Origin of the sequence: Microbispora catharanthi (genome assembly GCF_006334915.2) — a bacterium.
Classification (GTDB): Bacteria; Actinomycetota; Actinomycetes; order Streptosporangiales; family Streptosporangiaceae; genus Microbispora; species Microbispora catharanthi.
Genome location: NZ_VDMA02000004.1, coordinates 111,554 through 226,896, shown reverse-complemented (window position 1 = coordinate 226,896; position 115,343 = coordinate 111,554). Strand labels below are relative to the sequence as shown.

Here is a 115,343-nt window from a genome sequence, read left to right as displayed (position 1 = left end):
GAGCAGATCCCACGCCCGGGTCTTGGTGTTCCACGCTCGCAGCGAGACCAGGCGCTCGGGGTCGACGACGCCCTCCCAGCGCAGGACCGGGGCGTCCACGTGGCCCTTCACCTGGATGTCGTACCGCTGGTAGGTGACGTCCCGACCGGCGGGCGCGTCAAGTGTCGCGCCGTCGGCGGGCTCCAGCCCGGCGGCCTTGACCTTCTCCTCTCCGGGCACCTCCAGGGTCGTGGGGACGGTCTCGGCCACACCCTGGAACGCCTGGTTCGGGGTCAGGATGTCGGCTTCGGAGAACGTCGCCTTGACCTGGCCTCCGCCGGGCTCGGCGACCTTCGCCGAGAGCGTGACGGAGCCCGACACGTCGACGGCTCCGGACGCCGGGGTGAGCTCGGCAGGGGCGTCCGGGATGCCGGCGGACTCGAACGAGACCTCCCGGGTGCCGGTGTTGCCGAGCGAGTCCGCGGCGGTCACGGCGAGGGTGTGCGCACCGGGCCGCAGTCCGGGGCCCACCTGGGCGCCCAGCGCGATCGCCTGCCCGTCGAGCGTGACGTCCGGCCCGGACACAACGCCGGAGGCGTCCTCCAGCTTGACGTCCAGCACGACGGAGGCGGTGATCTTCTCGCCCGCGGCGGGGACGCTCGTGGCGACCTTGGGCGCCGAGTTGTCGGTGATCAGCGTACGGGTGGCGGTCTCGCCCGTGGTCGAGGTCGCGGCGACGGTGTGCTTGCCGTCCTTGATCGCGGTGGTGTCGAGATCCGCGCTCAGGCCGCCGGCGGGGGCGTCCACGAGGAACTCGAGGTCGATCTCGGTCAGCAGGTTCACGTTGTCGCCGCAGTTGCCGTCGCCCATGCTGTAGGAGCTCTTGAGCACCTGACCGGTCGCCGTGCCCCGCACAGGGGTGAGGGCGATGTTCGAGATCGCGAAGTCGTCGCGGTTGTCGCCACATGACGTGGGATAGGTGCCGGTCACGAAGTCGATCGTGTTCCAGCCGGGCACGAGGTACTCGTTCGGGAAGGTGAAGTCGACCCGCCGGCTCACGAAGTCGCCGTCGAGCACGACCTTCCGCCCGTTCACGAGCAGGTAGTTCTGGTAGCGCGCCTCGATGGAGTTGGTGCCGACGGTGAAGCTGAGGGTCGCGTCACCCGAGCCGAGCGTCCGGACGACGTGCACCGCCGGGGCGTCGATCGTGTAGCGCAGTTCGACCTCGCGGAGGGCGGTCTGGCCGCTGCCGCAGTTGCCGTCGCCCAGGTCGTAGGACGGCTTGACGTCGTGACCCGACACGGTGGCGCCGTCGAGGGCGAGGTCGAGGTTCGCGATGGTGAAGTCGTCGCGGTCGGTGCCGCAGGACGCCTTCCAGTCGCCGGTCACGACCTTGACCGTGTTGTCGCCGGGCACCAGGAACCGGGCGGGAACGGCGACGGTGACGCGCCGGCCCGCCCAGGTGCCGCCCAGGTCGATGCGCTTGCCGTTGACGAGCAGGAAGTCGTCGTACTTGTCGTCGATCGAGTCCGCGCCCACGTCGAAGCTGAACATCGCCGCGCCGTTGCCCAGGGTGGCCTTCGTGGCCGGTTCCGCGCCGTCGACGGTGAGGGACGAGACGCCGCCCGCACCGGCGGCCGGCATGGTCGCGTGGATCGGCGTGGTGCGTGCCACCAGCGTGCCGTCCGTGGGCAGCAGCCGGGGCGCCCCGGCCGGCGCGTTGTTCACGGTCACGGTGTGCTTGACCGTGGCCCCGGACGCGGCCTTGGCGGTGATGGCGTGCTCGCCGTTGGCCAGCGTCGTGGTGTCCAGGTCCGTGGCGAGACCCGTGGTGCCCTGCGGGTCGCCCTTGACGAAGAACTTCAGCGTGGCCTGCTTGAGCAGCGCGGTGTTCGAGCCGCAGTTGCCGTCGCCGAAGGACAGGGTGTAGGGGTTGTCCTCCCCGTCCGCGACCTCACCGAGCAGTTCGAGGCCCACGTCGGACAGGACGAAGTCGTCGTAGTTGGTGCCGCACGAGCTCTGGATCGTCCCGGCGAAGATCTCGATGGTGTTCTCGCCCTTGACGAGGTGGTCGTTCGGGATCTCGATGGTCGCCCGCTCGTTCACGAGGTCGCCGATGTCGCTCCGGTAGACGCCGTTGACGAGCACGTAGTTGTGGTATCGCGCCTCGGTCGAGTTCGAGCCGACGTCGAAACGGAGCCTCGACACGCCCACCGTACGGGTGGCGTTCAGAGCGGCGCCGTCGACGGCGAGCTCGGTGACGCTGTCACCGGCCGTGGCCGGAACCGCCGTGACCTTGACCGTGCCCTCGATGTAGGAGCCGCCGGCGGGGCTGAGGGCGGGCGGGGTGGGGGAACCGGTCGGCGTCGGGCTTGGGCGTCCATGACCCGCTGTTGCCGGGTCCGGGTCGGCGTGCGCCGCCGTCACGACGCCGCTGACGAGCAGCGTCGCGACCAGGGCGATCACGGCGGCCACGGCGAGACGACCTCGCCTGCTCAAGCCTCCCAGCAGCGTTCTGGCTGCCATTGGCTGCATCAGGTGCAGTCCCTTCCATCACGGTGCATAAAGCGCCGATAAAGCGGCGCGGTCTCGAGCGGTCACAGTGGATCTCGCGAGTGAACGACGTGCGTGAAGAGACTGAAGCAAAGACGAACTATCGCCTCATTCTGGTCATCCGTTACGAATCAGGAACGACTAGGTCACAACGCCCGCAATTCCGCAAAGCGCAACACAGTGGCGAACTTCGTGCATATTCATCCCTCAATGTCCAGAAAGGGCACTTCTGCCGGCGGAGCACCGGATGAGCGAGCGCGGCCGTCGGGGATCATAGGGCGTGGCAGGTCCCGGGACAGGAAGGCGGGCTTGATGGACTTCCGCGACGACGTGGATCTCGACGCGTCACAGGTGGAGGAGGGCGGAGGAGGATTCCCGGGCGGCGGGCTCGCGATCGGCGGGGGAGTCGTCGGCGTCGTCGCCCTGGTCGTCGCCCTGGTTCTGGGCGTCAACCCGGCCGATCTCCTCAGCGGTGGAAGCTCCTCGTCCGGCGGGTCCACGGGCGCGCGCCCGGCCTCGGATCTGACGTCCCGATGCAAGAAGGGCAGCGACGCGGACCAGTCGGAGAAGTGCCGGGTGGTTGGTGTGGTCAACAGCGTCCAGAAATACTGGCGGGACGCCTTCGCCGAGCGGGGCAAGCAGCCGTACCGCAACGCACGGACCGTCCTGTTCACCGACGCCGTGAGCACCGGCTGCGGACAGGCGAGCTCGGCCGTCGGCCCCTTCTACTGCCCGGCCGACAGCCGGGTCTACCTCGACCTCGGCTTCTTCGAGGAGCTGGAGAGCAAATTCGGCGCCAAGGGCGGGCCCTTCGCGCAGGCGTACGTGATCGGTCACGAGTACGGCCACCACGTGCAGAACCTCCTCGGCACCACCCGGCGGGTCGGCGGCGACAGCCAGGGGGCGGACAGCGCCTCCGTACGGCTTGAGCTCCAGGCGGACTGCTACGCGGGGGTGTGGGCGAAGAACGCGGTGGACACGGGGTTCTACGAGAGCCCGTTCACCGCGGCGGACATCCAGGAGGCCCTGGACGCCGCGGCGGCGGTGGGCGACGACAGGATCCAGGAGCGCACCCAGGGCAGGGTGGACCCCGAGGGGTGGACGCACGGGAGCTCCCGGCAGCGGGTGAAGTGGTTCACCACGGGATACAAGACGGGCTCTCCCGCCCGCTGTGACACGTTCTCCGGCGCTGTCTGACGTTTTCCCTGCGGGCTGGACGCTTACTGAGGTTTTTCCGCCGCGAGCTACTGGCGTTCCCGTTGTGACGTGCATTGTGGGGAGACAGTCATCGCGACGGCGGGGGGCATCCGATGACGCAGGGGCTGCACCAGTTCATAGCGGTGGCGGGCCCGTGGGCCTACCTGGTGGTCGGGCTGATGGCCTGCGCGGAGACGGCGGCGCTCGTCGGGCTCGTGGTGCCGGGTGAGCTCACCCTGCTGATGGCCGGTTTCCTCGCCTTCACGGGGCATGTGAGCCTGCCTCTCATGATGGTCGTGGCCGGCGTGGGCGCGGTCGCCGGGGATTCGATCAGCTACCGGATCGGCAGGCGGCTGGGGCCTCGCGTGCGCGGCAGCCGGCTGGGCCGCCGGGTGAGCGCGGAGCGATGGGACCGCACCGAGGACTACCTGCGGCGGCGCGGCGGATGGGCCGTCCTCTTCGGCCGCTGGGTCGGTCTGCTGCGCGCCCTGGTCCCCATGCTGGCCGGCATGGGACGCCTGCCGTACACGAGATTCCTCGCCTACGAGGTGCCCGGCGGGCTGGCCTGGGGGGCGGGCACCGTGGGGCTCGGGTACGCCGCGGGGAGTTCGTACGCGCTGGTGGAGCAGGTCTCCGGGCGGGTCGGTCTCCTGGCCGCGGCCGGCCTGGTCACGCTGGCCGCCGCCGGCCTGGGCGTCCACCGGCTGACCCGGCCGCGAACGCCGGTCGTGGAGTGTGCCAGGGCGGAGTGCGCCAGGGGGAGTGCGCCAGGGCCACGCCCTCCGGCCGCCCGGTGAAGAGGTAAGGCGGCCTGCACCGACTTCACCGCGGCGAGGTTGCTGTAGACGACCGGCTACGCCGCCTCCCCGGACAAGACCTTCGAAACCGGCCTCGACGCCCTCCTCGACGGCCTGGAACGGCGACTCGCCCCTACAGCACCGATGAAGCGTCCCGCGGTCCGTCGCGCTCACGGCCGCGCGCGTGCGGTCAGCGACCAGATGCTCCAGGCGAACCAGCCCACCGGGATCTCGATCAGGTGGGCGAAGAACCAGAACAGCAGCACCGCCGCCGTGGCCGCCCCCGGTGCGACGCCGAAGCCGATCAGCGCCAGCGCGGTCGCCGACTCGCTGATCCCCGATCCGCCGGGCGTGATGACGGCGGTGGTCAGCACCCGGTTGATCGCGAAGGCCGCGACCGCCTCGGGGATGGCGACCTCGGCACCGGTCACGCGCAGGCATCCGATGAACAGAACGCACTGCAGCGCCATGTAGGCGACCATGCCGAGCGTGAGCCGGGGCCACCGCGTACGAGTGATCTCGATGGTGGAGTGACGTAGGTCGAGCAGGAAGTCGCGCAGGCACGGCTTACGCCTGAGCGGCAGGAATCGGACCACCCGATCCAGGCCCCGCCCCAGCAGGTCGGCCACCGCCTCCCGATGGAGGGCTGCCGACATGGCGACGACGACGCCGACGAGCAGTGCGCCGCCGACCCCTGCGGCCGCCGCGAGCCGGCGATCCGGCATGTATCCCGCGCCGAGCAGGCAGACGAGCCCCACGGCGGGGAGCAGGAAGCGGGACAGCAGGTTCCACACGCCCGTCACGACCGTCGAGGCCACCACCGGCCGCCGCCCGAAGCCCCACCTGGTCATCATGGTGAAGGTCATGGCCACACCCACGGCCCCGCCGAAGGGCAGCACGTTGCTGGCGCCGCTGCCGACGCAGTTGACCAGCAACGCCCGGCGCCTGCTCAACCCGGGCAGGGAGTCGCTCAGCACGTTCGAGTACGCCCACAGCCCCGCCAGCCACACCCCTGTGAGCACCGCCATCGCGCCCCAGCCGACCCGCACCAGGCGCTCGTCGAGTTGCCCCCAGGTGACTCCGGTGATGTGCGGAAGGAACGAGATGAGCACGGCCGCCAGCGCCAGGGAGATCAGCGACATGACGACCCTGCTCCGGGGCGCGCGGCCCGTCGCCACCTCTGCCTCCGCCGAAATGGTCTCCACGCCGATACGCCTGCCCCCACACTGTCCGCTTCATCCGCTTTCGCAAACCAAATGGATAACAATCCTTAATATGCCTATTTGAGCAAAACCGACGGCAAGCTTGCGGAAATCCCGGTGCCGCGACCGCACGTTGATCACGGATCTTCACCCGCGGCCGGAACCCGGCCGCGGCGCCTGATCGTTCAGGTGGGCGGCTGACACACCTCATCGACCGTCGACAGGGAGAAACACGTGGTCTTCAAGCGGATGCTGGGTGCTCTCGGGGTGGGCGCCCCCTCGGTGGACACCGTACTGACCACCCCACGAGTCCGGCCGGGCGGCCTGCTCACGGGCGAGGTGAGACTGTCCGGCGGCGACTTCGACGCCGAGATCGAGGACATCACTCTCGGCCTGGTCGCCGCGGTGGAGATCGAGCACGGCGACGGCGAGAGCGCGGGGCTCGGCGAGTTCTCCCGCGCCCGGGTGTCCGGTCCGTTCATCCTGCGCCAGGGCGAGAACCGGAGCATCCCCTTCCAGATCCCGGTGCCGTGGGAGACCCCGATCAGTGAGATCGACGGGCAGCGCCTGACCGGCATGGCGCTCGGCGTACGCACCGAGGTGGCCATCGCGAAGGCCGTCGACAAGGGCGACCTCGACCCGATCGCCGTGGAGCCGCTCCCCTCGCAGTTTCGCGTCCTGGAGGCGTTCCTCCAGCTCGGATTCGCCTTCAAGTCGGCCGATCTGGAGGCCGGCCACCTGTACGGCGTACGCCAGGAGCTGCCGTTCTACCAGGAGATCGAGTTCTACCCGCCCCCGCGGCACGCCGGTGTGGTGGGGGAGGTCGAGCTCACCTTCGTGGCCGACCCCGCGGGCCTGGAGGTGATCCTGGAGGCCGACAAGCGGGCCGGTCGTTACTCCGGCGACGCCGTCGGCCGCTTCCGCGTCGGTCACGAGGACGCGGCGCGCATGGACTGGCCCGGGGAGATCGACCGCTGGCTGACCGGGCTCGCCCAGCACGGCGCCCATCACGGCGCACCGTACGGTGACCACCACCACGGCGGCTACGAGCACGGTTACGGGCACGGGCCCGGTTATGGGCACGGTGGCCACTACGAGGACCACCACCCCCACGGTCACCACGAGGACCACGGCGGCCCCGGCTGGGGTGCGGTGGCCGCGGCCGGCGCGGCCGGGGTCGTCGGCGGTCTGGTGGCGGGCGAGATCGTCGAAGAGATCTTCGAGGACGACGAGGACGAGGGCGGAGGCGGCGACTGGTAGAGCCTCCGAAACGGACGCCTCCGCGACCGAGGCCGGCGGCAGGCGGCACTCAGGAGCACGAGTCGTGAGATGACGCTCGCCTGCGACCACGGCGGCGCGACGCCGTAGCCGTGGGCGCCGCCGGCCGGCGCCGATGGTCCCCGCCCCCGGAAATGCCCGCTGACCGGGCGCCAGGTGGAGACCCGGGCGCCCGGGTGGGCATCGGCGTGGAATGATCGGTCCGTGCTTCCGACCGCGGTCGTTCAGGTGCCCCAATGGCAGGGGTCGAGCGTCGGCGACGCCCGGCTCCTCTCCCTCGGCGCCGAACGGCTGACCTCCCTGGTGACGTCCACCGAACCGTCCATGAGGGCCGTACGGGTGCCCGTTCCGGACACCGCGGGCGCCGAAGGTGACGGCGTCCGGGCCCTGGACGTCCTCACCGCCGTCGCCACCCGCACCCGCGCCGCGCTCGGCGAGTGCGGCGCGGCCACGGTCGTCACCGTAGGCGGCGACTGCGGGGTGGAGGTGGAGCCGGTGTCGGCCGCCCTGGCGCGGCACGGCGACGGGCTCGTCGTCGTCTGGTTCGACGCCCACGGCGATCTCAACACGCCCGGCTCCTCACCCTCGCATGCCTTCCACGGCATGGTCCTGCGCACCCTGCTGGGCGACGGGCACCGCGATCTGGTCCCGCCGCGGGCGCTGCGGCCCGGGCAGGTGATCCTCGCCGGAGTCCGCGCGCTGGATCCGGCGGAGCTTGCCTACGCCACCGACGCGGGCCTCGCCTGGCACACCGTGCCCGAGCTGACGGCCGACCCCGGCGTCCTGGTCCCGGCCGTCGCCGCCGCCGGGGGCACCGCCGTCTACATCCACATCGACCTCGACGTTCTCGACCCGGAGGAGTTCGGGTCGCTCAGCTACCCCGAGGCCGGCGGTCTGTCCGTCGGGGCACTGCGGGACGCCGTACGCGCGCTGACGGCCCGTTTTCCCCTGGCCGGCCTGGGGATCACCGAGTATGCCCCCCGCCGTGAGGAGGACCAGGCCGTCCTCGCCTCACTCGTCCCCGCCCTGCTCGCCGACATCGCCACCGGGTGAAGGCGCGGGCACAGGCTCACGCGCCGAGCAGCGCGGCGACCGCGCCGGTCGTCTCCGGGTGCCGGGCGAGCAGAGCCGCCACCTCGCCGTTCTCCTGCCGTGCGCTCCCCCACTCCGCCGTGCAGCCGAGCAGCGCGGCCATGGCGTCGCACGCCTGCGGATGCCGGGTCAGCAGCGCGGACACCGGCCCGCTCGGCGCGGGTGCCGCCCGGGCCCTGCGCGCCGGTGCGGCCGGCCGTTCCCAGGGCGGGGTCCAGGCGTCCAGCTCGGCCAGAGCGCCGGGGAAGGTCCGGCCGGCCTCGCGGACGAGCACGGGGACCAGCTCCGGCGCGTGCCGGCGCAACGTAATGATCAACGTCGGCAGCCACGGCAGCAGGACGGGGTCGGGCAGCCGCGCGAAGGCCTTCGACAGCGCCTCGACCACGAACGGCGCGAGGCCGGGGACGGGTTCGAGCGCCTGGACGAACCCGCTCACATAGAGCGGATAGGCCGGGACGACGAGCGGGTTGGCCAGCAGCTCGTCGCAGCGGGCGCGCAGCTCCTCCCTGGTCAGCAGGCCCAGCTGTGTCTGCGCCGCCCACAGCAGCGCGACCTTGGCCGGGGCCCGCGGGTGCGACTGCCGCACGGCCAGTTCGAGCTGGGCCCGTTCGCATCCCAGCGACAGCGCGAGGCTCTCCAGCGTGAACAGGAAGCCGAGCATCGCGCCGACCTGACGCACGCCGGTGTCGTCGTCGGCGAAGGCGGTGGGCAGCAGCGTGCAGTAGTGGGCGTATCCGGCCGTGACGAAGTCCTCGCACCAGGCGGGCAGCTCCGGTTCGCTCGCCCGGTAGTAGGTCAGCAGCCGCCTGATCCGGCGCAGCACCTCGGGAGCGTCGTCCACCGTGCGCTCGGCGGCCAGCAGCTCGACGGCGCGGGCGCCGAGCTCGCCGGCGAGGCGGCGGCCGCCCAGGTAGAGGATGGCGTCCTCGACGGCCGCGAGCGCGACTCCCGCCGTGGCCTGGGGGTCCCACGCCGTGCGGCGCAGCCGCTGCTCCAGCACCTGCTCGACCGTGACGCCCTCGTAGCCCAGCTCGACGATCTCCCGCTGGTGCCGGCCGAGCGCCACGTCCCAGCTCTCCTGGATCGGCCGCTCGCCTAGGCGGCGCGCCCCCATGATCGGCCGGAGCGCACCGTCGGGCAGCAGGTGACGCAGCGTCCACAGCAGATCGGAGCACGGCTCCAGCTCTGGGTCCGCCTTGAGGTCGAGCAGCACCCGCTGCTGCGTACGCCTGGTCAGGTCCAGCCCGAGGGGCTCCAGCCGGTCGTACACGTCACGGGCCAGCGGGGGCAACGCCTCGTAGCCGACCATCCCGATCTTGTCGCCGCCCAGGAGGATCTCACACAGGCGGCGGACGTCCCGGCGGCCCGGCACGGCGTCCTTCTCGATGCAGGTGACGGCCGCGTCGGCGAAGTCGTACGGCGTGGGCCTGGCCCGCCCGCGCAACCCGGCGAGCAGGATCGACGTCTCGAACACGGCGATGGCGTCGGCCGTGCTGGCCAGATAGCCGTTGCGGCGGGCCAGCCGCACGATGTCGACGCACCATCCGCGCAGTTCGTCCCCGTCCAGGCCGTCGAGCACGGGCGGGCCGGCGAGGAACCCCGTCAGCCGGTCGGCCGCCGGCTCGGCGGCGACGGGCGGTGCGGCCTTGGCGGCCTTGGCGGCTTTGGTGGCCCGCTTCCCGGGTCCGCCCTGCTGCCCCTCCAGCCGGTGGGGCGTGAGGCCCCCACGCTTGACCGCCTTGGCCCAGGTGGCGGCGGCGATGGACACCGAGCCCTGGGCCAGGCCGAACTGCGCCTCGATCGCGGAGTGGCTGGAGGGGATCAGCCCGTAGAGCCAGCGGGTGCCCGTGCGCGGGCTGATCTCGTACGGCGGCGCCTCGGACCGCAGGCCGAACTCGGCGATCGTGCTGACCGCGTGGAAGGCCCCGCACACGTACAGGCAGTCGGCGGGGTCGGCGCCCGACGCGGCGAGGTGCTCGCGGATTCGCGTCCACATGTGACGCTCGCGTTCCTCGTCGACGGCCAGGCGGCCGTCGCCGTCGGGGCGCAGCCGCCGGAACAGGCTGCCGACCAGCGCCATCGCCTGGCGGTAGGTGCCGTAGTCGGCCCCGGTCAGCGGTTGTTCGACGTACTGGTCCCACCACTCCGACCAGTGCCGCACCTTGCCGTGGTGCAGCAGGTGCCTTTCCAGCTCGGCGAAGCGCGGCCGCAGGTCGCCGATCTCGACGCCCACGGCGTCCCCGTGCAGCGCCTCCTCGTCACCGTGCCCGTCTTCGACCGAGCCGGCCTCCTCCGGAACCGAACCGGCCGAACCCGCCGAACCGGCCGTTTCCTGGGGCAGCCATTGAAAGACGTGGTCCACCGAGCGGTCGACCAGCACGATCTCGACGCCGGGGGTGTCGAGCGCGTACGCGATGGCCTGATACTCCGCCGACGCCTCCGTGACCGGCGCGATCACGCTGAGCGGTCCGGAGCCGGCCGGGAACCCGTCGAGCCGGGTGGCGAACGCCTGCAGCGCAACCGGCAGCCGGCAGTTGCGCAGCTCGTCGAGGAGCGGGCGCATGTCCTCGCACAGCTCCAGGTAGACGACCTTGGGCCGCTTGTCGCGCAACCGCCGGGTCATGGCCAGTGCGGAGGCCGGCGAGTGGTGGCACACCGGGAAGATCTCCAGCTCCTCGCGCAGCATGCGGTCGACGTCGTCGACCATGCCGGACAGGATGCCGGCCAGGACGTCCCCGCCACCGGAGAAGGCCGCGGCGGCGTCGAGAAGCTGCTCGCGCAGGGCGTCGAAGGTGCTCATGACAGCGTCGAGATCGCCTGGCGGCCGCCGTCGAGGAACCGCGTCCACTCGCCGCCGTCGTGCTTGCTGCGGGGCTCGACCACGCCGTGCCAGTACTTGTTGAGGATGGCCAGGTCCTCCGGGGCGCGCCTGGCCAGCGAGCCCACCAGCGAGCCACCCAGGGTCTCGGCGCGCAGCGTGCGGTCGCCGAAGAAGTGGCTGTGCAGGATGGCGTCCTCCAGCACGCCGATCTGCTCGGCGGTGGACAGGGCGGACTCCAGCTTCTCGTCCTCGCTCGTGGCCGACGCCGCCGCGGCGCGCAGGTCGGCGAAGCTCTGCAGCAGGATGTCGAGGAGCGCGGGCGGCACGTCCAGCTCGATGCGGTGCCGGCGCAGCAGCTCGGTGGTGCGGAAGCGGACGATCTCCGCCTCGCTGGCCTTGCTCGTCACCACCGGGATGCGGACGAAGTTGAACCGCCGTTTCAGCGCCGAGGACAGGTCGTTGACGCCCCGGTCCCGGCTGTTGGCGGTGGCGATGATCGAGAACCCGGGCCTGGCGAACACCGTGTTGTCGGTGTCCAGCTCGGGAATGGAGACGTATTTCTCCGACAGGATCGAGATCAGGGCGTCCTGCACGTCGCTGGTGGAGCGGGTCAGCTCCTCGAAACGGCCGATCATGCCCTGCTCCATCGCCGTCATGATCGGCGAGGGGATCATCGACTCGCGGGACTGGCCCTTGGCGATCACCATCGAGACGTTCCACGAATACTTGATGTGGTCCTCGGTGGTGCCCGCCGTTCCCTGCACGACCAGGGTGGAGTCGCGGCAGATGGCGGCGGACAGCAGCTCGGCCAGCCAGCTCTTGCCGGTGCCCGGGTCGCCGATCAGCAGCAGGCCGCGGTCGGAGGCGAGCGTCACGATGCTGCGCTCGACGAAGCTCCGGTCGCCGAACCACTTCTGCGGGATCTCGCGGTCCAGGCCGTCGGACCGCTCACTGCCGAGCACGAACAGCCGGACCATCCGGGGGCTGAGCCGCCAGGAGAACGGCTTGGGCCCGTCGTCGATCGACTCCAGCCAGTCGAGCTCCTCGGCGTACTTCACCTCGGCGGGCGCGCGGAGCATCTCGTTGGTCATGTAAGGGGGTCTCCTAGGCGAGGAAGTTCTTGAGTTCGAACACGAGCTTGCGGATGTGGCCCGAGATCATCGGCGTGCCCAGGTCCTTGAGCTTCTGCCGGAACCACGGGTTCACACTCTGGTGACCCGAGCTGTTCACCGAGCCGACCGGGATGAACTTGACCCCGGAGCGGTGCACCGCCTGGATGGCGTCGAACAACGGCTGTGACCGGTCGAACTCGTAGAAGTCCGAGATCCACACCATCACCGTGTTGCGCGGGTCGGCGATCTTCGGCTGGGCCATGGCCATCGCGACGGGGCCGTCGTTGCCGCCGCCCAGGTTCGTGCGCAGCAGCACCTCGAACGGGTCGTGCACCCACGGCGTGAGGTCGAGCGCCCGCGTGTCGTACGCGATCAGGTGGACGTCCACCTTGGGCAGCCCGGCGAAGATCGACGCGAGGATCGTGCAGTTGACCATGGAGTCGACCATCGACCCCGACTGGTCCACCACGACGATCAACCGGGCCGGGGTGGTCCGACGAGCGGTGTGCCGGTAGTAGAGCCGGTCGACGTAGAGCCGCTGGTCCTCCGGGCTCCAGTTGGTGAGGTTCTTCCAGATCGTCCGTTCGACGTCCAGGTTGCGGAACACCCGTTTGGGCGGCACCGACCGGTCGACCGTGCCCACGCCGGCCTTCTCGACCTGCGTGCGCAGCACCTCGGCGACCTCGTCGACATACCTGCGGATCAGCGCCTTGGCGTTGGCCAGCGCCACGCCCGACAGGTTGGCCTTGTCGCGCAGCAACTGCTCGACCAGCGACATGCTGGGCGTGAGCTGCCGCGCCAGGGCCGGATCCGCCAGAACCTCGCGCAGCCGCATGCGGCTGACCAGCCCGGCCTCGATGTCGGCCAGCACCTTGGCCAGGTCGCCGCCGAGCCCGGCGCCGATCTCGCGGCCGGTTCCGCCGCCGGGCCCCTGCCCGAACCCGGCCGCCGGCCCGGCATCCGGTCCGGTCCCGGCCCCCGTCCCGGATGCGCCACCCGGCTCTCCCGATGCCGCACCCGATGCCGCACCCGTTCCCGATCCGGGCGCCGGGCCCGCGCACAGGGCCCACTTGAGCCAGGCGGCGTCCCGCTGCCAGGTCGCGAGCTGGGTGGCGCTGACGTCACCCGCACCGGTGGCGAACACGTTGAGCAGCAGCTTCGAGACGAGTGCCGCCCGGCGCACCTCGCCGCCGGACACGTGCTCGTCCGGCGTGAGCAGGGTCTCGAACTCGGCGGCCAGGTCGGGGAAGCGCTGCACCAGCGAGTCGACCGACACGGCCGGGTCGAGCAGCCCGGCGGGCAGGCCCAGGTCGCCGACGACCGCGACGCCTGCGGTCTCCAGCGCGGGCTGCTCCTCGTGGTCGAACAGCCGGGCGAGCAGCCGCCAGTAGAGCACCTGACGCCGGTTGCGGTCGGCGCTCGTCAGTCCGTCGTCCGCGGTTGTGGAAACGGGCGTGAGAACGGGCGCGGTGGCGTCCCCGCCCGTGGGCGCGTGGGCACTCGTGGAGATGTCGTCGCTCATCGTCGCAGCAACCGTCCGGCTCGTTCCCGCAGGACGGTGACCGCGTCGGCGGCCCTGGCCTCGGCCTTGGCCGCCTTGGGGTCAGTGGGGCCGAGCGCCCAGTCACCGGTGGCGACCACCACCGCCTCCCGCTTGACCCTCACCTGCACGGCGAGCGGCTGCAGGGTCCATCGGCCGCCGTCCCACCGGACCAGTCCCACGCACGCCGACGAGGCGGCCACCAGCTTGGGCGTGAGCGGGCCGCAGTCGGGCAGCCGCTCCGCGTCCACGGCGAAGACGGTGCCGTCCAGGTCGAAGGAGCCGTCCTTGGTCACCTTGTAGCCCTCCACCAGCACCGGTTCGGCGATGCGTACGGAAACGCGATCGAGGGGCGGCACCGCCGGGGCGAGCGCGCCGGGCAGGCACAGCCGGGCGGTCGCCAACGGGTCGGCGGGCTTGCTCACGAAGGCGCGGTCGTCGTCCCAGACGAGGTCGCCGCTGTCGAGCAGGGGCATGTCCGTGATCTCGACGCTGCGGCGGTCGGCCAGCGCGGCCAGCAGCACCTTGTGGCGCTGCGGCAGCTTCCACAGCGCGGTCCCGACGATGGTGTCGACCTTGGCGACCGTGACGGAGGTGCGCACCAGCCGGGACCCGCCGCCGTCGGCGGGTTCCAGAACGGCGTGCACCTGGAACTGGACGGCGGTGCCGTGCTCGTGCACGTCGACGCCGAGCACCAGCAGCCGTCCCGACACCGTGGCGGCGGGCCGTGGCTCGCCGGTCAGTACGCCGTCCTGCGACAGCAGCAGGGCGCGGGTCCACAGGTCGGCCCAGCGCCGCACCGGCAGGTGCTCCGCGGAGCCGATCGGGCAGGAGGCGCGCAGCTCGGCGGCGAAGCCGTCGAGCAGCACCGCGAGCCTGCGCAGATCCGGTGCGGCGAGCAGGGCCTCGATGACCTGGTCCGCCGCGGAGACGAGGTCGTGGTCGACGCCGCGCCAGCCGGTGATGGCCAGCTCGCGCAGCCACGAGCGGACGCCGCCGAGCACGTGCCCAGCCGGCTGAGCGGCGGCGCCGGCCATCCCCGGGCCGTCGGGCGCCGGTGGCCATTTCGCCCGTTCCCGTCCCAATGCCGTGTCCAGCCTCTCGAGCAGGCAATCGTGCACGGCGCCGGACAACGCGACCCGGCCGCCCGCCAGGGCCGTCAGATGCTCCTGCGTGATCGAACCGGACACGACCGCGTCGGCGGCCTCCGCCAGCCGATCGCCGAGAGGGGTGGCCGCGAACGCCGCGGCCAGCGCGGTCACCGCGTCGGCACGCTCGTCCGCGAGCCGGGCGAGGCCGTGCACCAGGGCGTCGTCGAAGCCGTCGAGCAGCGCGAGCGCCTCCTCGGCCCCCTCGCCGGCGTTTCCCGAGTCGCCGCCGAGCAGGGCGGCGAGCTGTACGGCGAGCATCAGCCCACCGTCCCCGTGGCCGGGAACCAGTGCAGCTCCGGGATCGGCAGGGTCGTGTCGGGCACCTCCAGGTAGGCCAGGTGGCGCAGGAACCGGCTGAACACGACCGCGGCGGGGGCGGGCTCGTGGACGCCGCCCAGGCAGTCGGCCAGATCCGCGCCCTCGGGGACCTCGACCCGCAGGTAACGGGACACGCGGTCGGCGCCGTACTGCACGACGGCCTCGGCGACCAGGGCCCGCAGGTGTTTGCACGGCGAGCCGTACAGGCCGCCGCAGGGGCGGTTGTTGTTGGTGCTGCAGTTGTAGTCGTGGGTGCCGGCGGCGATGGAGGAGACGTAGACCCGGCCGATGTCCGAGCCGCTCGACACCACGCCCTGCAGCCGGCCGTCCGCCAGCTCGACGAAGGGGACCTTCGCCAGCTTGCGCGGCTGGACCGGCGGCACCACCCGCAGCCTGCTGTGTCGCGCCCACACGGTCGCGCCGTTGGGGGAACGGTCTGTCATGATCCGGAACGTAGCCGAGGCGTCCGACAAAACAGCGCGCCCGGAACGGCCGGCTCACGGTCACGGCATCGGTCGCCGCCGCATCCAGGGACGATGCCGCTTCGGCATTCGCCTTGACATGGATGGACACTTCCAGAAAGATCCACTTGTCGATTGTTGTCCCGCTCGCGATGCCGAGAGGTCGCCTTGCGGTTGCCCCGTGTGAAAGCCCAGCACCGCCCCCACAGGTACGGCAACGACCGGATCCGGATAGGCGGGGCCGCGCAGGAGATCAGCGATCCGGACGGCCACGCCTGGGCGGCCCTGAACGCGATGGACGGCACGAGGACCCCGGAGGAGGTCGTCGCCCGCCTGCGCCGCGCGTTCCCGGGGCTCACCGAGGCCGAGGCGACCGGCGTCGTCGATCTCCTGCTCACCTCGGGATATGTGGAGGACGCCGCCGGCCCGCGGCCCGAGGAGCTCAGCCTGCGAGAGCTCGAACGCTACTCGCGCAACGCGGCGTTCTTCCGCGGCAGCGGCCTCGCGCCGCGCGAGCACGGCTGGGAGGCCCAGGTCCGTCTCAAACGCTCCCGCGTGCTCGTCCTCGGGCTGGGCGGCACCGGCAGCCACACGGCCTGGGCACTCGCCGCGTGCGGCGTCGGCGAGATCCACTGCGTCGACCGCGATCTGGTCGAGCTGTCGAACCTGACGCGGCAGGCCCTCTATCGGGAGGCCGACATCGGCAGTCTCAAGGTGGACGTGGCCGTCGCCCGGCTCGCCGAGGTCAACTCCTCCGTCCGCGTCACCGGGGAGACCCGGGCGGTCGAGTGCGAGGAGGACATGCTCGACCTCGTACGCGGGTTCGACGCGGTCGCGATGTGCGCCGACGAACCGGCCGGCCGGGGCGGCATCCGCATCTGGGTCAACCGGGCGTGCCTGTCGGAGAGGATCCCGTGGGCGCTCGGCGGTTACAACGGCCCGCTGGTGAGCGTGGCGGCTTTCACTCCCGGCGGCCCGTGCTACGAGTGCCTGACCGCGAGCGTCGACGCCCCGCTCGCGCCGGGGATCCCCCTCGACCTCGGCGGGCCGGACGTCATCGCGCCCTCCGCCGGAGTGTCGGGCCACCTGACCGCCCAGGCGGTCATCGCGTTCCTGACCGGGATTCCCGCGACCTCGGGCAGCTACGTCACCGGCATCAACCTCGTCGCCCCGGACCAGCACGTCTACACGCGCCATCCGGCGGCGCCGGACTGCCCCGCCTGCGCGCCGGACGCGCTCCGCGCCGAGTCCCTCGGCAGCATGGCCGGGTGACGGGCCTCGGGCCGCCCCCGCCGGTCAGGCGAGCGGGAGGCCGGCCCCGCGCTCCGACTCGGGGCGCGGGCCGCGGATGCGCCGCTCGCTCTCCTCGATCGGCACGTCGTTGATGCTCGCCTCCCTGCGGCTCATCAGGCCGTCGGCGGTGAACTCCCACAATTCGTTGCCGTAGCTGCGCCACCACCGGCCCTCGGCGTCGTGCCACTCGTACTGGAACCGCACGGCGATGCGGTCGCCGCCGAAGGTCCACAGGTCCTTGCGCAGGGCGTAGTCGCGCTCGCGCTCCCACTTGCGGCGCAGGAAGGCGACGATCTCCTCCCGCCCGGTCAGGAACTCCGAGCGGTTGCGCCACACCGAGTCCTCGGTGTACGCGAGCGCGACGCGTTCGGGGTCCCTGGTGTTCCAGGCGTCCTCGGCGGCCTGCACCTTCTGCCTGGCGGTCTCCTCGGTGAACGGCGGAAGCGGCGGGCGTGTGCTCATCGTGGCTGTCCTTCCCCAATAGGAGAACGAGTGTTCTCCCTACGTATCGTAGAGAACGAGCGTTTTCCTCGACGAGGAGGGGCGGGTGGACGGGATCCGACAGGTGCGGATGGACGAAGAAGAGGCGCGCCGGCGCATTCTGGACGCCGCCGAGCGGTTGTTCTACGCACGGGGCATCCAGGCCGTGGGCATGGACCAGATCCGCGACGCGGCGGGGGTCTCGCTCAAGCGGCTCTACCAGTGCTACGCCTCCAAGGACGCGCTGGTGGAGGCGTACCTGGAGCATCGCGACCGGCGGTGGAACGACGCTCTGGCCGACCATCTCGGCCGTGTCGGTGAGCCCTGCGAGCGCATGCTCGCCGTCTTCGGCTTCCTCGCCGAGTGGTTCGGGACGGCCGACTTCCGCGGCTGCTCGTTCATCAACGCCTTCGGCGAGCTCGGCCCGGCGTCACCGCCCGTCGCGGCGGCGGCGCGGGCGCACAAGCGCACGCTGCGGGAACGGCTGCGCACGCTCGCGGCCGAGGCGGGCGCCGCCGACCCGGACGTGCTCGCCGACCAGCTCCTGCTGCTGGTGGAGGGGGCCATCGTCGCCGCCGCCATGGGCACGGCCGCCGACCCCGCGGAGCGCGCCCGGTCCGCCGCCCGGGCGCTGCTCGACGCCGCGACCGCGCCCGATCACACCCTCGTCTCGCGGCAGTCCCACCCATGAGCACGCCCCCGAGGACTACAGGGAGGCGTCGCCGGGGCCGGAGGCGGTCGCCTCAGGCGTTCTGTTCGTCTCACTGAGCGCCTGCTGGGGCAGGAAGATCCGGGACAGGCGCGGAGCGGGGTCCGGCGCCGCCCGTGGGAGAGAGATGGTGAAGGTGGCTCCGGCTCCCGGCCGCCCGTCCACGTCGATCGTGCCGCCGTGCGCGTCCATCACCTCGCTCACGAGAGCCAGGCCGATGCCGAGACCTCCGGTGTGAGGCGCGCCGACATGTCGGGCGAGCAGGCGCTCGCCGTCACGCGGGTCCAGCCCCACGCCGTCGTCCCGCACACTGAGCCGAACCGTCTCCGGACCTGAACACACGGTCACCCAGATGTGGCCGCCCGCCGAGGTGTGGCGGAGCGCGTTGTCGAGGAGCGCCGAGATCACCCGGCGCAGCGCGGACGGCGCTCCGCACACCACATGGTCACCCGGACTTCGCCGCAGGTCGATCGTCACCCCGCGCTGCCCGGCGCGGGCCGCCTCGGCGTCGGCCGACTCCTCCGCCAACGCGGCCAGGTCCGCGGGCCCGAACGGCCGGCGGCGCTGCCTGAGCTGGGTCGACAGCAACAGGTCCTCGATCACCTCGCCCAACTGCCCGATGCCGGTGACCAGCCGGTCGACGTCGCCCACGACGACAAGAGGATCGGGGTCCCGGCGCAGGCGCCGGGCGGCGAGCTGCGCGCGGACGTGCAGGCGGGTCAGCGGGCTGCGCAGTTCATGGCTGACGTCGGCGGTGAACCGGCGCTGCCGGTCGAGGGCCTCGCCCAGCGGCGCGATCGCCCGGCGGGCGAGGACCTGGCCGATCAGCAACGCCGCCAGCAGGGCCGCGACCTCGGCCGCGCAGAGCGTGCGCAGCAGCCGCCGCCGCTCGGTGACGGGGTAGTACATGTCCCTCACCGCCTGCAGGGGCACGTCGCCGCGCCGCTGCGTACGGACCAGGTAGGTATGGCCGCCGACCTCCGCGACGTCGACCCGGGTGCGCCCGTCGGCGGCGACCCGGTCGAGCGTCTCGCGCACCGGCAGGCTCTCCGGCGCCCCCGGGGAGCTCCGCACGGTGTTCGCCCGGAGTTCGAACAGCCATACGCAGGGCGGCGGGTGGTCCATCGGGGCCGACATCGCGGCCACGGCCAGGTCGCGCCGGGCGGTGGCATCCTGCTCGCCGACCACGACGCAGTAGACCAGCGTGCCCAGGAGGGCGATCGCCAGCGAGAACACGGCCGCCACCTGCGCGGTGATCCGGCGGCGGGTCCGGATCAGCAGGCGCCGCTCCGGGTCGAAGGACCGTCTGGTCGTCACAGCTCGCCCAGGCGGTACCCCACGCCCCGCACGGTACGGACGACGCCGGGCCCCAGCTTGTTGCGCAGGTAGTAGACGTAGGTGTCCACGATCGACTCGGTCCTGGCGCCGTCGAAGATCCGCTGCCGCAGCGAGGTGCGGGTGTGCACCTGCCGGGGACGGGCCGCCAGCGCGTGTAGCAGCCGGCACTCCTGGCCGGACAGCGTCACCTGCTCGCCGGACGGCAGCCGTACGGTGCTGGACGCGGAGTCGAGCCAGCCGGCGCCGAGCGGCAGCAGCGCGGCCTGGTCCAGGTTTCTGCGGTGCAGGGCGCGCACCCTGGCCAGCAGCTCGTCGATCTCGAACGGCTTGACCAGGTAGTCCTCGGCGCCCGCGTCGAGTCCGGTGACCCGGTCGGCGAGGGCGCCGAAGGCGGTGAGCATCAGCACCGGCACGGTGACCGCCTGCCGGCGCAGCCGCCGCAACAGATCGAGCCCGTCGACCACGGGCAGCCCGCGATCGATGATCATCGCGTCGTAGCCGCGGCTCAGCGCCAGGTGCAGGCCCCGCTGGCCCTCCAGCGCCAGGTCGACCGTGTATCCCTGGTCGCCGAACACCTCGACCAGCATGTCTCCCAGCTCGCGGTCGTCCTCCACGAGCAGCAGGCGCAAGGAGCGCGGTTCGGATGTCCCCGATATCCGTGCCACCGGACAACCGTGGCACCGCGATCGGGAAATTTCCAGAGTTCGGAATGCCGCCCCCGGGAACCTCCCCCCATATTCTGCGAATGTCCGAACTTACACATGAAATTAGATGAAACCGGTTTCTCCCGCCGCCGCGCCCACCGGGGCCGCGCTCCCCGCGCTTCCCGCATCGGCCGGCTCGTGGCGCTCGGGCAGCGCCAGCTTGTACAGCGGCAGGGCTGCCGCGGTGGTGAGCACGGCCACGAGGACGAGCATCGCGAAGAGCTCCTGCGTGATCATGCCCTGCGCCAGGCCGATGTTGATGAAGATGAGGATCATCAGTCCGCGGGCGTTCATCATCGCGCCCATGGCCCAGGATTCGCGCCAGCCGAATCCCAGCGCCCGCGTCGCCAGCGAGCAGCCGAAGTACTTCCCGGAGAAGGCCAGGATCAGGATCAGCGCGAACGCCAGGAGCGCGAAACCGCCGGTGATGCCGCCGAGATGGGTGTTCAACCCCGAGAACGCGAAGAAGACGGGCAGCAGCAGGGTCGAGACGAGATCCATCATCCGGCCGTGCAGAGCGGCGCGGAACGCCGGCTCGCGCGGCATGGCCAACCCGGCGACGAAGCCGCCGAACACCGAATAGACGCCGATCGCGTCGGTGATCCACCCGGCCGCGAGCGGCACCAGCACGATCACGTACACGGCGCCGGTGCCGAGGCGCCCGGTACGCGCGACGCGGCGGCCCAGAGGGCGCAGCAGCGGAGCCACCACCCCGAGCATCACCACCGCGAACACGGCCGCAAGGGCGATGGTGCGCAGCGTGTCACCGGGACCGCCGCCCAGGTGCACCGCCGACAGCGCCGCGAGCAGGCACCAGGCCACGGCGTCGTCGATGGAGGCGGCCAGCAGGGCGATCCGGCCGACGCGGGTGTTCTGCAGCCCGCGCTCGTACAGGATCCTGGCGAGCATGGGGAACGCGGTCAGCGACAGCGCTCCCCCGAGGAACAGGGCGAACTCCAGCCGGCCGACGTCCGGGCGGGAGAGCCGCTCCCACAGGACGAGCCCGGCGGCGCCGCCGAGGACCAGCGGGGAGATGATCCCCGACGCCGCCAGCACGCTCGCCTTGCGCAGCTCGCCCGGCGCCCGGGCGTCGTGGTCCATCCCGGCTCCGACCAGGAACATGTACAACGTCAGGCCGAGGGTGCTGAGCACGTACAGGACCGGCCTGACCTGGGTCGGGAACAGGGCCGCCTGGGCGTCGGGGAACACCGCGCCGAGCAGCGTCGGCCCGAGCAGGACGCCGGCGACCATCTCGCCGACGACGCGCGGCTGCATCACCAAAGTGGCCAGCCGGCCGCACAGCGCCGCGGTCAGCAGGATCACGGCCAGGGCCGGCAGCACTTTGAGGGCCAGTTCGAGGTTGGGGTCGGCGGCGGACGCCTCTGTCGGGAGAAGGGCGGGGAGAAGGGCCGGAACGGGCATGGCTTGCGCCTCCGCTCGTGGTCGGGACCTGAGGTCGGCCGGTGGTCTACGTGCTTGCGGAACGGGCGTCGCCGGAGAAGTGGCGCTCGCACAGCCGCAGCCGGCGCGCGTCCCACACCATGTACGTGCCGAGGACGAGCTGCACCAGACTGCGCCAGACGTCCTCCCAGCCGTCCCTGAGCCGCATGAACAGCAGCGTCAGGCGGCGTCCCCGCCCGCGCCGCGCGTTCAGCGGGGTGAGGAGGCACGGTCCCCGGTTGGGCAGCGACCGGGTGTGCGCGGCGGTGGAGTCGAGCTCGTACGAACGCAGGACCTCCCGCACCGCGACCCGCATGGCGAGCGGCGCGAGCCGCCACGCCGGGCAGGGCCGGTTCGCCGGCATGCCGAACGGGATGTGGTTGAGCTCCCTGACCGGGGCGTGCCCGGGGGCGAAGCGTCCGGGATCGAAGCGCTCGGGATCGGGGAAGCCCGCGCGGTGGAAGGCGGGGTAGTCGAAGCACAGCACCGAACCGGCCGGGATGACGACGCCCTCGGCCACGGGGATGTCGCCCGTGGTGACGCGGTGGGCGATGCCGAAGAGCGGGTAGAGCCGCAGCGTCTCCGAGATCACCTGGTCGAGGAAGCGGTCGTCTCCGGCACGCGCTCCGTCCTGTACGTCCGGGTGCCGGGCCAGAGCCATCAGCACATGGGCCGTGGCCTCCGACATCTGCACGACCGCGGTGTTGAAGAAGGCGCCCTGGAGATACAGCGCCTGCTCCCGGGCCGTCAGGCCCGCCGGGAGCTCGTGCGCCACCCGGGGCAGCGACTCGACGAGATAGGCGGTCAGCCGGTCGCGCCGGTCCATGTGCCGCAGGCCGCAGCACTTGAGCGCGGTCACGACGTCGTCCGCGTTGCCGACGATGAGGTCGCGGGCGTGCGGCGGGCAGGGCTCGCGGAAGACGAGCTCGTAGGAGAACTCGGCCCAGGCCGGCATCATCAGGTCGCGCAGCCGGACCACCCCGCGCCTGCCCTCCAGCGTCCGGCCGACGCACCGGCGGGTGAGCTCCTCCACCCGCGCCCGCGGCTGGGACAGGATGCGGCGGGTGGCCAGGGCGACGGCGTCGTACCGGTCCCCCGCCTCCAGGTGCTCCTGGTGCATCTCGGGCCCCGGCGACAGCCAGTACCAGAACAGGTCGGACAGGACGGCGCCCTTGCTCCGGCCGGAGGCCGCCGGGTGGGAGTAGACCTCCCTGAACCGGTCCACGCCGACCAGGTCACCCGGCACGGCGATGCTCTCCTCGCCGTTGATCCTCGTGAACACCCACCCGCGCAGCACGACGACGCGCCCGGGGAGCCACCGGGGCAGGCTGATCACGACGATGGCCGCGGCCACCCACACCGCCGTCAGCATCGCCGCACCAGCCCCGGCTCCAGGTCGTGCGGCGAGGCGAGGCCGCACAGGGTGAGCGCGTGCTCGACCTCGTCCCGCAGCAACTCGAGCACGCGGGCCACGCCGCACTCACCGCCCGCCGCCAGGCCCCAGATCACCGGACGGCCGACCGCGACGGCGGACGCGCCCAGCGCCATCGCCTTGACCACGTCGGTGCCGCGCCGGATCCCTCCGTCCATCAGCACCGGTACGGCCCCGCCGACGGCGGCCACGATCTCCGGCAGCAGATCGACGGTGGCCGGAACGGTGTCGAGCTGCCGTCCGCCGTGGTTGGAGACGTACAGCGCCGACACGCCGTGGTCCAGGGCGAGGCGCGCGTCGGCGGGATGCGTGACGCCCTTGAGCACGATCGGCAGTCGCGTCATCCGCCTCAGCAGGTCGACGTGCTCCCAGGAGATCGCGGGCGACATGTCGATCGGCCGCACCGACTCGGGGTCGCCGTCGTGCAGGTTCTCGCAGCGCATGCCCTCGGGGAGGTCCTCGAAGCCGTTGCGCACGTCCTGGTCCCGGCGTCCCCGGGCAGGGGAGTCGACGGTGACGACCAGCGCCGCGCAGCCGGCCTTCTCGGCACGCCGGACGACCGCCTCGGTGAAGGCCATGTCCGGCTGGACGTAGAGCTGGAACCACAGGGTGGCGCCCGGCGCCGCGGCCGCGACGTCCTCGACGGCGACCGTGGCGGCCATGCTCACGATCATGATGGTCTCCGCGGCGGCCGCCGCGCGGGCCGTGGCCTTCTCCCCCTCCGGGTCGGCGAGCCGGTGGAACGCGGTCGGCGCCACCAGCACCGGCATCGCCGCGCGGCTGCCCAGCAGGGTGACCCCCAACCGCGGGCTCCCCGCGCCGCGCAGGACCCGCGGCAGCAGCGCGAGCCGGGCGAACGCCGCCTCGTTGGCCTTCACCGTGACCTCGTCGCCGGCCCCGCCGGCGAAGTAGTCGTAGTGGGCGGGGTCCAGCCGGTCGCGAGCCGCCGCCTCGAAGTCCCGGATGGCCGGCAGCACGGCCGTCACACCGAGACCGGGAGGCTCTGGTGCTGGAAGAAGTCCCGGAGCGGCCGCAGGTGCACCTCTTCCGAGGTCCAGTCGTTCTCCAGGTTCTCGGTGACGTGGTGGACGGCCTCCACCACACCGCCGCGGTAGCGGCGTACGACCGGGTGGAGGTAGTGGCCCTCGTGCGCACGCTCCGCGTCGCTCTGCCTGATCCGCCCCACCGCGATGTCGAAGGGGTCGACCTGGTCGTGGTTCGGGCCGTACTCCAGCGTGATCGCGAAGTGGCCCCCGTCGCCGAGCGGCGGGCCCTGCAGGTCGATCGGCAGCTCCTCCAGGTAGCGCATGCCGCCGCGCCCGTCCGGGACGATCATGTCGGCCAGCACCCCGAACTGCTGCCACAGCGCCGAGCTGCGGTTGACCCGTTCGAGCACGGCCGCCGCGAGCGCGTCCGGATCGGCGGGGAGGTCGCGGCCCGGCCAGGGGACGCCGTGATGCCTGTTCTCCAGCAGGCGGTGCAGGGCGCGCACGCCGTAGCGGAAACCGTGGATGAACCCGTTGGTGCCGCGCTTGAAGTCGAGCGACTGGGTGATCGTCCCGGCACAGTGGAGATCGGGCACGTTGACCGACTCGTAGGCCGGGGTCAGCGCGGGGAACCTGTCCCCGATCGTCAGCTCGGGACGGCACTCCGGCGAGAAGACGGAGGCGTCGAACCGGAATCCGGTGCAGACGATCACCCGGTCGTACGGGATGTCCTTGGTCACCTCGTCGGCCCTGACGAAGGCCACCGTCACCAGGTAGGAGCCGTCGGCCCGGCGCTCGATGCGCCTGATGTCGCCGTCCAGCACGGCGTTCTGCAACTTGAGCTGGTAGGTGTCGAGGAAGTTGTTGTTGGCCGCGCGCAGGTGCCCGACGAAGTGGGTCCGCCAGGCCAGGCGCACCGAGTGCGGTCCGGCCACGTGGACGACCGCGGCCGTCTCGAGGAGGTTGTCGGCGGTCTCGAAGGCCGAGTTGGCCTTGCCGATGACGAGCACCCGCATGTCCGTGTAGTCCGCGGGATCGGTCGAGTGGGTGCTGTACTGCTCGGCGGTCTCGATGCCGGGGATGGGCGGGACGTTGGGCCGGGAGACCCCCGTCGCGACGATCACCCGCCGTGCCCGGTACGTCCGGCCGTACTCGTCGGTCACCAGGAACGGGCCTTCGGCGTCCGGGCGCGCGACCTCGGCGACCCGCGCGTCGTACGTGACGTGCAGGCCCTGAAAGGCGACGAAGTCCTCCAGGTAGCGGACGAAGTCCTCGGCGGCGGGGAAGTAACGGTCGCTGTAGCGGGTGAACAGGAGACGGGGGTCGTCCGACAGCAGCGAGTTCCAGTCCATCCGGAGGTTGAGCTCCGGGTCGTCCCATCCGGTGTGCTTCTTGTTGATGGAGATGAGCTTCCGATGGCGGGGGAAGGTCCGGAAGAACGCCCCGGGCTCGGGCGCCGCCTCGAGAATCCGGTAGCTGCGCCCCGCCCGGTGCAGGAAGTGACCCATCTGCAGGCCCGCCGGTCCGGCGCCGACCACCAGGTAGTCCAGGATGTTGTCCGGCACTGACGCCTCCCTCACTGGGGTGGTTGAAGTTTCACCAGTGTTGGCGGGCGATTCTCAGAGATGGATCAGAGCGCCGACGACAGATGCCGTTCCACCAGGGCACGCTTGTCCGGTTTGCCGCTCGGCGCGACCGGCACGGAGGACACCGTCGTGATCGTCCGGGGGACGCTGTCCGCGCCGAGCTCGGTGCGTACCAGCTCCGCCAGGGCGGCGTGGTCCGGGGTGCGGCCCGGAGCGGGGACGACGAACGCGTGGACGGCCTCCCCGGTCCGCTCGTCCGGCGCGCCGGTCACGTACGCCTCGGCCACGTCGGGATGGGCGGCCAGCGCCCGCTCGATGGGACCGGCGTAGACGACGATCGCGTTCACGATGATCACGTCCCTGGTCCGGCCGGCCAGGTACAGCAGGCCGGTCTCGTCGAGGTGCCCGAGATCGCGGGTGCGCAGCCAGCCGTCCCGCAGCACGTCGCGGGTCTCCTCCGGCTGATCCCAGTAGCCCGCCATCAGGAAGGGACTGCGCACGTGGATCTCGCCGCTGCGTCCCGTGGCGACCGGGCGGCCCTCCTCGTCGCGCACGCTGATCTCGACGCTGGGATGCGGGCGGCCGACCGAGGCGGGCGCGTCGCGGCCCTCGCCGGGAGTGAGCATGGAGATGACGCCGGCCTCGGTCGCGCCGTACGCCACGTAGACGACGGGGCCCAGCCGGTCCGCCGCCTCCAGCAGCCGATGCGGGCCGACGGGCGATCCGGAGACCGTCAGCGCGCGCAGGCTGCCGAGGTCGACCGGCTCCTCGCGGAGCAGGTCGAGCATCTGGTACAGCCGGGGCACGGTCACGATCGCGCCGGTGATCCGGTGCCGCTCGATCGCGTACGGGAACAGCGGCCGGCCGTCCTCGTCGGGGATCACCGCGGTGCCGCCGCCGAGCAGGCACGGCGCCAGGAAGTCCAGCACCACCAGGCTGGACAGGGTGCCGAACAGCATGTAGCGGTGGAAGGACTCCTCGAAGCCGGGCGCGATCGACGACCAGCCGCGATGGCTGGACCAGTGCGCGGCCAGAGCCCGATAGGTGAGCACGCAGCCCTTCGGCCGGCCCGTGCTGCCGCTCGTGAAGGTCAGCAGGGCCGTGTCGTCCGGGCGCGCCGCGACGGCGGGGAAGCGGTCGTCGCCGGGATGGGCCAGGAGGTCGGCCGCCCCGGCCGAACCGGGGGCGGGCCCCAGCGACAGCAGCGTGGCGGACCCGGCGGCGTGGAGCAGTTCCGGTGTCGCCGTCGACCGGTCGAGGACCACGGCGTCGACTCCCACGCCGAGCACATCGGCGAGCTGACGGGGCGTGTACCCGGGCCGTACGCTCACGACGCGGCAGCCCAGCACGTGCGCGGCCATCTGGGCGGCGAACGCCTCCGGCGAGAGGCCCGTGCGGATGGCGACGCCCTTGCCTGGGCCGAGACCCGCATCGCGCATCGCGACGGCGATGCGCCCGATGAGCTCCAGCACCTCGCCCCGGGAGACGATCCTCCCGCCCTGTTCGAAGGCGGGAGTGCCGGGAGAGCCTCGCAGCGCCTCCAGCAGCAACTGCGGGAACCCGCCGTCGGCGTGCCCGGACGGCCCGTCGGAATCCGAGGGCTCGGTGCGGGGCTCGGTGTAGGGCTCGGTGTAGGGCTCTGTGCGTTCGTGGTGCGTGGCGCGGGTGACGGGATCGTGCATGTCCGGCTCCTTCGTCTCGCGAGGCACCCGCCCCGCAGCGACGACACGACCGGCTGCGGCGCGGGCGCCGGTGTCCCCCCGGCTGTCGCGACGGTAGACGGCACAGATCAGAGCCGGATCAGAGCCGGATCAGAGCGACCCCTGAGTCAGGAGGCCCTGCGAGACAGGGGTTCAGCCCATCGCGAGCATCATCGGGGCGTACATGCGGGTCCGGTCGCCGGGGAGCGGCCTGCCTTCGTGGACCATGAAGGACGTCGAGAACGCCTGTGACAGACCCCGCTCCCCGAGCCAGCCCAGCAGGCTCGGCCGGGCGCGCTCGACCTCGATCCGCACCAGGCCGTCGGCGTTGCGCGCGAGGTCGGTGACGAGCGCGCGGGCGGCCGCCTCGTCGCCGGCGACCACCGGCCCGATGAACAGGGTGCTCATGCTGCGCCACGACACGGCGTAGCCGGTCGGCCCCGTCTCGTCCTCGGCGACCCTGACCTCCTCGGCGAAGGCGAACAGCCGCGCCAGCAGCCCGGCCCGGTCGGCGCCGAAGACCTCCCCGTCGAGCGCGAGCAGGGCGTCGAGATCGGCGCCGAGGTCGGCCGGCCGCGTCAGGACGGGGTCGTCCCCGGGGCGCAGGCGCCCCACGCGCGCCTCCGTCACGCCCAGCGTCTCGAACCCGAGCTTCTCGTACAGCGGCCGGCCGAGCTCGGTGGCCCAGAGGAAGACGGTCGCGTCACCGGCCGCGTCGAGCACGTGCGTCATCAGCCGGCGGCCCAGCCCGCGGCCGCCATACCGGGTGGCGACGAGCATCATGCCGATGCCCGCCACGGTCGTGCCGTACCGGGTCAGCGTGACCGTACCCGCCAGCTCTCCCGAAGGGGCGTCGATCGCGTAGACCTCGGCGTTCTCCAGGAGGAACAGCCACTTGCGCTCCTCCCGGCCCCAGGCCCTGTCCTCGCTCAGGGCGAGGCATCGATCCAGGTCCTCGGGTCCGAGTCGTCGGACGGGGAGCTCGGCGGCCGGCGTGGTGAGCGGGTCGGGCATGCGTCTTCCTTGTCCGCGCCGGCTCACGGCCCCGGCGCTCGTGGCGGCATCCGAGGCTAGCCGCACCCCCGATCCGGCGGAAACCGGTTTTCCCCAGGAAAAACCACTGTCGGGCGGGCGGCGGATCTTGTCACGATCGTGCCATGCGACACTGGCCGCTCCTGGCACTGCGACTGACGACCCCTCGGCTGGAGCTTCGCCTGCCCGGCCTGGACGACCTGGACGCGCTCGCCGACCGGGCGGCCGAGGGCGTCCACGACCCCGGCGAGATGCCGTTCGGCGAGCCGTGGACGGACGCCCCGCCGCACGAACGCGCCCGCTCGACCGTCCAGATCCACTTCCGGCAATGGGGCACCTGGTCGCCCGATGACTGGAGTTGCTCCTTCGTCACCGTGTGGGAGGGCCAGGTGGTCGGCGTGCAGGAGATGCGGGCCCACGACTTCGCGGTCACCAGGGAGGTCGCCACCGGTTCCTGGCTCGGGCGGCGCTTCCAGGGCAGAGGCATCGGCACCGAGATGCGCGCGGCCGTCCTGCACCTCGCCTTCACCGGCCTCGGCGCGCGGTATGCGACGTCGTCCGCCTTCGTGGACAACACGAAGTCGCTGGCGATCTCCCGGCGGCTCGGCTACCGGGAGGACGGGCTCGCCGTGGAGAAGCGCAGGGGCGAGGCCGCCCTGCAGCAGCGGCTGCGGCTGTCGCGCGACGAGTGGACCACCCCCGACGGGTTCGAGATCCACGGCCTCGAACCCTGCCTGCCCCTGTTCGGAGCCTCGGACGGGATCACGGATGCAGGGGAAGCCCCTTGAGCGTCTTGTCCACGGCGTTCCTGGGGCCGTACACGGCCAGCCCGACGAGCGGCATCTCCTCGGCCGTGACGGCCCGTACGGCGGCCCGATTGTCCACGTCGTCGCCGGTCTTGAACATCTCCTCGATGTAAACGGCAACGGCGAGCCCCCGTTCGACGGCACGGGCGCGCACCTGGGCCAGCCCGGCGGGGTCCGCGGCGTAGACGAGCACGGGCTGGCGGAACATCGGCAGGTAGGAGGTGCCCGAGCCGTCCTCGTACCGCTCCCCGATCACCTCGGGGTCTCCCCCCGCGACCGCGCTCGCCAGGAACGCCGTCACGTTCAGCTTCTGCCACACGGCCAGGTCCTCCCGGACCACGATGCCGATCTTGGTGTCGAAACGCATGCGCCCCAGCCTGCCCTCGCGTGCACGGGCGGTCTTGTACGCTCGTGCGCCGCCGATCGGCGCACAATGGTGCTGTGGCACAGGACTGGTCCCGATACTGGCGCTCCCCGGACCGGTCGCTGGAGGCGATGCACGCCCACTTCGCCCGGCACGTCTACCACCGGCACAGCCACGAGACGTACTCCTTCGGCGTCACCGAAGAGGGCAACCAGGCGTTCACCTGCCGCGGGGCCGCGCACACCAGCGTGACGGGCATGGTCATGGCGTTCAATCCGGACGACCCGCACGACGGGCACGCCGCCGACGCCCTCGGATTCACCTACCGGATCGTTCACATCGGGCCGGAGCTGGTCACCGGCGTGCTGGGCGACCTGGCCGGCCGGGAGACAGGACCGCCCTTGTTTCCCCACCCCGTCGTACGCGACGCGGTGCTCGCGGCCGGGCTCAGGGCGCTGCACACGGCCCTGCTCGCAGGCGCCGGCGCCCTCCGGCGCGATGAGTTGCTGACCGCCGTCGTCTCCTCGATCGTCCGGCGGGCCGCCACCCGGCCGGTGCGGGTGCGGGAGGCCACCTCCGCCGACGCCCGCCGCATCGCCGACCGGGTGCGGAGCCGCCTTCAGGACGCCCCCCTCGCGGAGGTCACCGCCGACGACCTCGCCGCCGTGACCGGGCGCAGCAGGTTCGCGGTCTACCGCGCGTTCCGTGCCGTGTACGGCATGGCGCCCAGCGACTACCAGCGCCTGCTCCGATTGCGTACGGCCCGGCGGCTGATCGCGCAGGGCCGTTCACTGAGCGAGACGGCGGCCGAGGCGGGGTTCGCCGACCAGAGCCACCTCACCCGGTGGTTCGTCCGCTGTTATGGCATAAGCCCGGGAGATTACCGAGCGGCCATACCGATCTGACCCCGGCGCCGCGCACGTGCCTCAGGCCAGGCGGGGCGGGAACCCGCCGGTGGCCACCGGCCCCCAGGACGCCGGGGTGATCCGCACCAGCGACTTGCCCTGGCGGACCATGGCCGCGCGGTACTCCTCCCAGTCGGGGTGCTCCCCGGAGATCGAGCGGTAGTACTCGACCAGCGGCTCCAGGGCCTCCGGCAGGTCGAGCACCTCGGCGGTGCCGTCCACCTGCACCCACGGCCCGTCGAAGTCGTCCGACAGCACGAGCACGCTCGCGCGCGGGTCGCGGCGGGCGTTGCGGGCCTTGGCGCGTTCGGGATACGTCGACACGACGATGCGGCCCTCGGCGTCGACTCCGCACGTCACGGGGGACGCCTGGGGGCCGCCGTCGCGTCTCGTCGTGATCAGGATCGCCCGGTGGCGATCACGGACGAAGTCGAGCAACTGCTCACGGGAGACGGTCTCGGCGGTCGCGATCCTTGGACTCATGCTCGCTCCTCGCCTCCGGCTCGGAGTTCGGTCGTGCCGGAGGCGCGCAATACAGCACCTCGCCAGACGCTGTGCCTATTGATTCGCTCGCTACGCTCACTCATGCTCGCTCCTCGCCTCCGGCTCGGAGTTCGGTCGTGCCGGAGGCGCGCAATACAGCACCTCGCCAGACGCTGTGCCTATTGATTCGCTCGCTACGCTCACTCATGCGGCCACTTTAATCACCGTTCGGAGGCACGCTCCGCTCAACCAGGCAGGTGACGCCGTCGAGCAGGAGCCGCATGCCGAGCTCGAACAGGTCGTCGAGGCGGAAGTCGTACCCGTCCTCGCCCAGCTCGCCGATGACCTTGGCGAAGGCCGGGTAGCGCCCCGAGCCCGCGATGGCGCTCAGCGCCGGTCCCTGGACGTCCATCCACTGGTCCTCCGACAGTCCGGTCGCCGCCGCGATCTGCGTCTCGCGCTCCAGGTTGATCGCGAGGCCCTGCACGTGGCTGTAGAGCAGGATGTGGACGTCGAGCACGGTCGCGGAATCGAGGCCGAGGCCGTCGAGTGCGGCCAGCGCCCAGTCGGCGTGCACGGTCAGTCCGGGCAGCGCCAGCGGCCTGCCGAGCGGGCTGAGCTGCGCCAGCCAGGGATGCCGCCGGAAGATCGCCCACAGCGTCCGGCCCGCGATCTCCAGCCGTTCCCGCCAGCCCTCGGGGTGATCGCCGGGATAGCCCAGCTCGCCGAAGGCCGCGTCCGCCATGAGCAGGATCAGGTCGTCCTTGCCTCCCACGTACCGGTACGGCGACATGGCCGCGACCCCGAGCCGGGCCGCCACGCCGCGCATCGACAGCGCCGGCAGCCCCTCGGCGTCGGCGATCTCGATGGCCGCCCGTACGACCCGCTCGCGGGTCAGTTCGCGTTCGGCCCCCGCGCCGGGCCGCCGCCGCGCCGCCTCCGCGTCGCGTGAGGGCGGCGCGGTGAGGCGCGCCCGATCTCCCGGCCGCGCGGCGGCTCCCGGCGGGGGCGGGAGGGCCGGGGGTGGCTCCGCGACGACCGTGCCGACGCGGGGTTCGGCCCGGACCAGCCCTTCCCTGCGCAGCTCGGCGAGCGCCCTCGTCGCGGTGGCGAGCGCGACTCCCCACTGCGCGGCCACCTGCCGGGTCGAGGGCACCCGGTCGCCGGGCGCCAGCTCGCCCTCGGTGATCCTGCGCCTGAGGTCGGCGGCGATCCTCGCGTACGGCGGCATCACGTCGATCTCCTCCCTGTACTAGGACACAATCTATCTGTACTAGTACAAAAACTCCCCATAATCCCAGCTTGCATGACTCACGCTTACATCGTACATTCGCCGCATACAGCATCCACACCCCCAAGGGAGCTTCGATGACCAACGTGCTCGTCTCCGGCGCCGGTGTCGCGGGGATCACACTCGCCTCCTGGCTGCGCCGCCACGGCTTCGCCCCGACCGTGGTGGAGCGCGCGCCCGGCCTCCGCGCCGGAGGGCAGGCGATCGACATACGCGGCGTCGCACTGGAGGTCGCCGGCCGCACCGGCGTCCTCGACGAGGCACGGCGCCTGCGCACCGGCCACCGCGGCATGTCCGTGTACGACGGCGAGGGCAACGAGATCATGCGCTCGGAGGAGATGACCTACAGCAGCGGCCGTCTCGACAACGACGACATCGAGCTGCTGCGCGAGGACCTCACCCGCCTGCTGTACGAGCGGACGCGCGGAGAGGTCACGTTCCTGTTCGGCGACTCGATCACCGCGCTGGAGCAGGACGAGCAGGGCGTGCTGGCCCGATTCGAGCACGCCGAGCCGCGCCGGTATGACCTCGTGGTGGGCGCGGACGGACTGCACTCCACGGTCCGGCGGCTGGCCTTCGGGCCGGAGCGGGAGTTCGTCCACCACCTGGGGACCTACCTGGCCGTCTTCGGCATGGACAACTTCCTCGGGCTGGAGGACTGGCAGGTCTGGATGCAGGACGGGGAGCGCGGGTACGGCGTCTTCCCGGTCCGGGGCAACACCGAGCTGCGAATCACCCTCGGCTTCCAGTCCGAGCCGCTCGACCACCACGACCCCGCACGGCTGCGGGCGGCCGTGGCCGAGGCGTTCGCGGGCGCGGGCGGGGAGACGCCGAGGCTGCTGAAGGGCATGGAGGAGGCGAGCGACTTCTACTGCGACTCGATGGCCCAGATCCACCTGGACCAGTGGTCGTCGGGACGGATCGCACTCGTCGGCGACGCCGCCTACTGCCCCTCCCCTCTGTCGGGCCAGGGCACGAGCCTCGCCCTCGTGGGCGCGTACGTGCTGGCCGCCGAGCTGGCGGCGGCGGAAGGCGCGCACGAGGCCGCCTTCGCCCGCTACGAGCGGCGGATGCGGCCCTTCGTGGCGCTCAACCAGGCGCTGGCCACGGAAAACCCGGGCCGTGGGGCCTCCGAGGAGTCGGTCGATCGAGCCAAGGACGCGATCTCCCTGGACGGGTAGGGGGCCGCGAAGCGCTTTACCCTCCGTCGACCCGGCTACCACCCACTACGTACGTATGCCTCGAACAGGTATCGATACGGGTGTTTTCCCCCTCCCCACCCCAAGAGGCGAGAAGGCAGTCTGAAAACGTCTCAAAGAGTGCATGAGAGTTCAGGGGGACCGATCATGTGCCAGCACTACCCGCAGTGCCCGCCGGCGGACGCACCCGACCGCGACGCGGCCTGTCTGATCGCCTTCCACCCGGAGCAGGGATGGGGACTGCTCTGCAACGGCGTGGTGCTCTTCGACGACAGCGGTGAGCTCATGCCCGATGGTCGCAGCATCCCGGCTCGCGCGTCTCTGGGGTGTGCCGCATGAGCCTGCTTTACTGTCCCGTCCGGGACGAATCACCGTCATCCGCCCAGGGGGGCGACGCGCCCGATGCCCCGCAGCGCCGGCACTCCGCGGTCCGGCACCGCTGGGAGACGCTGCGGCAGCGGGTCGGCGACCTCGCGATCCAGCTCGTGGACGACCCCGACGTCGAGGCGGCGTCCTGGCGACTGCCCGCCGACGCCACCTCCGTCGGGCGGGCCCGGCGGCTGGTCGGCGAGCGCCTGAGCGCCTGGGGCATGGAGAACCTGTCCGACGTGACGCAGTTGCTCGTGAGCGAGCTGGTCACGAACGTGCTGTGCCACACCTGCTGCGGCGACCTCGTCATACGGCTGTCGGCCGTCGAGGGCCTGCTGCGCTGCGAGGTGGAGGACTGCGACGGCGGGATGCCCGAGATGGCCCGGCCGTCCGCCGCCGACGAGCACGGGCGCGGACTGCGGCTGCTGGACTCGCTGGCCTGTTGCTGGGGCGCGGAGCGGACCCGCCAGGGCAAGATCATGTGGTTCGAGCTGCCGGCCTACGCCCTTCGCTGACCGGCCCGCCCGTCGGGCCGTCCGCGCCGTCCGCGGCCGGGCCGTCCCCGCGCTCGCTCAGCCGTTCCTTCACCCAGGCGGCGACCTGGGCGCGCGACTTGAACCCGAGCTTGTCGAGGATGTGCTCGATGTGGCCCTCCGCGGTGCGCTGGGAGATGACCAGTCTGCCGGCGATGTCCTTGTTGCTCAGTCCCTCGGCGACAAGGTGCGCGATCTCCGTCTCCCTGCGCGTCAGCGGTGCGATCCGGCCCTCGAACGGCGCGGGCCCGCGGGCGGCGGGCGTCCGTTCGAGCAGGGCGAATGCCAGCGCCTCTTCCCGCGTCAGGGCCGCGCCCCGGCACACCTCGGCCTGGAAGGCGCCCTCACCCAGCGCCTCTCGGGTGGCCGCCTCGCACTCGTCGTGACAGCGGCTCATGTAGCGGAACTCCGCCAGCCGCGCGCCGACGGCCGGCCAGAAGGTCCGTACGATGCCGAGCAGCCGGGCGGCCCGCTCGTACTTCTGCTCCCCGGCCGCGAACCAGGCATGGGCCTCCAGGTTCATGCCCATGCCGAGCTGGTCGCCCACCGCCGTGTTGTAGCGCAGGCTCTCGTTGTCGATCTCGCAGGCCGCGCGCATGTCGTCCCGGTGCCAGGCGTCGATCGCCAGCGCCAGCAGCGCGTACGCCCGGTGCCAGCCCTCGCCGTACAGGTCGCACAGGGCCACGCACTCCTCGGCGAGATCGCGGGCGGCCGGACGGCCGAGGAAGGCGTTGGCCAGGGCGAGCCGGTTGAGGGCCAGCGCGAGACCGATGGGGTTGCCGACGGCCCGGTGGGCGGCCGCCGCCTCCTCGTATCGCCGCATGCCGCTCTCCAGGTCGCCCCCGGACACGGCCGCCATGCCGGACAGGAACGCGATGTAGCCGAGCGTCACCCGTAGCCCGAGCCGCTCGGCGATCGCCGTGGCCTCCTCCAGCCGTGCCAGCGTGGTGGCGCAGTCGTCCCTGAGCAGGGCGATCCAGGCGCCCGCCCACAGCGCGTGGGCGCGCACCTCGCCGGGTTCCGTCGCGGCGGCCAGGCTCCGGTCGAACCAGCCGGCCCCCTCCGACAGGTGGTAGCCGCTCCAGTGGTAGAGCAGTTCCGCGGTCATCGCCAGGCCCGTCTCGGCCTCTGCCGGCTCGCGCAGCGACCAGTCCAGGGCCTTGCGGAGGTTGGCGTGGTCGCGCTGCAGGCGCTCCACCCACGACTGCTGGGCGGCGCTGAACAGCTCCGCCCAGGCCCGTGAGGTGATCTTCCGGTAGTAGTCGCGGTGCCGCCGGTGCAGCGTCGCCTCGTCCCCGGAGGCGGCCAGCAGCTCACGGCCGAACTGCCGCACCGTGTCGAGCAGGCAGTAGCGGACCACGCCCTCGGACTCGCGGCGGAGCAGGACCGACTTGTCGACCAGCCCCGCGACGAGTTCGAGCACGTCCTCACGGGCGATGCCGTCGCCCGCGCACACGTGCTCGGCCGCCTCCAGGTCCAGGCCGCCGGCGAAGACCGAGACCCGCTGCCACAGCAGCCGCTCCTGCTCGGTGCACAGCTCGTAGCTCCACTCGAACAGCGCGCGCAGCGTACGCTGCCGGGGCAGCGCGGCCCGCGACCCACCGGTGAGCAGCCGGAACCGGTCGTCCAGCCGCTCCAGCACCTGCCGCACCGACAGGGCGCGCAGCCGTACCGCGGCCATCTCGATCGCCAGGGGAAGGCCGTCGAGCCGGCGGCAGATCTCGGCCACCGCCTGCTCGTTCTCCTCCGTCACCTCGAATCCGGGGACGACCGACGCGGCCCGCTCGGCGAACAGCCGGACCGAGTCCGACTCGGCGAGCGGCACCGGAGAATCGCCGCCCGGGGTGGGCATCGACAGCGGCGCGAGCTCGACGATCCGCTCGCCGTCGATGCCGAGCGCCTGCCTGCTTGTGGCGAGAACCCGAAGCTCGGGAAGCGCGCGGACCAGCGTGTCCACGAGCATCGCGCACTCGGCGAGAACGTGCTCGCAGTTGTCGAGCACGATCAGGGTCTGCCTGCCGTGCAGGCGTTCGACCAGCGCGTCGAGCGGCGCCCGGGTCGAATGCTCGTTGACCGACAGCGCCTCGGCCACGGCCTGCGCCAGCAAGTCCGGATCTTCGAGCGCGGCCAGCTCGACCAGCCGTACACCGCCGGGGAAGCTCCTGCGGACCTCCTCGGCCGCCCGCAGCGCGAGGCGGGTCTTCCCCACCCCGCCCACGCCGATGACCGTGACCACGTGCGAGGTCCCCAGCAGGCGCTTCAGCTCGGCCAGCTCGTGCCGGCGCCCCACGAAGCTGGTCACCTCCGCGGGCAGCCCGGCCGGTTCCCCCCTGACAACTCTCGTTCGCATAGCGGTCATGACGTCCACGCCGCCCCCGTCGTCCGGTACGCCACCACGTCGTGGCACATACCAGCGTACAAACGCGCCTCGTCGAGGCGTCCCGCCCGACCGGGCACCCGGAGGCGGGCTCAGCCCTTCATCCGCCGCAGGATCTGCTCGCGCCTGAGTTGCAGGTCGTCGATGAGCGCCTCCTGCTGCTCGACGTTGGTCAGCAGGGTGGCCTTCTCCGCCATGTCCGTGGGCGCGTCCCAGCTCTGCCCGATCTCCTCGCGTATCTGCTTGGTCTCCTCGCGCAGGCGCTCGATCTGGGCGTCCACCTCGTCGAGCTCCTTCTTGAGCTCCGGATCGTCCATGCCTCACCGTCCCGTTGCGTCACTCACGTTCGCCATGGCGCGTTCGTCCACCCCATTCCACGGGGACGGGAAACTATTCGGCGACGGCGGCAGGGAGATAGACGGTTTCGCCGGTCGCGCGGGCCCGCTGTGCGGCCGTGAGCCGCGCCACCAGGTAGGCCGGCATGACGGAGGCGGCCTGCTCCGCCGTGAAGAACCCGTAGTCGTCCAGCTCCTCCTCCTGCAGGACCACGCCCGTCCCGTCCTCGCCCGTCCCGTCCTCGAACGTGCCGCAGTCGAACAGGAAGTGGACCAGCGGGATCGGCCGGTCGTCCAGCGGCGGCACCCACTGGACCACGAGGAGGCGACCCACTGGCCGGGTGAGGCCCAGCTCCTCGGCCAGCTCCCGGCCGCAGGCCACCTCTGGCGACTCGCCCTCGTCGATGTGGCCGCCCGGCCAGCCCCAGTGGTCGCGGTAGCCCGGCTTGACGAGCAGGACCCGCCCGGAGGAGTCGGTGAGGAAACCGGCCGCCGCGGCGGCCACCTTGAACAGCCCCGCGTAGAAGGTGTCCGCCGGGATCATCGCAGCTCCGATCGCATGCCCCCGAGCCTAATCGGGGTTCTCCCCTAGATCGTGGGGAGGAGGGCGTACGCCCCGGGCAGTACGCGCGATCTGGTCTGCTCGCCCGATGTCCCGCCCGTGATCGCTCCCTACCGTCGAAGCAGATGTAAAGGGGAGGTCATGGGACGCCGCAGGAACATCGCCGCCACCATCGGCGGCTGGAGCGCACGCCATCGGTGGTGGGCGCTGCTCGTCTGGGTCGCCTTCGTCGCCGTCGCGACGATCGCGGGCAACGCCGTGGGCACGGCGGAGATGCGCGGCTACGAGTCCGCGAACGGCGACTCGCGCCAGGCCGAGCAGATCCTCGACGGCGCGCGCTTCGCGAACGTCGCCGGCGAGGTCGTGCTGGTCCAGTCCCGCACGGGGACCCTCACGGTGACGGACCCGGCCTTCCGCCGGGCGGTCGAGGACGTCAAGAGGGCCGTCGAGGCCACCGGCCAGGTCGAGCACGTGCGCACGCCGTACGACAAGGAGCCCTCGCCGGTGACGCAGGACCGGCGCACGACGCTGGTCCAGTTCGACATGAAGGGCGACGGCGGCACGGCGGAGGAACGGATCCAGCCGGTCCTCGACGCGGTGGCCGGGGTGCAGGGGGCGCACCCCGGCCTTCGCGTGGAGGAGGCGGGCGCCGCCAGCTCGGCGAAGCTGATCGGCGAGGCGATCGACGAGGACTTCGTCCGCGCCGAGCAGCTGTCACTGCCCATCACGCTCGGGATCCTGCTCGCCGCGTTCGGCGCGCTGCTGGCGGCGGTCGTCCCGGTCGCGCTGGCGATGACGGCGATCTTCGCGGCCACCGGCCTGCTGGCCCTCACCAGCCATCTCCTGCACGTCGACTCGGCGACGAGCAACGTCATGCTGCTGATCGGCCTCGCCGTCGGGGTGGACTACAGCCTCTTCTTCATCATGAGAGCGAGGGAGGAACGGGCGAAGGGCCGCGACAAGAAGCGGTCCATCGAGATCGCGGCCGCCACGTCGGGACGCGCCGTGCTCATCTCCGGCATCACCGTCATCGTGGCCATGGCGGGCATGTTCCTCACCGGCAACGGGATCTTCATGGGCTTCGCCGAGGGCACGATCCTCGTGGTGCTCACGGCCGTCGCCGGCTCGCTGACCGTGCTGCCCGCGCTGCTCTCGCTGATCGGCGACAAGATCGACGCCCGCCTGATCCACGGCACGGCGCGCGTGCTCACCGGCGGCCGGGTCACCTGGCGGCGCGTCCTCGGTGTGCGCGGCGGCCAGAGCCGGATGTGGGGCGCGATCATGAAGCCGGTGCTGCGGCACCCGCTGATCTCGGTCGTCCTCGCCGGCGGTCTGCTCGCCGCCCTGGCCGTCCCGGCCTTCGGCCTGAAGACCGGCGCCCAGACCATCGACGACCTCCAGGGCGACTACCAGATCGCCGAGACGTTCAAGCGGATCGACAAGGCGTTCCCCGGCGGCAACGAACCGGCGGTGATCGTGGTGAAGGCGGCCGACGTGACGACGCCGGCGTTCACCGCGAAGATCGAGGACTTCAGGCGGCGGGCGCTGGCCACGGGCGAGGCCAACGAGCCCTTCGCCGTCGCCGTCAACCCGGACAGGACGGTGGCCAAGATCAGCGTCGGCATCAAGGGCACCGGCGCGGACGAGGTCTCCGAGCACGCGATCCACACCCTGCGGGAGGAGGTCGTCCCGGCCACGCTGCCCGGCGCCCACGTCACCGGCAACACGGCCGGCTCGATGGACTTCAACGAGCAGCTCATGCGCCGCATCCCGCTCGTGTTCGGGTTCGTGCTGCTGCTGGCGTTCGTGCTGCTGCTGGTCTCGTTCCGCTCACTCGTCGTGGCGGTCAAGGCCATCGCGCTCAACCTGCTGTCCGTCGCCGCCGCGTACGGCGTGCTCGTGCTGGTCTTCCAGAAGGGGTACGGCGAGAGCCTTCTGGGCTTCCACTCGACGGGGACGATCACCAACTGGCTGCCGCTGTTCCTGTTCGTGATCCTCTTCGGGCTGTCGATGGACTACCACGTCTTCATCCTCAGCCGGATCAGGGAGGCGTACGACAGGGGCATGAGCACCGAGGACGCCGTGTCGTTCGGGATCAGGAGCACGGCGGCCGTGGTGACCAGCGCCGCGCTCATCATGGTGGCGGTGTTCGCGACGTTCGCCACGCTGTCGCTGCTGACGTTCATGCAACTGGGCATCGGCCTGGCGGCGGCCGTGCTGATCGACGCCACCGTCGTCCGCGCGGTGCTGCTGCCCGCGACGATGAAGCTGCTCGGCGACTGGAACTGGTATCTGCCGCGCTGGCTCGACTGGCTGCCACGGTTGTCCCACGGCGACGACGAGCCCGAGGAGGCCCCCGAAGAGCGGGTCCCCGTCCTCGTCTGACACCCCGGCCCGTGCGCCGGAACGGCGCCGGTGTTCATGACACCGGCGCCGTTCCGGTCGGGCCGGCGGAGATGAGGCGAGTACGCCCGCCTCATCAGCGCATCCCCGAGCTGCGTGACCTGGTCGGCTTGTCACCCTGGGGCTTGAGCCGCACTCCCTGTTCCGAGGCTCACGAAGCCGCGGGGAACTGGGCCGGCAGGCCGTCCAGCAACTGGCTCAGCAGCGGGTATCCGCCGTCGACGCGGATCACCTGGCCGGTGACCGTGGTGAAGGCGCCGTCCACGAGCGCGGCGATCGGGCGAGCCAGATCCTGCGGCCGCAGCATCGTGCCGGTCACCGATCGGTCGCCGAAGTGGCGTCGGATGCCATCGGTGAACTTTTCAGCGGTGGCATCGGTACCGACCGCGCCAGGGGCGACGGCGTTGACGGTGATGCCGTCGGCTATGGCCTCGCCGGCGACCTGCAGGGCGAAGGCGTTCACGGCGGCCTTGGCGGTGGAATGGGCGGCGCTGCCGATGATCAGTTCGGCGGCAGTGGCGGAGACGTAGACGATCCGGCCGGACCGCCGTTGGCGCATGACCGGCAACACCCGCCGGGTCAGGTGGTAGACGCCAGCCAGCTCACTGCTCACCTTGGCCGTGAACGCCTCCCACGGCACATGTTCCAGAGGGCCGAAGGGCGGCGCCGCGGTGTGGGCGTTGCCCACCAGCACGTCGATCCGCCCGTGCTCGCCGACCACCCGGTCCACCAGCGCGGTGACCTGGGCCTCGTCAGTCACGTCGGCCTGGATCGCCTGCGCGGCGCCGATCTGCTCGACCACCAGCTCCGCGGACTCGGCGTCGCGCAGATAGTTGACGATCACGTGGTAGCCGAGCCGGCCCAACTCGTGCGCGGTCGCGGCCCCGATTCCCCGGCTGGCCCCGCTGACAAGCGCCACCTGCTTGCTGTTCATCTGTCTCTCCTGACTCACCGTACGAAGACTTGGGAGACATTAGGTTGTGAGCTTACTATTTGTAAGTACGTACCGCGAGGTAAGCCCCAGAGACAGCAGTAGGTGGGCACGTGGATGAGAGCGACGCCCGGTGGATCAGTGACACGTTTCACAGCGACTGTCCCGGGCGGGAGGTGATGGAACATGTCACCGGACGGTGGGTGCCGCTGATCCTGGCCGCCCTGGCGCCTGGGCCGATGCGCTTTTTCGAGTTGCGCCGGCGCATCGAGGGCATCAGCGAGAAGATGCTCTCCGCCAAACTGCGGATCCTGGTTCGCGATGGGCTGGTGGCGCGCACCGTGGAGCCGACCACCCCGCCGCAGGTCAGCTATGAGCTGACCGAGCTGGGCCAAGGCCTGTCCCGCCCGTTCGCCCAACTGGTCCGCTGGATTTCGGCGCACACCCCGGAGGTCATCGCGGCCCAGCAGCGCTATGACCACAGCGCGAATCCTGCAGGTCAGGCGATTTCGAGTTTGTGATGCAGGTCGCGGCGATCGTCACCCCACGTCTTTCCGGCACATGGGTGGCGGGGGCCACGCAAGGGGCAAGAAGCACATAACGGTAAAATGCATCTACGTGGGGCATACGGGTGAGAACAGTCGCAAACCCCTGATCTACTGGACCGCCGGTGTGCTCGCGTACATGGTCGCGGTCTTCCACCGCCAGTCGCTCGGCGTGACAGGGATCGACGCGGCGGCGAGGTTCGGGGTCGGGTCGGCGGCGCTGTCCACCCTCGCAATGCTGCAGCTGCTCGTCTACGCGGCCATGCAGATCCCCGTCGGCGTCCTGGTCGACCGCCTCGGTTCGAAGCGCATGCTGCTCATCGGCGCGGCGGTCATGGCCCTCGGCCAGCTTCTGTTCGCCGTCGCCACCGGCCTGGGGGCGGCCGTCGCCGGGAGGGTGCTGGTCGGCTGCGGCGACGCGATGACGTTCATCAGCGTGATCCGGGTGGTCAACGTCTGGTTCCCACCCCGCCGCAACCCGCTGATCGTCCAGCTCACCGGCATCCTCGGCCAGTTCGGCGCGGTCGTGTCGGCCGTGCCGCTGATCACCTCGCTGCACGCCTACGGCTGGACCCCGACCTTTGTGTGGGCGGGGGGCCTGGGGGTGGTGGCCCTGGCCGCCGTCGGCCTCTTCCTGCGCGACCGGCGGCCGGAACGCGCGCCCGCGGCGCTCGGCGTGCGGGCGGCCTGGGCGGAGCCGGGCACCCGCCTCGGGATGTGGACGCACGCCGCCACGCAGTGTTCGTCGGCGGCCTTCACGATCCTGTGGGGCTACCCCTTCCTGGTGCGGGGCCAGGGCCTGTCCCCGCGTACGGCCGGCGTGCTGCTGACCGCGCTGACGCTGCTCGCGATGGGCTGCGGGCCGCTGCTCGGCCACCTCGCCGGGCGCTTCCCGCTGCGCCGTTCGTGGATGGTGCTCACGGTCATCGGCGCCACGGCCGGCGCCTGGACGCTCGTGCTCCTGTGGCCCGGTCCCGCCCCGCTGTGGACGCTCGGGCTGCTCATGCTGGCCCTCGCCACGAACGGTCCCGGCTCGATGGTCGGCTTCGACTACGCCCGCACGTTCAACCCGGCCGAGCGCATCGGCGTGGCCACCGGCATCGTCAACGGCGGCGGCTTCGCCGCCTCGATGTCCCTGATCGCGCTCGTCGGGGTCGTCATGGACCTGCAGGACGACTTCCGCTGGGCGTTCGCCGTGCAGTATCCGATCTGGCTGCTCGGGGCCGTACAGGTGATCCGCTACCGTGCCCGCGCCCGCCGCCGCGCCACCCTTCACCCCGCCCCCGCCCCCGTTCCGGCCCCCGCCTGACGGAAGCTGCCGAGGCTACGAAGGCCGTATGAGTTCGACCAGACCCGGCGAAATCTTGGCGAGCTTCCTGTCGGCGGTGAGAAGCGCCGTGGCTCCGCTCTCGTGAGCTGTGGCGAGGATCAGAGCATCGGGAACGCGTACCGAGAGGTCTCCTGCCCGGATCTGAGCGGCAGCCTCGGCGGTGGCCTCAGAGGGCAACAGAACATCGTCAAGACCCGCTTCCCGGAACCTGTGCAGCGCCATCTCCGCTGCGGGGCCCCTCCGGATCGCACCTACCCGGCATTCGCTCCAGGTGATCAGGGAGATGGCGAACAAGGCTCCCCGGGCCTCCCACGCTTCAGCGGCCTCGCCCGCGTCCGTGTGCAAGGCGTCCCCAGGATCCAGTAACCCGCTCACGATGTTCGTGTCCAGCAACACCAAGGGTCGGCCGGTCATTGCCAGCTGTCCCTGCTGTTCTCCACGTCCACCGCATCCGTGAAGCCCGGGATGGTTCCTATCACACCCTTGAAACGACTGCGATGACGGCGAATCACGATGTGGTCGTCCTCGTCCGCGATGTCGACCGCGTCCCCTGGCCCGAGACCCAGCTTGCGCAGGAGGGAGACCGGAAGGGTGATCTGGTTCTTACGAGAGATGCGCGCAGGCCCCCTCCGGGCCGACGGGTTCGCGTCCTCCATGAGCTTTACCGTTGCCACCATGAGTAAAGGCTAAACACCATCACTCTCTGTGCACAAGCGAATTCGAGGAGACATCAAATACGCAGAAGTTCCACGAAGGGGTCGGGGAAGTGGGCGGGGGCGAGGACGGCGGCCCGGGCGAGGATGTCCTTGCGCGTCCGTACGGCGAGGCCGGGGTCCTCGTCGTACACGTAGCGGATCGTCGGATCGGCCAGCTGGACGGGGTGGTGCAGGGCGTCGCCGCTCATGATGACGTCCCCCGCCTCGACGATCTGGTGGCCGGGCGTGTGGCCGGGCGCGTGCACCACCCGGACGCCGGGCACGGGTTCCACGTCCCCGTCGATGACGTCGAGCAGGTCCCGCAGGGGGTCGAGGATCAGTTCGCGCACCGGGTCGGCGGCCCACTCGACCTCCGCGCGCTGCACGAGATGGCGGGCGTTCGGGAAGGCGGGAGCGCCGTCCACGACCGCGCCGCCCATGTGGTCGCTGTGCAGGTGGGTCAGCACCACGACGTCCACGTCGGCCGGAGCGGCCCCGGCGGCGGCCAGTTCCCCGATGAGGCGGCCGGGCAGGGGCGCCCAGGTCGCGGGCGAGTCGGCGCCGCCGATCCCGGCGTCCACCAGGACCGTACGGCCCGCCGCCCGCACCAGGAAGCAGTGGAAGTGCAGCACCCACTCCTCGCCGGGCTCGAACGCCGCACCGGCGAACATCTCGGGCAGCGGTTTGCGCACCGGTTCCTTCATGGGACCCACGGCATCGCAAAGTGGGATGATCTCGACACCGGCCACGATTCTGGGCTCTTGCGGCATCGCACCACGATAGAAGAAGCGCGTTCAGCGGGCGGCGGCAGGGACGGGCGTGTAGTCGACGTCGAGGTCGGCCGCGTAGACGGCGCGCTCGCAGTGGGCGCAGCGGTAGAGGATCGGGCCCTCGTCGAGTTCGGTGCGGCAGCGCGGGCAGCGGCGGCGGGTGCGGGTCATCGTGGTCTCCCCCTTCGAAAAGTTCCTTGCGCGTCCATGGAATCTCCGGCGGCTTGCCGTACTCCTGCAGCCGACTTGTCGCCGGGTCGCAGTCCCGCGCGGGGTGGATGATGGACGGGTGCTCGCCGACGTCATCGACCACCTCGTCTGCCCGGCCTGCCGTACGGCGATCCACCTGACCGAGGGGTCGGTCAGGTGTGCGCGCGGCCACTCCTTCGACGTGGCGCGGCAGGGGTACGTGAACATGCTCACCCGCCCGGCCGGCACGGCCGACACGCCCGCCATGGTGGCCGCGCGGGCACGCTTCCTGGAGGCGGGCCACTACGCCCCGCTGGCCCGCCGCCTCGCCCGGATGTGCGAGGGCGCCGCGGTGGTCGCCGACGCGGGCGCGGGCACCGGCTACTACCTGGCCGCGGCGCTGGACCAGGACGCGGTGGGCATCGCGATCGACGTGTCCAAGCACGCGCTGAAACGGGCCGCCCGCGCGCACCCCCGCATCGGCGCCGTAGTGGCGGACGTGTGGCGGCCGATCCCCGTCGGCGACGCCCGCGTGGACGTGCTGCTCAACGTCTTCGCGCCGCGCAACGCGGAGGAGTTCGCCCGGATGCTGCGGCCCGGCGGCTCCCTGGTCGTCGTCACACCCGGCCCCGGCCACCTGAGTCCGCTCGTCGAGCGTCTCGGCCTGCTGAGCGTGGACGAGGACAAGGACCGCCGCCTGGAGGACACCCTGGGCGGCCGGTTCGCCCGCATCGGGGAGGAGACCGAGGAGATCGCCCTCTCCCTCGGCCACGACGAGGTCGAGGCGGTGGTCGGCATGGGCCCGAGCGCCTGGCACACGCGGCCTGAGGAACTGGCCGCGAAGACCGCCGCGCTGCCCGGCTCCATGCCGGTGACCGCGTCCTTCCACATCACCCGCTGGGCCGCGACCACCTGACCACGCGGCGCGGATCACGAGCGCGGGATCGCCACACCCCTGGTGCGGAGCGCCGGGGCGACCGCCGCGGCCGCCCCCAGCAGGAAGCAGATCGCGATCACCGAGACGACCGGCAGCCACGGCACGTCGAAGGCGAACGGCCCGGCCAGGCGCAGCAGGGCCGCCTCCAGCCCCAGCAGGCCGAGCGCCGTGGCCGCGAATCCCAGCACCACTCCGACCGCCACCACCGCCAGCGCCTCCGCCACGACGTATCGCAGCACCTGCGCCCGCGTCGCTCCCAGCAGCCGCAGGCCGCCCCGCTCCGCCGCCCGGTCGGAGGCCGCCATCAGCAGCGTGTTGACCAGCGCGATCACGGTGTAGCAGAGCATGATCCCCAGCACGGCCAGCGACCCGAGCCGGCTGGCCGAGGCCTGCCGGTCGCCGGACTCCCGCACCCACTCGGCCCTGCTCACCACGCGGGCGTTGTGGCCGCGTACGGCCTGTTCGAGCGCGGCCCGTACGGTCGGGGCCGCCACCCCCGGACGCGGCGTCACGTACGCCACGGAGGGCAGCGCGGAGAAGGCGTGGGCGGGCGTGACGTAGGCGTCGGCGGGCGAATCGTCCCCGAGCACGCCGGCCACCGTCAGCGTGACCGGGCTGCCGTCGGCGCGCCACATGCGCACCCGCTGCCCCAGGCTCAGCTCCCAGGTCCGGGACACGACGATCGTGTCGTCGCGCAGCCCGGCCGTCGATCCGGCGACCAGCGGGATCGACAGCGCCGTGGACAGCGTGCCCGGCTCGACGGCCTGGACGGGCCTCCGGATGAGCTGGGTATCGCCTTCGAGCGTGTACACACTGGTCTCGGCCTCGGTGGTGACGTCCGCGCCGGGGATCGCCCGCAGCCGCTGGACGAGCTGCCGGTCCAGTCCGGCGTCCCCGTCGGGGAGCACCAGGTAGTCGGCGCGTACCGGCCGGGTCCGCAGCGCCGACTTGGCGGCGTCGGTCATCGCGGCCCCGCCCAGCAGCGAGGCCGCCAGCGCCACGGTGACCAGGACGGGCGCTGCCGTGGCGGCGGTCCGCCTGGCCGAGGCCGCCGTCCCGCCCGCCACCACGACGCCGCCGGCGCCGCGCAGCCGCTCGAGCGGCGCGACGAGCAGGCGGGTGACGGGCCGCACGAAGACCGGCGCGAGCAGGCCCAGCGCGGCGATGAGCAGCATGACGATCGGCATGAAGGTCTTGTTGTTCGTGGCCGACCCCGGATCGCCGATGGCGTTCACCGCCATGCTGACCACCGCCGTGCCCAGCAGGCCCAGCCCGGCGGTCCACCGGCCCCAGGTCATCGCACGGGGTTCCACCGCCGCCTCGCGCAGCGCCTCGGCGGGCCGCACCCGCCCGGCCCGCCGCGCGGCCACGGCCACGCCGGTCACGGCGACCAGCACTCCGATGCCGAAGGCCACCCAGGCGGGTACGGACGACCGCGACGGCGTCAGCCACTCCGGCGCCATCCCGAGCGCGGCCAGCCGGTCGAGGATCGGCCGGGTGGCCAGCGGGCCGAGGAACGCGCCGACCGCGGAGGCGGCCACCGCGACGAGGGCGGCCTCGCCGTACATCATCCGCCTGACCTGGCCCGCGGTCGCACCGATGGTCCGCAGCAGGGCGAACTCGCGCCGCCGCTGCCCCACCGCGAACGCGAACGTGGACGAGACCACGAAGATCGCAATGAAGGCCGCGAACCCGGCGGCGATGCCGGCGATCGTGTTGGCGTTGTTGCGCGCCCGCTCGTCGGCCTCGCGGGACGGATCGGCCAGCGCCCGGTCCTGCCCGGTCAGCACCTGCGCCGCCCCCGACACGGCCTTCGTCACCTCGGCGGCGGGCCGCCACAGCGCGAGCGCGTCCACGCGTGGCGACAGCCGGGCGGCACGCGCGTCGGCGAAGAACACCGTGGGCTGCGGCCCCGCCGTCGTGACGCCCACCACCCGATACGTCTCGATCCCGGTCGCGGTCACCACGGGCACCCGCGTCCCGACCAGCGCTCGCGCCCCGGCGGACGCCCGCCGCTCGGGCTGGGTCCCGGCACTGATCGCGATCTCGCCGTCCCCCGAGGGCGCGCGGCCCGCGACGAGCGTCTGCGGGGCCGTACGGGCGGCCGACCAGGGCCTGCCCACCGCCGCCGGCCCGTCCGAGAGCCGCGCGGGGAAGACCCGGTCCACCACCGCGTCGGGGAAGCGGGCGACCAGGTCGTCCCCGAGACCGCGCGGCTCGGCCAGGGGCGCGCTGCTGCCGCCCTGCCAGGTGTCCACGGTGAGCCTCTCGTCGGGCACGACAACGACGGGCGCGGCGGCGTACCGCTGCGGCCCCCGCGCCGGCGACGTGACGCTGGAGGCCAGCACCTGGCCGAGCGCGGCGATCAAAGCGGCGCCCAGCGCCAGCGCGGCGAAGGTGCCCGCGAAAGAGACCCAGCGCGTACGCAGCGTGGACCAGGCGATCCTCAGCACGACGCCTCCAGCTGCAGCATCCGGGTGGCGACCAGCTCGGCGGTGGGCTCGTACAGCTCGCCGAACACGCGGCCGTCGGCCAGGAACACGACCCGGTCGGCGTACGAGGCCGCCACGGGGTCGTGGGTGACCATGACGGTGGTCTGGGCCTGCCGGTCCACCAGCGTGCGCAGCAGGCGCAGCACGTCGCGGCTGGTGTTGGCGTCGAGCGCGCCGGTCGGCTCGTCGGCGAAGAGCACGGCGGGGCGGGTGACCAGCGCCCGCGCGATGGCCACCCGCTGCTGCTGCCCGCCCGACATCTCGGCGGGCCGGTGCCCGGCGCGCTCGGCCAGGCCCACGGCACCCAGGCTCTGCCGCACCAGCTCCCGGTCGGGGCGCCGCCCGGCGAGCCGCAGCGGCAGGCCAACGTTCTGCTCCGCGGTGAGCGAGGGCAGCAGATTGAACGACTGGAACACGAAGCCGATCCGGTCCCTGCGCAGCAGCGTCAGCTTCCGGTCGCCGAGTGCGGCCAGGTCACGGCCGTCCACGACCACCCGGCCCGCGCTGGGCCGGTCCAGCCCGGCCGCGCACTGCAGCAGCGTCGACTTGCCCGACCCCGAGGGTCCCATCACGGCCGTGAACGTGCCGGCGCCGAAGCCGATCGTGACGTCGTCCAGCGCCGTGACGCCGTGTGCGTAGTGTTTGGTGACCCCGAGGAGATCGACCGCTTGCGTGTTGTTCACCCTGAGAACGCTAGGAACGCCGATGTCCGGGGGGTATCGGACACATGACTAGGATGCCGGGGTGCTGTGGGGGCGTGCGACCGATCAAGCGGTGATCGACGGCTTGCTCGACCGGGCGCGTGCCGGACGTTCCGGCGTGCTCGTGGTCGGGGGCGATCCGGGCATCGGCAAGACGTCTCTGCTGGCGTACGCAGGGGAGCGCGCCCAGGACATGGGCGTGCTGCGCGGCGTCGGCGTCGAGACCGAGGCGGAGATCCCGTTCGCCTCGCTCCACCTGCTGCTCGGGCACGGGCTCGACCGGCTGGACACGCTGCCCGAGCCTCAGGCGGCCGCCCTGCGCGGCGCCTTCGGCCTGGGCCCGGTGACCAACCGGCTCCTGGTGGGCCTCGCCGTGCTGTCGCTGCTGGCCGAGCTGGCCGAGGGCGGGCCGCTGCTGTGCCTGATCGACGACGCGCAGTGGCTCGACCAGGAGTCGGCGCGGGCGCTGCGGTTCGCGGCCCACCGGCTGCACGCCGAGGGCATCGTCATGATCTTCGCCGCGCGCGACGGCTTCGACCCCTCGGGCCTGCCGGAGCACCGGCTGTCCGGCATCGACGAGGGCAGCGCCGCCACGCTGCTCGCCCACGCGGCCCCCGGGCTCGCCCCCGGCACGCGCGACCGCGTCATCGAGGAGAGCTGCGGCAACCCGCTCGCCCTGCTCGAACTCCCGCGTACGGACCTGCCCGCCTACGACCGGAGCCCGCTGCCGCTGCCCGCCCGCATCCAGCGGGCGTACGAGGCCCGCATCGCCGAACTGCCCCCGGACGCCCAGAAGGCGCTGCTGGTCACCGCGCTGACCGACGGCGGCGACCCGGACGTGATCGTACGGGCGGGCCGGGAGCTGGGGATCTCGCCCGCGGCGCTGGGCGTGGCCGAGAAGTCCGGCCTGGTCAGGATCGACGGCGGCCGGGTGGCCTTCACCCACCCCCTCATGCGCGCGGCGGCCTTCCGGCACGGCACCTACGATCTGCGGCTGGAGATCCACGCGATCCTGGCGCGGCTGCTCGAGCATCAGCCGGACCGGCGGGCCTGGCACCTGGCGGCCGCCGCCAGCGGCCCCGACGAGACGGCGGCGCGGGCGCTGGAGCAGGCCGCACGGCGCGCCCGGGAGCGCGACGGCAACGCCGGGGCCTGCGCCGCGCTCGAACGGGCCGCCGAGCTCACCGAGGACCACGCGCTCAAGGCGGGACGGCTGACCGAGGCCGCCGTCGCCGCCGCCGACGCGGGCCAGGCCGGCCGGGCCAAGGAGCTGGTCGAGCGCGCCGCCGCGCTGGTCACCGACCCCCGTTCCCGCGCCCGGCTGTGCGACCTGCGCGCCAGGATCGCGTTCGACGAGGGCGCCCCTCACCTGGCCCACGACCTGCTCATGACGGGCGCGGAAGAGCTGACGGCGCTCGCGACGGCGGACGCGGAGGGCCCCGGCGGGCCGGACTCCGACGAGCAGGCGCGGCAGGACCGGATCGCGGCCGGGCTCATGCTGACCGACGCCGCACGCAACGCCTGGCAGCTCAGCGACCCGGCCAGGGTCGCCGAGGCGGCCGAACGCCTGCACAAGCTCGGCCTCCGTCCGGAGGACGGCCTCGACCCGGCCGTCCAGGCGGTGACCGGCGCGGCCGTGCTGCTGCGGCAGGGACCGGCGCAGGGACTCCCCATCATGCGCGACATGGTCGCCAGGGGCGGCCGGATCGCCTCCGGCGCGCACACGTTCCGGATCAACGCGGCCTTCGTCGCCCCGCTCGTCGGCGACTTCAGGACCGGGCACGACATCTCGGCCGCCATGGCCGCGGAGTGCCGGGCCGCCGGCGACATCGGCAAACTCCCCCTGGTCCACGTCACGCTCGCCGCCGCCGAGCTGTATCTGGGCAGGTTCAGGGACGCCGAGGCCACCGCGGTCGAGGGCCTGCGGCTCACCTCGGACACGGGGCAGCGCAACCGGGCGGGCTACCTGGAGGGCACGCTGGCGTGGCTGGCGGCCGTACGGGGAGAGGCGGACCGATGCGCCGAGCTGGCCGCCCGCTCGCGCGACCGCTTCGACGCCAACCACATCGTCAACGGCCTGGCGTGGGCCGAGTGGGCACTGGCCCTGCTCGACCTCGGCCAGGGCCGGTTCGCCGAGGCTCTCGACCGGCTCGGCACCGCCATGACCGGCCCGGTGCGCCACCAGATCCAGGCCGTCTACTTCGCCCCCGACCAGATCGAGGCGGCCGTACGGCTCGGGCTGCCCGCGCGCGAGCCGCTGCGCCGGTTCGAGGAGTGGGCGACGGCCTCGGGGCAGGACTGGGCGCTGGCCGTCCTGCACCGCTGCCGCGCCCTGCTCGAAACCGACTGGGAGCGGGCGCACGAGGAATTCGGCGCCGCCGTACGGCTCCACGCCGGCAGCGGCCGTCCCTGGGAGGCGGCCCGCACCAGGCTCGCCTTCGGGGAGCGCCTGCGCAGGGAGCGCGACAAGGGCAGTGCCCGGCCGCACCTGCGGGCCGCGTGGGAGACCTTCGAGCGGCTGGGCGCCCGCCCGTGGGCCGAGCGCGCCCGCACCGAGCTGCGCGCCACCGGAGACACCAGCTCCCCCGCCGCGCGTACGGAAGCGCTGTCGGCGCTGTCCCCGCAGGAACTGCAGATCGTGCGGCTGGCCGCCAAGGGCCTGACCAACCGGGAGATCGGCGCGCAGTTGTTCCTCAGCCCGAAGACCGTCAGCTATCACCTCTATCGCGCGTTTCCGAAGCTCAACGTGGCCAGCCGCGCCCAGCTCGCCGGCCTGGACCTGTCCTGACCGGTGCGCCGCCCGAACTCGTGGCCCGACATCGCCTGTTTGTCAGGCATTGTCGCGTCTGGCGGGACATACTGAACCCGACCCCGTAGGAGCACTGGGGAGGGCCGGCATGAAGGCCGAGGAACGCTGGCAGGCCAGGTTCCGGGCACCGCGGGTGACCCTGCCCACGTGGGCGCGCCAGGCGCCGCAGCGTGCCGTCTACCGCGGCAACGCCTCCGGCTCCTGGGAGATCTACGCCTGGGACCGGTCGAGCGGCCAGACCCGTCAGGTCACCGACCGCCCCCGCGGCACCCGGTATGGCGCGATCGACCCCACCGGCCAGTGGATCTGGTGGTTCGGCGACATATACGGCGACACGGACGACGACGAGCGGGACGACGGGCACGGCGTGTGGTCGCGCCAGCCGTTCCACGGCGGCCCGGACGTGCCCCTGGCCATGCCGCCCGGCCATCCCTGCGGGCTCGCGCTCTCCTCGGACGGCGCCGCGGCCGTGGGCCGCTCCTCCCGGGACGGCTTCGAGATCCTGCTGGCCAGGCCCGGGAACGAGCCGGTCACGCTGTATCGCCACCACGAGTACGCCGCGGTCGCGGACATGTCGCTCGACGGCTCGCTCATCGCCGTCAACCACAGCGAGCACGGCGACGTCCTGCACCCGGCCGTACGGGTCGTCAGGGCGAACGGCTCGACGGTCGCCGAGCTGAACGACGGACCGGGCAGGGGCGTGACCGGCGGCAGGTTCGCCCCCGTCCCCGGCGACCGGCGCCTGCTCGTCCTGCACGAGCGCAGGGGCCGCCGCGAACCGCTCGTGTGGGATCCGGTGACCGGCGAGCAGCGGGAGATCTGGCTGCGGGTGCGCGGCGAGATCTCCGCGGACTGGTACGACGACGGTCGTGCGTTGCTCATCATCCACAACCAGCGGGGACGCACGGAACTGCTGCGCTACGACCTCGCCGGAGGCGGCCTCACCCCGATCGAGAGCCCGCACGGGGTGATCGAGGCGGCCGCGCCGCGCCCGGACGGCACCGTCGAGTACGCCTGGTCGAGCGCCGCCCACCCGCCGGTCGTCAAGTCGAGCAACGGCCACGTGGTCTTCAGCCCCGGGCGCACGCCGCCGCCGTCCGTGCCGCTCGAGGACATCGACGTGGAGGGCCCCGGCGGGCGCATCCACGCCCTCGTCTCCCGGCCGGAGCGGGTGGCCGCGCCGTACCCGACCGTGTTCCTCCTGCGCAGCGTGCTGCCGGGGTTCGGCGGCGGCCCGGGCGGCCAGGACGACGACTCGTTCCGGCCGCAGGTCGCCGCGTGGGTCGACAGCGGTTTCGCGGTGATCAGGGTGAACCACCGCGGCTCGGCCGGCTACGGCTCGGCCTGGCGCGACGCCCTGCGCGGCGAGGTCGGCCACATCGAGCTGGCCGACGTGACGGCGGTGCGCGAGTGGGCGGTGGAGCGCGGCATCGCCGACCCCGACCGCCTCGTGCTCGCCGGCACGGCGTGGGGCGGTTACCTGACCCTGCTGGCGCTCGGCACCCAGCCGAAGTCGTGGGCGGCGGGGATCGCCGCCGTGCCCATCGCCGACCACGCGGCGGCGTACGAGGACGAGGCCGAATGCCTGCGCGCGGCGCACCGGGCGCTGCTGGGCGGCTCCCCTGCCGAGGTGCCCGAGCGGTACGCCGCGTCCTCCCCGATCACCTACGCCGACATGGTGGAGGCCCCGCTGCTGATCCTCACGGGGGCGAACGACCCGCGCTGCCCGGCACGGCAGGTGGAGCACTACGTGCGGGCTCTGGCGGACCACGGCAGGGAGGCGTCCGTCTACCGGTACGACACCGGACCGGGCACGCCGAGGGTGGAGGAGCGGGTGCACCAGATGGCCGCGTCCATCGACTTCGCCGTCCGCGCTCTGGCCGCCCGCCGGTAGCGCGTGAGTCGGCTTCGCCGACCACGCCCGTTACCCGAGAACGCCCCGGATCTGTACCACATCAGTTGCGCTTGTCGCCGTGATGACCGACGAGGCGGGTGAGCAGGTCGATCAGGTTCTGCCGGTCGGCGGCGGGCAACGGGGCGAGGAACTCGTCTTGGGCGGCGGCGATCAGCCGGTCGAGGTCGGCGAGCTGCCTTCGTCCTGCCGCGGTGATGGTGACGATGTTGCGTCGACGGTCTTCCGGGTCGGGCGCGCGCTCGAGAAGTTGCCGTTCGGCGAGGTCGTTGACGGTCGCCACCATGTCGCTGCGGTCGATGCCGGTGCGGCGACCGAGGGCGGCCTGACTGGCCGGCCCGTACTCCTCCAACGCGGCGAGCAGGGCGTAATGGTAGCGCCGGACGCCGGCTTGAGCGAGCGCTTGGTCGACGATCCTGTTGGCGGTCTGCGCCGCCTGGTTGGTCAACCTGCTCGGCAGCGTGCGCAGCCGCTGCGGCGGCGGTCCCTCTGGGGAGTCCACAGGGGCAATCTAACAAGTTGTTGGCACCGCCCACGATCAGGTGTACCGTTGGGCAAGCCAACGTTGGTTGTGCCAACATTTTCTTAGCCGAAAGGCGGATGATCGACATGCTGCATACGGACTCAACGGCCGACCGGCGCGACCTGGTGAACCTGCGTGAGCTGATCCGGGGAAGCACGCTCTACCCCGGTGACGAGGGCTTCGAGGAGGCCTGCTCCGGCTGGTTGCTGACGGTCGTGCACCGGCCCGCGGCGGTCGTGGTCGCCGCCGACGTCGGCGACGTGGCCGCCGCCGTCCGGTTCGCGGCGGAGGCAGGACTCCCGGTTGCGGTGCAGTCGACCGGGCACGGCCCGTCGGTGCCCGCGGATGGAGCCGTGTTCATCGCCACCGGTGAGCTGCGCGAGCTGTCGGTGGACCCGCGCGCCGGCACCGCACGCCTCGGAGCCGGGCTGCGGTGGGGTGAGGTGCTCAGCGCGGCGGCCGAGCACGGCCTCGCGCCGCTGTGCGGCTCCTCCGGACAGGTCGGGGTGATGGGCTACCTGACCGGCGGAGGGCTTCCGGTGACCGGCCGCACGTACGGCTTCGCCGCCGACTATGTCCGCTCGCTCGACATCGTCACCGCCGACGGCCTGCTCCGCACCGTCTCGGCCACGCAGGAGCCCGACCTGTTCTGGGCGGCGCGGGGTGGCAAGAGCAACTTCGGTGTCGTGGTCGCGGCCGAGATCGAGCTGCTGCCGCTGCGCGCCGTCTACGGTGGTCAGCTTTCCTACCCGGTCGCGGACCGTGGGCACGCCGCCCACGTGCTCGGCTCCTACCTGGCCTGGGCCAAGGAGCAGCCGGAGGAGATGTCGTCCTCGGTGACGCTGATGCGCCTGCCTGATGCGCCGCAGCTGCCCGAGGAGTTCCGTGGCCGCTCGTTCGTGCAGGTCCGAGTGGTCTACACGGGGGACGAGGAGCAGGGCGCGCGGCTGGTGGAGCCGTTGCGTGCGCTCGGCCCGGAGAAGGACACCTGCGGCGCCATGCCGTACACGCAGATCACCGAGATCTACCAGGACCCCAAGAACCCGGTCATGGTGCACCTGCGCAGCGCGTTGTTGCGCGAACTGGACGACGAGGCCGTGGAGGAGCTGGTCTCGTTGATCGACCCGTCGAGGCTGGGAGGGCCGTTCCCCGGCATCGAGCTGCGTCACCTGGGCGGAGCGCTGAACCGGGCGCCCGGCCGCCCACACGCGGTCGGCACCCAGGGCGCCGCCTTCCACCTGTGGTTGCGGTTGCCGGCTCCGGCCGAGCAGGCCGGCGCGGCGCGCACGGCCGCCGATCAGGTGCTGGAGCGGCTCCGGCGGTGGGACACCGGCGCCATGCTCCCGGGGTTCCTGTTCGATCACGACTCGGCTCCCGAGCGGGTCATGCGGGCCTACACCGAGGCGAACTACCAGCGGCTGGCGGCGCTGAAGGCGACATACGACCCGAACCAGCTCTTCCGTATCAACCACAACATCCCGCCGCTCGCTGACGGTGAGCGCACCCGATCCTGAACGGGGCAGGACATGAGAAAAGGATCGACCGCCCGGGCTCAGCCGGTGTCTAGGGCGCGCGCAGGACGAGGATGGCCAGGTCGTCGGCGCTCGGCTCGGGCGCGAAGTCCTGCACGGCGCGGCGGATGCGCTCGGCCACCGCGCGGGCGGACAGGTCGATGCACTCCGCCAGCAGCTTGGCCAGCCCGCCGTCGTCGTCGAGCAGCCGGCCGCCCGACCGCCGCTCGGTCACCCCGTCGGTCACGCCCAGCAGCACGTCGCCGGGAGTGAGCCGCAGGCTGTCCTCCTGGAACTTCGCCTCGGGGAACACCCCGAGCAGCGACTGCGGCGAGGCGACGACCTCGACGACGCCGTTCGGCCGCAGGCGCAGGGCCTCCGGATGCCCGGCCGAGACGAGGCGGATGTCGAGCCCCTCCGGGACGACCGTGATCTGGCCGTGCAGCAGCGTCAGGAAGCGGGCGCGCTCCCCCTCCTCCAGGATGGCCTGGTTGAGCCGGCCAACGACGGCGGCCACGCCGTACCCCTCGCGGGCGAGCAGGCGGAGCGTGTGACGGGCCAGCCCGGTGACCGCCGCGGCCTCGGGCCCGGTGCCGCAGACGTCGCCGATCGCGAAGCGCCAGACCCCGTCCGCGATCGGGAACAGGTCGTAGAAGTCGCCGCCGACCTCGTTGTTCTCCCCGGCCGGCTCGTAGATGACATGGAAGTCGAGCCCGGGGGTCGTGGGCTCGTCCGGCGGCAGGAGGCTGCGCTGCAGCGCCCTGTTGGCCGCCGCCTGCTGCGCGTACAGGCGGGCGTTGTCGAGCGCGAGCGCCGCGCGCCGGCTGAGGTCCTCGGCGATCTGCATCGCCTCGTCGGGGAAGCGGTCGCGCCGGCCCAGGCACATCACGCCGAGCCGCCGCCCGCGGGCGGTCAGCGGGTAGGCCAGCGCCTGCCACTCGCTCATCGGCAGCACGGCGGGGTCGTCGTCCGCCGGCAGCGCGATCTCCTCCAGCTCGTCGCGCATGGTGTCGATCTGGGTCTCGTCCGCGTGCCAGAGGTAGGCGGGCCGCAGCTCCCCCAGCCCGTCCTGGTCGGTATAGACGGCACACCAGCTCGCCAGGCGCGGCACCACGATCTGCGCGATGATCGCCGGGACCATCTCCGGGTTGAGCGTGCCCGCGAGCAGGTCGCTCGCGTCCGCGAGGAAGCCCAGCCAGCCCGGGCCGTGCGCGGCCTCGAGCAGCCACTCGTCGCTCTGCACCGGCTCCCCGCCCGGAAGTTCCAGGCGGGCCCAGCGGGTGCGCAGCGCCGAGGTGAACGTGACGCCCCACGTGACGGCGTCGGCCGGCGGCCCGAAGTCCTGGCCGTCCGTCTTCTCCCGCACCTCCACCTGGATGGACTCGCCGTGGTGGAGCCACACGACCTCGAAGGGCGCGCCGGCCGCCTCCGCGACCAGTTCGCCCACCAGGCGCTCGGCCTCGGGGTACACGGACATGGCGGCCCACGCCGTCATCACCTCGCGCGTGAACCGCTTCACTTCGGGTACGGCCGTCTCACCCGGCGTGAAGGACGCCGCCAGGACGGCTCGAGGGGTAGTTGTCACCACCATTGTGCTTACCACACTTCCGCCTGACCTCGGGTCAAGCAAGGGGGCCCCGCACCCCACGGAACGTGACAGACTGGCATGGAGTCCGCGGCTGGACAGGCCGTATGAGGCCCTACGCCTTGGTCGCGTCAGCCCCGTCGGGGTAAAGGAGGCTAAATGTCGCCCGCCAACGCCGAGCTGGCCGGGACCGAACGGGTCTACCGCGAATCCGATCTCGTTCCCTTCCTGGAGACGCTCATCACATGGCGTGACGGCGACTTCCGCCGCCGCGTCTCCCACGCCCCGCCGGGAGTCCTCAGTGAGATCCGGCTGCTGCTCAACGAGGTCGCGGACCGGCGCGAACACCTGGCCAACGAGCTGGCCCGGGTGCGCCGCGAGATCGTCAAGGAGGGCCGTTTCACCGAACGGCTGAGCCCCGGGCCGGGCGTCGGCGCGTGGGCGGAGAGCGTGGGCTCGGTCAACGACCTCATCGACGCCATCGTGACGCCGGTCAGCGGCGCCGCCGACGTCATCGACGCGGTGGCCAAGGGCGACCTGTCCCGCCGGATCGACGTGGACCGCGCGGCCCGGGGCGAGGTACGCCGCCTGGGCAAGGCCATCAACGGCATGGTCGACCAGCTCTCGCTGTTCACCTCGGAGGTGACGCGGGTCACCCGCGACCTCGGCACCGAGGGCAAGCTGGGCGGCCGGGCCAACCTGCGCGGCATGTCGGGAAGCTGGCGCGACCTCACCGAGGCCGTCAACACGATGTCCGACCGCGTCTCCGCGCAGGTCCGCGACATCGCCGAGGTGACGACCGGGGTCGCCCGCGGCGACCTGAGCCGCAAGGTCACCGTCGACGCCGTCGGCGAGATGCTGGAGCTCAAGCACACCGTCAACACGATGGTCGACCAGCTCTCGGCGTTCGCCGAGGAGGTCACCCGGGTGGCCCGCGAGGTCGGCACCGAGGGCAAGCTGGGCGGGCAGGCGCAGGTGCGCGGCGTGTCGGGCGTCTGGAAGGACCTCACCGACAACGTCAACTTCATGGCCAACAACCTGACCTCTCAGGTGCGGCAGATCGCCGTCGTCTCCACCGCCGTCGCGAAGGGCGACCTGTCCAGGAAGATCACGGTGGACGCCCAGGGCGAGATCCTGGAGCTCAAGGAGACCCTCAACACGATGGTCGACCAGCTCTCGGCGTTCGCCGACGAGGTGACCCGTGTCGCCCGCGAGGTCGGCACCGAGGGCAAGCTGGGCGGCCGCGCCGAGGTGAAGGGCGTGTCGGGCGTCTGGAAGGACCTCACCGACAACGTCAACTCGATGGCCAACAACCTGACCTACCAGGTGCGCAACATCGCCCAGGTCACCACCGCCGTCGCCAACGGCGACTTCACCCGCAAGATCGACGTCGACGCCCAGGGCGAGATGCTCGAGCTCAAGAGCACCATGAACACCATGGTCGACCAGTTGTCGTCCTTCGCCTCCGAAGTCACCCGCGTCGCCCGCGAGGTCGGCACCGAGGGACGGCTGGGCGGCCAGGCGCAGGTGCGCGGCGTGTCGGGCATCTGGAAGGACCTCACCGACAACGTCAACTTCATGGCCAACAACCTGACGTCGCAGATCCGTCAGATCGCCGTCGTCTCCACCGCCGTGGCGCAGGGCAACCTGTCCAAGAAGATCACCGTGGACGCCCAGGGCGAGATCCTGGAGCTCAAGGACACGATGAACACGATGGTGGACCAGCTGTCCGCCTTCGCCGACGAGGTGACCCGTGTCGCCCGCGAGGTCGGCACCGAGGGGCGGCTGGGCGGCCAGGCGCGCGTACCCGGCGTGTCGGGCGTCTGGAAGGACCTCACCGACAACGTCAACTCGATGGCCAACAACTTCACCTACCAGGTGCGCAACATCGCCCAGGTCACCACCGCCGTCGCCAACGGCGACCTGACCCGCAAGATCGACGTCGACGCCCAGGGCGAGATACTCGAGCTCAAGAGCACCATGAACACCATGGTCGACCAGCTGTCGTCCTTCGCCTCCGAAGTCACCCGCGTCGCCCGCGAGGTCGGCTCGGAGGGCCAGCTCGGCGGCCAGGCCCGCGTCGAGGGCGTCGAGGGCACCTGGAAGCGGCTCACCGAGAGCGTGAACGAACTGGCCGGCAACCTGACCACCCAGGTGCGCGCGATCGCCGAGGTGACCAGCGCCGTCGCCAGGGGCGACCTCACCCGGTCGATCACCGTGGAGGCGCCGGGCGAGCTGGCCCAGCTCAAGGACAACATCAACACGATGGTCGCCACCCTGCGCGAGACGACCAAGACCAACCAGGAGCAGGACTGGCTGAAGTCCAACCTGGCCCGGATCTCGCGCCTGATGCAGGGCCACCGCGACCTGATGGAGGTCGCCCGGCTGATCATGAGCGAGCTCACCCCGCTCGTCTCGGCCAGCCACGGCGCCTGCTACCTGTACGACGACGGCCGGCTCAACCTCATCGCCGGCTACGGCATCCAGCCGGGCTCGACCCCCAAGCCGAGCTTCGAGCTGGGCGAGGGGATCATCGGTCAGTCCGCCCTGGAGGCCAAGCAGGTCATCCTGGAGGGCGTGCCGGTCGACTCGATCACGGTCGAGACCGGGCTCAGCAGGTCGAACCCCGCGCAGATCGTCGTACTGCCGATCCTCTTCGAGAACAAGGTGCTCGGCGTCCTGGAGATGGCCTCGTTCAGGCAGTTCAGCGAGGTGCACCTGGCGTTCCTCACCCAGCTCGTCGAGACCATCGGCGTCACGATCAACACCATCATGGCCAACTCCCGGACCGAGGACCTGCTCACCGAGTCGCAGCGGCTCGCGATCGAGCTGCAGGAGCGCTCCGACGAGCTCCAGCGCCAGCAGGAGGAACTGCGGCGGTCCAACGCCGAGCTGGAGGACAAGGCGGCGCTGCTGGCCAAGCAGAACCGCGCCATCGAGATCCAGAACTTCCAGATCGAGCAGGCCCGGCGGACACTGGAGGAGCGGGCCGAGCAGCTCGCGGTGTCCTCGCGCTACAAGTCCGAGTTCCTGGCGAACATGTCCCACGAGCTGCGCACCCCGCTGAACAGCCTGCTCGTGCTCGCCAAGCTGCTGACGGAGAACAACGAGGGCAACCTGACCTCGCAGCAGGTCGAGTTCGCCCGGACGATCCACGACGCCGGCTCCGCGCTGCTGCAGCTGATCAACGACATCCTCGACCTGTCCAAGGTCGAGGCGGGCCGTATGGACATCCATCCGCAGGCGATGTCGCTGTCCGCGCTGGTCGACTACATGGAGTCCACCTTCGCACCGCTCGCGCAGGACAAGGGCCTGTCGTTCACCGTCCAGGTCGATCCCTCCGTGCCCAACGACCTGCGCAGCGACGAGCAGCGGCTGCAGCAGGTGCTGCGCAATCTGCTGTCCAACGCGGTGAAGTTCACCCACGAGGGCGAGGTCAGGCTGGAAGTCACCCACGCGCCCGCCGACGTGCCGTACGTGGACGAGAAGCTGCAGGGCTCGCCGGAGGACATGCTGGCCTTCAGGGTCGTGGATACCGGCATCGGCATCGCGCCGGACAAGCTCGAAGTGATCTTCGAGCAGTTCCGCCAGGCCGACGGCACGACCAGCCGCAAGTACGGCGGCACCGGCCTCGGCCTGTCGATCTGCCGGGAGATCGCCCGCCTCCTCGGCGGCGAGATCCACGTCCAGAGCGCCCCCGGAGAGGGCAGCACCTTCACGCTGTACCTGCCTCCGAACTACTCGGGGCCGCTCGCCGCACCCGACGGCGGCGCGATCGCCACGCCCATGGAGCCGGAGGGCCGCGCCGACGAGGTGCCCGACCTGCACATCAAGGACATCCTCCCGGAGATCCCCCTCCCGACCGACCTGCCGGTCCCCCATTACGTGCCGCTGGTGGACGGCCACGACTGGCAGGGGGACGACCCGCTGTCCGGGGCCAAGATCCTCATCGTGGACGACGACATTCGCAACGTCTTCGCGCTGACCAGCGTGCTGGAGCGGCACGGCTCGACCGTCGTGTACGCCGAGAACGGCCGCGAGGGCATCGAGCAGCTCGAACGCAACGAGGACGTCGCGCTCGTGCTGATGGACATCATGATGCCCGAGATGGACGGCTGGGCCACGACGTCGGCGATCCGCACGATGCCGCAGTTCGCCGACCTGCCGATCATCGCGCTGACGGCGAAGGTCATGCGGGGAGACCGCGAGAAGAGCATCTCGTCGGGCGCCTCCGATTACGTGCCCAAGCCCGTCGACGTCGACCGGCTGCTCGAACGGCTGCGCGGATGGCTCATGCGCGGCCGCAGCGGGGGCACAGAACGAACGAGGGGCGTGCCGTCCCCAGAGTCCCGAGACTCCCAGGAGGCATGATCGATGCCTGACCGCGCCAGGGTCCTGCTGGTCGACGACCGCGAGGAGAACCTGATCGCCCTGGAGGCGATCCTCAGCTCGCTGGACGTCGTGCCCATACGGGCCCGGTCCGGAGAGGAGGCGCTGAAGGCCCTCCTGTCGACCGACTTCGCCCTGATCCTGCTCGACGTGCGCATGCCGGGCATGGACGGCTTCGAGACCGCCGCGCACATCAAACGGAGAGAGCGCACCAGAAACATCCCGATCATCTTCCTGACCGTGGTCGACAGCGCCCCCGACTACGCCTTCCGCGGGTACGCCGCCGGGGCCGTGGACTACCTCACCAAACCGTTCGACCCCTGGGTGCTGCGCGCCAAGGTCGCCGTGTTCGTGGAGCTCTACACGATGAACCGGCGGCTCACCGAGCAGGCGGCGCTGCTGCGCGAACGCCTCTCGAACGAACTGCCGGGCGGCGGCGACCACACCTCCGTACTGGCCGAACTGTCCGGCCGCGTCACCGCTGTCGAGGACGAGCTACGGCGGGTGCGGGAGCTGGCGGACAAGTCCGGTGACGCGCCCCTGAACGGCGCCGTCGCCGAGCTGAGCGAACGGGTCGCCCACCTCCGGGCCGGCTTCGACGCTCTCGGCTGACACCGCGTACACGCCCCGTTCAGCGTGGCTGGGGATGGGGCGCCTCCGCCTGGGTCAGGATGAGCGTGGCGCGGCGGCACACGCGCTGCGTTCCTCCCCGGCTCACCCGGGTGGGACCACGGAAGGGCCCGGTCAGCGGCGGGCGCGTTCCAGGGCGTCCCAGAAGCCGCGGCGCAGGGCGTGCCGGACCTCGTCGTGCAGCAGGAAGTCGATCGGCAGCGAGGACCCCTGCAGCAGGCGGGCCTCGAGATCGGACGGCATCCGGGGCTTGCGGGCGAGCACGGCCTCCAGCCACAGCGCGGGGGCGTCCCTGGCGACCGACTCGCCGAAGTCGTGGCCCTCCTTGTGCGCCGCCTTCACCGCCTCGGCGAGCGTCGTGGTGCCTCCCGTATGGACCGGCACCGGAGCGGGCTGCGGACCCGTGTACGGCCCCAGCTGGGAGGGCGAGTAGCCGGCGGGGCCGGAGCCGTACTGGCTCTGCACCGGGCTGCTCGGCGGCGTCTGGACTCCCGAGGGCGGCGAGGGCGGGGTGGACGCCGGCGGAGCCGGCAGCGGGGTGCTCGCGGGCGGCTGAGCCTGGCGCTGCTGCTGAGACGGCTGCACGGGCGGCTGCGGGGACTCCGGCGGGTAGCCGTTGTAGACCGGCGGAGACGGCTGCGCCGGAAGGGCCGGACGCGCGTGGGCGGCGGAGGACCGCCCGCCGCTGTGCGCCCCCGTTCCGTGCGCGCCAGTGCCGTAGGCGCCGCTTCCCTGGGCACCGCTTCCCTCGGTGCCGTTCACGTGGGTGCCGCTTCCCTGGGTGCCGGTTCCCTGGATGCCCGTGCCGTGCGATCCGCCGCTGTGGGTGCCCGTGCCGGGTGTTCCCGTGGCGTGCGGTTGGGTGACGTTCGACGCCGCGCCGGAAGCACCCGGATCGTGCGACGCGCTCTGCGAGGGGGCGCCGTGCGATCCCGTCAGCGGGGTCGCCCCGCCGTGAAGGCCGGCGGCGTGGCTCCCCTGCGACTGGCCGCTGTTCTGCTGCGACCCGTTCGGTTGTGTCCCGTTCGGCTGTGTCCCGTTCTGATGGGAGCCGGTGAGGTGGGTTCCGTTGGACAGCGAACCATTCCCATGGGGGACGAGGCCGTTGCCGTGGGACTGGCCGTTGCCGAGGCCGGGACCGGGGTCCGCTCCGGTGAGCATCGTGACGTACGGCCGGAGATGGCCGCTCGCGATCTCGACGAGGTCGTCGCACTCCTGCCGCAGGGTGCGCGCCGCCGACCAGGCGCCGTCGGCGGCGATCTGCATGACGGTCACACGGATGCCGAGGTCCTGCGCGTCGCTCACCACCTGAGTGAGGTCCTCGTCGCCGCTGACCACGACCGCGTCGCAGACCGCGTTGTTGCGCGCCAGGGTCATGAGGTCGCGGTGGACCTGGGCGTCCACGCCCTCCCGCCGGCCCGGCCTGATCCGGCCGAGGCGGAGCTTGAGTCCGGGGATGTCCGCCAGCACGTCGTGCTCCGGCGTACGGCGGCCCTCGACGGTCGCCTCGTACCAGTAGCAGCGCAGGAGCGGCAGGCCCGTGCGCTCTCTTGACAGGTTGGTCAGGAGCTGCAGCAGGCCCGGATAGTCCCAGGAGACGGCCTCGCGATGGCGGGTCCCATGGACGGCCATCGCGCCGTCTGCCAGCAAGTAGCCGGCGTCAACGAACAGCGCGCAGCGATCCACGCGACACCGCCCTTCCTACGTGGCTCTCTCAGGGTAGACAAGCGTGTCTTCCCGCGAGGGTGATTCCCGGCGATTCAGCCCTCGCCCGCCTGGTGGGGGGATCGGGACGCCCACGACCGTGGGATCGGAAGCGTTCACGCCGACCGTACCAGTTTGTCCAGGTATCGCCTCCCACCAATTTGTTATGGAAAACGGGCGAGGAGGCGACCGGCGATGAAGCGGAAAGCCGAACCGGCGACGGTCGGTTCCCCTCCCCGCAGTGAGGGGAACTGTCAAGACCACGTTCTCGCGCTCACGACCGCGACGCCGAAGAAGACGGGGTCGCGCCGGGTGGCGAGCTGGAGTGCGGGGTGGGGTCCCAGGAGGGCGTGGAGCGTGTCGACCGCGACGCCTCCGTCGTCTCCTTGGCCCAGGACACCCTCCCGGCTCCGGTCCTCCCGGTCCCCGCGAGCGCGATCACTCATGGTGACGACCCCCGCCCTGACCCCCTCGCCGTTCCACACCATCAGGTCGATCCGCGCGGGCGCGCCGCCCGGGGCGAGGCCGTCGAGGGGGAGCCGCAGGGCCTTCTCCTCGCTCCCGATGACCGCCGCGGCGTCCAGGACCACGGCCCGCGTGTACGGCTGCCGCGCGTCCTCGGCCATCACCACCAGGCCCCAGGCCGCGTGCCGGACCGTTCCCGTACGCGCCGGGGCGCCCGCGACCCACCAGCGGCCTCCACCCGCCGCGCGGACGAGAGAGGTCACGTCGGCGAAAGCCTGATAACCGGACCCGGTGGGCAGATTCCGCCGGGCGACCTCGGCGGCGTGCAGGGGCGCGTATCCCGGCATCCCCGGAGCGCGCACCCGGATGTCCTCCGCGGGAACCGCCCCCCGGCCGCCGCCCGACCAGTAGAGGCCCGCCCACAACACCTGGCTGCCGGCGGGCAGGTCGAGATCGGCGCAACTGGACGTACGCGTCGAGGGGTCCCTGTCGAGGTCGACCGGCACGCTCACGCCCGGATCCCGGCCGCCCACGGCGGCTCCGCAGGGAGCGGCCGGCGCGGCGGAGCTCACAAGCGCGTTTCCGACGACCCGGGCGAGGAGGCGGCCGTCCGCGGCGAAGCGCGCGGCCGCGCCCGATGCGCGCACCCCCACGGTCGATTCCGCGGTGGTCTCCAGCCGCCCCGACCGCACCCGCACCGTGAAGGCCCGGCCGGTGGGCGCGTCCGCCGCCACGGCCACCTTCAGGAAGATCGCCGTCACCTCACCTGCCGCGAGCGGTCCCCGGACGCACCGCACCACTTGGCCCGACGCCAGGCGGCCCGACGATTCACACGACCAGCCGTCGCCCGCGCCGCTTCCCGAACGCGCGCGCTCCGCGCGCCCGCCCGCCGCCCGCCCCTGACCGGCGCCGTCGCCCGGCTCGCGGTCCTCCCGCACGGCACCGTTCTGCCCCACGGCGCCCGGCTTCGGCTCGTGGCCCTGTCGCGTACCGCCGCCCGCCGCGCGGCTCCGGCCTCCGCGCCCGTCCTGACCCAGGTAGCGGACGCCGGGCGGGAGGGTCACCGTCGCGGTGACCTCGCCGGTGGCCGCGTCGCCCGCGTTGCGCAGCCGTACGGCGACGAGCCCGGACTGGCCGCGCAGCAGGGCGCCGAGCGGATCGACGGCGGCGACGAGCGCCTCTTTCGCCTTTCTCCCGCCGCCTGCGGCCTTCTCGACTCCGCCGGTGTCGCTCCGGCCCGATCGGGCATGCTCACGAGCCTCACGGCCGCGCTCCTCTGCCTGCGGGCGGCCATGTGCGGTTCCTGGCCGCACGAGTGGGGCGCGGTCGGTGGCCGGACGGCCTGCCTGCGACTCGCGCCGCTCACGAGCCCGCTCCGGTGCCTGCCGCGCCCCGGCCTGCGCGCGGGCCTGGACGCTGCCCCGCGTAGTTCCCTGCGCGCGGGCTTGGGCGCGATGGTCCTGGTAGGGGCGCCGGGAGAGCTGACCTCGCACTTGCTCCCGCTTGGGGGCCGAGGTGCCGGAGGCGTCCGCGTCGCGAGAGTCCTGGTCCCGACCGGCGAGGACGGTGGTCGTATCCGGCTCGCTCACCGCACGCCTGCCCACCTGTCCCCCGCTGCCCTGTCCGCGACCCGTGAGCCGCCCGGTCTCGCGGCCGGCACCCGCGTGCTGTCCGCCTGCGGGGCCCTGGACGCCGGAGGCCGCCGGTCGTCCGTCGTCGCGGCGTGGGGCCCGGTGATCCTCGCCCGCCCTGCCACGGCCGGGCAGCGATCCCGTGGCCTCCTGGCCCGTGGCTTTCTGCGCTGTGTCTTCCCCTGCCGTGTCTTCCCCTGCCGTGGCTTCCCCTGCCGTGGGCTCCTCCCGCGGCGGCCGCCGGTCGGCACCGGGGGTGACCCTTCCGGTGATCTCGGGCATGCCGAGCGCGATGCCCGCGCTCGGCCCGTCGGTACCGCTTACGTCCGCCGGATCGTCCGCGGTCTCCGGCGCCGGGGCGCTCACGGCCGTCCGGGACTCCTGGGCGCTCGGCCTCTGCGGGGCGTACGGGGACGCGGCGCCCGCCGACCCGGCGTGGCCGGTGGCGGCCCGCGAACGCGGGGCGGCGCTGTCCGGGGGCTGCGGGCGGTCCAGAGCCCGCGTCCCGTCCTGTCCTCTCGAGCTGCCGGTGAACAGCATGCCCGCCGGCTGGGCGACGAGCAGGAAGGCGGCGGTCGCGAGGGCGGCCACGGCGATGCCTCCCAGCACCGCGCGATGCGGCGTCGGCACGCCCCGCACCAGTGCGGACAGCCGCGCCAGCGCCGCCCGCGCACGGGCGAACGCCACCCGCGGCACCCCACCCGCCTTCGGGCCCACCTTCGCGAACACACGCCTGGTCATCGCTCGCGCACGGCCGTACATCGCCCCCGGCACCGCACCCACCTTCGCGTACGCGCGCCGCGTCGTCGTCCGGGCCCGGCCGTACGTCCCGCGCAGCAGCGCGTCCGCCCGTCCGCGCGCACGCCCTGCCGGACCGGTTCCGCCCTGGGCGGCCCGGACGGCCTCCCTCACGCGGCGGTGCGGACGGCTCGTCCACGCCCCCATGTGATGGCGCACGGCTTCCAGCCGCGCCCGTGCCCGGGCGCCCACCCTGCCACCCACCCGGCCACCCACCGGGCCGTTCGGCCCGCGCCCGCTCCTGCCGCTCGTCATGCCGCCGCCGTACGGCCGTGAGCCCGTGGCGGCCGCGGTGGCGAGGTCGGCGAGGTAGTCGTCCACGGCCGGCCCGGCGACGAGCTGGCCGACGACGGCCCGCAGTTCCTGCGTGAGATCGACCAGCTGGAGGAAGACCGACCGGCAGTCGATGCACTCGGCCACGTGGGCGTCGACCGCGCCGGCCTCCTGCTTGGGCAGGCCGTTCTCGACATAGCGAAGGATCATGGACAGGATCGGCCGGCACTCGGCACGTGGGCCGTTCTCCAGGTGCAGCCGCAGGTATGCCTCCCGCAGGCCCTGACGGGCCCTCCGGGTGAGAAGGGCCACGGCCCTGCCCGACAGGCCGAGCAGCGGGCCCGTGTCGGCGGGCCTGCCGCCCTCGATCTCCATGTGCCACAGCACCGTGCGCCAGCGTTCCGGCAGCGAGCGGTACGCCCGGGCGAGCGGCGAGCGCTCCAGCCCCGTGAGTTCGGGATCCACGTAGAGGGAGTCGCCGTCGGCCAGGTCGACCACTCCGGCGGCGGCGTAGCGGCGCACCGACGCGAGGAGGTAGGGCCGGAACGCGCAGGCGGGCCCGCCGCCCCGCCGCACCACCTCGAGCACCCTCGCGAAGGTCTCGACGAGGAGGTCCTCGACCACGCCCTCGCTCCGCACGACCTGCCGGGCCAGGGACCGCGCGGCGGCCGAGTGCCGCCGGTAGAGCGTCCCGAAGGCCGCGGTGTCGCCTCCCCGCACGGCCTCAAGCAGTTCCATGTCGGTATGCCGGACTTCTCTACGCATTGCGACCTCGCGATTACGATGAGTTGCACGGCGATACATTCCGCAGTCCGTGTCCTGGCTAAACCGCTGGGGCCTCTTTACTCTCAGTAGTCTTCGCACGCCACACCCGGCCACCCGGCCCGTACGGCCCGCACCGCGGGGCCGGCCGTACGCTGAGCCTCATGAGTGACCGCGAGAGACTGCTGGACGAGATCAAGAACAAGGGCATCGTGCACGGCCGGGTCGTGCTGTCCTCCGGCAAGGAGGCCGACTGGTACGTCGATCTGCGCCGCATCACCCTGGACGGCGTGGCGGCGCCGCTGGTGGGCCGCGTGATGCTGGACCTCACCGAGGACCTGGACTACGAGGCGGTCGGCGGTCTCACGCTGGGCGCCGACCCGGTGGCGACGTCGATGCTGCACGCCGCGGCGGCCCGCGGCCGCACGCTCGACGCGTTCGTCGTGCGCAAGGCGGGCAAGGCCCACGGCCTGCAGCGCAGGATCGAGGGTCCGGACGTCGCCGGACGCCGGGTGCTCGCGGTGGAGGACACCACCACGACGGGCGGGTCCGTGCTCACCGCCGTGGAGGCGTTGCGCGAGGCCGGTGCGCAGGTCGTGGGCATCGCGACGATCGTGCACCGGGGCGGCGACGAGGCGCTGGCCGCGACCGGCGTGCCGTACCGCTCCGCCTACTCCCTCACTGATCTGTCGCTCTACTGATCCGCGGATCGCTTCACACTGAACGCCTGCCGCTCGCCGGCCGGCCCGGGGGACCTGGCGGTTCCGTTCTCGAAGACCTCGACCGTGCTCGCGTCGTCGAGGACGACGTCGAGTTCGGGCTGGAAGTAGGACGCCTGCTCGCCCCGGGCCAGGTCCCGGTCGATGAGCACGTCGCCGCCGGGCACCCGGACGAACACGGGACACCGGTCGGCCCGGCAGACCACGCGGACGGTGGGCACGCGGGGTGTGGAGGGCTCGGCGGAGGGCTCGGCGGAGGGCCGCGCCGACGGGGTGGAGGCCGCGCCGGAGGCGGGCTCCTCCGAGCCGAACGTGGACAGCAGCGCTCTCGCCCCGACCACGATGACGGCGAGCAGCAGCACGGCCGCCAGACCGACCAGCGCCAGCCTGGCGATGCCGAGGGGATCAGACCTGTGGCGTCCCACAATCGCGAGAGTAGCGGGTGTGAGGCATATCTCAGTACTGACCGGTCACTTCTTGTGCGGCAGCACTTTCCCGCAGGTCATCCGCCGCCTCCCCATAGGCGCCGGCCCACGGCCGGCGCGTCCCACCGGCGGCTTCACCGGGGGGCGTGGTGGCGGCCCTTGGGGGCGGCGGTGGCGGCCCGGCGGTTCTTCATGACCTCGCGCACAATGGGGATCACCGAGAGAAGGATGACGACGAAGACCCCGGGAAGGATGTACTTGTCGATGCCCTCGACCTTGCTGCCGAGGAAATAGCCGAGCAGCAGCAGGGCCTCGACCCAGACGACACCGCCGAGGGCGTTCCAGACGAAGAAGCGGCGCGCGTCCATCTCCAGCACGCCGGCCACCGGGTTCATGAAGGTGCGGACGATCGGCATGAACCGCGCGGCGACCACGGCCTTCGCGGGACCGAACTTCTCGAAGTAGAACTCCGCCTTCTCGACGTGCTCCCTCTTGAACAACCGCGAGTCCGGCTTGTCGAACATCTTCCTGCCGACCTTCGCCCCCAGGAAGTGGCCCAACTGCGCTCCCGCGATCGCCGCCAGCGGTGCGCCGATCAGCAGAGTGGGCAGGGACAGAGGCGCGATCCCGAATCCCTGCGCGGCGGCGGCGGTGCTGAAAATTCCAGCGGTCACCAGCAGCGAGTCACCGGGCAGGAAGAACCCGACGAGCAGCCCCGTCTCGGCGAATACGATGGCGATGACGCCGATCGTCGCGAAGGCGCCGAGCATGCTCAGCCACCACTTCGGGTCAAGAAGGTCCAAGAGCACGTCCACGGGGCGAGCCTACCTGTCCCGGATGAGATGAGACTGAGAAGCGGCAGGGCTGTGGAAAACCGTGAATCGCGGAATGACCGTGGGTTTCCCGGCGCCCCACATACCCGGCTTTCCCGATCGGCCCGGCCTTCGGGATACTTGCCACGCCGCATACCGTCAGAAGGAGATGACTTCGCATGCCTATCGCGACTCCAGAGGTCTACGCCGAGATGCTCGACCGCGCCAAAGCGGGCGGCTTCGCGTACCCGGCGATCAACGTGACCTCGTCGCAGACCCTGCACGCCGCGCTGCGCGGCTTCGCGGAGGCGGAAAGTGACGGGATCATCCAGGTGTCGACCGGTGGCGCGGAGTTCCTCTCCGGCACCACCGTGAAGGACATGGTCACCGGGTCGGTGGCGTTCGCCGAGTTCGCCCGTGTGGTCGCCGAGAAGTACCCGGTGACGGTGGCGCTGCACACCGACCACTGCCCGAAGGACAAGCTCGGCTCGTTCGTCCGCCCGCTGCTGGAGATCTCCGCCGAGCGCGTCGCGCGCGGCCAGGACCCGCTGTTCCAGTCGCACATGTGGGACGGCTCCGCCGTGCCGCTGGACGAGAACCTCCAGATCGCCAGCGAGCTGCTCGACAAGACCGCCGCCGCCAAGGTCGTCCTCGAGATCGAGATCGGCGTGGTCGGCGGTGAGGAGGACGGCATCGTCGGCGAGATCAACGAGAAGCTCTACACGACGCCGGAGGACGCGCTGGCCGTCGCCGAGACCCTCGGGCTGGGCGAGCGTGGCCGCTACATCGTGGCCGCCACCTTCGGCAACGTCCACGGCGTGTACAAGCCGGGCCACGTCAAGCTGCGCCCGAGCGTGCTCAAGGAGATCCAGGACGCCGTCGGCGCCAAGTACGGCAAGGAGAAGCCGTTCTCGCTGGTCTTCCACGGTGGCTCCGGCTCCACCCTGGAGGAGATCCGCGAGTCGATCTCGTACGGCGTGGTGAAGATGAACATCGACACCGACACGCAGTACGCCTTCACCCGCCCGATCGTGGACCACATGTTCCGCAACTACGACGGCGTGCTGAAGATCGACGGCGAGGTCGGCAACAAGAAGGCCTACGACCCGCGCGCGTACGGCAAGGCGGCCGAGGCCGGCATGGCCGCGCGCATCGTCGAGGCGTGCCAGCAGCTCAAGTCCGCGGGCACCAAGATCAAGTAAGGGAACGCCCCGGCGGGAAACCCGAAGATCCATTCTTGTATCGATCTTCGGTTCCCGCCGGGCGGCCCATACCCCTCGGGCTCGTGACAGGTAAGACTGTCCCCATGGAATCGCACGAGAACCTCCTTGCCGGCCCGCCGCCCACCTTGCTGCCGGACACCCTCGAGGCGCGGCAGATGCTCGAGTCGGGCGCCAAGGCGGCAGACGTGGCGGCCCGCTTCCCCGCCTACTCGGCGGCCTGGGCCGCTCTCGCCGACGACTACTTCGCCGCGGGTCACGCCGTCACCTCGTACGCGTTCGCGCGCACCGGTTACCACCGGGGTCTCGACCAGCTGCGCCGGGCGGGCTGGAAGGGGCACGGGCCGATCCCGTGGGAGCACGAGCCGAACCAGGGGTTCCTGCGCTGCCTGAACGCCCTCGCCCGGGCGGCCCAGGCGATCGGCGAGAAGGACGAGGCCGAGCGCTGCGCCCAGTTCCTGCGCGACAGCAGCCAGGCCGCCGCGGAGACGCTCACCGCGAACTCCTGAACGACGTCTGAACGAGCGCCCGGACGACTTCCGGACGGCTGCCGGAACGGGGCCGTACGCGGGACGGCGAGCCCGTCTCGCGACTTAAGACTCCGTTCACCGTCGGCATGCCCCTCAGGTAGTCTCTGTGTGCAAGAGGCCCCTGCCGCGCTTGCGTCAGGGGCTTTCGTCTTGGTGCGGGAGTTAAACCATGCCGGCTGTCGTTCTCGTTGGCGCCCAGTGGGGCGATGAGGGCAAGGGGAAGGCCACCGACCTGCTGGGCGGCGACGTCGACTACGTCGTGCGTTACCAGGGTGGCAACAACGCGGGCCACACCGTCGTCATCGGCGACCAGAAGTACGCGTTGCACCTGCTGCCGACGGGAGTGCTGTCGCCCGACGTGGTGCCGGTGATCGGCAACGGCGTGGTCGTCGACCCGGGCGTGCTGCTCAGCGAGATCGACGGGCTGGCCGAGCGAGGCATCTCCTGCGACCGGCTGCTGATCTCGGCCAGCGCGCACCTGATCATGCCCCAGCACAAGGCCATCGACAAGGTCAGCGAGCGTTTCCTCGGCAAGGCCAAGATCGGCACGACCGGCCGCGGCATCGGCCCGGCGTACGGCGACAAGATCTACCGCATGGGCATCCGGGTCCAGGACCTGCTCGACCCCGGCATCCTCGGCAAGAAGATCGAGGCCGCGGTGGGCGAGAAGAACCAGATCCTCACCAAGATCTACAACCGCCGTGGGCTCGACCCGGCGAAGGTGCTGGAGGAGTACCTCGGCTACGCCGAGCGGCTGCGCCCCCACATCGCCGACACCTCGCTCGTGCTCTCGCAGGCGCTCGACCAGGACAAGGTCGTGCTGCTGGAGGGCGGGCAGGGCACGCTGCTCGACATCGACCACGGCACCTACCCCTTCGTGACCTCCAGCTCTCCCACCTCGGGCGGCGCCTGCGCCGGTTCCGGCATCCCGCCGACCCGCCTGACCAGGATCATCGGCATCCTCAAGGCGTACACCACGCGCGTGGGATCGGGGCCGTTCCCGACGGAGCTGCTGGACGAGCAGGGCGACTGGCTGCGCCAGACCGGCGGCGAGTACGGCGTGACCACCGGCCGCAACCGCCGCTGCGGCTGGTTCGACGCGGTCATCGCGCGGTACGCCACCCGGATCAACGGCGTGACCGACTTCTTCCTGACCAAGCTCGACGTGCTGTCCGGGCTTGAGCGGATCCCGGTCTGCGTGGCGTACGACGTCGACGGCGTCCGCCACGACGAGATCCCCATGACGCAGACCGAGTTCCACCACGCCACGCCGATCTACGAGGAGCTGCCCGGCTGGCAGGAGGACATCACCAGCGCCAAGACGTTCGAGGACCTGCCGCCGAACGCGCAGGCGTACGTCAGGGCGCTGGAGGAGATGAGCGGCGCCCCGATCTCGGCCATCGGCGTCGGCCCGGGCCGCACCCAGACCATCCAGATCCGCTCCCTTATCTGAGGATTAGTGGCGTACGCGCCCGGAACCGGAGGGTTCCGGGCCGCGGACGGGCGAGGCGGTAAGGTACGCCGCTGTGCATGGAAACGTTGAGCTGCACGGGCACCGTGGAGCGCGGGGCCTGAGGCCCGAGAACACCCTGCCCGGCCTGGCCTTCGCGCTGGAGCTGGGGGTCGACGCACTCGAGTTCGACGTCGCCATGTCCGCGGACGGGCAGCTCGTGCTCACCCACGACCTGCACGTGTCCGCCGTGACCAGCGCCGACACGGGCATGGCCGTTCCGGGGGACGAGATGTTCCCCTACGTCGGCAAGCCGATCATCGCGCTCACGCTGCCGCAGCTGCGCACCCTCGACGTCGGCGTACGGCTGCCCGAACGGCCGGACGACCGCTTCGCGCTCACGCAGGTGCCGCTGCCGGACACCCGGATGCCGACGCTCGGGGCGGTGCTCGGCCTGATCGGCGCTCTCGGCGCCGACCACGTGCGCCTCCACGTCGAGCTGAAGTCCGATCCCACCCGTCCCGACCTGTGCGCCGACCCGCGCCGCTTCGTGGAGGACGTCGTCCACGAGCTCGACCGGCACGACCGGTTGTCGAGGGCGGCCCTGCTCAGCTTCGACTGGCGCATCCTGGAGATCGCCAGGCCTCTGGTCGAGCGGCGGTACGCCCTGGTCGAGCGCGACACGATGACCCCCGCCTGGATGAACGGCATCCGCCTCGGCGAGGTCGGCGGCGACCTCGCGACTGCCGCCGCGGCGGTGGGGGCGACGACGCTGTCCCCCGACCGCGTGCTCGTCGACGAGGCGCTGATGACCGGGGCGGCCCGGCAGGGCCTGCCGGTCGTGGTGTGGACGGTCAACGAGCCCGACGAGGCCGCCCGGCTGATCGACATGGGGGTGGCCGGGATCGTCACCGACTATCCCGACCGCATGCGCCGCCTCTGGAAGGTCCGCGGCCTGCCGCTGCCCGACCCGGTGACCCCGCTCCGCCCTGTGGGAGCCTGAGCACTCGGACACGGGAAGAGCCCCGCCCGAGGCGCCGACTCGACGACCAGGGGCGGGGCTCCAGGGTCACCCACAAGAATGGCTTTCACAGCCGATTACCAGCCAAGCCCATCAGACCGTGCCCGTCAAGTAGCTGAGCGTCACCCGGCCCAGCGTGTCGCCGTCGCACGGCCCGTGCGGCTCACTCCTCCACGGACAACGCGCCGGACGGGCAGAGCTGTACGGCCCTGTTCACGGCGGGCGCGACGTCGGCCGAAGGCTCGGCGTCGAGCACCACGACCGTCCCGTCGTCCTCGCTCTGGTCGAACACCTGGGGCAGCGTGAGCACGCACATCCCCGCACCGATACACCGTCCGGTGTCCGCCTTGATCTTCATTGTTCCCCCAGCGACTTTCCTCACCACAGTACCGGCAGACGGTGCACACCGTAGATCGCCATATTGGACCGCAGCGGAACCTCCCGCGCCGGCACGGCCAGGCGCAGGTTGGGGAAGCGACGCAGCAGGGCGGGATAGGCGATGCGCATCTCGATCCGGGCGAGTTGCTGTCCCAGGCACTGGTGGATGCCGTGCCCGAAGCTCAGGTGCCCGTGCGCCGACCGGGTCACGTCGAGGGCGTCGCCGCCCTCGAACCGCTCGGGATCCCGGTTCGCCGCCCCGATGGACAGCGTCACCGACTCACCGGCCCTGATCAGGGCGCCGCCGACCTCCACGTCCTCCAGGGCCGTACGGGTCGGCCCGATGTGCACGATGCTGAGGTAGCGCAGCAGTTCCTCCACCGCGTTCTCGACGGCGGCCGGGTCGTCCCGTACGACGGCGAGCTGGTCCGGGTTCGTCAGCAGCGCGAACGTGCCGAGGCCGAGCATGTTGGCGGTCGTCTCATGACCGGCGATGAGCAGCAGCAGCGCTACGCCGCCGATCTCCTCGGTCGTCAGCTCCCCGCCCGCGACCAGGCCGCTCAGTATGTCGTCGGCGGGTTCCTTCGCCTTCATCGTGACGAGACCGTGCAGGTAGGAGTACAGGTTCTGCACCGCGGCCCGGATGTCCTCGATCGAGGAGTTCAGGTTCAGCAGCACCGCCGAGTCACGCTGGAACTTCTCCCGGTCCTCGTACGGCACGCCGAGCAGTTCGCAGATCACCAGTGAGGGGATGGGGAGTGCGAAGGACTCGACGAGGTCGGCGGGGGCGCCCTCGCGTTCCATGGCGTCGAGGCGGCTCTCGGTGATCTCCTGGATCCTCGGTTCGAGCTGCTTCATCCGCCTCACGGTGAACTGCCCGGTCAGCAGGCGGCGGTAGCGGGTGTGCGCGGGGGCGTCCATGCGGAGGAAGAACCCCGGCGTCAGGGGCTCGCTGCGGAACTCCCCGCGCTGGGGGATCGGCGAGTGCAGCAGTTCGGGGCGGGTGCTGAAGCGGTTGTCGGCCAGGATGGCACGTGCTTCGGCGTAGCCGGTCACCAGCCAGCCCTCGTGCCCGTCCGCGTACGTCATCCGCTGGATCGGCGCCTCGGCGCGGCGGCGCGCCAGTTCGTCCGGTGGGTCGAAGGCACGTTCCCGAGTCAGGGGATAAGTCGCCAGCCGGGGTGTCGCCTCTGTCATGACACGCTCCTGTGCGAGTGGAAACGGTCGATGTGTCGAGCGGCCCGCTCCCCCCACCTAACAACATCATCTGACATATCGCAATGACTGATTGCTCATGATTCCGGTCACGTAGCGTACGCGCTCGAAGCGAATGCCACGGTTGTCAGCCCGCCGTCCAGGGCCGGAGCTTGTCGGGGTTGAGTATCGCCCAGATGTGCGTGATCCGGTCGCCTGCGACGTCGAACGCCATCACCGACACGGTGACGCCCTCCTGCCGGCCCACAAGACCGGGCTGGCCGTTGACCGTGCATTCCAGGACCGTCACACCGGGTACCGCACTGGCCCTGTCCACGAAGAAGCGTGCGATCCGCTCGGCGCCTTGGACCGGACGAGGCTCGGCGGTGGCGAGCCCGCCACCGTCGCCGGTCGCGGTGGCGTCGGGAGCCAGGAGGCCGATGAGGGCGTCGATGTCCTTGGCTTCCCACGCCTGCTTGAAGTCCCTCACGATCCCGGCGCGCCGGGACGCCGGGGTCGCGGGAGCCTGTGCGTCGCGGATGCGGCGGCGGGCCGAGGAGGCCAGCTGGCGGCAGGCCGCCGGGGTGCGGCCGACGATCTCGGCCACTTCGGTGAAGGAATAGCGGAAGACGTCGTGCAGGACGAACGCGACGCGCTCGGCCGGGGTCATCGAGTCGAGCACGACGAGGAAGGCCATGCTGACCGACTCGTCCAGGGTGACCCGGTCGGCCGGATCGACCGTTACGCCGCCCGGCCGCCCGTCGATCCACTCCGCGGGCTCGGGCAGCGGCTCCGGGATCCATTCGCCCACGTAGCGCTCCCGCCGGGCTCGCGCCGAGCCGAGCAAATCGAGGCAGATGCGACTGGCGACCGTCGTCAGCCAGCCGCCGGGGGACTCGACGGCCTCCTGCCGCTGCCGCGACATGGCATACCAGCGGGCGTAGGTCTCCTGCACGACGTCCTCGGCGTCGGCCAGGGAGCCCAGGAGCCGATACGCGAGGTTGATCAACCGGCGCCGCTCGCTCATGATCACGCTCAGGCTCGGGTCGAGCCGTCCGCCTCCCGGCCCGGATGGGTTGGTCATGGTGTCGCCGGCCCCCTTGGTCGCATCCGTCCTCACTCGGTTCGACGAGACACCCCACCGAACTGTGAGGTCCCAATGCCGGGAGGTCTCGGTACTGGGAGGGGTCTCGGTGCCGGGAGGTCGCGGCGTCGCCTCACATTCCAAGGGGGTGGGTCGTCGTACCGCTGAGACCACCCCTGAGGAAGGAAGCCGATCATGGAACCGGTGAACGTCGCGATCGTCTACTACAGTGCCACGGGCACCGTGCACGCCTTGGCGCAGGCCGCCGCCGAGGGCGCGGAGAAGGCCGGCGCACACGTGCGGCTGCGCAAGGTCGCGGAAACGGCCCCAGCGGAAGTCGTCAACACCAGGCCGGAGTGGGTCGCGCACCTCCAGGACACCGCCGACGTCCCCGAGGCCGGCCTCGACGACCTGGTCTGGGCCGACGCCGTGCTGTTCGGCGCCCCCACCCGCTTCGGCAACCCGGCCGGTCAGCTCAGGGCGTTCATCGACACCACCGGCCCCCTCTGGTTCCAGGGCAAGCTCGCGGACAAGGTGTACTCGGCCTTCACCGCCTCCAACACCGCCCACGGCGGACAGGAGTCCACCCTCCTGGCGCTGGGGAACACCTTCTACCACTGGGGCGGCATCATCGTGCCCCCCGGCTACACCGATCCCGTCCAGTTCCGGTCAGGCAATCCCTACGGCACCTCGCACGTGGCCGGCGACGGCTCACCCGGCGAGGTGTCCTTGCAGGCGGCCCGTCACCAGGCCCGCCGCGTCGTCGACACCGCGGCCTTGCTGAAGGCCGGCCGCGCCGCCTGATCCGGCACCACGCCCGCCGGGACGCGCGTGCGGCGGCGTCCCGGGGGGAGGGCGGTCAGAGCCAGCCGTTGCGGCGGAAGGCGCGGTGCAGAAGCGTGCAGGCGACGACCATCACACCGATCACGATGGGGTAGCCGTACACGGACTTGATCTCGGGCATGTGCTCGAAGTTCATGCCGTAGATGCCGGCGATCATCGTGGGGACCGAGATGATCGCCACCCAGGAGGAGATCTTGCGCATGTCCTCGTTGGCGAGGGCGTTGGAGCGCGCCAGGGCGGCCTGGAGGATCGAGTCGGACAGCTCGTTGGACGCCTGGACCTGCTCACACACGCGGGACAGGTGGTCGCCGACGTCGCGGAAGTACTCACGCATCTCGGAGGGGATGCTGCGCCGCTGGGGAAGGGCGTTGAAGGGGGTCTGGAGCGGTCCGACGGCGCGCTTGAGCTCCAGCATCTCGCGCTTGAGCTGGTAGATCCTGTTGATGTCGCGGGAGCTGACCTCGGCGAAGACGGCCGCCTCGACCTCTTCGAGCTCGGCCTGCATGAGGTCGGCGACCTGCAGGTACTTGTCCACGACGTGGTCGGCGATGGCGTGCAGGACGCCCGTGGGGCCGCGGCCGATCAGCTTCGGCTTCGACTCCAGCTTCTCGCGGACGTCGCCGAGCGGACAGTGCCGCCCGTGCCGTACGGTCACGACGAAGTCGGGCCCGACGAACGCCATGATCTCGCCGGTGCCGATGATCTCGCTGCTCGCCGTCGACACCTCGTGGTCGAGGAACGCGACGGTCTTGAGCACCACGAACAGCGAGTCGCCGTACCGCTCGACCTTGGGCCGCTGGTGGGCCTTGATGGCGTCCTCGACGGCGAGCGGGTGCAGGCCGAACACGTCGGCGAGCCACTCGACCTCGGGCGCGGCGGGCTCGTGCAGACCGACCCAGACGTACGCGTCGGGCACCTCGTTGGCCTCGTTGTGCTCGCGGACCAGGCGCACGGCCTCGGGAATGCCGGCGGCGTCGACCTTCTTGCCGCCGACGTACGCGCCGAACTCGACGAGGGAGTTGCTCGGCGGCACGCAGCGGACGACCGTCTCCGCGTTCATCGACGCGGCGCTGAGGTGCGTGGACATGACCCGGGTGTGCCTGTTGATGCGGGGAAAGAGCAGAGAGGAGCGCATGGCGGTCCCTTCCCGCCCGAGCCGGCACGCTCTACGCGCGACGTGATGTCACCCCTTCATAAAGGCGTGAGCTGCCCCTCGGGCTTCAGTTTCGGAGTGGTCGGGAATGCGCACGACGTACGTGCGCGAGCACGTACTGACGGGATCACCAGAATTCATCCCAGACCACCTCCAATCGCCACGAGACAGCGCGAAGCCTGTCTAACCTACCACACGGTGGTTGGACACCTGTTCCAGGGTAGCGGCGTCAAGTCCCACCGATCATGCACTTCTTGCCAAAAACAACCCGCACAAACTAGCCATCGATGTGTATCCCCCACCTGAACAGGGCAAGCCGGCATGCTCCGCGTCGTCAGCCGGCGAAATACACACCGGCGTACGGATGGATAGGAACGCCTCCACCCGGGCGCTCGCCCACGCCTGAGAACGGGAGGCGGCCGACCGCTGCGACAATGGTCGGGTGCGCGTACTTGTCATCGGTTCCGGGGGTCGCGAGCACGCTCTGTGCCGGGCCCTGCGGCTCGACCCCGCCGTCGTAGAGGTCCACTGCGCCCCCGGCAACGCCGGCATCGCCGAAGTGGCCACCTTGCACCAGGTCACGCCGACCGACGGGGCGGCCGTGACCGCGCTCGCCGAGCGGCTGGGCGCCGACCTCGTCGTGATCGGCCCGGAGGCGCCGCTGGTCGCCGGCGTCGCCGACGCCGTCAGGGCCGCCGGGATCGCCTGCTTCGGCCCGTCGGCGGAGGCGGCGCAGGTCGAGGGGTCCAAGGCGTTCGCGAAGGACGTGATGACCGCCGCCGGGGTGCCGACCGCGCGCGCGTACACCTGCACCACCGAGGAGGAGGCCGCGGCGGCGCTCGACGCGTTCGGGGCGCCGTACGTCGTGAAGGACGACGGCCTGGCCGCCGGCAAGGGCGTGGTCGTGACCGACAGCCGCGAGGAGGCCCTGGAGCACGCCAGGGCGTGCGAGCGGGTCGTCATCGAGGAGTACCTCGACGGCCCCGAGGTGTCGCTGTTCGCGCTGTGCGACGGGACGAGCGCCGTGGCGCTGCAGCCTGCTCAGGACTTCAAGAGGGCCTACGACGGCGACAAGGGCCCCAACACCGGCGGCATGGGGGCCTACACCCCGCTGCCGTGGGCGCCGGAGGGCCTGTCCGAGCAGGTGATGGCCGAGATCGTGCGCCCGACCGTGACCGAGATGGCGCGGCGCGGCACGCCGTACACGGGAGTGCTGTACGCCGGGCTGGCGCTGACCGCGGACGGCCCCCGGGTGATCGAGTTCAACGCGCGGTTCGGCGACCCGGAGACCCAGGTCGTGCTCGACCGGCTGGAGACCCCTCTGGGAGAACTGCTGCTCGCGTGCGCGACCGGCGCGCTCGCCGGGCACCCGCCGCTGCGGTGGCGCGACGGCGCCGCCGTGACCGTGGTGGTCGCCGCGGAGAACTACCCGGCCGACCCGGTGAAGGGCGACCCGATCGCGGGGCTTCCGGTGACGGTCGAGGGCGCGTACGTGCTGCACGCGGGCACGGCCCTCGACGGGAACAACAGGCTCGTGTCGAACGGCGGGCGGGTGCTCAACGTGGTCGGCACGGGCGCCGACGTCGCCCAGGCCAGGGCTCGGGCCTACGAGGCGCTGGAGCGGATCACGATGCGCGGCTCCCACCACCGATCCGACATCGCCCTGACCGCCGCGTCGGCCTGACGCCTCCTGACGCCCGGCTCTCCCCCTGCGCTCCCCTTGCTCAGGGCGCGCGGGAGAGCTGGGAAGATGGAACGGTGAAGCACCTGCACTCCGGCAAGGTACGCGACCTCTACGAGACCCCCGACGGGCTGCTGCTGATGGTCGCGTCCGACCGCATCTCGGCCTTCGACTACGTGCTCGAACCCGGCATCCCCGACAAGGGGGAGATCCTCACCCGGCTGTCGCTGTGGTGGTTCGAGCAGCTCAAGGACGTGGTTCCCAACCACGTGGTCTCGTCCGACGTCCCGGCGGAGTTCGCCGGCCGTGGAGTGCTGTGCCGCAGGCTGCGGATGGTGCCGGTGGAGTGCGTGGCCCGCGGCTACCTCACCGGCTCCGGACTGGTGGACTACCGCAGGGAGGGCGTCGTCTCCGGCGTGCGGCTCCCGGAAGGGCTCACCGACGGGTCCCGGCTGCCCGAGCCGATCTTCACGCCGTCGTCCAAGGCCCCCATGGGCGAGCACGACGAGCCCATGACGTACGAGGAGGTCGCGGCGGAGGTGGGTGAGGACGTGGCCGAGCGGCTGCGCCGGATCACCCTCGACGTCTACAGCCGCGGGGCCGAGATCGCTTTGGAACGTGGCATCATCCTGGCCGACACGAAGATCGAGCTGGGCTGGGACGCCGACGGCGTGCTGACCCTGGGCGACGAGGTGCTGACGCCCGACTCCTCCCGCTTCTGGCCGCTTGACCAGTGGGAGCCGGGCCGCTCCCAGCCGTCGTTCGACAAGCAGTTCGTCAGGGACTGGCTGCTGTCCCCCGAGTCGGGCTGGGACAGGTCGTCGGGCGAGGCGCCCCCGCCGCTGCCCGACGAGATCGTCGAGCGCACCCGAAGCCGCTATGTCGAGGCGTACGAGCGGCTGACCGGCGAGCGCTTCCGCGGCTGAATCACACAGGTCACACAAGTAGTCTCAAGTGACCCGTTCCCCCACGCGTTCTGGGGGTAGTTCCTCCCCGAAACTCCTGGAACAGCGGCTACTCTAGGCCGATCGTCCTCGCCGACGACCCGGCTGCCGGCTGACGGGAGTCCCCCACCCTTCCCCCGAAATAGGAGCAATTCATGGTCAGTTACCGCGTGCGCGGGGGCAACGTACTGCGTGGAACCGCCTTCATCCAGGGCGCGAAGAACGCCGTACTGCCCATGATCGGGGCGGCGCTGCTCGCTGCCGAGGGCCGCACGGTGCTCCGCAACGTGCCCGTCATCGAGGACGTGCGCCGGGCGGTCGAGCTCGCCCAGGCCGTGGGCGCGAAGGTGGAGTTCCACGAGAGCGAGCGGACGCTCGTCATCGACGCCTCCCGCCTGACCAGCCCGGTCCTGCCCGCGGAGATCGCCCGCCGGTTCCGGGGATCGGTGCTGTTCGTCCCCGCGCTGCTCCACCGCCTCGGCGAGGCGATCATCGAGGGCATCGGGGGGTGCAACCTCGGCAGCCGCAACCTCGACTTCCACTACCTGGGCTACAAGCGCCTGGGCGCGATGGTGGACGAGGGCGAGGCCGTCATCCACATCAAGGCCGGCGGCCTGATCGGCGCCCCGCTGTACCTCGACACCCCGTCGCACACCGGCACCGAGAACCTGATCATGGCCGCCTCGCTGGCGCGGGGCACCACCGTCATCGAGAACGCGGCCCTCGAACCCGAGGTGCTCGACGTCATCACCATGCTGACCCGGATGGGCGCGCGCATCCGCGGCGGCGGCACGGGCTTCATTACGGTCGAGGGCGTGGACGAGCTGACCGCGGTGGAGCACACGGTCATGCCCGACCGGCTCGACGCGGGCGTTTTCGCGATGGCCGCGGCGATCACCGGAGGCGAGGTCAGCCTGGTCGGCGCCTCTCTCGAGCACCTCGGCGTGGTCCGGTGGAAACTGGAGCAGATGGGCGTCGAGTTCGAGAACCACGGCGCGGTGCTCCAGGTCCGCCGCAACCGCCCGCTGCGCCCGATCAACGTCATCACCGACACCTACCCCGGCTTCGCGACCGACCTGCAGTCGCCGCTGATGACCGTGGCCTGCCTCGCGGAGGGCTCCAGCTACATCCACGAGCGCATCTTCGACGGCCGCTTCGCGCTCGCGGGCGAGCTGAACAAGATGGGGGCGAACGTCGAGGTCGAGGGTAGCCGTGCGGTCGTGCACGGTCCGACACCGCTGCACGGCACCGAGGTGACGGCGCACGATCTGCGATCGGGAATCGCGCTCGTGCTCGCCGGTCTCGCGGCGGAAGGCGAGACCACGATCGGGTCCGGATATCTCATCGACCGCGGTCACGCCGCGCTCGCGCAGCGTATGCAGGCACTCGGCGCAGATGTGGTGCGTGAAATTTCCACTTCGGACGAGGGCTGAGTCCGGAAACCTTTACTAATGCCCTGACCAGCGGGGATCTTCCGATTTACGGAACAGCCGAGACCACCCAGAATGGTATTCCGGCAAATCTGGGCGTGACATTACGGCCTTAACCAGCGATCGTTCCAAAGAGAAGCCACAACAACGAGGGCGACGTGGGATGGGACGAACATTGGTCGAGCGCACGGAAGACACTCCGCGCGGGTCACGTCTGGGCACGGTGACACCCGACCTCACCATCGGTGTGGTGGGGTCGCACGATCTGGTCGAGCGGGTGATGCTCATGGGGCACTCGGCTGCCCCGGTGCCCTGCCGGCTGGTCGCCGCCGCGTACCGGGACGAACAGGAGGCGGCGGACAAGGTGACCCGGCTCGGTCCGGGTGTGGACGCGTGCCTGTTCGCGAGTCCGGTGCCTTTCGAGCTCGCCCGCCGGGCCGGCGTGCTGACGATGCCCGCCACGCACGTGCAGCTCGGCGGGGCCGCGCTCGTGGCGGCGATCGCGCGGGCCGCGCTGGACGAGCGGGTCGATCCCCGCCGGGTGAGCCTCGATGTGCTCGGCCGGCCGGACATCGACGAGGCGTACATGGACCTCAACCTCTCCTCGGGCGAGGTGCACAGCCGTGACGAGCCGGGCCCGGTCGGAACGATCACGGCCTTTCACGAACGGCTGTTCCGACAAGGGGCCACGACGGGCGCGCTCACATGCGTCCAGGGCGTGGCCGACCGGCTGACCGCCGCCGGGGTGCCGGTGGTGCCGATCAGGCCGACCTCAGCGGCCGTCCGTACGGCACTGCACACGGCGTCGTTGCTCGGCGCCCGCCACCGGCTGGAGGAGTCGCAGCTCACGGTCGTGCTGGTCGAGGTGCCGACGCTGCGCGAGCCGGTGAGGCGGGCCGCGCCGCGCTACTGGCGCGACGAGCTCCGGCTGTCGCTGCACCGCCTGCTGGTGCAGGAGGCCAACCGGATCAACGCGAGCGTGTGGCCGATCGACGACCACAGCTACCTCGTGGTGGCGACGAAGGGCTCGATCGCGACGGCCACGGACGGGTTCCGGGTGCTGCCGTTCGCCGCGCGGATCCGCGAGGAACTGGGCCTGGCCGTCGAGGTGGGTGTGGGGATGGGCCGCACCACGCACGAGGCCGAGACGCACGCGAGGGGCGCGCTCGCCCGCACCCAGGGCGGCAAGCAGCCGCAGGGCTTCGCGGTGGACCGGGAGGGCCGCGCGCTGGTGCCGCCGCCCCGGATGCCGCCCCAGCCGGGCGGACCGGTTAAGCCCAAGGGGGTCGAGGTGCTGGCGCGCCTGGCCGCCAAGCTGGAGGGCGGGGACACGGTCGTGGACGCGGAGGGCGCCGGGCGCATGCTCGGGGTGACCCCGCGCACGGCCAGGCGGTTGCTGCGCACGCTGGTTGACGAGGGACTCGCGTGGCCGCTTCCGCCCAACCGCACCCCCCAGCCGGGCCGGCCGCGACAGCTCTACCGGCTGATCGTGGAGAAGCTGAACCGGTAATCAGCGTTCAGAAGCGACGGTCTATTGTCATGACCCATGGAACGAAACGGTCATGACGCACGGGTGTGGTTGGCGCTGGCGGCCGTGTACGTGGTGTGGGGCTCGACGTACCTCGGCATCGCGATCGCCATCCAGACCCTCCCGCCGATGACGAGTGGTGGGCTCCGTTTCGTCGCGGCGGCGCTGGTTCTCGGCACGGTCCTGCTCGTCAGGGCCGTGCCCTTCCGCATGCGGTGGAGGGAGTTCGGGGGCGCCGCGCTGGTCGGGCTCCTGCTCCTCGCCGGAGGCAACGGCATGGTCGCCGTGGCCGAGCAGCACATCTCCAGCGGCCTGGCCGCGCTGCTCGTCGCCTCGACCCCGCTGTGGCTGATCGTGCTCAGGACGGTCTTCAGGGACCGGCCGCACGTGCTGACGCTGGCCGGCGTGCTGGTGGGCTTCGCCGGAGTCGCCTTCCTCTCGCTCCGCGGCGGCGGCGCGTCCGGCAGCGGGGCGGGCGTCACCGTGGTGCTGCTGGGCTCGCTGTCGTGGTCGGTGGGATCGTTCATCTCCCCGCGGATCCCGATGCCGGCCAACCCCTTCGTGGCCAGCACGGTCGAGATGGCGGTGGGCGGCAGCGCGCTGCTGGTCATGGGCCTCGTGCAGGGCGAGCGGCTGCACCTCGGCGCGGTGAGCTGGCAGTCGTGGGCGGCCCTGGCCTACCTGGTGCTGGTGGGCTCCCTGGTGGGCTTCACCTCCTACATCTGGCTGCTCGGCCATGCCCCGATCTCGCTCGTGTCCACCTACGCGTACGTGAACCCGGTGGTGGCGGTGATCCTCGGGATGGCGGTCCTGTCGGAACCGGTCACCGCGGCCATGCTCGTGGCGGGAGCCCTGATCGTGGTGGGGGTCGCGCTGGTGGTCTCCACCGAACGCCGTGGCCGGACCGCGACACCGTCGGGAGAGGAGACCGCCGCGGTCCCAGGGCGCGTCACGGCGTCCCGGCCGACCTCCGAACCGTGAAATCGAGCCGGTTCGATGAAGCGCGCGAGCGAAACCGGCAATTCGAGGCCGTGACCGAATCAGGCACTTGATTTCGCTGCGATCTGCCGATTATCCCGCGATATTCGCAGGGGAAATGCGAGGAGCGGCGCGGCCTTGATTACATCGGCACCGAGCACATCCCGCTCGGGCTCGTCCGCGATCGCGAAAGTGCGGCGGCCCAGGTCCGGGTCACGGACGGAGCCGGCCTCGACTGCATGGGGCGGATCGCGGACGAGCTCGTCCAGCGGTATCCGGCGCGCTAGGAAGCCCGCCGGAACGCCTCGGCGGCGGTGAGGAAGACGTCGTTGGCCTCGCGGTCGCCGATGGAGATCCTGGCCCCCTCCCCGTCGAACGGGCGCACGGCGACGCCCGCGGCCGCGCACGTCCCCGCGAACTCCATCGTGCGCTCGCCGAGGCGCAGCCAGACGAAGTTGGCCTCGGTGGGCGGGACCGTCCAGCCCTGCGACAGCAGCGCCTCCCTGACGCGGCTGCGCTCCTTGATCACGGTCTCGACCCGCTCCTGCAACTCGTCCTCGGCCCGCAGGGAGGCGATCGCGGCGGCCTGGGCGAGGTGGTTGACCGCGAAGGGCAGCAGCGTCTTGCGGACCGCGGCGGCCACCGGCTCGTGCCCGATCAGGTAGCCGACCCGCAGCCCCGCCAGGCCGTACGCCTTGGAGAACGTGCGCAGGACGGCGACGTTGGGGCGCTCGCGGTAGAGCGTGAGGCCGTCCGGCACGTCCGCGTCCCTGACGTACTCCCGGTAGGCCTCGTCGAGGACGACGGTGACGTTCTCGGGCACGCGGTCGAGGAACCGCGTGAGCTCGTCGGCCCGGTTCACCGTGCCGGTCGGGTTGTTGGGGTTGCACACGAAGACCAGGCGCGTCTCCGGCGTGATGGCCTCGGCCATGGCGTCGAGGTCGTGCGTCTCGTCGCGCAGCGGCACCTCGACCGCGTTGGCACCCGAGAGGCCGACCAGCAGCGGGTATGCCTCGAACGAGCGCCAGGCGTACACCACGTCGGCGCCGGGCTCGCCGACCGCCTCCAGGATCTGCTGGGCGACCGCCACCGAGCCGGCGCCCAGCGCGACGTGGTCGTACGGCACGCCGAACCGCTCCGCGAGCGTCTCGGTGAGCCGGACCGCGCCGGGATCGGGATAGCGGTGGACCTCCGTGGCCGCCCGCGCGATCGCCTCCACCACCGACGGCAGAGGTCCGAAGGGGCTCTCGTTGGAGGACAGCTTGTAGGACCGGCCGTCCGGGGAGACCACGGCCTTGCCCGGCTTGTAGGCCGGCATGGTGTCGAGGATCGAGCGGAATCGAGACATGTCCTAACGATAGGAGATCCGCCTGGTCGGGCGGCACCCCGCACACCCCCTGCGGATGACCCCCCGGCCCCGTCCCTACTTGTAGTAGGCGTAGAGCGTCTTCCAGGTGCCGGCGTACTGGCAGTTGAGGGACGGCTTGGCGGCCTTGGCCTCCGAGCAGGTCTTGAGCTCGACCTCGCCGACGTTCTTGACGGTGAAGGCGAACGTCTTCTTCGCGCCGTACGAGCAGGTGCGGTAGTTGCGGTAGGCCAGGTGCGGCTTGTTGGCGGCGTCGAAGTAGCTGACGCGGAACAGGGCCCAACCGCAGGTGGACGCCTTGTGGGTCAGGCTGGTGACGCTGCCGGCGACCTTGACATACGGCGCGGGCAGGCTCGGGTCGTCCTTGGCCGCGGCGGTCAGTGAGCCGCTCACCTTGGCCTTCGATCCGGTGGCGTAGTAGGGACCCCAGGGCTTGGGGGTGGCGGCCTGCGCGGCCGTCGCGGTGGCGAGCGGGGCGAGGGCCAGGATGCCGGCCGCGAGCGTGATGCCGGCCAGGGAGCGGGTGAGGGCCATGGCTGGGGTCCTTTCCTCTGTCGTTGCGGGCAGTTTGTCCCGGGGCGCTTTCAAGGCCCTTGACGTCCGCTGTACCTCCCTGGTGGGCCGGGGATCGCGTGGTTAGGATCGCGCGGTAACCGGCGAGCGGGGAGAGCATGACGAGCGGTGCGGAGGGCGACGGACCGCGGGACGGCGATCCCCGGCGGATCGGACCGTTCCGCATCGTCGGCAGGCTCGGCCAGGGCGGCATGGGCACGGTCTACCTCGGCCGGGACGCCGACGGCCGCGACGCGGCGGTCAAGGTGATCCACCCGCAGTGGGCGGCCGACCCCGACTTCCGGCGCAGGTTCCAGCGCGAGGTCGCCGCCGCGCAGCGGGTCGCCCGCTTCTGCACCGCCGCCGTCCTCGGCGCGGGGCTGGACGGCGACGTCGCCTACCTCGCCACCGAGTACGTCCCGGGGCCCACCCTGCAGGAGGTCGTGCGGGAGCGCGGGCCGCTGTCGGGGTCGAGCCTGGAGGCGGTGGCGGTCAACGTGGCCGTGGCCCTGCAGGCGATCCACAGCGCGGGGGTGATCCACCGCGACCTCAAGCCGTCGAACGTGCTGCTGTCGCCGGTCGGTCCCAAGGTCATCGATTTCGGCATCGCCCAGGTCACCGACACCACCGCGGACATCAGCGGCATCGTCGCGGGAACGCCGTCCTTCATGTCGCCCGAGCAGGCGAAGGGCGACCGGCTGACCCCGGCGTCCGACATCTTCGCCTGGGGCGCGCTGGTGGCGTACACCGCCTCGGGCCGGGCGCCGTTCAGCGGCGGGTCGATCCCGAGCATCCTCTATCGGGTGCTGCACGAGCCCCCGCACATCTCGGGCCTCGACCCCCGGCTGCGGTCGATCGTCGACCTGGCGCTGGCGAAGGACCCGGCCCGGCGTCCCACCGCGCGGGGACTGGTCGAGATGCTGACCGGCCACGAGCCCATCGAGCCCGCGCCCGAGCCCGAGCCCGCGCCTCCGAGCGTGCGAGGAGCGCCCACGGCCGTGTCGGGCGGGGCGGGCCGCCGGTCGCGCCTGGGCGTGGGGATCGCCGCCGCCGCCACCGCCATCGTGGTCACGGCGGGCGTGGTCGTCGCCGTCCAGGTGGCGTCGTCCGGCGACCCCGAGCCGTCCGGGAAACCGCCGGCGCGCACCACCGCGAGCGCCTCCGGCGGCAACCCGCTGCGCGGGCAGGCCGCACGGCTCTATGCGAGCCCGACCGGCGACGAGGCCCACCAGGCGGACGTCTGGCAGGCGGCGGGGCGGGCCGGGGACGCCGCGATGATGCGGAAGCTGGCCGCGGTGCCCAGGGCCGTGTGGCTCGGCCAGACGAGCGCGGTCGAGGCCGCCCGTGCGGCGAGCGCCGCGCTGGAGGCCGCGGCGCGGCAGGACGCGGTCGCGGTCTTCGTCACCGACCACATCCCGCTGCGCGCGTGCAACGAGGACGGCGGCGCGGCGGACTCGGCCGACTACCTCGCCTGGATCGACGCGCTCGCGTCGGCCGTGGGCGACCGCAAGGCGGTGTTCGTGCTGGAGCCGAACAGCCTCGCGGAGTTGCCGGGCTCGCCGGACTGCTCGCTGGGCGACGCCGCCGACCAGCGCGCCAGGCTGCGCATGCTCGCCGCGGCGGCCAAACGGCTCGGCGCGCTGCCGAACACCGCCGTCTACCTCGACGGCAGCCTCGACGGCTGGCCGACGCCGGAGGTCGCCGCGACTCGGCTGGTCGACGCCGGGATCACCGACGCGGACGGCTTCTACCTCAACGTCTCCGGATTCCAGAAGACCGGCCAGCTCGTCGCGTACGGCACCCGCCTCGCCGCCTGCGTGAAGACCAAGTCGCAGGGCCGCGGCCGTGCCTGCGCCGACGTCGGCACGGACGCGGGGACGGCCGGGCTCCCCCACTTCGTGATCGACACGAGCAGGAACGGCAAGGGCGGGTGGACCCCGCCCGAGGGCAGGTACAAGGACCCCCAGGACTGGTGCAACCCGCCGGGACGCGGCGCCGGCGTACGGCCGACCACCCGCACCGGCAGCGCGCTCGTGGACGCGTACCTGTGGGTGCGGCCGGCCGGCATGTCCGACGACCGGTGCGACCGCGGCGAGGGCGGCTCCACTGACCCGGTGTACGGCGTCGTCCCGCCCTACGGCGGCACGTGGTGGCCCGAGCTCGCCCTCCAGCGGGCCAAGGACGCCGTTCCGCCCCTCTGATGAGCGGTTCAGTCCCGGCGTGCGGGCAGTTCGGGTCGTTCGTCGGGAATCCGGAATTTCGGGTTCGAAGGCAAGCACTAAGATCCAGCGACATGTGGCGGAAAGCAAGAATCGTGATGGCCGGTGCCTGCGCCGCCGGCGTGTGCGTCGTCCCCACCGCGGCCGGGCCCGCGACCGCCGCGACCGCCGAGGCGGCGGCCGTGAGCGCGAAGGCCGCGACCCCGGCCGGGGTGAAGAAGAAGGACGAGCCCTACTGCGCCCGGTACAAGTGCATCGCCCTCACCTTCGACGACGGCCCCTGGCCCTACACCCCGGCGCTGCTCGACACGCTGAAGAAGCACAAGGCGAAGGCCACCTTCTTCCTGCTCGGCAGGAAGGTGGCCTACCGTCCCGAGCTCACCCGGCGGATCTACGAGGAGGGGCACGACATCGGCAACCACACCTGGACCCACCCCTCGCTCACCGAACTGTCCGACGGTGAGGTGTTCGAAGAGGTCTCGAGCACCTCGAACATCATCAATCAGACGATCGGCAAGATGCCGGACTACATGCGCCCGCCGAACGGCGCGACCGACTCCAGGATCGCGAGTCTCATGGCCGATCTGGGGCTGCCGCAGATCCTGTGGACGGGGTCCACGCTCGACTGGCAGGCCCGCGACACCAAGGTGATCGCCCAGCGCACGTTGAAGCTCGCCAAGCGCAACGGCGTGATCCTGCTGCACGACATCGTCCCCGAGACGGTCAAGGCCATGCCCGGCGTGCTCACCGCGCTGGAGAAGCAGCACTACAAGTTCGTCACGCTGACGACCCTGCTGCAGGGCCGCAAACTGCGCCCCGGCGAGGTCTACCCGCCCCGCGGCAAGTAACCGGCCCCGGGCGTCGTCTCCGCGTAGGGCGCCGGCGCGCCCGGCGGCAGTGACACCGGCGGAGGCACCGTCGACATGGGAGAGGCGACCGCCGTCTCCGTCAGGGGGACGAGACCGGCGTCGGCCGTGAGCGAGCGGTCCAGGGCCGCTCGCATCCGGGGCTGCAGGGGCCGCTCGACCAGCCGGTGCACGCCGTACGCGACCACGAGCGCGGCGGCCACGGCCAGCGGGAGCGTGAGGCGGTTGCCCAGCACCGGGTGGAGCCACTGGATCAGCAGGAACCCGACGTGGTGGTGGAAAAGGTAGAGCGGATAGGTCAGCGCGCCGAGGAAGGTGAGCCACCGCCAGTCGATCCGGTCGAACGCGCCGACCGCCACGAGGATCATCACCAGGAAGATCAGCGAGATCACGCCCACCACGAGCGCCGAGCCCAGCGCCTGCCCGTATCTCCGGATCGCCGGTGGTCCCTCGCCCAGCGCCGTGTAGAGCGCGAGGATCCAGCCCACGCCCACGAACAGCCAGGGGAACAGCGACCCGCCGAAGCGGTGGACGAGAAAGAGGGCCATCCCCGCGATGAAGTAGGGCGCGCTGAACGGGACGAGCACCGCCTGCAGCAGGTCGGCGTTCACCCGGTCGGCGATCGCCAGCAGCAGCACCCACGCCCCCATGAACGCCAGGCACCGGCGGTAGGTGATCCCCACGGCCGCGAGGCAGGCGATGAGGGCGTAGAAGACCAGTTCCTGCCATAGCGTCCAGTAGACGATCTCCAGGTCGCGTACGGCGAAGCCGTGCTGGAGCATCGTCATGTTGGCCAGCAGTTCGGTGAGGCTCGGCCGGTGGTCGGTGATCAGGCCGCCGACGGCCAGGCCGCCCAGGACGAGCACGCTCGCCCAGTACGCCGGGAACAGCCGGGCGATCCGCGACGCCGCGAAGTGGCCCGGCGTGCGGCCCCAGGCGCTCATCAGGATCACGAAGCCGCTGATCAGGAAGAACAGGCGCACGCCGTACACGCCGAACATGGTCGCCATGCTCAGCGCGGGGAAGGCGTTGGGCGTGCCCCAGGCGCGCGTCTCGCCGAAATGGAAAAGGACGACGCCGAGTGCCGCGCAGAACCGCAGAAGGTCGAGCACGCGCAGCCGGGACGGTCCAGGGGGAATGGCCGGCGCATCGGTGATGCGGGGGGCCGCAGCCAGCATAGGCCGGAATATATCCTGAAAGATCCCTGTGAGTCGGGATTAATCCGGCGTTGGTGGTGTAGCGTGCGGCCCGGCCCCCGCCGGGCGCGGTCGATCAGGTGCGCAGCATGGGCGGGTGCAGCAGCACGGCGGGGCCCCGGCGGTAGAGCATGGCGGGACGTCCGCCGTCCCGGGTCGTGGTGCGCCCGGTGGACACGAGGAAGCCCTCCGTCTTGGTGACCTTCCTGTGGAAGTTGCGCGGGTCGAGCGGACGTCCCCAGACGATCTCGTAGACGCGGCGCAACTCGGCGACGGTGAACTCGGGCGGGCAGAACGCGGCGCCGAGCGAGGTGTATTCGAGCTTGCCCCTGGCCCGCTCCACGCCGTCGAGCATGATCCTGCGGTGGTCGAAGGCCATCTGCGTCAGCTCGGCCACCGGCTGCCAGCTCATGTGGGCCTCGGTGGACGCGGGCAGGTCGGGGGCGAGGCCCAGGTAGGCCACGCTGACGACCCGCTGGCGCGGATCGCGGTCCGGATAGCCGTAGGTCTGGAGTTGCTCCAGATGGACCGGCGCCCCGGGAAGGCCGGCCCGTTCGGCGAGCACGCGGGCCGCCGCGGCGGGAAGGTCCTCCTCCAGCTTGATGAAACCGCCGGAAAGCGCCCACCTGCCCTCGTACGGCGGCCGGTCGCGCCGCCAGACGAGGGCGCTGAGCTGCTGGGACCTGACGGTGAGCACGACAAGATCCACGCTGACCGGGATACGCGGGATCATGTCCAGCACGCTACAGGACGCGGGCCGCGGCTCGGGCCGTCCGGAGTCAGCCGGCCCGGCCCCTCGCGGGAGCTTCACCACCGATCCACATCCCCGGAACCGGGATTCGTGTCCCCGGGCGTCGCCCGGCACAGCGCGACCTGCACAGCGCGGCCGATGCCGGGCGACGCACCGCCGGGAACGTCAAAGCGCCTGGGTGGGCTTGACGTAGGTCACCCGGAGGTTCAGATAGGCCGCCACGCCGGCGTCGTGGCCGCGTACGGCGAGCAGGTTGCAGCAGTCGAGGTAGGTCGCGGGCACCACGACGTCGATCGCCCCGGCGGCGCACGCGCCGCTCTTGACGCTCTGCACGAGTTGGCCGTTGAAGTAGACCTGCGCGTCGTTGTCCACCGTGCCCTGGATGCGCACGGCCTGCGCGTCACGCGGCAGGTGCAGCCAGTGGCGCACCAGGATGTCGGTGTCGACCGCCCACGGGGTCTTGACGTTGGCCTGGTTGTTCCACGAGCAGGTCCCGTTGGTGGTGCCGAAGCCCGCCTGCCCCCTCGGCCAGGCGCTGTCGTCGAATCCCCGCTGGGCGAAGCCCGGCACCTGGGTCGTGGAGGGCACCTGACGGTATGCCCAGCCCGTGCTGTTGTAGTCGAGCGCGGTGACGACGTTCGCACGCCCGCTCGCGGCCTGGGCGGCGGTGGCCGCGGGGACGGCCAGGGCCATCGCGGCCACCAGCGCGCCCGCCGCGAGACCGGCGGGCAGGTGACGGAGTCGGTTCATGGGCGGTCTCCTTGTCGATCGTCGGATGCCCTGTGCGGCGGGCATTCGATGCCGGCGTGGACGGGGTCAACCGTCGCTCCGCCTTCGGCGGCGGCGCAGGCAAAGGAGATCAGCGGGCGGCGCCCGCCACACGGACGCCCCGCCGCGGCATTGTCCGTTCCTTGCACGCACATTGCCTGGCCGTGCTCATCGCGCGCCTCCGGCACGACGTGGGGGACGGACCGGGGAACGGAGCGGCTCGATCAGGGGGCGGTCAGCCGGTGTTGTGGTAGAAGACCGGCTCGGCGGACTTCCTGCCGTCGGCGGAGCTGACCTCCACCCGTATCCACACGTCGTCGGGGACCGTGGCCCAGTCCACCGGGATCCAGATCTTCTCCGTGCCCGCCGGCAGCCCCTGGATCGGCGTGCTGTCGTACCAGCCCACTGTGGCCGCGTCGACGACTCGCGGCGTGTCCAGGCCCGACCAGCTCAGCGTGACCTTGGCCGAGCCGAGGTGGTAGCCCCGGATCTCCAGGCCGTCCTGGATCTGCCGCGCGCGCCGCTGCACCTCGATCGGGATCGGGCGGTCCCAGTCCGCCGCGATCTCCTCCGACAGCGACGGCGAGCCGCAGGTGAAGAAGTCGCTCCACATGTACGAGATGATCTTCGACACGTACGGCGCGGCGAGCGTCACCTGTCTGTCCAGCCTGGGCTTGTCGGTGCGCCCGCGGGTGCCCTGACGGCCGCAGGTCTCCGTCGAGGTGGACGGCTCGAACGCCTCGACGTTGGCCCACAGCTCCACCTGGACGCCCTCCTGGACCAGCTCCTGGCGGGCCAGCGACATCGCGCGGTAGTAGTCACGGGTGCTGCCGTAGTAGGCCGTGGCGTACGTGCTCTCCCCGACGACCGGCTTGAGGCTGTCGTCCACCGGCTTGTTCTTCCAGTTGGGCCAGAACAGGCCGACCTTGCCCGTGCCCCGGCCGTCCTGCGGCGCGATGATCTCCACCCCGGTGCGCGCGAGGGCCTTGAAGCCCTGGGCCACCTGGGTGGGCGTGGAGGTGTACTTCACCCGCCTGCGGCTGTCGATGTACGGGCTCACCAGGATCGGCTTGTCCGGCAGTTCCTGTTCGACGATCGAGTGCTGCTCGGCGTACACCTGGAGCGTCTGGACCTTGCTCGGGTCGGGCCAGTCCCGCAGCTGCAGCTCGAACGGCTGGTAGACGCCGCCCAGCGACTCACGGCCCTTGAAGCGGTCGCCGTAGTCCTGCAGGATCCGCCGGGTCAGCGTGGTGAGCGTGCCGATGTGGCGGGGGTCGGCCCGGGTGGACTCCTCGGGGTCGCGCGGCGCGAGCGGCAGGGCGGGGAAGACCTTGATGCCGAACCGGTCGCCGAGGTCGAGCAGTTCGCTGAGGCTGTCCTTGACGCCCGCCGACACGAGGATCAGGTGGTAGCCGCGCCCCTCGCGGGTGAAGTCGCACGTGGGGTCGTCCGAGCCGTCCTCGGGCGCGAGGAGCCGGAAGAAGACGGCGTCCCCCACGACGACCTCGTGCTCCATCTGCGGGCAGCGGAGGATGCCGGGGCCGAACCGCTCGTCGGTGCGGTAGACGTACGTCCTCGTGATGCTGTTGCCCGCGTTGGCCGCCTGGAGATCCTTCTCCGCCGCCTTCATGCAGGACACCCCGTTCTCGACGCAGCGGGCGTACCTGGCGTCGGGCTTGGGGTCCTTGCCCTCGGGAGTCGACGTCTCCAGGACCTGGCCCTCGTCGTCGGTCTCGCGCGGCGACAGGCCGAAGCCGAGGCGCACGACCGTGTCCCCGCCGAGGCGGTGGATGGCCTCCAGCTGACGCCGCCAGGTGCAGGGGTCGGAGGTCGGGATCAGCCAGTAGCCGCTCACGGCGTACGGCGTGGTCGCCACGGTCTCGAACGTCCCGCAGGGGTCGGTGAACTCGCTGTGCGTCGGCGACCCGACCACGGGGGTCGAGGGGGCGGTCTGCCCGGCGCTGGCGGTGCCGGAGCCGGTGCTCCCGTCGCGAAAAACGATCACCACTGATGCGACGCCGGCGAGAATCGCCACGCCCAGGACCAGAGTGAGCCAGCGCACTTTCAGGACACTACCGCCCGTCGTTCAAATGATCTTGCCGCGCCCAGACTACCCGGATGTTCGCACTGCCCGGCCGCCGTCACGAGCCGCCCGCGGCAGCGTTCACCGCGGTTCAACTCTCGCGTGGTCAGCTCTCGAGTGGTCAGCTCTTGACGCCCGCCCACGCCTCCAACTGGGTGACGAACCGGCGTGCGGAGTTGGGCCAGTGGTGGTTCGCCCGTGCGGCGGCGTAGCCGCGCCCGCCGGTGCCGATCCGCTCGAAGGGGTTGTCCCTGAGCTGGAGCACCGCCCGCGCCACCGCCTGGGGGTTCTGCCAGGGGACGACCAGGCCGCACTGGTAGCGCTCCACCAGCTCCACGGCCCGCGGCGAGGGGGTGGTGATGACCGGGATGCCGTGCGCCATGTACTCCACGATCTTCGTGGGCATCGAGTGGCGGTAGTTGGGCTCGTCGTGCAGCAGCGAGAGCCCGGCGAGCGCGCCGTCGAGCCGCTTGAGCGCCTCGTCGTTCGGCATGAAGTCGCGCCACTCCAGCACGCCCTCGGCGACGGCCTCGTTCAGCAGGGGGCGGCTCTGCGGGTCGGCGTAGCCGATGAGCTCCACGGCCACCCGGTGCGGCTGGAGCAGGCGGGCCACCTCGACGGCCTCCTGGACGCCCCGGGCCTCCGACAGCCAGCCGAGGTAGACGACGCGGTCGTCGCCGGGCTGGCTGACCCGGTCGGGCACCCATGTCTCGTTCGGCACCACGAGGTGCTGCTGCTTGAACCGGCCCGCGTACGCCGCCTCGGCCAGCAGCAGGTGCAGCCGGCGCTCGGCGGTGGTTTCGAGGAGCCGGGCGAGGAAGCGCGTCGGCGGGCGCAGGAACGCCGGCAGCCACGGCTTGAGCGACAGCGTCGCGGGGGTGTCCTCGTGGACGTCCCAGACGACCGGCGGGCGACGGCGCACCCCGGCGACCGCGAACAGCAGTTCGGGGTCGTGGATGAGGGCCAGGTCGACCTTGCCGCGCATGCTCTTGAAGAGCTTGCGGGCCGCCCGCACCGCCGCGAGGCGACGCCGCTCGGCGGCCCTGGGGAGGTCCACACCCGTCACCCACGAACGCGGCACGACTCCCCGCGCGGTGTACGGCGCGGCGTACGTGACCTCATGACCGGCGTCGACGAGCGCCCGAATCTGCCGGTGCAGGATCCGGGCGTCCTCGGGGTGATGCACCACCGTCATGACGAGCACGTGCACGCGCGAAACCCTTCCTACAACCGCTCGACGCGTTCGCTCGTGGCCAGCACGCCGCGAGTGTCCAGGACGAGAGGGGCTCGCTCCTCCACGACGCCGAGGTCGAAGGCCGAATGCTGCTGTAGCAGGACCACCACGTCGGCGGCGGCCACGGCCTCGGCCAAGTCCTCCTCGCGGGGGATCTGCCTGCCCTCGACCGCCCACTCCTTCACGTACGGGTCGCAGAAGGACAGCTCGGCGCCCAGTTCCAGGAGTGCCTCGGCCACGGGGATGGCCGGTGTCTCCCGCTCGTCGGCGATGTCCGGCTTGTACGTCACGCCGAGGAGCAGCACGCGCGAGCCGTTCACGGCCTTGCGGGCCCGGTTGAGCAGCCGCTGCACGCGGGCCACCACGTAGGACGGCATCCGCTCGTTGATCTCCTGGGCCAGTTCCACGAACCGGAAGGGATAGCCGAGCTTGCGCACCGTGTAGGACAGGTACGACGGGTCGACGGGGATGCAGTGCCCGCCGACGCCGGGGCCCGGCAGGAACTTCTGGAAGCCGAAGGGCTTGGTGGAGGCCGCCTCGATGGCCTCCCACAGGTTCACGCCGAGCTCGTCGCAGAAGATCGCCATCTCGTTGACGAGGGCGATGTTGACGTGCCGGTAGGTGTTCTCCAGCAGCTTGGCCATCTCCGCCTCGCGGGTGCCGCTGACCGGCACGACCCGCTCGACGAACTGCGCGTAGAAGGCGGCGGCCCGCTCCTTGCAGGCGGGGGTGAAGCCGCCGACGACCTTGGGGGTGTTGCGCAGGCCGAACTTGGGGTTGCCCGGGTCGATCCGCTCCGGCGAGAACGCCAGGTGGAAGTCCTCGCCGGCCACCAGGCCGGACTGCTCCAGGATCGGCCGCGCCAGCTCGTCCGTGGTGCCGGGCCACGTGGTGGACTCCAGCACGACGAGCGTGCCCGCCTGAAGGTGCTCTGCGACGGTCCGGGTGGCGCCTTCGACGGCCGACAGGTCCGGACGGTGGTCCTCGTCCAGCGGCGTCGGGACGCAGATGACGATCGTGCGCGACCTCGACAGCACGGACGCGTCCAGCGTGGCCGTGAAGCCGCCGGTGAGCATCGCGTCGAGGTCGGCGTCGGTCAGGTCGTCGATGTAGGAGCGGCCGGCGTTCAGGGCGTCGACCTTGCGGGGGTCGACGTCCAGACCAGCCACCCGCAGGCCCGCCGCCGTGGCCTCCTTGGCCAGCGGCATGCCCACGTATCCCAGCCCGATGATCGTGAGATCGAAGGCTGTCACGACGAGGCCTTGGGGGGAACCTGGGGGCGGAAACAACACTTCATGGTGGCAAAGGTTATCTCAACTCGGAACCAAGCATGCCTGATGCAACACATCCGACTTTCTGCTGTTTATCGGCTTTCGGTCAAGGACTGGTAGATCCCTTGGTACGTGCGGGCCAGGCTGCTCCAGGTCCGGTGGGCGGCGACCTCGGCCTTACCGGCCTCGCCCATGATCCGGCGGCGCTCCGGATCGTCGCGCAGCGCGGCGAGCGCCTTGGCCAGCGCGGCCGGATCGCCGGGCGGCACCAGCAGACCGGCGCCCTCGCCGCCGACGAGTTCCGAGAGCGCGGGCAGGTCGCTCAGCACGACCGGCTTGCCGAGCGCCATCGCCTCGACCGGCTTCAGCGGGGTGACGAGGCGGCACACCCGCAGGTCCTCACGCGGGCAGACGAAGATGTCGATGGCCGCCTGCGCCTGCAACGCCTCGTCCGGGCCCACCCGGCCGGGCAGGATCGCCTCCTTCAGGCCGAGCCGTTCGACCTGTTCGAGCAGCGCGGGCCGTTCGGCCCCGTCTCCCACGAGCAGGACCTTCACCGGCGTTCCGGCGTCGCGCAGCAGCGCGGCGGCGTTCAGCAGCGTGGCGAAGCCCTCGTAGGCGACGATGCTCGACACCGAGCCCACGACGATCTCGTCCCGGCCGATCCCGAACCGCTCGCGGAACGCCTCGCCGTCGTAGTCGGCCGTCAGCAGGGAGTCGTCCACGGCGTTGGGCGCGAGGAAGATGCGCTCCCTGGGCACGCCGCGCTCCACGATCTCGGCGGCCATCGTCTCGGCGAGCGTCACGACCGCGTCGGCCTCGCGCATGATCTGCGCCTCGCGCTCGCGCTGCAGTTTGTGCCGCTCGCTGCCGATCCTGGCGGGGTCGCGGGAGACCCAGGTCTCCTCCAGGAAGCCGCGCACCTCGTACACGAAGGGGGTGTTCGTCCGCTCGCGCACGGCGAGCGCGACCGAGCCGTTGCGGTGGTCGGTCGCCGCGTGCAGGACCTGCGGGCGGAGGGTCCTGACCAGCTCGGAGACGTCCGCGGCGCCGCGGATCATCCGCCCCTGGCTCTCGAACGGCACCTCGTCCTTGGGCAGCAGCCGGTAATAGGGAATGCCGTCGATCTCCTCGTACGGCTCGGCGTCGGTGTGCCCCTGGAGCATGGGCCAGCCCCAGCTCGTCACCACGTGGGGGTCGAGCCCGGCCGCCTTCTGGGCGGTCACGATGCGGTGGGTGCGGACGGTGTAACCCGCCTGCGTGTACGGCAGGGCGTTGGTGACCATGTGCAGCACCCGGCCGGGCACCCGCTCACCCATGATGATCTTCGACTTGGGCGGGATCGGGTTCGGTCCGAGCGCGGCCTTCTCGCCCTCGTAGTAGGCCATCCTCCGGCGGACGAACGGCCATCGGGCATGCGGCTGGAGCACCCCGACCGCGTCGGACATCCGGCCGGCGTCGAAGTTGGCCTTGGCGTCCCGCAGCGGGCCCTTGGCCGCGCGCTGCAGGATCTTGCGGGTCCTGACCTTGACGAACCGGGCCGCGGGCCAGGCGACGCGGCCGACGACCGGGCGCATCCCGGGGGGTATCGCGTCGGCGGCGGCCTGGGCGACCCGCATCGGGTCGGACTTGACCTTGCTCACGAAGATCCGGGAGACGAGGACCGGGTTCCTCGCGAACCCCCGGAGGAAGCCGCCGAGGCCGGCCTTCGCGGACGCGGCGGACACGGCCTTTGCGGGCTTGTTGGCCTCGGTTTCCACGGCGCGACCGTACCATAGGCAACGTTTGTCCCAGCTCGGAGAGAAGACGAAAGGCGAGGTAGATGAGAGACAACCCCCTCGTCCTGCACGTACTGGGCGCCCGGCCCAACTTCGTCAAGGCGGCCCCGGTCGTCGGGGGGTTGGCCGAGCTCGGAATCCGGCAGGGCATCATCCACACCGGCCAGCACTACGACGCGCTGATGTCGGACGTGTTCTTCGCCGATCTGGGGCTGCCCGAGCCGATCGCGAACCTCGGCGTCGGCAGCGGGACCCACGCCCGGCAGACGGCCGCCCTGCTCACGGGGCTTGAGGACGTCGTGCTCGAACACCGCCCGGCGCTCGTGGTGGTGTACGGCGACGTGAACTCGACGCTCGCGGCGATCCTCGTCTGCGCCAAGCTGCACGTGCCGACCGCGCACGTCGAGGCGGGCCTGCGTTCCTTCGACCGGCAGATGCCGGAGGAGGTCAACCGGGTCGTCACCGACGCGCTGTCGGACCTGCTGTTCGCCACCTCGCCCGAGGCGCTGTCGCACCTGGCCCACGAGGGCGTGGACCCGGCGAAGGTGCACCTCGTCGGCAACCCGATGATCGACAGCCTGTTCGCCGCGCTGCCGAAGCTCGACCCGGCGCCGGTCCAGGAGCGCCTGGGCATCGACGGCAGGTACGCGGTGGCCACGCTGCACCGCCCGGCGAACGTGGACGACCCGGAGGCGGCCCGCGAGCTGGTCGACGCCGTGCTCGGGGTGGCCGAGCAGGTGCCGGTCGTCGTCCCCCTGCACCCCCGCGGCCGGCAGCGGCTGGCGGACGCCGGCCTCGTGGACCGGCCCCATCTGAAGATCGTGGACCCGCTCGGTTACGTGGACTTCCTGTCCTTGGTCAGGGGCGCCGCCCTGGTGGTGACCGACTCCGGCGGCGTCCAGGAGGAGACGACCATGCTGGGCGTCCCCTGCCTGACCGTCCGGCCCAACACCGAGCGGCCGATCACCGTGACCCACGGCACCAACCGGCTCGTCACCCCCGCCTCGCTCCCCGCCGCGGCGTCCAAGGCGCTCGCGGACGGCGCGGCCACACCGAGCGGCGAGCTGCCGCCGCTGTGGGACGGCGCGGCCGGGCCGCGGATCGCCCGCGTCATCGAAGCCTGGCTCCGCGGCGACAGCCTCTCCCCCGCCGCCAAGGGCGCCCTGCGCTGACTACGACAGGTTCTGGACGGGGGGGATGCCGCGCTCGGCGAAGACCTTCTTCGCCACCAGCGTGGCGTTGACCGCCCTCGGCATTCCCGCGTAGACCGCCGAGTGCAGGAGTGCCTCGGCGATCTCGGTGGCGGTGAGGCCCACGTTCAACGCGGCGTTGAGGTGCACGTCGAGCTCGATCTCGCAGCCCCCGAGGGCCGTCAGGACGCCGAGGGTGACGAGCTGCCGGTCCCGCGGTGACAGCTCGGGGCGGGCGTACATGTCGCCGAACGCCCACGCCACCACCTGGTGACCGAGCTCGGGCGAGACGTCGGCGAGGGACGCCACGACGCGCTGCCCGGCCTCGCCGTCGACCTCGTTCAGCACCTTGAGGCCGTACGCGTAGCGCTCTTCGCGGTCCATGGGTTCTCCTTCTGCTTGGCGGAAGCCTCTCCGGCTGCGACCAGCCTCGCCCCTCCCGCCTTCTCTCCCGCCCGGCAGGCGTGGGAATCTGCATCTCCTATGCCCTGGAGGTATGGATGAACCTGAGACTGCTCGAGTACGTGGTGGCGATCTGCGAGGAGGGAAGCATCAGCGCGGCGGCGCGGCGCCTGCACCTGACGCAGCCGACGCTCAGCCGTCAGGTGCACGAGCTGGAACGGCGGCTCGGGACGCCGCTGTTCGAACGCGAGGGCAGGGGGATGGTCCCGACGTCGGCGGGCCGTGCGCTGGTCGCCCGGGCCACCACGGTCCTGGCCGAGGCGCGGGCCGCGCTGGACGACGTCCGGCTGGCGGCCGAGGGGCTGGCCGGACGGCTGACGGTGACGTTCGCCGGCTCGGGGATCAACGGCCCGCTGGGCGGCGCGCTCGGCCGGTTGCGCCGGGAGATGCCCCGCGTCGAGCTGAGCCTGGTGGAGAGCTTCAACGACGCCGAGATGTCCGGTGGCGTCCTGGACGGCCGCTTCGACATCGCCGTCCAGCGCCTGCCCACCCGTGACCCGCGTCTGGTGGCGCGCTCCTGGTGGCGCGAGCCGCTCAGCCTGTTCCTGCCCGCGGCGCATCCGCTGGCGCACGGGGCCGGCGCCGTGCCCCTGACCGCGCTCGGCCGGGTGCCGCTCGTCGTGTGGCCGCGAGAGGTCTCCCCGCACTCCTACGACGAGATCATCGCATTGTGCGATCACGCCGGCGTGACACCCCGTATCGGTGCGGAGGGCCGGAGCGTGCAGACGGTGCTGGCCCTGGTCGCCGCCGGTTTCGGCGCGGCCGTGATGTCGGACTCCCACCGCGCGCTCCGTCGCGTCGGTGTCCGCGCCCGCCCTCTGGAGGGCACCTCCACGACCCTCCACATGGTCTGGCGGGCGAACGACGGCAATCCCCTCCTCGAACGCTTCCGCTCGGTGCTGACCACCCTCGCCACGGGCGATCCCGCCGGCTCGGTCGATTGAATCCCCTATATCGGCACAAAGGTCTCTGCAGCCCCTTTACGATGGCTTGTCCGTAAGGGGGAGAGGCATGGCTGAGACCGACGAGACTCCTGAGGCCTCGGAAGGCCCGCGTTTCCAGCGACTGGGGCCGGTGAACTGGCTGCCCGAGGAGCGCAAGCACGTCGAGCAGTACGAGCAGCGGATCCGCGACCTGGAGAACCGGCTCGCCTACCAGGAGGCCCGTGCGGACTACGCCCTCTGGAGGCTCCAGGCCACCCAGACCCAGAAGCCCTACCGGGTCGCGCAGGTGCTGACGAACGCGTCGAAGCCCAAGAAGATCGTCCGGCTGCCCCGCGACCTCAGCAAGGCGATGAAGGACGGCAAGAAGGCGCCGAAGGCGCCGCCCTCCGCCATCGAGGTCGCCGCCGCCGCCGAGGCGCGGGGCCCCGAGGTCAAGATCCCGGGCCTCAAGTGGCCGGACGGCCCGGTCGTACGGCCGGACCTGCGGGTCGCGGTGATCCTCGACGACTTCTCCCGCATGGCGTTCAAGTACGAGTGGGACCAGATCGAGTTCGGGCTGCAGGACTGGCGCGAGGTCTTCGCCGAGAAGCGCCCCGAGATGCTGTTCTGCGAGTCGGCCTGGCACGGCAACCAGGGCCGCTGGCGCTACCAGATGACCGGGACCAACGCGCCGAAGCAGGAGCTGCGCGACCTGATCGCCTGGTGCCGCGAGGAGGGCATCCCCACGGTCTTCTGGAACAAGGAGGACCCGCCCAACTTCGACTTTTTCATCGACACGGCCAAGCTGTTCGACTACGTGTACACGTGCGACGGCGACATGATCCCGAAATATCGCGAGATGCTGGGTCATGACCGTGTCGGCGTGCTGCAGTTCGCCGCCCAGCCCCGGATCCACAACCCGATCCAGACCAAGCAGGGCCGGCCGTACGACGTGGTCTTCGCGGGGATGTACTTCCGCGACAAGCACCCCGAGCGGCGCGAGCAGATGGAGACGATCCTCGCGCCCGTGCGCCCGCTCGGCCTGCACATCTACGCCAGGAACGCCTCGGTGGCCGACAAGTACGCCTGGCCGGAGGAGTACCGCCCCCACATCGTCGGCGAACTGCCGTACGAGCAGATGCTGGCCGCGTACAAGATGTACAAGGTCTTCCTGAACGTGAACTCGGTGATCGACTCGCCGACCATGTGCGCGCGCCGGGTCTTCGAGCTGTCGGCCTGCTCGACCACGGTGCTGTCGGGATGGTCGCGGGCCATCGAGGAGACGTTCGGCCCGCTCATCCCGGTCGCGCACTCGCAGGAGGAGGCGTACAACCGGGCGATCTACCTGATCAACAGCCCCGAGCTGCGGGCGCGCCAGGGCCACCTGGCGATGCGCGAGGTGTTCGACAAGCACCTGTTCTCCCACCGGGTCGACCAGATCCTCACCGACCTCGGCCTGCCGGTCGTCCCGCGGTCGCGGTCGATCTCCGTGGTGCTGCCGACCAACCGGGCCGGCCAGCTCGAACACGCGATCAGCCAGGTGGCGCGGCAGCGGCACCGCAACCTGGAGCTCGTGCTGGTCATGCACGGTCTGTCGGAAGACCCGGCGGTCGTGCGCGACAAGGCCCTCGCGGCGGGCATCCCGGCCGTCAAGGTGCTGACCGCCGACCCGTCCTGGACCCTCGGCGAGGTGCTCAACCACGGCATCGCCCATGCCGAGGGCGAGCTGATCTCCAAGATGGACGACGACAACATCTACGGCGAGCACTACCTGTCGGACCTGGTCCGCGCCTTCGACTACGCCGACGCCGAGATGGTCGGCAAGGGCGCCCACTACACGTACTTCCCCGACCAGGACGTTACGATCTTCCGCCTGCCCGGGCTGGAGCACCGCTACGCCCACCTCATCCAGGGGGCGACGATCCTGGCCAGGACCGACCTGCTGCGGGCGTTCCCGTTCGAGGCGGTCAACGCGGGCGAGGACACCCGGCTCGTGCGGCGCTGCAAGGAGGAAGGTGTCCGGATCTACTCGGCCGACCGGTACAACTTCATCTACATGCGCGGCTCGGACGCCACCGCCCACACCTGGCAGGCGGCGGACTACAAGCTGACCCGCAACGCCCAGTTCTGCTTCGCCGGCAACCCCGAACCGCACGTCCTCATCTGACCCGTGCTCCTGTGGGAGCAGGCCGTCCAGGGCTCGTCACGGCCCTGGACGGCCGCCTCCGGCTTGCTCCTGGCCATACTCTGACCTGCTCGTTCTCCGCTTGGTACCCCTGGCTGTACCTCCATTGGGCAGCACGCGGGAGCGACCGGGAGGGCCCGCGGCTGATGTGCTGATCACTGTCAGTCGAGCGCTCCCACAGGAGAGAGTGAAATGGCAGTCGACAGCCGGCCGGAGGCCGGGCACCACACGAGCGAGACCGGGATCCGGGGCTTCATCCGCCGCCGTCCGCTGATCAGCTTCTTCGCCCTGGCCAACCTCATGAGCTGGGCGGCCTGGTTACCCTACGTCCTCTCGAACAACGGCCTGGGGGTCTGGGACTTCGATTTCCCCTCGCTGCTCGGTACGACCCAGTTCGCCGGCGTTCTCCCCGGCGCCTACCTCGGTCCTATCTTCGCCGCGTACATCGTGACCAGGGTCGCGGACGGCAAGGAAGGCGTCCGCCGGTGGGTCGGGCGGATGACCAAGTGGCGGATCGGCTGGGCCTCGTACCTCGCGACCGCCCTCGGCGTCCCCGCCGTCATCATCGTCACCGGTCTCGCGCTCTCCGGCGAAGACATCCACATGCCGCCCGTCGCCGCGCTGGTCGCCTACGTGCCCGGCCTGCTGCTCCAGATGGTCACCACCGGTCTGGCCGAAGAGCCCGGCTGGCGCGACTTCGCCCTGCCCCGCATGCAGCGCAAGTTCGGCCCGCTGGGAGCCACCGTCATCCTCGGCCCGCTGTGGGGCGTCTGGCACCTGCCGCTGTTCCTGAGCCAGTGGGGCGGGTGGCCGGACGTCACCTGGATGAGGGTCGGCGAGTTCATCGCCTTCGCCACCGTCTTCAGCGTGGTCGTCACCTGGGTCTTCAACCGGACCGGCCAGAGCCTGCCGCTGATCATGCTGCTGCACGTCAGCGTCAACAACTTCATGTCGATCGTCTACTCGAACATGTTCCCGTCGATCGACACCCCCGAGCACGCGAGCCATGTCACCCTGCTCGCGGCCACCACGGCGGCGGTCCTCGTGCTCGTCGCGACCCGCGGCCGCCTCGGCTACCGTCCGGTCGAGGAACCCGCGCCGGAGCTCACCCCGCAGCGCTGAACCACCGCGCCGGAAGACGGGGCATGGCACATATGCCGCGAAAAGACCCTAAGATCGTTGGCCCGAGGGGGTGCATGATGGCGGCACGCCAGCGGAAGCCGGCCGGCACCCGGCGAGGCGGCCGGAGGGGTGTCGCCGCACGCGCCCGTGGCGTCTTCGACGCCCTCGAACACCTCGTCGGCGGTCTCGGCACCGCGCTGCTGGCGTTCGCCGGTCTGTTGTGGCTCGTCCTGGTCGGGCTCACCAGTGTGATCGGCCTGGGCCTGCTCCTGGCACCCACCGTGCCGCGTGTCGTTCGGTCCGTGGCCGAGCGGGAGCGCGGCCGGTTGTCCCGCTGGGGGCCGGAGATCGTCGGTCCGGGGCCCGCGCCGGCCGGCGTACGCGCCGCTGTCGCCGATCCGGCCGTCCGCCGGGAGCTGTACTGGCTCCTCGTGCACGGCACGATGGGCCTGTTCCTCGGCCTGGCGGCGGTGACCCTGGTGGTGGACGCCGTGCAGGACATCACGTACCCGCTGTGGTGGCGGGCGCTGCCCGTGGAGGACCCCGCCCCGACCCTGGTGTTCTGGGACGTGCACGACGACGCCGACGCCTGGGCGGTCGCGCTCCTCGGCGTGGGGCTGGCCGTCTGCTTCCTGGTCCTCGGGACGGGAATGGCCCGGTTGCAGGCGTGGCCGGGACGCCGGCTCCTGGCGCCCACCGCGGACATGGACCTGTCCCTGCGCGTCGCACAGTTGTCGGCCACCCGCGCGGCGGCGCTGGACGCCCACGCCGCGGAGTTGCGGCGGATCGAACGCTCACTGCACGACGGGGCGCAGAACCGGCTGGTCGCCGTCACCGTGCTGCTCGGCGCGGCCCGCCGCGCGCTGGCCCAGAACCGGCCGGGCGCGCAGGACATGCTCGAACGCGCCCAGGAGACCGCCGAGCAGGCACTGGCCGAGCTCCGGACGGTCGTCCGCAGCATCCTGCCGCCCGTGCTGGCCGACCGGGGGCTCGCCGACGCGCTCGCCGGGCTCGCGGCGAACTGCGGGGTGCCCTGCCGGGTCGACGTCGACGCGCTCGGCAGGTGCGCCGCCTCCATCGAGGCCACCGCCTACTTCGTGAGCGCCGAGGCGCTCACCAACATCTCCAGGCACAGCCGGGCCAGGAACGCCACGGTGACCGTACGGCGTGAGGGCGGCATGTTGTCCCTGCGGATCGAGGATGACGGCGTCGGCGGCGCGGACGAACGGCACGGCTCCGGGCTCACCGGCATGCGTAGCCGGATCGAGGCGCACGACGGGCGTCTCACCCTGACCAGCCCACCTGGTGGGCCCACCACCCTCGACGTGGAGTTGCCGTGCGGATCGTGATAGCCGAGGACGACCCGCTGCTACGTGAGGGGGTCGCGCTGCTGCTGCGCGCGGAGTCTCTGGACGTGGTGGCCACGACCGACTCCCCGGACACCTTCCTGACGGCCGTCGACGCCCATCGGCCCGATGTGGCCATCGTCGACGTCCGGATGCCTCCGACCCACACCACCGAGGGCATCGCCGCGGCCGTGGAGGCCAGGCGCCGTCAGCCCGGCCTGGCGGTGCTCGTGCTGTCCGCCTACGTCGAGCAGGCGTTCGCCACCGAACTGCTCGCCGCCGGAACCGATCGGCTCGGATATCTGCTCAAGGAGAGAGTCGGCCGCGTCGGCGAGTTCCTCGACGCCCTGCACCGGGTGGCCGCCGGAGGCACGGCCATCGACCCCGAGGTCGTCGCACAGCTGCTCACCCGCACCCGCTCCGACAGCGGGCTGGAGCGGCTGACCGCCCGGGAACGCGACGTGCTCGCCCTGATGGCCGAGGGGCTGGGCAACACCGCCGTCTCCGAGCGGCTGTTCATCAGCGAAGGCGCCGTGCACAAGCACATCCGCAGCATCTTCGCCAAGCTCGACCTGGCGCCCACCGACCGGGCGGACCGGAGGGTCACGGCCGTCCTGCGCTACCTGGAAGAGACCCAGCGCCGCGGCTGACGCCGTGGAAGACGGGCGGTCGCGCGGAGTTCGCCCACCGGTCCGTGATCCTGCCTCGCCACGGCAGGAAAGGAATGCCGGGCGGTTTGCGATAGTTGCCCTGTTCCGGGACCCTCCCGCCTTCGGGCGAGCGGGTCCCGCGTACGTGCACGCCGGACAGGGGAGCCTCTCACGTGACCACGAAGTCGACCACGACGACGGCATCGAAAGGCATCGGGCTACGGTCGGAGCGCGGTCCCGTGCTCGCCGCCATCATGCTCTGCACCGCTCTGGTGGCGCTGGACAGCACGATCATCGCCACCGCGGTGCCGTCCGTCGTCACCGACCTCGGCGGGTTCTCCCAGTTTCCCTGGCTGTTCTCGATCTACCTGCTCACGCAGGCCGTGACCGTGCCCATCTACGGCAAGCTCGCCGACGTGTTCGGGCGCAAGCCGGTGATGTTCTTCGGCATCGGGGCGTTCCTGCTCGGGTCGGTGCTGTGCGGGGTGGCCTGGAGCATGCCCGCGCTGATCGCCTTCCGCGCGATCCAGGGCATCGGGGCCGGGGCGGTGCAGCCGATCAGCATGACGATGGCCGGCGACCTGTACACGGTCGAGGAGCGGGCCCGCGTCCAGGGCTACCTCGCCAGCGTGTGGGGCATCTCCGCGGTGGTCGGCCCGACGCTCGGCGGCGTGTTCTCCGAGTACGTCTCCTGGCGCTGGATCTTCTTCATCAACCTGCCGCTCGGCGCGGTGGCCGCCTGGATGCTGGCCCGGCGCTTCAAGGAGCAGGTGCAGCGGGGCTCCCACCGGATCGACTACACGGGCGCCGTGCTGCTCACCGGCGGCTCCTCGCTGCTCATCCTCGGCCTGCTGGAGGGCGGCGTCGCCTGGGACTGGAACTCGGCGCCCAGCCTGCTGATCTTCGCGGCGGGCCTCCTTCTGATCGCCGCCTTCGTGCTCGTGGAGCGTCGCGCGGCCGAGCCGGTGCTGCCTCTGTGGGTGTTCCGCCGCCGCACGCTGACCGGCGGCAACCTGACCTCCCTCGGCATCGGTGCCCTCACGATCGGGCTCACCTCGTACGTCCCGACGTACGCGCAGGGCGTGCTGGGCACCGGCGCGCTGGTGGCGGGCTTCGCCCTGGCCGCGCTCACCGTCGGCTGGCCCCTCGCCGCGACGTTCTCCGGCCGTTTCTACATGCGCATCGGATTCCGCGACACCGCGCTGATCGGCATCGTCGTGGTGGTGGCCGGCACCGTGCTGTGCGCGCTGCTCGGGCAGAACGCGATGATCTGGCAGGTCGCGGCCGCCTGTTTCGTCGTCGGCGTCGGCCTCGGGCTGTCGGCCAGCCCCACGATGGTCGCCGTGCAGTCGGTCGTCGGCTGGGAACGCCGCGGCGTGGTCACCGCGACCAACATGTTCTGCCGCTCGATCGGCAGCACCGTCGGTGCCGCGGTGCTCGGCGCCATCTCCAACGCGACGCTGTCGGACCGCTTCGCCCACCCGCCCGCCGACGTCGCGGGACGGCTGCCGGACAGCCTCGACGCCACCAGCCTGGTGCTGAAGGCCCAGGGCGCGGCGGCCCATTCGGCCACCGCGTCCTTCGTCCGGGGCGCGCTGTACGACGCGGTCCACCACATCTTCATCGCGCTCGTCGTCGTGGCCGTGCTCAGCGTCGCCGCGCTGCTGCTCATGCCCCGCCGTACGACCGAGCTGACCTTCGACTGACCGCCCACTCCCGCCCCCGTCACCAGAGGGGTCGTTGGCGGACACTTCCGCAGCTCAGCCCCGGACTCGAGCCGATAAGGCTAATCTCATCTAAGTTCATTTCGTCGAAGTGGAGTTAGATGAGATGGCGAACGAGGTCAAGCCCGGCGAGATCTTCGACCGCGACATCGAATGGGACGAACTGGTCCGATTCGTCAGTAACCCCGACCCCGGGCCCAACCTCGCGGTGGTCTATGGCCACCGTCGTCAGGGCAAGAGTTTTCTCCTCGATCACCTGGCGAGGCGGTACGACGGGCTTTATCACGTGGCCGCGGAGGATGACCCGCGCACGGCGTTGGACAGCTTCGCCGCCTCCATGGCCGAATGGCTCGGCCTGGCCGTACCGCTGAGGTTCGAGGACTGGAAGTCCGGGATCGAGGCCGCCGTAGAGCAGATGACCCGGCGCTCCGTGGAGACCGGCAGACCGGCGCTCATGGTGATCGACGAGTACTCGTACCTGCTCTCCGGAACACCTGCCCTGTCGTCCTACATCCAGAACGCCTTCGATCGCTACAAACGCGACCGGCGTGGCACCGTCCGCATCGTGTTGTGCGGGTCGGCCTTCTCCCTGATGGCCAACCTGCTCTCCGGTGACAAGCCGCTGTATGGAAGAGCGGCGCTCAGCAGGCTTATCCGGCCCTTCGACCACCGCGTCGCCGCCCGATTCTGGGACGCCACGCATCGCCCGACGGCCCTGCGGCTGCATGCCATCGTGGGAGGAGTCCCCGGTTATCGGATGCTTTCCGAAGCCGTGCATCCCCACTCAGGATTTCACTCTCCAGGCGACCTGGACGAGTGGGTGGTCGCAACCGTACTGAATCCCGCCTCCATGCTGTTTCAGGAACATGATCGACTACTGCGAGAGGATCCTCGGATCAGCCACCGAGCCCTTTACCAGGGAGTGCTCCGGCAGATCGCCCAAGGCGTGACCAAACCCGGCAAGATCGCCGTCGGCCTGGGCCGCGACGCGCGGAGCATGAAGCATCCACTCGATGCCCTGGTGGATACCGGCCTGGTGCGGCGCGTGGAGGACCTCGTGTTCTCGGGGAAGACCAGCTACCACATCGCCGAACCGATTCTCCGGTTCGCCCACGCCGTGATCCTGCCCCGCCTCACCCAGCTTGACCGCGGCAGATCTCGTCTGGTCTGGGAGCGTTCGGCCGACGTCTTCCGCAGCAATATCCTCGGCCCGCACTTCGAGGACCTCGTTCGCGACTGGCTCGCCGATCAGGGGTGGGCCCGGCTGGGCTTCCCCGAGCCGGGCGAGGTCGGCCAGACGACGATCAGTTCCGGAGCCGACGGGCAACGTGGCCATCAGGTCGACGTGGTGATGCTCGACCCTGACTCCTCTCCGCGTGGAGACCGAGTTGCCGTCCGGCTCCTGGGTGAGGCCAAATGCACCGCGGAGCCGCGCAGTGGACACGATCTGCGACGGCTGGAGAAGATCAGAGAGCGCATGCGCTCCATCGGCAAGATCGACGTCTCGGCCACGCGGTACGCCGTCTTCAGCGAATCCGGCTTCGCGGCGGATCTCCTTGCAGAAGCGAGCCGTAGGGATGACGTCCACTTGGTGGATCTCGACGACCTCTACGGCGAATGAGCCCGCCATAGGCCAGACGTTCGTCCCCGTCGGGATGACGGGGACGAACGCGCGGGCCGTCAGGAGGCGGCGTCGATGGCGTTCTTCGTGGGGGGCTCGGCGCCGTTGACGCTCGCGCCGTCCTTGGCCGCCGCGGGGGTGCCGCCGGCCAGCAGGGAGCGGGCCAGGCCGAGGCCGGTGCCGCCCAGCGTGAGCGCCTTCGCCAGCATCTCCTCGATGCCCTGGGCGCCGTTGAGCACCACCATGTGGTCGACGTTGCCGAACGCCTTGGAGCCGGCCTCCACGATCTGCGGCCAGTTTTCGGCGAGCTGCTGGGCGATGACGGCCTCCTGGTTCTCCCGCAGCGCCTCGGAACGGGCCCTGATCGCCTCGGCCTCGGCCAGACCCTTGGCCTTGGCCGCCTCAGCCTCGGCCAGACCCTTGGCCTTGGCCGCCTCGGCCTCCGCGAGACCCCGCGCCTTGGCGGCCTCCGCCTCGCCCAGACCGGTCGCCTTGGTCGCCGCCGCGGCGGCCTCGCCGCGCACCCGCACCGACTCGGCGTCGGCCGCGGCCGCCTGCTTGACCTGGGACGCCTGAGCGGTGGCGCGCAGCTCGGTCTCCCTGGCCTCCGCCTCGGCCTGGGCGATGCGCGCGTCACGCTCGGCCTGGGACAGCGTGACGGTCTCGTACGCCTTGGCGTCAGCGGGCTTGCGAACCTGCGACTGCAGCCGCTGCTCGGCGAGCTGGGCCTCCAGCTCCGCGGCCCTGGTCTCCTGGACGACGACCTCCTGGCGCGCGGTGGCCTCCGACAGCGGGCCGGCCTGCCGCGCCTTGGCCGCCGCCTGGTCCACCTCCGCCTGGTAGCCGGCCTGCTGGATCTGCGACTCGCGGATGGCGGAGGCCTTCTTGGCGGCCGCGACCTGCTCGGCCTCGGTGGCCTCCTGGTCGCGCTGCGCCTCGGCGATGCGGGCCGCCGCGGCGATCTTCGCGGCGTGCGGCTTGCCCAGGTTCGTGATGTAGCCGGTCTCGTCCTCGATCTCCTGGATCTGCAGCGAGTCGACCACCAGGCCGAGCTTGCTCATCTCGTCGGCCGCGGAGCTGCGGGTCTCACTGGTGAGCCGCTCGCGGTTGAGGATGAGGTCCTCGACGGTCAGGTTGCCGATGATCGAACGCAGGTGGCCGGTGAACAGCTCGTGGATGGCGCCGTTCATCGAGTCCTGCTGGTCGAGGAAGCGCCGGGCGGCGTTCGCGATGCTGGTGAAGTCGTCACCCACCTTGTAGATGATCACGCCGCGCACCTGGACCGGGATGCCCTGCTGGGTGACGCAGTTGACCTGCAGGTTCGTGGCCCGGCTGTCGAGCCGCAGCCGCCGGGCGGTCTGGAAGCCGGGCAGCACGGCGGTGCCCTTGCCGGTCACGATCTTGAAGCCGAGGCTGTCGGCCAGCTCGTTCTTCGTGTGGGCGCCGAGACCCGAGATGATCAGCGCCTCGTTGGGCTCGGCCACCCGCCAGATGGCCTTGAACAGGAGGATGAGGACGATGACGGCGACGACGGCCACACCGACCACGACCAGGATCTCCGGTGACATGGGAGCCTCCGCGAAGTGGGGGGAAAGGAGGACGGAGCGAGTCAGACGACCGCGCGAGCGACGTAGACGGTGCGCGGGGGCGAATACTCCACGACGACGACGATGGACCCCACCGGGATCTCCTCGTCCGGAATGCTCGGATAGGCGTAGAACGCCTCGACACCCCCGCGGATGGGCACCATCACCTCGCCGACAAGGCCGGGGCCGATCCTGCCCGTGACCCTGCCCTGTCTGCCGACCACCCGCGTCACCCCGTCGTTTTCACCGCTCCTGGCTGCACCGCGAATGCGCAGGTTACCCCGTATAACCCTGCCGTGACAGAGCCGTCTTCCGTTTCCAGCCCCGCCGGCCGCGCGATTCGCCCTACTCTGCACCATCACTGTTCAGAACGGTGGGATCACGCGCGAAGTTCCGGTCACGTCGCGGCGGCCTCCTTCTTCGCGGGGCGACGGAGTCTGGTGAAGACCCAGGAGACGTCGGGCTCCACCGCCCACCGGAACGCCCTGCGCACCGGGGACGTGCAGAGCAGGGCCGCGAGGACGGCTCCGAGGACCACCATGGCGGTCACGCCGAGTGGGTTGACGAGGACGTCGTGGAAGCGCTCGGCGACCTTCACGGCGAACCCGTGCAGCAGGTAGGCGTACATCGTGGCGGCGCCCAGCCCGGTGAACCAGGTGCGGCGGCGCGGAGTGATCGCGAGGAAAGCCGCCACCAGCAGGGCGCCGGCCGCCAGCAGGGCGAGCCGGATCAGCGTGCCGGTCAGGTCGTCCACGCCGATCTGGTGGTTGGAGTGGCGCCAGCGGATCCACTCCGTCGGCACGAGCGTGTGCACGGCGAACGCCGCGGCGAGCGCTGTCGCCAGGACGGCCCCGCCCGCGATCCTCGCCCGGCGCCCGCGCAGGCGGTCGAGGTGCTCGGGCGTGAGCATGAGGCCGAGCACGTAGAACGGCAGCAGGCCGAACGTGCGGTTCATCGACAACTCGTCCGGCAGGGCGCTGGTGCCCGACAGCAGGCACAACCCGACCGCGATCACCAGGGGATGGCGCAACTGCTGCCAGACCGGCGTGGACAGCCGCCACAGGAACAGCGACATCAGGAACCAGGTCAGGTAGTACGGGTCGAGCAGGCTGATTTCGAGCTTGCCGTACAGGAAGAAGCGGGGCAGCGAATAGGCCACCTCGAAGATGACGTACGGCACCGCGAGACCGCTGATGAGCTTGCGCGCCTTACCGGGAGAAAACGTGAAATTACGGGACAAATAGCCGCTGACGACGATGAAGAGCGGCATGTGGAAGAGGTAGACGAAGAAGTAGAGCGCATGTGCCGCGGGGACGTCCCGCAGGTCCTCGACGAGATGCCCGGAAACGACGAGCACGATGGCCAGGAACTTGGCGTTGTCCAGCAGCGGGTCGCGGGTGGCGGCCCTGCCGGACGGGCGGGCGGGAGCGGTCACGGTCATGCGGCCGGACCCTAGTCACCCGTCCGTGAGCACCGGCGCAACCGCGGGCGAACAGTGCCCGAACTCTTCCCGCCCCCGGCCCTGCCGTCCCCGTCGTGCCGCGGCGTACCCGGGCGGCCGCCGATGCCCCCGCGCCCCGTCCGCCGGCCTCGGCCGCCCGCGCCTTTCCGGCCGTGGAGGCCGGGCGGATCAGACGGTCCGGTAGCGCGTGGCGAGCTCGGGGCTCTGGCCTCCGAAGGCGGCGAGTTCGGCCCGGAAGACCGCGTCCAGGAGCCCGGCGTCCTCGACGCCCGGGGCGCAGACGGTCTCGCCCAGCTCCAGGCCGCGCAGGCTCGCCGTGACGACGTCGTCGGCGCTCATGCGGGGCACGGCGCTCAGGTCGAGGCCCTGGCGCTCGTGGAACTCGGTGGCCACCACGCCGGGGCACAGCACCTGCACGGTGACTCCGGTGCCTTCGAGCTCCGCGCTCAGGGTCTGGGACATCGCGACGAGGTGGGCCAGGGTTCCGGCGTAGACGGCCCTGCGGGGCATCTGGGAGTGCGGCGCGGGGCCGCTGAAGGCGATCATCCCGGCCACGTTGACGATCGCGCCCTCGCCTCGCTCCCGCATGCCCGCGACGGCGGCCCGAGTGAGCATCGTCGGGGCGACGACCTTCACGTGCACGAGTTCCCGGGCCTTGCCGGCGGGGAGCTCGGCGAGCGGCATGTAGTGGGACACGCCGGCGTTGTTCACGAGCATGGTCAGCGGCTCGGCCGCGCAGATCTCGGCGACCGCGTCGATGCCCTCGTCGGTCGACAGGTCGGCGGCCACGGTCCGCACCCCGACCTCGGGGTGAGAGGCGGCGAACTCCTCCAGGCGCTCCTTCCGCCGGCCCACGATCACAAGGTCGTGACCGCCGGCGGCCAGGCGCTCGGCGAAGGCCCTGCCGATTCCCGAGGTGGCGCCGGTGACGAGTGCGAGCGTGCTCATGGCTGCTGTTCCCTTTCCTTGCCCGGCCTCGGCGGCCGGAGCGCGGCTCTCATCGAGCCGGGTCGTGTTCCGCATCCGTGACTCCAGGGTGCGGAAGCGACCGGGTGAGCAGCCAGATGACCCGTCTTCCTGGGACTGGTGATACCAGGCCGGTGCTCCTTCAGGCGGACAGACCGGTGGCGGCGAGGCTCGCGTCCCACAGGGCGGCGGCGAGGGCGGGGTCCGACATCCTCTCCGGCACCTGTACGGGAGCGTTCTTGACGAAATACCGGCCCGGGTGATCGACGCCGTCCGGGTGGGTGGCGAGGTGGACGATGCGCTCGGCCCCGGCCTCCGGCGGCTCGCCCATGCCGGGGAGGAGCCACACCAGCTTCATGAAGAACGTGCCCTCGGCGAACGAGGTCTTGAGCACCCCGGGATGGAGGCACGTGGCGGCCAGGCCGCGCTCGGCGAGCGACACGGTGAACAGCGCGTTGGCCTGCTTGGAGTCGCCGTACTGCAGCCAGCCGTTCCAGCGCCGCCGCTCCCTGGACAGGTCGGCGGGGTCGAGGCGGCCCGTCTTCCCGGCGCGGGACGAGGTGGTGACGACCCGGGCGGACGACGCCGTGAGCCGGTCGAGGAGCAGGTTCGTCAGCAGGAACGGCGCCAGGTGGTTGACCTGCATCATCGACTCGTTGCCGTCCACGGTGGTCCGGCGGTCGGGCGTCATCACGCCGGCGTTGTTGATCAGCACGTCGATGCGCTCGTACCGCGCCAGCAACTCCGCCGCCAGCCGGCGCACCTGATCGAGGGAGGAGAAGTCGGCGAGGAGCGTGTCCGGACGGCTGCCACCGGCCTGCTCCGCGCGGTCCGCGACCGCGCGCAGCTTCTCCGGGGTGCGTCCGACGAGCACGATTTGGTGACCTCGCCGAGCGAGATCAAGGGCAGAAGCTGCACCGATTCCGGCACCAGCCCCAGTGATCACTGTAATCATCAGTTCCTCCCACTGCGCCAGAACTGTATCGGTGCTAGCCTTCTGTGCGATCTTCCGGAGGTGCATTTCCCCATAAATGCGTCGCGAGCCTCCAGCAATGCAGGAGTGGCTATGGGTTCAAGAAACCGGTCGATTCGGTTCAAGATCTTCTTGTTGCTGCTCCTACCACTGCTCATGTTGAGCGCTATGTGGGGGTTTGCCCTAAAACTCACGGTCGGGGACGGCCTCGTCCTCCTGCGTTCCAAGACGCTGTACGACACCATCGGA

96 protein-coding genes (2 of these 96 running past the window's edge) are annotated in these 115,343 nt (G+C 71.5%); 42 read left to right on the top strand and 54 right to left on the bottom strand.

Translation table 11 applies throughout. The features are described 5' to 3' along the window. Window positions 1-2,505: the 5' portion of a metallophosphoesterase gene (locus FH610_RS09345; protein WP_139573885.1), read on the bottom strand. Its footprint begins 1,467 nt before the window's first position; only the first 2,505 of its 3,972 coding nucleotides appear in the window; the start codon lies at window positions 2,503-2,505; its stop codon lies off the left edge, out of view. 339 nt (window positions 2,506-2,844) lie between these two features. Here FH610_RS09345 and ypfJ point away from each other — a divergent pair, with 339 nt between their 5' ends. After that, a complete protein-coding gene (gene ypfJ, locus FH610_RS09340; RefSeq protein WP_139573884.1) occupies window positions 2,845-3,729 on the top strand; it encodes a KPN_02809 family neutral zinc metallopeptidase in 885 nt (294 codons plus the stop codon). A gap of 113 nt (window positions 3,730-3,842) precedes the next feature. After that, window positions 3,843-4,526, top strand: a complete 684-nt coding sequence (locus tag FH610_RS09335; RefSeq protein WP_139573883.1) for a DedA family protein — start codon at window positions 3,843-3,845, stop codon at window positions 4,524-4,526. A gap of 170 nt (window positions 4,527-4,696) precedes the next feature. On the opposite strand, the gene FH610_RS09325 is transcribed toward FH610_RS09335, so the two are convergent. Then, a complete protein-coding gene (locus tag FH610_RS09325; protein ID WP_139573882.1) occupies window positions 4,697-5,731 on the bottom strand; it encodes a lysylphosphatidylglycerol synthase transmembrane domain-containing protein in 1,035 nt (344 codons plus the stop codon). A 231-nt stretch (window positions 5,732-5,962) separates the two neighbouring features. Between FH610_RS09325 and FH610_RS09320 the strand changes: the two genes are divergently transcribed. Further along, window positions 5,963-6,988 (top strand): sporulation protein, encoded by a 1,026-nt coding sequence (locus tag FH610_RS09320; protein WP_205825645.1) that lies wholly within the window; start codon window positions 5,963-5,965, stop codon window positions 6,986-6,988. Window positions 6,989-7,210: 222 nt separating this feature from the next. After that, a complete protein-coding gene (locus tag FH610_RS09315) occupies window positions 7,211-8,059 on the top strand; it encodes an arginase family protein (protein ID WP_205825644.1) in 849 nt (282 codons plus the stop codon). Window positions 8,060-8,075: 16 nt separating this feature from the next. Here the strand turns inward: FH610_RS09315 and FH610_RS09310 are convergent, their stop codons facing one another. Genes FH610_RS09310 through FH610_RS09290 form a run of 5 tightly spaced genes read right to left on the bottom strand, consistent with a single transcriptional unit; the run spans window position 8,076 to window position 15,483 of the window. Continuing rightward, on the bottom strand, window positions 8,076-10,898 hold the full coding sequence (locus tag FH610_RS09310; RefSeq protein ID WP_139573881.1) for a DUF5682 family protein: 2,823 nt from the start codon (window positions 10,896-10,898) through the stop codon (window positions 8,076-8,078). Then, the gene (locus tag FH610_RS09305; protein WP_139573880.1) at window positions 10,895-12,010 is read right to left on the bottom strand and encodes an ATP-binding protein; all 1,116 of its coding nucleotides are present in this window, start codon (window positions 12,008-12,010) and stop codon (window positions 10,895-10,897) included. The genes FH610_RS09310 and FH610_RS09305 overlap by 4 nt, the downstream gene beginning before the upstream one ends. A 13-nt stretch (window positions 12,011-12,023) precedes the next feature. Then, window positions 12,024-13,553: a VWA domain-containing protein gene (locus FH610_RS09300; protein WP_139573879.1), complete on the bottom strand. Its 1,530-nt coding sequence runs from the start codon at window positions 13,551-13,553 to the stop codon at window positions 12,024-12,026. Then, window positions 13,550-14,980: a hypothetical protein gene (locus tag FH610_RS09295; RefSeq protein WP_139573878.1), complete on the bottom strand. Its 1,431-nt coding sequence runs from the start codon at window positions 14,978-14,980 to the stop codon at window positions 13,550-13,552. Before FH610_RS09295 ends, FH610_RS09300 begins: the two co-directional genes overlap by 4 nt. After that, window positions 14,980-15,483, bottom strand: a complete 504-nt coding sequence (locus FH610_RS09290) for a hypothetical protein (RefSeq protein ID WP_139573877.1) — start codon at window positions 15,481-15,483, stop codon at window positions 14,980-14,982. Before FH610_RS09290 ends, FH610_RS09295 begins: the two co-directional genes overlap by 1 nt. A 201-nt stretch (window positions 15,484-15,684) precedes the next feature. Between FH610_RS09290 and FH610_RS09285 the strand changes: the two genes are divergently transcribed. Continuing rightward, the gene (locus tag FH610_RS09285) at window positions 15,685-16,773 is read left to right on the top strand and encodes a HesA/MoeB/ThiF family protein (RefSeq protein WP_205825643.1); all 1,089 of its coding nucleotides are present in this window, start codon (window positions 15,685-15,687) and stop codon (window positions 16,771-16,773) included. Window positions 16,774-16,797: 24 nt separating this feature from the next. Here the strand turns inward: FH610_RS09285 and FH610_RS09280 are convergent, their stop codons facing one another. Continuing rightward, window positions 16,798-17,256, bottom strand: a complete 459-nt coding sequence (locus tag FH610_RS09280) for a nuclear transport factor 2 family protein (protein WP_079313739.1) — start codon at window positions 17,254-17,256, stop codon at window positions 16,798-16,800. 85 nt (window positions 17,257-17,341) lie between these two features. Between FH610_RS09280 and FH610_RS09275 the strand changes: the two genes are divergently transcribed. Further along, entirely contained in the window at window positions 17,342-17,965 is a 624-nt protein-coding gene (locus tag FH610_RS09275; RefSeq protein ID WP_240808856.1) for a TetR/AcrR family transcriptional regulator, read from the top strand. A gap of 15 nt (window positions 17,966-17,980) precedes the next feature. Here the strand turns inward: FH610_RS09275 and FH610_RS09270 are convergent, their stop codons facing one another. The 8 genes from FH610_RS09270 to FH610_RS09235 all read right to left on the bottom strand — a co-directional run bounded on the left by FH610_RS09270 (window position 17,981) and on the right by FH610_RS09235 (window position 28,183). After that, window positions 17,981-19,300 (bottom strand): sensor histidine kinase, encoded by a 1,320-nt coding sequence (locus tag FH610_RS09270; protein WP_139573875.1) that lies wholly within the window; start codon window positions 19,298-19,300, stop codon window positions 17,981-17,983. Next, on the bottom strand, window positions 19,297-19,986 hold the full coding sequence (locus tag FH610_RS09265) for a response regulator transcription factor (RefSeq protein ID WP_205825642.1): 690 nt from the start codon (window positions 19,984-19,986) through the stop codon (window positions 19,297-19,299). The genes FH610_RS09270 and FH610_RS09265 overlap by 4 nt, the downstream gene beginning before the upstream one ends. Window positions 19,987-20,088: 102 nt before the next feature. Next, entirely contained in the window at window positions 20,089-21,447 is a 1,359-nt protein-coding gene (locus FH610_RS09260) for a cation:proton antiporter domain-containing protein (protein ID WP_139573874.1), read from the bottom strand. A 46-nt stretch (window positions 21,448-21,493) separates the two neighbouring features. Continuing rightward, the gene (locus FH610_RS09255) at window positions 21,494-22,837 is read right to left on the bottom strand and encodes a cytochrome P450 (protein ID WP_139573873.1); all 1,344 of its coding nucleotides are present in this window, start codon (window positions 22,835-22,837) and stop codon (window positions 21,494-21,496) included. Further along, a complete protein-coding gene (locus tag FH610_RS09250) occupies window positions 22,831-23,883 on the bottom strand; it encodes an alpha-hydroxy acid oxidase (RefSeq protein ID WP_205825641.1) in 1,053 nt (350 codons plus the stop codon). The genes FH610_RS09255 and FH610_RS09250 overlap by 7 nt, the downstream gene beginning before the upstream one ends. Further along, window positions 23,880-25,448: an NAD(P)-binding domain-containing protein gene (locus tag FH610_RS09245; RefSeq protein WP_240808855.1), complete on the bottom strand. Its 1,569-nt coding sequence runs from the start codon at window positions 25,446-25,448 to the stop codon at window positions 23,880-23,882. The genes FH610_RS09250 and FH610_RS09245 overlap by 4 nt, the downstream gene beginning before the upstream one ends. 65 nt (window positions 25,449-25,513) lie before the next feature. Beyond that, entirely contained in the window at window positions 25,514-27,151 is a 1,638-nt protein-coding gene (locus tag FH610_RS09240; RefSeq protein WP_139573872.1) for a class I adenylate-forming enzyme family protein, read from the bottom strand. A gap of 171 nt (window positions 27,152-27,322) precedes the next feature. Next, window positions 27,323-28,183, bottom strand: a complete 861-nt coding sequence (locus tag FH610_RS09235; protein ID WP_139573871.1) for a GNAT family N-acetyltransferase — start codon at window positions 28,181-28,183, stop codon at window positions 27,323-27,325. Window positions 28,184-28,326: 143 nt separating this feature from the next. Here FH610_RS09235 and FH610_RS09230 point away from each other — a divergent pair, with 143 nt between their 5' ends. Beyond that, window positions 28,327-28,989: a GNAT family N-acetyltransferase gene (locus FH610_RS09230; protein WP_139573870.1), complete on the top strand. Its 663-nt coding sequence runs from the start codon at window positions 28,327-28,329 to the stop codon at window positions 28,987-28,989. On the opposite strand, the gene FH610_RS09225 is transcribed toward FH610_RS09230, so the two are convergent. Then, window positions 28,964-29,374, bottom strand: a complete 411-nt coding sequence (locus FH610_RS09225; protein ID WP_139573869.1) for a DUF2000 domain-containing protein — start codon at window positions 29,372-29,374, stop codon at window positions 28,964-28,966. The genes FH610_RS09230 and FH610_RS09225 overlap by 26 nt on opposite strands. A 74-nt stretch (window positions 29,375-29,448) precedes the next feature. Here FH610_RS09225 and FH610_RS09220 point away from each other — a divergent pair, with 74 nt between their 5' ends. Next, window positions 29,449-30,276: an AraC family transcriptional regulator gene (locus tag FH610_RS09220; protein ID WP_240808854.1), complete on the top strand. Its 828-nt coding sequence runs from the start codon at window positions 29,449-29,451 to the stop codon at window positions 30,274-30,276. Window positions 30,277-30,297: 21 nt separating this feature from the next. On the opposite strand, the gene FH610_RS09215 is transcribed toward FH610_RS09220, so the two are convergent. Next, entirely contained in the window at window positions 30,298-30,759 is a 462-nt protein-coding gene (locus tag FH610_RS09215) for a PPOX class F420-dependent oxidoreductase (protein ID WP_139573868.1), read from the bottom strand. Between the two features lie 217 nt (window positions 30,760-30,976). Next, window positions 30,977-31,990 carry a GntR family transcriptional regulator gene (locus tag FH610_RS09210; RefSeq protein WP_139574122.1) on the bottom strand — a complete coding sequence of 338 codons (1,014 nt, stop codon included), beginning with the start codon at window positions 31,988-31,990 and terminating at the stop codon, window positions 30,977-30,979. Between the two features lie 137 nt (window positions 31,991-32,127). Between FH610_RS09210 and FH610_RS09205 the strand changes: the two genes are divergently transcribed. From FH610_RS09205 to FH610_RS09195, 3 genes are all read left to right on the top strand, one after another. Then, window positions 32,128-33,231 carry an FAD-dependent monooxygenase gene (locus tag FH610_RS09205; RefSeq protein ID WP_139573867.1) on the top strand — a complete coding sequence of 368 codons (1,104 nt, stop codon included), beginning with the start codon at window positions 32,128-32,130 and terminating at the stop codon, window positions 33,229-33,231. A gap of 165 nt (window positions 33,232-33,396) precedes the next feature. Then, the gene (locus FH610_RS09200) at window positions 33,397-33,588 is read left to right on the top strand and encodes a DUF5999 family protein (protein ID WP_139573866.1); all 192 of its coding nucleotides are present in this window, start codon (window positions 33,397-33,399) and stop codon (window positions 33,586-33,588) included. Then, entirely contained in the window at window positions 33,585-34,133 is a 549-nt protein-coding gene (locus tag FH610_RS09195) for an ATP-binding protein (RefSeq protein ID WP_139573865.1), read from the top strand. Before FH610_RS09200 ends, FH610_RS09195 begins: the two co-directional genes overlap by 4 nt. Here the strand turns inward: FH610_RS09195 and FH610_RS09190 are convergent. From FH610_RS09190 to FH610_RS09180, 3 genes are all read right to left on the bottom strand, one after another. After that, complete coding sequence (locus FH610_RS09190) at window positions 34,096-36,501, bottom strand: ATP-binding protein (RefSeq protein ID WP_139573864.1); 2,406 nt, start codon at window positions 36,499-36,501, stop codon at window positions 34,096-34,098. The genes FH610_RS09195 and FH610_RS09190 overlap by 38 nt on opposite strands. Window positions 36,502-36,620: 119 nt before the next feature. Beyond that, on the bottom strand, window positions 36,621-36,845 hold the full coding sequence (locus FH610_RS09185; RefSeq protein WP_139573863.1) for a DUF342 domain-containing protein: 225 nt from the start codon (window positions 36,843-36,845) through the stop codon (window positions 36,621-36,623). Between the two features lie 73 nt (window positions 36,846-36,918). Beyond that, entirely contained in the window at window positions 36,919-37,407 is a 489-nt protein-coding gene (locus FH610_RS09180) for an NUDIX domain-containing protein (RefSeq protein ID WP_139573862.1), read from the bottom strand. A 159-nt stretch (window positions 37,408-37,566) separates the two neighbouring features. Here FH610_RS09180 and FH610_RS09175 point away from each other — a divergent pair, with 159 nt between their 5' ends. Continuing rightward, window positions 37,567-39,810 (top strand): MMPL family transporter, encoded by a 2,244-nt coding sequence (locus FH610_RS09175; RefSeq protein WP_139573861.1) that lies wholly within the window; start codon window positions 37,567-37,569, stop codon window positions 39,808-39,810. Window positions 39,811-39,979: 169 nt separating this feature from the next. On the opposite strand, the gene FH610_RS09170 is transcribed toward FH610_RS09175, so the two are convergent. Then, window positions 39,980-40,762: an SDR family NAD(P)-dependent oxidoreductase gene (locus FH610_RS09170; RefSeq protein ID WP_139573860.1), complete on the bottom strand. Its 783-nt coding sequence runs from the start codon at window positions 40,760-40,762 to the stop codon at window positions 39,980-39,982. A 110-nt stretch (window positions 40,763-40,872) separates the two neighbouring features. Here FH610_RS09170 and FH610_RS09165 point away from each other — a divergent pair, with 110 nt between their 5' ends. Then, window positions 40,873-41,280, top strand: a complete 408-nt coding sequence (locus FH610_RS09165; RefSeq protein ID WP_276607643.1) for a winged helix-turn-helix transcriptional regulator — start codon at window positions 40,873-40,875, stop codon at window positions 41,278-41,280. 97 nt (window positions 41,281-41,377) lie between these two features. Next, window positions 41,378-42,613 carry an MFS transporter gene (locus FH610_RS09160; protein WP_240808853.1) on the top strand — a complete coding sequence of 412 codons (1,236 nt, stop codon included), beginning with the start codon at window positions 41,378-41,380 and terminating at the stop codon, window positions 42,611-42,613. A gap of 15 nt (window positions 42,614-42,628) precedes the next feature. Here the strand turns inward: FH610_RS09160 and FH610_RS09155 are convergent, their stop codons facing one another. The 4 genes from FH610_RS09155 to FH610_RS43240 all read right to left on the bottom strand — a co-directional run bounded on the left by FH610_RS09155 (window position 42,629) and on the right by FH610_RS43240 (window position 44,270). Next, window positions 42,629-43,048 (bottom strand): type II toxin-antitoxin system VapC family toxin, encoded by a 420-nt coding sequence (locus tag FH610_RS09155; RefSeq protein ID WP_139573858.1) that lies wholly within the window; start codon window positions 43,046-43,048, stop codon window positions 42,629-42,631. Beyond that, window positions 43,045-43,311, bottom strand: a complete 267-nt coding sequence (locus FH610_RS09150) for an AbrB/MazE/SpoVT family DNA-binding domain-containing protein (protein WP_139573857.1) — start codon at window positions 43,309-43,311, stop codon at window positions 43,045-43,047. Before FH610_RS09150 ends, FH610_RS09155 begins: the two co-directional genes overlap by 4 nt. A gap of 53 nt (window positions 43,312-43,364) precedes the next feature. Next, window positions 43,365-44,033 carry an MBL fold metallo-hydrolase gene (locus FH610_RS09145; RefSeq protein ID WP_240808852.1) on the bottom strand — a complete coding sequence of 223 codons (669 nt, stop codon included), beginning with the start codon at window positions 44,031-44,033 and terminating at the stop codon, window positions 43,365-43,367. 90 nt (window positions 44,034-44,123) lie between these two features. After that, a complete protein-coding gene (locus tag FH610_RS43240; protein WP_167538699.1) occupies window positions 44,124-44,270 on the bottom strand; it encodes a hypothetical protein in 147 nt (48 codons plus the stop codon). A gap of 118 nt (window positions 44,271-44,388) precedes the next feature. Here FH610_RS43240 and FH610_RS09140 point away from each other — a divergent pair, with 118 nt between their 5' ends. Beyond that, window positions 44,389-45,204, top strand: a complete 816-nt coding sequence (locus tag FH610_RS09140) for a zinc finger domain-containing protein (protein ID WP_139573855.1) — start codon at window positions 44,389-44,391, stop codon at window positions 45,202-45,204. Between the two features lie 14 nt (window positions 45,205-45,218). Here FH610_RS09140 and FH610_RS09135 read toward each other — a convergent pair whose 3' ends face one another. Both FH610_RS09135 and FH610_RS09130 read right to left on the bottom strand, forming a co-directional pair. Next, a complete protein-coding gene (locus FH610_RS09135; protein WP_139573854.1) occupies window positions 45,219-47,678 on the bottom strand; it encodes an FtsX-like permease family protein in 2,460 nt (819 codons plus the stop codon). Continuing rightward, complete coding sequence (locus tag FH610_RS09130) at window positions 47,672-48,400, bottom strand: ABC transporter ATP-binding protein (protein WP_139573853.1); 729 nt, start codon at window positions 48,398-48,400, stop codon at window positions 47,672-47,674. The genes FH610_RS09135 and FH610_RS09130 overlap by 7 nt, the downstream gene beginning before the upstream one ends. 61 nt (window positions 48,401-48,461) lie before the next feature. On the opposite strand from FH610_RS09130, the gene FH610_RS09125 reads away from it, so the two are divergent. Both FH610_RS09125 and FH610_RS09120 read left to right on the top strand, forming a co-directional pair. Next, window positions 48,462-51,206: an ATP-binding protein gene (locus FH610_RS09125; RefSeq protein WP_139573852.1), complete on the top strand. Its 2,745-nt coding sequence runs from the start codon at window positions 48,462-48,464 to the stop codon at window positions 51,204-51,206. 109 nt (window positions 51,207-51,315) lie between these two features. After that, on the top strand, window positions 51,316-53,121 hold the full coding sequence (locus tag FH610_RS09120; RefSeq protein WP_139573851.1) for a S9 family peptidase: 1,806 nt from the start codon (window positions 51,316-51,318) through the stop codon (window positions 53,119-53,121). Window positions 53,122-53,182: 61 nt separating this feature from the next. On the opposite strand, the gene FH610_RS09115 is transcribed toward FH610_RS09120, so the two are convergent. Next, complete coding sequence (locus FH610_RS09115) at window positions 53,183-53,641, bottom strand: MarR family winged helix-turn-helix transcriptional regulator (RefSeq protein WP_139573850.1); 459 nt, start codon at window positions 53,639-53,641, stop codon at window positions 53,183-53,185. A gap of 107 nt (window positions 53,642-53,748) precedes the next feature. On the opposite strand from FH610_RS09115, the gene FH610_RS09110 reads away from it, so the two are divergent. Further along, a complete protein-coding gene (locus FH610_RS09110) occupies window positions 53,749-55,176 on the top strand; it encodes an FAD-binding protein (RefSeq protein WP_167538698.1) in 1,428 nt (475 codons plus the stop codon). 49 nt (window positions 55,177-55,225) lie between these two features. Here FH610_RS09110 and FH610_RS09105 read toward each other — a convergent pair whose 3' ends face one another. Then, window positions 55,226-56,764, bottom strand: coding sequence for a PP2C family protein-serine/threonine phosphatase (locus FH610_RS09105; protein WP_139573848.1), 1,539 nt, complete (start codon window positions 56,762-56,764; stop codon window positions 55,226-55,228). A gap of 153 nt (window positions 56,765-56,917) precedes the next feature. Here FH610_RS09105 and FH610_RS09100 point away from each other — a divergent pair, with 153 nt between their 5' ends. Together FH610_RS09100 and FH610_RS09095 are read left to right on the top strand one after the other, a co-directional pair. Beyond that, window positions 56,918-61,129, top strand: coding sequence for a HAMP domain-containing protein (locus FH610_RS09100; protein ID WP_139573847.1), 4,212 nt, complete (start codon window positions 56,918-56,920; stop codon window positions 61,127-61,129). A gap of 3 nt (window positions 61,130-61,132) precedes the next feature. Then, on the top strand, window positions 61,133-61,759 hold the full coding sequence (locus FH610_RS09095; protein ID WP_139573846.1) for a response regulator: 627 nt from the start codon (window positions 61,133-61,135) through the stop codon (window positions 61,757-61,759). A gap of 132 nt (window positions 61,760-61,891) precedes the next feature. On the opposite strand, the gene FH610_RS09090 is transcribed toward FH610_RS09095, so the two are convergent. After that, complete coding sequence (locus FH610_RS09090; RefSeq protein WP_139573845.1) at window positions 61,892-63,463, bottom strand: NYN domain-containing protein; 1,572 nt, start codon at window positions 63,461-63,463, stop codon at window positions 61,892-61,894. A 272-nt stretch (window positions 63,464-63,735) separates the two neighbouring features. Next, complete coding sequence (locus FH610_RS09085) at window positions 63,736-67,386, bottom strand: sigma factor (protein WP_161627952.1); 3,651 nt, start codon at window positions 67,384-67,386, stop codon at window positions 63,736-63,738. A 188-nt stretch (window positions 67,387-67,574) separates the two neighbouring features. Between FH610_RS09085 and pyrE the strand changes: the two genes are divergently transcribed. Further along, on the top strand, window positions 67,575-68,111 hold the full coding sequence (gene pyrE / locus FH610_RS09080; RefSeq protein WP_139573843.1) for an orotate phosphoribosyltransferase: 537 nt from the start codon (window positions 67,575-67,577) through the stop codon (window positions 68,109-68,111). On the opposite strand, the gene FH610_RS09075 is transcribed toward pyrE, so the two are convergent. Together FH610_RS09075 and FH610_RS09070 are read right to left on the bottom strand one after the other, a co-directional pair. Further along, window positions 68,105-68,554 carry a hypothetical protein gene (locus tag FH610_RS09075; protein WP_139573842.1) on the bottom strand — a complete coding sequence of 150 codons (450 nt, stop codon included), beginning with the start codon at window positions 68,552-68,554 and terminating at the stop codon, window positions 68,105-68,107. The two genes, pyrE and FH610_RS09075, sit on opposite strands and share 7 nt — an antisense overlap. Window positions 68,555-68,688: 134 nt before the next feature. Then, window positions 68,689-69,369 (bottom strand): DedA family protein, encoded by a 681-nt coding sequence (locus FH610_RS09070; protein ID WP_240808851.1) that lies wholly within the window; start codon window positions 69,367-69,369, stop codon window positions 68,689-68,691. 176 nt (window positions 69,370-69,545) lie between these two features. Between FH610_RS09070 and fbaA the strand changes: the two genes are divergently transcribed. The 4 genes from fbaA (at window position 69,546) to FH610_RS09050 (ending at window position 73,569) form a co-directional block, all read left to right on the top strand. Beyond that, window positions 69,546-70,568, top strand: coding sequence for a class II fructose-bisphosphate aldolase (gene fbaA / locus FH610_RS09065; RefSeq protein WP_139573841.1), 1,023 nt, complete (start codon window positions 69,546-69,548; stop codon window positions 70,566-70,568). Window positions 70,569-70,672: 104 nt separating this feature from the next. Beyond that, complete coding sequence (locus tag FH610_RS09060) at window positions 70,673-71,095, top strand: DUF3151 domain-containing protein (protein WP_139573840.1); 423 nt, start codon at window positions 70,673-70,675, stop codon at window positions 71,093-71,095. Window positions 71,096-71,285: 190 nt separating this feature from the next. Continuing rightward, window positions 71,286-72,569: an adenylosuccinate synthase gene (locus FH610_RS09055; protein ID WP_139573839.1), complete on the top strand. Its 1,284-nt coding sequence runs from the start codon at window positions 71,286-71,288 to the stop codon at window positions 72,567-72,569. A gap of 73 nt (window positions 72,570-72,642) precedes the next feature. Continuing rightward, on the top strand, window positions 72,643-73,569 hold the full coding sequence (locus FH610_RS09050; protein ID WP_139573838.1) for a glycerophosphodiester phosphodiesterase family protein: 927 nt from the start codon (window positions 72,643-72,645) through the stop codon (window positions 73,567-73,569). A gap of 181 nt (window positions 73,570-73,750) precedes the next feature. Here the strand turns inward: FH610_RS09050 and FH610_RS09045 are convergent, their stop codons facing one another. From FH610_RS09045 to sigJ, 3 genes are all read right to left on the bottom strand, one after another. Continuing rightward, window positions 73,751-73,945: a ferredoxin gene (locus tag FH610_RS09045; protein WP_139573837.1), complete on the bottom strand. Its 195-nt coding sequence runs from the start codon at window positions 73,943-73,945 to the stop codon at window positions 73,751-73,753. Window positions 73,946-73,965: 20 nt separating this feature from the next. Beyond that, the gene (locus FH610_RS09040; protein WP_139573836.1) at window positions 73,966-75,162 is read right to left on the bottom strand and encodes a cytochrome P450; all 1,197 of its coding nucleotides are present in this window, start codon (window positions 75,160-75,162) and stop codon (window positions 73,966-73,968) included. A 145-nt stretch (window positions 75,163-75,307) separates the two neighbouring features. Continuing rightward, window positions 75,308-76,243, bottom strand: coding sequence for an RNA polymerase sigma factor SigJ (gene sigJ / locus FH610_RS09035; protein WP_139573835.1), 936 nt, complete (start codon window positions 76,241-76,243; stop codon window positions 75,308-75,310). 195 nt (window positions 76,244-76,438) lie between these two features. Between sigJ and wrbA the strand changes: the two genes are divergently transcribed. Further along, window positions 76,439-77,047, top strand: a complete 609-nt coding sequence (wrbA, locus tag FH610_RS09030; RefSeq protein ID WP_205825639.1) for an NAD(P)H:quinone oxidoreductase — start codon at window positions 76,439-76,441, stop codon at window positions 77,045-77,047. A gap of 55 nt (window positions 77,048-77,102) precedes the next feature. On the opposite strand, the gene FH610_RS09025 is transcribed toward wrbA, so the two are convergent. Further along, a complete protein-coding gene (locus FH610_RS09025; protein WP_139573833.1) occupies window positions 77,103-78,221 on the bottom strand; it encodes a magnesium and cobalt transport protein CorA in 1,119 nt (372 codons plus the stop codon). Between the two features lie 460 nt (window positions 78,222-78,681). On the opposite strand from FH610_RS09025, the gene purD reads away from it, so the two are divergent. From purD to FH610_RS09000, 5 genes are all read left to right on the top strand, one after another. After that, on the top strand, window positions 78,682-79,923 hold the full coding sequence (gene purD / locus FH610_RS09020; protein WP_139573832.1) for a phosphoribosylamine--glycine ligase: 1,242 nt from the start codon (window positions 78,682-78,684) through the stop codon (window positions 79,921-79,923). A gap of 74 nt (window positions 79,924-79,997) precedes the next feature. Further along, window positions 79,998-80,846, top strand: a complete 849-nt coding sequence (locus tag FH610_RS09015; RefSeq protein WP_139573831.1) for a phosphoribosylaminoimidazolesuccinocarboxamide synthase — start codon at window positions 79,998-80,000, stop codon at window positions 80,844-80,846. Between the two features lie 173 nt (window positions 80,847-81,019). Continuing rightward, complete coding sequence (murA, locus tag FH610_RS09010) at window positions 81,020-82,297, top strand: UDP-N-acetylglucosamine 1-carboxyvinyltransferase (protein WP_139573830.1); 1,278 nt, start codon at window positions 81,020-81,022, stop codon at window positions 82,295-82,297. A 262-nt stretch (window positions 82,298-82,559) separates the two neighbouring features. Next, window positions 82,560-83,804: a transcriptional regulator gene (locus tag FH610_RS09005; RefSeq protein WP_161627967.1), complete on the top strand. Its 1,245-nt coding sequence runs from the start codon at window positions 82,560-82,562 to the stop codon at window positions 83,802-83,804. A gap of 36 nt (window positions 83,805-83,840) precedes the next feature. Further along, window positions 83,841-84,803: an EamA family transporter gene (locus FH610_RS09000; protein ID WP_139573829.1), complete on the top strand. Its 963-nt coding sequence runs from the start codon at window positions 83,841-83,843 to the stop codon at window positions 84,801-84,803. Window positions 84,804-85,083: 280 nt separating this feature from the next. Here the strand turns inward: FH610_RS09000 and hisC are convergent, their stop codons facing one another. Both hisC and FH610_RS08990 read right to left on the bottom strand, forming a co-directional pair. Then, entirely contained in the window at window positions 85,084-86,148 is a 1,065-nt protein-coding gene (gene hisC, locus FH610_RS08995; RefSeq protein ID WP_139573828.1) for a histidinol-phosphate transaminase, read from the bottom strand. Between the two features lie 75 nt (window positions 86,149-86,223). Then, entirely contained in the window at window positions 86,224-86,700 is a 477-nt protein-coding gene (locus tag FH610_RS08990) for a hypothetical protein (protein WP_139573827.1), read from the bottom strand. A gap of 137 nt (window positions 86,701-86,837) precedes the next feature. On the opposite strand from FH610_RS08990, the gene FH610_RS08985 reads away from it, so the two are divergent. Together FH610_RS08985 and FH610_RS08980 are read left to right on the top strand one after the other, a co-directional pair. After that, on the top strand, window positions 86,838-88,919 hold the full coding sequence (locus tag FH610_RS08985; RefSeq protein ID WP_139573826.1) for a glycoside hydrolase family 6 protein: 2,082 nt from the start codon (window positions 86,838-86,840) through the stop codon (window positions 88,917-88,919). Window positions 88,920-89,011: 92 nt separating this feature from the next. Continuing rightward, complete coding sequence (locus FH610_RS08980) at window positions 89,012-89,785, top strand: polysaccharide deacetylase family protein (RefSeq protein WP_139573825.1); 774 nt, start codon at window positions 89,012-89,014, stop codon at window positions 89,783-89,785. On the opposite strand, the gene FH610_RS08975 is transcribed toward FH610_RS08980, so the two are convergent. The 7 genes from FH610_RS08975 to FH610_RS08945 all read right to left on the bottom strand — a co-directional run bounded on the left by FH610_RS08975 (window position 89,764) and on the right by FH610_RS08945 (window position 98,866). After that, on the bottom strand, window positions 89,764-90,981 hold the full coding sequence (locus tag FH610_RS08975; RefSeq protein WP_139573824.1) for an acyltransferase family protein: 1,218 nt from the start codon (window positions 90,979-90,981) through the stop codon (window positions 89,764-89,766). The two genes, FH610_RS08980 and FH610_RS08975, sit on opposite strands and share 22 nt — an antisense overlap. 94 nt (window positions 90,982-91,075) lie before the next feature. Then, entirely contained in the window at window positions 91,076-91,732 is a 657-nt protein-coding gene (locus FH610_RS08970; RefSeq protein ID WP_139573823.1) for an NUDIX hydrolase, read from the bottom strand. Between the two features lie 183 nt (window positions 91,733-91,915). Beyond that, window positions 91,916-92,500 (bottom strand): hypothetical protein, encoded by a 585-nt coding sequence (locus tag FH610_RS08965; protein WP_139573822.1) that lies wholly within the window; start codon window positions 92,498-92,500, stop codon window positions 91,916-91,918. Window positions 92,501-92,753: 253 nt separating this feature from the next. After that, window positions 92,754-94,580 (bottom strand): DUF4434 domain-containing protein, encoded by a 1,827-nt coding sequence (locus tag FH610_RS08960; RefSeq protein WP_139573821.1) that lies wholly within the window; start codon window positions 94,578-94,580, stop codon window positions 92,754-92,756. A gap of 142 nt (window positions 94,581-94,722) precedes the next feature. Next, complete coding sequence (locus FH610_RS08955) at window positions 94,723-95,811, bottom strand: glycosyltransferase (protein WP_205825638.1); 1,089 nt, start codon at window positions 95,809-95,811, stop codon at window positions 94,723-94,725. Window positions 95,812-95,825: 14 nt separating this feature from the next. Further along, on the bottom strand, window positions 95,826-97,088 hold the full coding sequence (locus tag FH610_RS08950; protein WP_139573820.1) for a nucleotide sugar dehydrogenase: 1,263 nt from the start codon (window positions 97,086-97,088) through the stop codon (window positions 95,826-95,828). A gap of 110 nt (window positions 97,089-97,198) precedes the next feature. Next, window positions 97,199-98,866, bottom strand: a complete 1,668-nt coding sequence (locus tag FH610_RS08945; RefSeq protein ID WP_139573819.1) for a glycosyltransferase family 4 protein — start codon at window positions 98,864-98,866, stop codon at window positions 97,199-97,201. Between the two features lie 62 nt (window positions 98,867-98,928). On the opposite strand from FH610_RS08945, the gene wecB reads away from it, so the two are divergent. After that, the gene (gene wecB, locus FH610_RS08940; RefSeq protein WP_139573818.1) at window positions 98,929-100,056 is read left to right on the top strand and encodes a non-hydrolyzing UDP-N-acetylglucosamine 2-epimerase; all 1,128 of its coding nucleotides are present in this window, start codon (window positions 98,929-98,931) and stop codon (window positions 100,054-100,056) included. Here wecB and FH610_RS08935 read toward each other — a convergent pair whose 3' ends face one another. Then, window positions 100,057-100,458: a carboxymuconolactone decarboxylase family protein gene (locus tag FH610_RS08935; RefSeq protein WP_139573817.1), complete on the bottom strand. Its 402-nt coding sequence runs from the start codon at window positions 100,456-100,458 to the stop codon at window positions 100,057-100,059. A 116-nt stretch (window positions 100,459-100,574) separates the two neighbouring features. Between FH610_RS08935 and FH610_RS08930 the strand changes: the two genes are divergently transcribed. The 7 genes from FH610_RS08930 to FH610_RS08900 all read left to right on the top strand — a co-directional run bounded on the left by FH610_RS08930 (window position 100,575) and on the right by FH610_RS08900 (window position 110,107). Beyond that, a complete protein-coding gene (locus FH610_RS08930) occupies window positions 100,575-101,480 on the top strand; it encodes a LysR family transcriptional regulator (protein ID WP_139573816.1) in 906 nt (301 codons plus the stop codon). Window positions 101,481-101,547: 67 nt separating this feature from the next. After that, a complete protein-coding gene (locus FH610_RS08925) occupies window positions 101,548-103,626 on the top strand; it encodes a glycosyltransferase family protein (RefSeq protein ID WP_139573815.1) in 2,079 nt (692 codons plus the stop codon). Between the two features lie 210 nt (window positions 103,627-103,836). After that, window positions 103,837-104,766: a CPBP family intramembrane glutamic endopeptidase gene (locus tag FH610_RS08920; protein WP_139573814.1), complete on the top strand. Its 930-nt coding sequence runs from the start codon at window positions 103,837-103,839 to the stop codon at window positions 104,764-104,766. Window positions 104,767-104,840: 74 nt separating this feature from the next. Then, a complete protein-coding gene (locus FH610_RS08915) occupies window positions 104,841-106,115 on the top strand; it encodes a sensor histidine kinase (protein WP_240808850.1) in 1,275 nt (424 codons plus the stop codon). Next, window positions 106,103-106,762, top strand: a complete 660-nt coding sequence (locus FH610_RS08910; protein ID WP_139573813.1) for a response regulator transcription factor — start codon at window positions 106,103-106,105, stop codon at window positions 106,760-106,762. The genes FH610_RS08915 and FH610_RS08910 overlap by 13 nt, the downstream gene beginning before the upstream one ends. Window positions 106,763-106,935: 173 nt before the next feature. Beyond that, window positions 106,936-108,468: an MDR family MFS transporter gene (locus tag FH610_RS08905; protein WP_240808849.1), complete on the top strand. Its 1,533-nt coding sequence runs from the start codon at window positions 106,936-106,938 to the stop codon at window positions 108,466-108,468. Window positions 108,469-108,592: 124 nt separating this feature from the next. Next, window positions 108,593-110,107, top strand: coding sequence for an ATP-binding protein (locus FH610_RS08900; protein ID WP_139573812.1), 1,515 nt, complete (start codon window positions 108,593-108,595; stop codon window positions 110,105-110,107). 59 nt (window positions 110,108-110,166) lie between these two features. On the opposite strand, the gene FH610_RS08895 is transcribed toward FH610_RS08900, so the two are convergent. The 5 genes from FH610_RS08895 to FH610_RS08875 all read right to left on the bottom strand — a co-directional run bounded on the left by FH610_RS08895 (window position 110,167) and on the right by FH610_RS08875 (window position 115,076). Then, window positions 110,167-111,675, bottom strand: a complete 1,509-nt coding sequence (locus FH610_RS08895) for an SPFH domain-containing protein (protein WP_139573811.1) — start codon at window positions 111,673-111,675, stop codon at window positions 110,167-110,169. A 41-nt stretch (window positions 111,676-111,716) separates the two neighbouring features. Further along, window positions 111,717-111,917, bottom strand: coding sequence for a hypothetical protein (locus FH610_RS08890; protein WP_030507699.1), 201 nt, complete (start codon window positions 111,915-111,917; stop codon window positions 111,717-111,719). A 173-nt stretch (window positions 111,918-112,090) separates the two neighbouring features. Beyond that, window positions 112,091-113,134 (bottom strand): acyltransferase family protein, encoded by a 1,044-nt coding sequence (locus tag FH610_RS08885; RefSeq protein WP_139573810.1) that lies wholly within the window; start codon window positions 113,132-113,134, stop codon window positions 112,091-112,093. Between the two features lie 189 nt (window positions 113,135-113,323). Next, window positions 113,324-114,103, bottom strand: a complete 780-nt coding sequence (locus tag FH610_RS08880; RefSeq protein ID WP_139573809.1) for an SDR family NAD(P)-dependent oxidoreductase — start codon at window positions 114,101-114,103, stop codon at window positions 113,324-113,326. Between the two features lie 160 nt (window positions 114,104-114,263). Further along, entirely contained in the window at window positions 114,264-115,076 is an 813-nt protein-coding gene (locus tag FH610_RS08875) for an SDR family NAD(P)-dependent oxidoreductase (protein WP_139573808.1), read from the bottom strand. Window positions 115,077-115,262: 186 nt separating this feature from the next. Between FH610_RS08875 and FH610_RS08870 the strand changes: the two genes are divergently transcribed. Further along, window positions 115,263-115,343 carry the start of a sensor histidine kinase gene (locus tag FH610_RS08870; protein WP_161627951.1) on the top strand. 2,538 nt of this gene lie beyond the right edge of the window, so the window shows 81 of its 2,619 coding nt (coding positions 1-81); it begins with the start codon at window positions 115,263-115,265; its stop codon lies beyond the right edge, outside the window.

Coding starts and splice junctions, on each gene's coding strand:
- ypfJ (WP_139573884.1), top strand. CDS start 2,845: ATGGACTTCCGCGACGACGTGGATCTCGACGCGTCACAGGTGGAGGAG.
- FH610_RS09335 (WP_139573883.1), top strand. CDS start 3,843: ATGACGCAGGGGCTGCACCAGTTCATAGCGGTGGCGGGCCCGTGGGCC.
- FH610_RS09310 (WP_139573881.1), bottom strand. CDS start 10,898: ATGAGCACCTTCGACGCCCTGCGCGAGCAGCTTCTCGACGCCGCCGCG.
- FH610_RS09305 (WP_139573880.1), bottom strand. CDS start 12,010: ATGACCAACGAGATGCTCCGCGCGCCCGCCGAGGTGAAGTACGCCGAG.
- FH610_RS09300 (WP_139573879.1), bottom strand. CDS start 13,553: ATGAGCGACGACATCTCCACGAGTGCCCACGCGCCCACGGGCGGGGAC.
- FH610_RS09295 (WP_139573878.1), bottom strand. CDS start 14,980: ATGCTCGCCGTACAGCTCGCCGCCCTGCTCGGCGGCGACTCGGGAAAC.
- FH610_RS09290 (WP_139573877.1), bottom strand. CDS start 15,483: ATGACAGACCGTTCCCCCAACGGCGCGACCGTGTGGGCGCGACACAGC.
- FH610_RS09280 (WP_079313739.1), bottom strand. CDS start 17,256: ATGAGCACACGCCCGCCGCTTCCGCCGTTCACCGAGGAGACCGCCAGG.
- FH610_RS09260 (WP_139573874.1), bottom strand. CDS start 21,447: ATGCCCGTTCCGGCCCTTCTCCCCGCCCTTCTCCCGACAGAGGCGTCC.
- FH610_RS09255 (WP_139573873.1), bottom strand. CDS start 22,837: ATGCTGACGGCGGTGTGGGTGGCCGCGGCCATCGTCGTGATCAGCCTG.
- FH610_RS09240 (WP_139573872.1), bottom strand. CDS start 27,151: ATGCACGATCCCGTCACCCGCGCCACGCACCACGAACGCACAGAGCCC.
- FH610_RS09235 (WP_139573871.1), bottom strand. CDS start 28,183: ATGCCCGACCCGCTCACCACGCCGGCCGCCGAGCTCCCCGTCCGACGA.
- FH610_RS09230 (WP_139573870.1), top strand. CDS start 28,327: ATGCGACACTGGCCGCTCCTGGCACTGCGACTGACGACCCCTCGGCTG.
- FH610_RS09225 (WP_139573869.1), bottom strand. CDS start 29,374: ATGCGTTTCGACACCAAGATCGGCATCGTGGTCCGGGAGGACCTGGCC.
- FH610_RS09215 (WP_139573868.1), bottom strand. CDS start 30,759: ATGAGTCCAAGGATCGCGACCGCCGAGACCGTCTCCCGTGAGCAGTTG.
- FH610_RS09210 (WP_139574122.1), bottom strand. CDS start 31,990: ATGCCGCCGTACGCGAGGATCGCCGCCGACCTCAGGCGCAGGATCACC.
- FH610_RS09205 (WP_139573867.1), top strand. CDS start 32,128: ATGACCAACGTGCTCGTCTCCGGCGCCGGTGTCGCGGGGATCACACTC.
- FH610_RS09200 (WP_139573866.1), top strand. CDS start 33,397: ATGTGCCAGCACTACCCGCAGTGCCCGCCGGCGGACGCACCCGACCGC.
- FH610_RS09195 (WP_139573865.1), top strand. CDS start 33,585: ATGAGCCTGCTTTACTGTCCCGTCCGGGACGAATCACCGTCATCCGCC.
- FH610_RS09190 (WP_139573864.1), bottom strand. CDS start 36,501: ATGCGAACGAGAGTTGTCAGGGGGGAACCGGCCGGGCTGCCCGCGGAG.
- FH610_RS09185 (WP_139573863.1), bottom strand. CDS start 36,845: ATGGACGATCCGGAGCTCAAGAAGGAGCTCGACGAGGTGGACGCCCAG.
- FH610_RS09180 (WP_139573862.1), bottom strand. CDS start 37,407: ATGATCCCGGCGGACACCTTCTACGCGGGGCTGTTCAAGGTGGCCGCC.
- FH610_RS09175 (WP_139573861.1), top strand. CDS start 37,567: ATGGGACGCCGCAGGAACATCGCCGCCACCATCGGCGGCTGGAGCGCA.
- FH610_RS09170 (WP_139573860.1), bottom strand. CDS start 40,762: ATGAACAGCAAGCAGGTGGCGCTTGTCAGCGGGGCCAGCCGGGGAATC.
- FH610_RS09155 (WP_139573858.1), bottom strand. CDS start 43,048: ATGACCGGCCGACCCTTGGTGTTGCTGGACACGAACATCGTGAGCGGG.
- FH610_RS09150 (WP_139573857.1), bottom strand. CDS start 43,311: ATGGTGGCAACGGTAAAGCTCATGGAGGACGCGAACCCGTCGGCCCGG.
- FH610_RS09145 (WP_240808852.1), bottom strand. CDS start 44,033: ATGAAGGAACCGGTGCGCAAACCGCTGCCCGAGATGTTCGCCGGTGCG.
- FH610_RS43240 (WP_167538699.1), bottom strand. CDS start 44,270: ATGACCCGCACCCGCCGCCGCTGCCCGCGCTGCCGCACCGAACTCGAC.
- FH610_RS09120 (WP_139573851.1), top strand. CDS start 51,316: ATGAAGGCCGAGGAACGCTGGCAGGCCAGGTTCCGGGCACCGCGGGTG.
- FH610_RS09110 (WP_167538698.1), top strand. CDS start 53,749: ATGCTGCATACGGACTCAACGGCCGACCGGCGCGACCTGGTGAACCTG.
- FH610_RS09105 (WP_139573848.1), bottom strand. CDS start 56,764: ATGGTGGTGACAACTACCCCTCGAGCCGTCCTGGCGGCGTCCTTCACG.
- FH610_RS09100 (WP_139573847.1), top strand. CDS start 56,918: ATGTCGCCCGCCAACGCCGAGCTGGCCGGGACCGAACGGGTCTACCGC.
- FH610_RS09095 (WP_139573846.1), top strand. CDS start 61,133: ATGCCTGACCGCGCCAGGGTCCTGCTGGTCGACGACCGCGAGGAGAAC.
- FH610_RS09085 (WP_161627952.1), bottom strand. CDS start 67,386: ATGGAACTGCTTGAGGCCGTGCGGGGAGGCGACACCGCGGCCTTCGGG.
- pyrE (WP_139573843.1), top strand. CDS start 67,575: ATGAGTGACCGCGAGAGACTGCTGGACGAGATCAAGAACAAGGGCATC.
- fbaA (WP_139573841.1), top strand. CDS start 69,546: ATGCCTATCGCGACTCCAGAGGTCTACGCCGAGATGCTCGACCGCGCC.
- FH610_RS09060 (WP_139573840.1), top strand. CDS start 70,673: ATGGAATCGCACGAGAACCTCCTTGCCGGCCCGCCGCCCACCTTGCTG.
- FH610_RS09055 (WP_139573839.1), top strand. CDS start 71,286: ATGCCGGCTGTCGTTCTCGTTGGCGCCCAGTGGGGCGATGAGGGCAAG.
- FH610_RS09045 (WP_139573837.1), bottom strand. CDS start 73,945: ATGAAGATCAAGGCGGACACCGGACGGTGTATCGGTGCGGGGATGTGC.
- FH610_RS09040 (WP_139573836.1), bottom strand. CDS start 75,162: ATGACAGAGGCGACACCCCGGCTGGCGACTTATCCCCTGACTCGGGAA.
- sigJ (WP_139573835.1), bottom strand. CDS start 76,243: ATGACCAACCCATCCGGGCCGGGAGGCGGACGGCTCGACCCGAGCCTG.
- wrbA (WP_205825639.1), top strand. CDS start 76,439: ATGGAACCGGTGAACGTCGCGATCGTCTACTACAGTGCCACGGGCACC.
- FH610_RS09025 (WP_139573833.1), bottom strand. CDS start 78,221: ATGCGCTCCTCTCTGCTCTTTCCCCGCATCAACAGGCACACCCGGGTC.
- murA (WP_139573830.1), top strand. CDS start 81,020: ATGGTCAGTTACCGCGTGCGCGGGGGCAACGTACTGCGTGGAACCGCC.
- FH610_RS09000 (WP_139573829.1), top strand. CDS start 83,841: ATGGAACGAAACGGTCATGACGCACGGGTGTGGTTGGCGCTGGCGGCC.
- hisC (WP_139573828.1), bottom strand. CDS start 86,148: ATGTCTCGATTCCGCTCGATCCTCGACACCATGCCGGCCTACAAGCCG.
- FH610_RS08990 (WP_139573827.1), bottom strand. CDS start 86,700: ATGGCCCTCACCCGCTCCCTGGCCGGCATCACGCTCGCGGCCGGCATC.
- FH610_RS08985 (WP_139573826.1), top strand. CDS start 86,838: ATGACGAGCGGTGCGGAGGGCGACGGACCGCGGGACGGCGATCCCCGG.
- FH610_RS08980 (WP_139573825.1), top strand. CDS start 89,012: ATGTGGCGGAAAGCAAGAATCGTGATGGCCGGTGCCTGCGCCGCCGGC.
- FH610_RS08975 (WP_139573824.1), bottom strand. CDS start 90,981: ATGCTGGCTGCGGCCCCCCGCATCACCGATGCGCCGGCCATTCCCCCT.
- FH610_RS08970 (WP_139573823.1), bottom strand. CDS start 91,732: ATGATCCCGCGTATCCCGGTCAGCGTGGATCTTGTCGTGCTCACCGTC.
- FH610_RS08965 (WP_139573822.1), bottom strand. CDS start 92,500: ATGAACCGACTCCGTCACCTGCCCGCCGGTCTCGCGGCGGGCGCGCTG.
- wecB (WP_139573818.1), top strand. CDS start 98,929: ATGAGAGACAACCCCCTCGTCCTGCACGTACTGGGCGCCCGGCCCAAC.
- FH610_RS08935 (WP_139573817.1), bottom strand. CDS start 100,458: ATGGACCGCGAAGAGCGCTACGCGTACGGCCTCAAGGTGCTGAACGAG.
- FH610_RS08930 (WP_139573816.1), top strand. CDS start 100,575: ATGAACCTGAGACTGCTCGAGTACGTGGTGGCGATCTGCGAGGAGGGA.
- FH610_RS08925 (WP_139573815.1), top strand. CDS start 101,548: ATGGCTGAGACCGACGAGACTCCTGAGGCCTCGGAAGGCCCGCGTTTC.
- FH610_RS08920 (WP_139573814.1), top strand. CDS start 103,837: ATGGCAGTCGACAGCCGGCCGGAGGCCGGGCACCACACGAGCGAGACC.
- FH610_RS08915 (WP_240808850.1), top strand. CDS start 104,841: ATGATGGCGGCACGCCAGCGGAAGCCGGCCGGCACCCGGCGAGGCGGC.
- FH610_RS08900 (WP_139573812.1), top strand. CDS start 108,593: ATGGCGAACGAGGTCAAGCCCGGCGAGATCTTCGACCGCGACATCGAA.
- FH610_RS08895 (WP_139573811.1), bottom strand. CDS start 111,675: ATGTCACCGGAGATCCTGGTCGTGGTCGGTGTGGCCGTCGTCGCCGTC.
- FH610_RS08885 (WP_139573810.1), bottom strand. CDS start 113,134: ATGACCGTGACCGCTCCCGCCCGCCCGTCCGGCAGGGCCGCCACCCGC.
- FH610_RS08880 (WP_139573809.1), bottom strand. CDS start 114,103: ATGAGCACGCTCGCACTCGTCACCGGCGCCACCTCGGGAATCGGCAGG.
- FH610_RS08875 (WP_139573808.1), bottom strand. CDS start 115,076: ATGATTACAGTGATCACTGGGGCTGGTGCCGGAATCGGTGCAGCTTCT.